We start from the raw sequence: 113982 nt of genomic DNA on the forward strand, positions 1-113982 counted from the left end.
TCCTGCACCGGGCCGGAATCCTGGCCCTTGGCATCGACGTCGCGATCGACGAACTCGATCACGGCCATCGCGGCGTTGTCGCCGTAGCGGAAGCCGGCCTTGATGATGCGGGTGTAGCCGCCGTTGCGGTCCTTGTAGCGGGGTGCCAGGACGTCGAACAGCTTCTTGACCTGGTCGACATCGCGCATCTCGGCGATCGCCTGGCGACGCAAAGCGAGACCGCCCTTCTTGCCGAGGGTGACGAGCTTCTCGACGATCGGCCGCAGCTCCTTGGCCTTCGGCAGCGTGGTGACGATCTGCTCGTGCTTGATCAGCGCGGCGCACATGTTGGCGAACATCGCCTTGCGATGCTCGGCGGTGCGGTTGAGCTTCCGATGAACCTTGCCGTGACGCATTGTCTTAGTCCTTCATTTCTATCTGCCGCGACGGTTCGTCGGACATGTTGCTCAGGTGGGCTGCCTGCGTTCGCCCGAGTGGTGGACGTCATTCCGGGGCGATGCGCAGCATCGAACCCGGAACGACGAATGCTCAGTAATGATCCTCGAAGCGCTTGGCCAGCTCGTCGATGTTCTCCGGCGGCCAGCCCGGCACTTCCATGCCGAGATGCAGACCCATCTGGGCCAGCACTTCCTTGATCTCGTTCAGCGACTTGCGGCCGAAGTTCGGGGTGCGCAGCATTTCCGCTTCCGACTTCTGCACGAGGTCGCCGATGTAGACGATGTTGTCGTTCTTCAGGCAGTTCGCCGAACGTACCGACAGCTCGAGCTCGTCCACCTTCTTGAGGAAGGCTGGGTTGAAGGCGAGGTCCGGGATGATCTCCTGGGCGACTTCCTTGCGCGGCTCTTCGAAGTTGACGAAGACGTTGAGCTGGTCCTGCAGGATGCGGGCGGCATAGGCCACCGCGTCCTCCGGCGTGATCGCGCCGTTGGTCTCGATCGTCATGGTCAGCTTGTCGTAGTCGAGGATCTGGCCCTCGCGGGTGTTCTCGACCTTGTAGGAGACCTTGCGGACCGGAGAGAACAGGCTGTCGACCGGGATCAGGCCGATCGGGGCGTCCTCGGGGCGGTTGCGATCGGCGGCGACGTAGCCCTTGCCGGTGGCGACCGTGAACTCCATGCGGATCTCTGCGCCCTCGTCCAGCGTGCAGAGCTGCAGGTCAGGGTTGAGCACCACGATGTCGCCGACGGTCTGGATATCGCCGGCGGTGACGGCGCCCGGGCCCTGCTTCTTCACGACCATCCGCTTCGGGCCTTCGCCCTGCATCTTGATCGCGATGTCCTTGATGTTCAGCACGATGTCGGTGACGTCCTCGCGGACACCAGCGATCGAGGAGAACTCGTGCAGCACGCCGTCGATGTGCACCGACTGCACGGCGGCGCCCTGCAGCGACGACAGCAGGATGCGGCGCAGCGCATTGCCGAGCGTCTGCCCGAAACCGCGCTCCAGCGGCTCGGCAACCACGGTGGCGAAACGGGTCGCGTCGGAGCCCGGCGTGACCTGGAGCTTGTTCGGCCGAATCAATTCTTGCCAATTCTTCTGGATCGTCACTGTTTCACCCATGGGCCAGTCATGGGATCTGACTGACTGGCGTTGGAGAACCGCGCTTCAGATCGCGGCAGTCGAAATGTCTCAAAAGCACGACGAGGCGGACATGCTGTCCGCCTCTTTCAGATTAGACGCGCCGACGCTTGCGTGGGCGGCAACCATTGTGCGGGATCGTCGTCACGTCGCGGATCGAGGTGACGGTGAAACCCGCAGCCTGCAGCGCACGGAGCGCCGATTCACGGCCGGAACCCGGGCCGGCAACCTCGACCTCGAGGGTGCGCATGCCGTGTTCCTGAGCCTTCTTGGACACGTCCTCCGCCGCGACCTGCGCGGCATACGGGGTCGACTTGCGCGATCCCTTGAACCCCATCGTGCCCGCCGACGACCAGGCAATGGTGTTGCCCTGCGCGTCGGTGATGGTGATGGTGGTGTTGTTGAACGACGAATTCACGTGGGCGACGCCGGAGGCGATGTTCTTGCGCTCACGACGGCGGACACGTGCGGCTTCCTTGGCCATATAAGTACCTTTCTCGAGATCTCAACGCCGCCGTAGTGCCAGCGGCTACACCAGAAAGGCGAATGGTGAATAGCGAGTAGCGAATAGGGATTGCCCCTACTCGCCACCCGCTATCAGCAATTCGCCAAATTACTTCTTCTTGCCGGCGATCGCCTTGGCCGGCCCCTTGCGCGTGCGCGCATTGGTGTGGGTGCGCTGGCCGCGCACCGGCAGGCCACGACGATGGCGCAGGCCGCGATAGCAGCCGAGGTCCATCAGACGCTTGATGTTGATGCCGGTCTCGCGCCGCAGGTCGCCCTCGACAACGTAGTCGCGGTCGATGATTTCGCGGATCTGCAGGACTTCCTGGTCGCTCAGCTGGTTGACGCGGCGATCCTCGGCGATCTTGACCTTGTCAATGATCTCGCCCGCGATCTTCGGGCCGATGCCATGGATATACTGGAGCGCGATCAGGACGCGCTTGTTGGTCGGGATGTTGACACCGGCAATACGGGCCACGGACTTCTCTCCTGTCACCGATCCCAGGATGGACCGGCCTTCGTTCTCGCTATCTCGGGCAGGTGTCCGCAAACGCGAACAAGACGCCCACCCCTCGATTCGTGGGGCCCGGCATCTTTGGAAAACCATCCGACTTGGATGCGGGCTTATTAATGGATTCACACGGCGGTCGTCAACCGCCCCTACAAGATTCGGTCACCTCTTGGCGCGCTTTTTTGCAGCCTTTGCAGAGGTTTTCCGGGTTCCCCGGGTCGCCTTGGCAGCGGGCTTGGGGGCCTTCTTCGCAGCCTTGGGGGCTTTCTTGGGGGCCGCTTTTGCTCCCTTTTTCGCAGTCTTTGCGACCTTTTTGGCTGTCTTTGTGGCCTTTTTCGCCGGCGCGGGCGCCCTGGGAGCCTTTTTGGCCGATTTTGCCGGCGCGGTCTTGCCCCGAGCCTTGGCACTGCGCTTGGCCGGGTTTGCCTTTTTGGCCGCCCGGCTGCCGCCGGACTTGCCGACGGCGGCCAGGATCCGTCCGATCTCCTCGGTGACCTGCTCGATCGGCATCATGCCGTCGACGGTCGCCAGCATCCGATGGTCCGAATAATAGTGGATCAGGGGCTCGGTCTGGTCGCGGTAGCTGGCTAGGCGCTTGGTCAGGACCTCCGGCGTATCATCGGCCCGCACAGCCTCGCCGCGCGCGCGGGTCTCGGCGGCCCGGCGCTCGACGCGCTCAAGCAGCACGCCTTCATTGACCCGGAGTTCGATTACCGCGTCGAGCTTCATCTGCTTCTGCTTCAGCAGCGCATCCAGCGCCTCCGCCTGCGGCACCGTGCGCGGGAAGCCATCGAGGATGAAACCATTGGCGGCGTCCGGCTGCTCGATCCGGTCGGCAATGATGCCGACCACGACCTCGTCCGGGACAAGGCCACCCGCCGCCATGATGTCCTTGGCCTTCAGCCCGATCGGCGTCTGCGCCGCCACCGCGGCACGCAGCATGTCGCCGGTCGACAGCTGAACGATGCCATATTGCTGCACCAGGCGCTGCGCCTGCGTTCCCTTGCCCGAACCGGGCGGCCCCAGAAGAATGAGTCTCATCGAATTTCGCCCCCCGGCACACGGTGAGCGACCCTCCCGCACACCTTGTTCTTGGCTTGGTGGTTCCCGGGCCGCGATCCGCCGCTATCCGCGGCGGCGCCCCCGCAGCTTCGACTTCCTGATCAGCCCCTCATACTGATGGGCGAGCAGATAACCCTGAACCTGCGCCACGGTATCCATCGTAACGCTGACCACGATCAGAAGCGAAGTGCCACCAAAGTAGAACGGGACGGAAGCGTAGGAAATCAGAATTTCCGGGATCAGACACACGATCGCCAGATAGATGGCGCCGAGCACGGTGATCCGCGACAGCACGTAATCGATATATTCCGCGGTGCGCTCGCCCGGCCTGATGCCGGGGATGAATCCGCCATGCTTCTTCAGGTTGTCGGCGGTCTCGGTCGGGTTGAACACGATCGCGGTGTAGAAGAAGGCAAAGAACAGAATCAGCGCCAGATACAGCACCAGGAACAGCGGCCGGCCATGACCGAGCTGCGTCGTGATCCACTGGAACCACTCGGGTCCCTTGCCGGCGTTGAAATTGGCGACCGTGGTCGGCAGCAGCAGCAGCGACGAGGCAAAGATCGGCGGGATCACGCCCGAGGTGTTCAGCTTCAGCGGCAGATGCGAGGACTGGCCCTCGAACATCTTGTTGCCGACCTGGCGCTTCGGATACTGGATCAGGAGCCGGCGCTGGGCGCGCTCCACGAACACGATGAAGGCGATCACGGCGACGGCCATCACGATGACGATCAGGATCAGGCCGGTCGACAGCGCGCCCTGGCGGCCGAGCTCGAGCATGTTGGCAAGCGCCGAGGGCAGCTCGGCCACGATGCCGGACAGGATGATCAGCGAGATGCCGTTGCCGATGCCGCGCGAGGTGATCTGCTCACCGAGCCACATCAGGAACATGGTGCCGCCGGTCAGCGTGATCGCGGTGGAGAGGCGGAAGAACAGGCCGGGATCGGCGACGACGTTGCCCGCGCCTTCGAGGCCGACGGCGATGCCGTAGGACTGCACGGCAGCAAGAATCACCGTCAGATAGCGGGTGTATTGATTCAACATCTTGCGGCCAGCCTCACCCTCTTTCTTGAGGGCTTCGAGCTGGGGCGAGACGGTGGTGAGCAACTGAATGATGATCGATGCCGAGATGTACGGCATGATATTCAGCGCGAAGATCGCCATGCGGTGGATGCCGCCGCCGGCGAACATGTTGAACATGCCGAGAATGCCGCCGGCCTGCGTGCGGAACACCGAGTCCCAGATGTTCGGGTCGATGCCCGGCAGCGGAATGTAGGTGCCGAGGCGGTAGACCAGCAGCGCGCCGAGGGTGAACCAGATGCGCTTCTTCAGCTCATCGGCCTTCGCAAGCGCGCCGAAATTGAGGTTTGCCGCCAGTTGTTCCGCTGCTGAGGCCATATCTAGCTTTCTCCCGCCGCCCTTCTTCACCGCACTGGGCCCCGCGAGGGCTCGCAGGGCTGGGCAGACGCCGGATATTATCTGGTGCGCGGGCGCGTTCTGTCCATTGCCCTGCCCTCTCCGGCATGCGCCGGCGGCAGGGCAATGACGCAGATGTTACGCCGCCTCGCCTTCGTCCTTGGCTGGCGCCAGGAGCTTGACGGTGCCGCCGGCCTTCTCGACCGCCGCAATCGCCGACTTCGAGGCGCCATGCACCTCGATGTTGATCTTGGCCTTGAGCTCGCCGCGGCCGAGCAGGCGCACGCCGTCCTTGGCGCGGCGCAGCGCACCGGACTTCACGAGGGACTCGGCGTTGATCACGCTGCCGGCGTCCAGCTTCTTGGCATCGATCGCCTGCTGGATCCGGTCGAGATTGATCTCGACGAAATCGAGCGCGAAGATGTTGTTGAAGCCGCGCTTCGGCAGGCGGCGATGCATCGGCATCTGACCGCCTTCGAAGCCCTTGATGCGCACGCCGGAGCGCGCGGTCTGGCCCTTGCCGCCACGGCCCGAGGTCTTGCCCTTGCCGGAGCCGATGCCGCGGCCGACGCGCATGCGCTTCTTGCGCGCGCCGGCGTTGTCGGCGATATCGCTGAGCTTCATCGCCCTTCTCCTTACTTCTCGTCGACGATGCGGACGAGATGATGAACCTTGGTGATCATGCCGCGGACCGCCGGCGTATCCGGCAGCTCGGTCACGCGGCCGATCTTGTTGAGCTTCAACCCGATCAGCGTCTCGCGCTGCGAGTGATGCCGGCGGATCGGGCTGCCGATCTGCTCGATCTTGATCGTCTTGGCGCTAGCCATCGTGTTCACTCCGAGTTGCGCCATCCAGCGGACGGCGCGCGTTCGTTAGTCGGCCCAACCTTAGTCGGCGGCGGCTTCGGCATCGCCACCGACGCGGCGGGCCTGCAGGGTCGACACCTTGATGTTGCGGCGCGCGGCGACCGAGCGCGGGCTATCCTGGTGCTTCAGCGCGTTGAAGGTCGCGCGCACCATGTTGTACGGGTTGGACGAGCCGATCGACTTCGCCACCACGTCCTGGATGCCCAGCGTCTCGAACACGGCGCGCATCGGGCCGCCGGCGATGATGCCGGTACCGGCCGGAGCCGCACGCAGATAGACGCGACCTGCACCGTGACGACCGAAGATGTCGTGGTGCAGGGTGCGGCCCTCGCGCAGCGCGACCCGGGTCAGGTTGCGCTTGGCGGAGTCGGTCGCCTTGCGGATCGCCTCCGGAACCTCACGTGCCTTGCCGTGGCCGAACCCGACCCGGCCCTTCTGATCGCCGATCACGACGAGCGCCGCAAAGCCAAAGCGCTTACCGCCCTTCACGACCTTCGCGACTCGGTTGATGTGGACGAGCTTGTCGACGAACTCGCTGTCGCGCTCCTCGCGCTCCTTGCGATCGCGACCGCCTCGTTCCCGTTCACCTGCCATGGTGCTATCCAATCTTCTGAGGGGCTCTGACGCCCATATCCATTGATGTTAGAAGCTCAGCCCGCTCTCGCGCGCCGCGTCGGCCAGCGCCTTGACGCGCCCGTGATAGAGATAGCCGCCGCGATCGAACACGACTTCCTTGATCCCCGCCTTCACCGCGCGCTCGGCGAGCAGCTTGCCCACCGCCTTCGCCGCGTCGATGTCGGCACCGGTGTTGCCGGCCGAGCGCATCTCCTTCTCCATCGACGACGCGGAGGCGAGCGTCTCGCCCTTCTGATCGTCGATGACCTGAGCGTAGATGTGCTTCGACGAGCGGAACACCGACAGACGCGGACGGCCGCCGGCGGAGCGGCGCAGCGACAGCCTCACGCGCTGCTTGCGCCGGGCATTCGTAACCTTGGCTCTCGACATGTCCGGCTCCGTTACTTCTTCTTGCCTTCCTTGCGGAAGATGAATTCACCCGCGTACTTCACGCCCTTGCCCTTATAGGGCTCCGGCGGCCGGTAGGCGCGGATTTCAGCGGCCACCTGGCCGACGCGCTGCGGGTCGATGCCCGTGACCGTGATCTCGGTCGGCTTCGGCACCGCGATGGTGATGCCCTCCGGGATCTGGTAGACGACATCGTGGCTGTAGCCGAGCGCGAGCTGCAGGTTCTTGCCCTGCATCGCGGCGCGGTAACCGACGCCGGTGATCTCGAGCTTCTTCTCGAAGCCCTTGGTCACGCCTTCGACCAGGTTGGCGATCTGGGCGCGCGCGGTGCCGTACAGCGACCGGGCGCGCTTGGTCTCGGAACGCGGGGCAACCTTGACCTGGCCGTTCTCGAACTTCACGTCCACGTCGTCATGAACGATGAACTGAAGCTGGCCCTTCGGCCCCTTCATCTTGACGGTCTGTCCGTCGACGGAGGCCGTCACTCCGGACGGCACCGCCACAGGCTTCTTGCCAATACGTGACATGGCTCAATCCTTCTTAGAACACCGTGAAGAGAACTTCACCGCCGACATTCGCGTCACGCGCGCTGTGGTCGGCCATGATTCCCTTCGGTGTCGACAAAACAGAAATTCCGAGCCCGTTGTTCACACGCGGCAGGTTCTTCACCGAGGTGTAGACGCGGCGGCCGGGCTTGGAGACGCGCTCGATCTCGCGGATCACGGGCTCGCCGTCAAAATATTTCAGCTCGATCTCGATCTCGCTGCGGCCCGACGGATGCTCCAGCGTGGCATAGCCACGGATGTAGCCTTCGGACTTCAGCACCTCGAGCACGCTGGCGCGCATCTTCGAGCCAGGCGTCGAGACCTTCGACTTCGAGCGCATCTGCGCGTTGCGGATGCGGGTGATCAGATCGCTGATGGGATCGTGCGTTGACATGGTGCGACCCTCCTTACCAGCTCGACTTCACGAGGCCCGGAACCAGGCCCTTGGACCCGAGCTCGCGCAGCGCGATGCGGCTCAGCTTGTTCTTGCGGTAGTTCGACCGCGGCCGGCCCGTCAGCTCGCACCGGTTGCGGATGCGAGTCGCCGACGAATTGCGCGGCATCTCGGCCAGCTTCAGGGTCGCGGCAAAGCGCTCCTCCATCGGCTTGGACTTGTCGGCGATGATCGCCTTCAACCGGGCGCGCTTCGGGGCGGCGTTCTTCGCCATCCGCTTGCGCCGGTTGTTCTTCTCGATTGAACTCTTCTTTGCCATGCTTGGCTCCTGGGTATCCGCGTTTGAGAAGCTTGAAGTCAGCTGCTCACTGCCGGAACGGGAAATTGAATGCGGTCAGAAGGGCACGGGCCTCGTCGTCGGTCGTCGCGGTGGTGCACACCGTGATGTCCATGCCCCAGCTCTCCCCGGCCTTGTCGAAGTCGATCTCGGGGAAAATGATGTGCTCCTTGATGCCGAGCGAATAGTTGCCGCGGCCGTCGAAGCTCTTCGGGTTCAGGCCGCGGAAGTCGCGGACGCGCGGCAGCGCGACGTTGATCAGGCGGTCGATGAACTCGTACATCTTCGTCTTGCGCAAGGTGACCTTGCAGCCGATCGGCTGGTTCTCGCGCAGCTTGAAGGTCGCGATGGCGACGCGCGAGTAGGTCACGACCGCCTTCTGGCCGGCGATCAGCGACAGGTCGGCCGCGGCGGTTTCCGCCTTCTTACGGTCGTTCACGGCCTCGCCGATGCCCATGTTGAGCACGACCTTGTCGAGCCGCGGCACCTGCATGACGTTGGCGTAGCCGAACTTCTCGGTCAGCTGGCTCTTGATCGTGCGGTCGTATTCCGTGCGGAGGCGCGGGGTGTAAGCAGTCTCAGCCATCGATCTCAACTCCCGAGCTCTTGGCAACGCGGACCTTCTTGCCGTCCGCCTGAATCTTGAATCCGATGCGCGTCGGCTTGCCGTCCTTGCCGACATAAGCGACGTTCGACAGCTGGATCGGCGACTCCTTGCTGATGATGCCGCCCTCCTGGTTCTGGGTCTGCTTCTGGTGACGCTTCACCAGGTTGATGCCCCGCACCAGCGCCGTCCCCTCGTCGGGACGCACCTCGAACACCTCGCCGGTGCGACCCTTGTCGCGACCGGTCAGGACGATCACCTTGTCGCCCTTGCGGATCTTGGCAGCCATCACAGCACCTCCGGCGCAAGCGAAATGATCTTCATGTGGTTCTTGGCGCGCAGCTCGCGCGGCACCGGCCCGAAGATACGGGTGCCGACCGGCTCCGACTGGTTGTTGATCAGGACGGCCGCATTGCGGTCGAAGCGGATCACCGAGCCGTCGGCGCGGCGGATGTCCTTGCGGACGCGCACCACGACGGCTTTCATGACGTCGCCCTTCTTCACCTTGCCACGCGGAATGGCTTCCTTGATCGACACCACGATGATGTCGCCGACGGTGGCATAGCGGCGCTTCGAGCCGCCCAGCACCTTGATACACATGACACGGCGTGCGCCGGAATTATCGGCCACGTCGAGGTTGGTCTGCATCTGAATCATTGATGCACCTCGTCCTCTTCATCTGCTGCGCAGGAAAGCTGCGCCTTGTTTGATCCCGAAAGCGAAACGGGCCCTCTTCGACGAGGGCCGCGGTCCGCGCCTCAGGCGGTTTTCTTGTGCTCGCCCCGGACCACGGTCCAGCGCTTGAGCTTCGAGATCGGCTTGCTCTCCTCGATCCACACCATGTCGCCCGGCTTGAACTCGTTGTTCTCGTCGTGGGCGTGGTAGTTCTTCGAGCGGCGGATGGTCTTCTTGTAGATCGGGTGGGTGAAGCGCCGGTCGACGCGCACAACGATCGTCTTGGCCTGCTTGTCGCTGACGACGACGCCCTGAAGGGTCCGTTTCGGCATGTCGAGCCTCTTACTTCGTCTTGGCGCGCTGCTGCGCGGCGATGGTCTTGATACGGGCGATGTCGCGGCGCGCCTCACGCAGCCGCGCGGTGTTCTCCAGCTGCCCGGTGGCACGCTGGAAGCGCAGGTTGAAGCGCTCCTTCTTCAGGTTGACGATCGCATCGTCCATCTGATCGGGGCTCATCGCGCGAATGTCGGCAATCTTCATCTCGGCCATGACCATTACTCCGCAATGCGCTCGACGAAGCGCGTCTTGATCGGCAGCTTGGCGGCCGCCAGCAGCAGCGCCTCGCGCGCGATCTGGTTGCTCACGCCGTCGATCTCGAACATCACCCGGCCCGGCTTGACGCGGGCCACCCACAATTCAGGCGAGCCCTTGCCGGAGCCCATGCGGACTTCAGCCGGCTTCTTCGACACCGGGAGATCCGGGAACACGCGGATCCAGACGCGGCCGGCGCGCTTCATGTGACGGGTCAAGGCACGACGGGCGGCCTCGATCTGGCGCGCGGTGACGCGATCCGGCTCCATCGCCTTCAGCCCGAACTGGCCGAAGGCCAGCGTCGCGCCCGAGGACGCAACGCCGTGAATACGGCCCTTATGCGCCTTTCGGAACTTGGTCTTCTTTGGTTGCATCATGGCTTTGAGCCCTCAAACCTGTCTTGTCGCGGCTGATCGATCAGGCCGCGTCGCGGCGCGACCGGGGCTGCGAGCTCTCGCCGCCGCCTTCGTTCATCCGCTTGTCCTGTGCCATCGGATCGTGCTCGAGGATCTCGCCCTTGAAGATCCAGACCTTCACGCCGCAAGTGCCGAAGGTGGTGAACGCGGTGGCCACACCGTAGTCGATGTCGGCGCGCAGCGTGTGCAGCGGCACCCGGCCCTCGCGATACCACTCCATGCGGGCGATTTCCGCGCCGCCCAGACGACCCGAGCAGTTGATGCGGATGCCCTCGGCACCGAGACGCATCGCCGACTGCACGGCGCGCTTCATGGCGCGGCGGAACGCGACGCGGCGCTCGAGCTGCTGGGCGATCGACTCGGCGACCAGGGTCGCATCGAGCTCCGGCTTGCGGATCTCGACGATGTTGATGACGACGTCCGACGAGGTGATGTCGGCGACGCGCTTGCGCAGCTTGTCGATGTCCGCGCCCTTCTTGCCGATCACGACGCCCGGACGTGCCGAGTGGATCGTGACGCGGCACTTCTTGTGCGGACGCTCGATCACGATGCGGGCGACGGCCGCCTGCTTGAGCTCCTTGTGCAGGATCTCGCGGATCTTGACGTCTTCATGCAGCAGCTTGCCGTACTCGGCCTTGCCAGCGAACCAGCGCGAATCCCAGGTCCGGTTGATGCCGAGACGCAGACCGATCGGATTGATCTTTTGACCCATCGTATTCTCCCAGCGCCTGCTTTAAGCGCTCGCCTCGACCTGACGCACAATGATCGTCAGCTGCGAAAACGGTTTGAAAACTCGGCCCGAACGGCCACGGCCGCGCGGCGAGAAACGCTTCATCACGATTCCCTTGCCGACGAAAGCCTGCGAGACGACGAGATCGTCGACCTCGAGCTCGTGATTGTTCTCGGCATTGGCGATCGCCGATTCCAGGCACTTCTTGACGTCGACCGCAATCCGCTTGCGCGAGAACTGCAGGTCGGCGAGGGCGGCCGACGCCTTGCGGCCGCGGATCATCTGCGCCACCAGGTTCAGCTTCTGCGGGCTCACCCGAAGCATCCGGGCCACAGCCTTGGCCTCGTTTTCGGGGAGGCTCCGTTCGCGCTTTGGTTTGCTCATCGCTTAATCCTCAAGCCTTCTTGGCTTTCTTATCGCCCGAATGGCCGTGGAAGGTGCGGGTCGGCGAGAACTCGCCGAACTTGTGGCCGACCATCTCTTCGTTGATCGCCACCGGCACGTGCTTCTGGCCGTTGTAGACGCCGAACGTCAGGCCGACGAACTGCGGCAGGATGGTCGAGCGGCGGCTCCAGATCTTGATGACGTCGTGACGGCCGGACGCGCGCGCCGCATCTGCCTTCTTGAGCAGCGACGCCTCGACGAACGGGCCTTTCCAGACTGAACGAACCATGTCCGTCGTTCCTTACTTCTTCCGCTTGTGGCGGCTCAAGAGAATGAATTTATCGGTCGACTTGTTGGTGCGGGTCTTCTTGCCCTTGGTAGGCTTGCCCCACGGAGTGACCGGGTGACGACCGCCCGAGGTACGGCCTTCGCCGCCGCCGTGCGGATGGTCGATCGGGTTCATCGCGACACCGCGGTTGTGAGGCCTGCGGCCCATCCAACGCTTGCGGCCGGCCTTGCCGATCGAGGTGTTCATGTGGTCCGGGTTCGACACCGCACCGATGGTGCCGCGGCAGCGGCCGTGCACCAGGCGCTGCTCGCCCGAGTTCAGGCGGACGATCACGTAGTCCTGGTCGCGGCCGACGATCTGGGCGTAGGTGCCTGCCGAACGCGCGAGCTGGCCGCCCTTCCCGATCTTGACCTCGATGTTGTGCACGATCGTGCCGACCGGCATGTTGCCCAGCGGCATGACGTTGCCCGGCTTCACGTCGACATAGTTGCCGGCGACGATGGTGTCGCCGACCGCCAGGCGCTGCGGCGCCAGGATGTAGGCGAGCTCGCCGTCCTGATACTTGACCAGCGCGATGAAGGCGGTCCGGTTCGGATCATACTCCAGGCGCTCGACGGTCGCGGGAACGTCGACCTTGTCGCGCTTGAAGTCGACCGTGCGGTACGACTGCTTGTGACCGCCGCCGAGGAAGCGAACGGTGATGCGGCCGGTGTTGTTGCGACCGCCGCTCGACTGCTTGCCTTCGGTCAGCGCCTTGACCGGCTTGCCCTTGTAGAGGGCCGAACGATCGACCATCACCAGCTGGCGCTGGCCGGGCGTCGTGGGATTGAATGTCTTCAGTGCCATGGCAGCTCAGCCTTACAGTCCGGTGGTCACGTCGATACGGTGGCCCTCTTCGAGGGTCACGATCGCGCGCTTGCTGTCCGATTGCGAACCGAAATTGCCGCGGAACACCTTGGTCTTGCCCTTGCGGACGAGCGTGTTGACGCTCTTGACCTTGACGTCGAACAGCTTCTCGATCGCTTCCTTGATCTGCGGCTTGGTCGCCTTGGCGGCCACCTTGAACAGAACCTTGTTGTGCTCCGAGGCGAAGGTCGCCTTCTCGGTCACGACCGGCGCGATGATGATGTCGTAGTGGCGCGGATCGATGGTCTTCATTTGAAGCGCGCCTCCAGCGCATCGATCGCCGCCTTGGTCAGCACGAGCTTCTGACGGCGCAGGATGTCGTAGACGTTGATGCCCTGGATCGGCAGCACGTCCATGTTCGGAATGTTGCGGGCGGCATTGGTGAAGCCGGTATGCAGCTCGGCGCCGTCGATGATCAGGGCGTTGGTCAGGCCGAGACCGGAGAAGTGACCGATCAGCGCCTTGGTCTTCGCCGCCTCCAGGGTGGCGTTCTCCAGCACGACCAGATCACCGTCCTTGGCCTTGGCCGACAGCGCATGCTTCAGCGCCAGCGCACGGACCTTCTTCGGCAGGTCCGTCGCATGCGAGCGCACGACCGGACCGAAGGCGCGGCCGCCGCCCCGGAACTGCGGCACGCGAGCCGAGCCGTGACGAGCACCGCCGGTGCCCTTCTGCTTGTACATCTTCTTGCCGGTGCGCCAGATCTCGGCGCGGCCCTTGGCCTTGTGGGTGCCGGCCTGACGCTTGTTGAGCTGCCACTGGACGCAGCGCGCGATGATGTCCGCACGCGGCTCCAGACCGAAGATGGCGTCGGACAGCTGGACGGAGCCGGCTTCCTTGCCCTCGAGGGTGGTGACTTTCAGTTCCATTTATGCGCCCTCCTGCACGGCCGGCGCTTCGGCAGCCTGCTCACCCGCGACCTTGAACTTGCCGGGCTTCGGCGCTTCCTTCGGCAGCGGCTTCTTGACGGCGTCGCGCACCGAGATCCAGCCCCCCTTGGAGCCGGGCACCGCGCCTTCCACCAGGATCAGGCCGCGCTCGACGTCCGTCTGCACCACACGCAGGTTCAGCGTGGTGATGCGATCGACGCCCATGTGACCGGGCATCTTCTTGTTCTTCCAGGTCTTGCCGGGGTCCTGACGGCCACCGGTCGAACCGATCGAACGATGCGAGATCGACACACCGTGCGTGGCGCGCAGACCGCCGAAGTTCCAGCGCTTCATGCCGCCGGCGAAGCCCTTACCGACCGAGGTGCCGGTGACGTCGACGAACTGGCCGACGACGAAATGGTCGGCCTGGATCTCGGCGCCGACCGGGATCAGCGAATCCTCGCTGACACGGAATTCGGCGAGCTTGCGCTTCGGCTCGACCTTGGCGACCGCGAACTGGCCGCGCTCCGCCTTCGGCATGTAGACCGTCTTGCGGCTGCCGCTGCCGAGCTGCAGCGCGACGTAGCCGTTCTTCTCGGTGGTGCGGTGACCGACCACCTGGCAATTGCCGAGCTTCAGCACGGTCACGGGGATATGTTCGCCGGTCTCCGTGAAGACCCGCGTCATCCCGACCTTTTGTGCGATCACTCCGGAGCGCATCGGCGTGCTTCCTGTTCTTCTCTATGTCCGCGTGAGGTGCGAACGTGAATCCAAAAACTTAGAGCTTGATCTCGACGTCGACGCCAGCGGCCAGATCGAGCTTCATGAGAGCATCGACGGTCTGCGGGGTCGGATCGACGATGTCGAGCAGGCGCTTGTGGGTGCGCATCTCGAACTGCTCGCGGCTCTTCTTGTCGACGTGCGGCGAACGGTTCACGGTGAACTTCTCGATGCGGGTCGGCAGCGGAATGGGTCCGCGAACCTGCGCGCCGGTCCGTTTCGCCGTGTTGACGATCTCGCGCGTCGACGTATCGAGGATACGATGGTCAAACGCCTTGAGACGGATGCGGATATTTTGGCCGTTCATTGCCGTATCTTTCTGTGAGTAGTGAGTGGCGAGTAGCGAACGGCGAATGGATAATCTCCATTCGCCACCCGCCATTCCCTATTCGCTGCTGTTACTCGATGATCGAGGCGACGACGCCGGCGCCGACGGTGCGGCCGCCCTCGCGGATGGCGAAGCGCAGCTTCTCCTCCATCGCGATCGGCACGATCAGGTGCACTTCCATCGCAATGTTGTCGCCCGGCATCACCATCTCGGTGCCTTCCGGCAGGTGAACGACGCCGGTCACGTCGGTCGTGCGGAAGTAGAACTGCGGCCGATAGTTGGTGAAGAACGGCGTGTGACGGCCACCCTCTTCCTTCGTGAGGATGTAGGCCTCAGCCTTGAACTTGGTGTGCGGCTTGACCGAACCCGGCTTGCACAGCACCTGGCCGCGCTCGACGTCCTCGCGCTTGGTGCCGCGGAGCAGCGCGCCGATGTTGTCACCGGCCTGGCCCTGATCGAGCAGCTTGCGGAACATTTCAACGCCGGTGACGGTGGTCTTCTGGGTCGGACGGATGCCGACGATCTCGATTTCCTCACCGACCTTGATGATGCCGCGCTCGACACGGCCGGTCACCACGGTGCCGCGGCCCGAGATCGAGAACACGTCTTCGACCGGCATCAGGAAGGGCTGGTCGATCGGACGCTCCGGCTGCGGAATGTACTCGTCGACATTGCGCATCAGCTCGAGGATGGCGTCGTGGCCGAGCTTCTTGTCCGAATCTTCCAGAGCGGCCAGCGCCGAGCCCTTGATGATCGGGATCTTGTCGCCCGGGAATTCGTACTTCGAGAGCAGCTCGCGGACCTCGAGCTCGACGAGCTCCAGCAGCTCCGGATCGTCGACCATGTCGCACTTGTTGAGGAACACGACCAGCGCCGGCACGCCGACCTGGCGGGCGAGCAGGATGTGCTCACGGGTCTGCGGCATCGGGCCGTCAGCGGCCGACACGACCAGGATCGCGCCGTCCATCTGGGCAGCGCCGGTGATCATGTTCTTCACGTAGTCGGCGTGGCCAGGGCAATCGACGTGGGCGTAGTGGCGGTTCTTGGTCTCGTACTCGACGTGCGCGGTCGAGATGGTGATGCCGCGCGCCTTCTCTTCCGGGGCCTTGTCGATCTGGTCGTAGGCAGTGAACGTCGCACCGCCCGTCTCGGCCAGGATCTTGGTGATTGCAGCCGTCAGCGAGGTCTTGCCGTGGTCGACGTGACCGATGGTGCCGATGTTGCAGTGGGGCTTGTTACGTTCAAACTTAGCTTTGGCCATTTGACTCTCCGTTCAGTCGCTAACTTGAGCTAACGACAATCAGGCAAACTTCTTCTGGACTTCGGCCGACACGTTGGCCGGCGCTTCAGCGTAGTGCGAGAACTGCATCGTGAAGGTCGCGCGCCCCTGGCTCATGGAGCGCAGGTTGTTCACGTAACCGAACATGTTCATGAGCGGCACCATCGCGTTGATGACGTTGGCATTGCCGCGCATGTCCTGGCCCTGGATCTGGCCACGACGCGAGTTCAGGTCGCCGATGACCGAGCCGGTGTAGTCTTCCGGGGTCACCACCTCGACCTTCATGATCGGCTCGAGCAGAACCGACTTGCCCTTCTGCAGCGCCTCGCGGAAAGCCGCACGAGAGGCGATTTCGAAGGCCAGCGCCGACGAGTCGACATCGTGATACTTGCCGTCGACCAGCGCCACCTTGACGTCGACCACCGGGAAGCCGGCGACGACGCCCGCGCCGAGCACGCTCTCGATGCCCTTCTCGACGCCCGGGATGTATTCCTTCGGAACCGCACCGCCGACGATCTTGGACTCGAACACGTAGCCGCCACCGGGCTCGTTCGGCTCGACCACGAGGCTCACGGCCGCGAACTGGCCGGTACCACCGGTCTGCTTCTTGTGGGTGTAGTCCACGTTGGCCGGCTTGGTGATACGCTCACGGAACGCCACCTGCGGCGCGCCGATGTTCGCATCGACCTTGTAGGTGCGCTTGAGGATGTCGACCTTGATGTCGAGATGGAGCTCGCCCATCCCCTTGAGGATGGTCTGGCCCGACTCGTGATCGGTCGACACGCGGAAGGACGGATCCTCAGCGGCCAGCTTCGCCAGCGCAACGCCGAGCTTCTCCTGGTCGGCCTTCGACTTCGGCTCGATCGCAATCTCGATGACCGGCTCCGGGAATTCCATCTTTTCCAGGATCACCTGGTTGGACGGATCGCACAGCGTGTCACCGGTGCGGGCTTCCTTGAGGCCTGCGAGGGCGACGATGTCGCCGGCATAGGCTTCCTTGATGTCCTCGCGGTTGTTCGCATGCATCAGCAGCATGCGGCCGATACGCTCCTTCTTCTCGCGGGTCGAGTTCACGACGCCGGTGCCCGAGGTCAGGATGCCCGAATAGATGCGGCAGAACGTGATCGTGCCGACGAAGGGGTCGTCCATGATCTTGAACGCGAGCAGCGCCAGCGGCTCCTTGTCGTCCGCCTTGCGCACAACCTCGTTGCCCTTGTCGTCGGTGCCCTTGATCGCAGGCACGTCGAGCGGCGACGGCAGATAGTCGACAACGGCGTCGAGCAACGGCTGCACGCCCTTGTTCTTGAAGGCCGAGCCGCACAGCACCGGATAGAACGCGCCGGTCAGCACGGCCTTGCGGATCAGGCGCTTCAGAGTCGCCTCGTCCGGCTCCTTGCCGTCCAGGAACGCGGTGAGCGCGTCGTCGTCGAGCTCGACGGCGGCCTCCACCAGCTTCTCGCGATATTCCTTGGCCTGGTCGGCGAGATCAGCCGGGATCTCGACGTAGTCGAACTTCGCGCCGAGCGCTTCGTCGTTCCAGACGATCGCCTTCATCGTCACGAGATCGATGCAGCCCTTGAAATTGTTCTCGGCGCCGATCGGCAGCTGGATCGCAACAGGCTTCGCGCCCAGGCGGTCGACGATGTCGGCCAGGCACTTGAAGAAGTCGGCACCGGTCTTGTCCATCTTGTTGGCGAAGACGATTCGCGGAACCTTGTACTTGTCGCCCTGGCGCCAGACGGTCTCGGTCTGCGGCTCGACGCCCTGGTTGGAGTCGAGCACGCACACGGCGCCGTCGAGCACGCGCAAGCTGCGCTCGACCTCGATGGTGAAGTCGACGTGGCCGGGGGTGTCGATGATGTTCAGGCGCTTGCCGTTCCAGAACGCGGTGGTCGCAGCCGAGGTGATCGTGATGCCACGCTCCTGCTCCTGCTCCATCCAGTCCATCGTCGCGGCACCTTCGTGCACTTCGCCGATCTTGTGGCTCTTGCCGGTATAATAGAGGATGCGCTCGGTCGTCGTGGTCTTGCCGGCGTCGATATGCGCCATGATGCCGAAGTTGCGATAGTCTTCGATGGCGTGTTGGCGGGGCATGGGTGTGTTCCCTGATTTCCGTTCGGGTCGCCGTTACCAGCGATAGTGCGAGAAGGCGCGGTTGGCTTCCGCCATCCGGTGCACGTCTTCACGCTTCTTCACGGCGTTACCCCGATTGTTCGAGGCGTCGAGCAGCTCCGCCGAAAGCCGCTCGGTCATCGTCTTCTCGTTGCGGTCGCGCGCGGCCGAGATCAGCCAGCGGATGCCCAGCGCCTGCCGGCGGGTCGAACGAACTTCGACCGGCACCTGGTAGGTCGCACCGCCGACGCGACGGGAGCGAACCTCGATGGTCGGCATGACGTTTTCGAGGGCCTGCTCGAACACCGTCAGCGGGCTCTGCTTGGTCTTGGCCTCGATGATGCCGAACGCGCCGTAGACGATACCTTCGGCGACCGACTTCTTGCCGGCGTACATCACCGAGTTCATGAACTTGGTGACAATGATGTTCCCGAACTTCGGATCCGGAAGCACTTCACGCTTTTCGGCTGAATGGCGACGCGACATGTGATCTTGTTCCCGCTTCTCTCGAACGTCTTACTTCGGACGCTTCGCGCCATACTTCGAACGGCGCTGCTTACGGTTCTTGACGCCCTGGGTATCCAGCACGCCGCGGAGGATGTGATAGCGCACGCCCGGCAAGTCCTTGACGCGGCCGCCGCGGATCATGACCACCGAGTGCTCCTGCAGGTTATGGCCTTCACCCGGAATGTAGCCGATCACCTCGAAGCCGTTGGTCAGGCGCACCTTGGCGACCTTACGAAGCGCCGAGTTCGGCTTCTTCGGGGTCGTGGTGTAGACGCGCGTGCAAACGCCACGCTTCTGCGGCGACTGCTGCAGCGCCGGCACCTTCTTGCGCGACTTCTGCACTTCGCGCGGATTTGCGATCAGCTGGTTGATCGTCGGCATCTTGGCCTTCACCCTTCTCAACGTTCGCACGGAGACCGCGACCGGCTTCCGCAAATTCTGTTCGAGGTTCCCCGCCTCACCGGGCCGTTTCGCGCGATCAAAACCCACGCAAAACGAAATCGCGCCAACCGTCCATCGCTGAACGGAAAGCGCTTGACGCCACAGAGGACCGCGATCACCACCAGTCAGCTTGCGCTGGCGGGCGGCCTACCGAGGTCATGCATCCGAAATTGGTCTCAGGAGAACGAGCTCGAGAGATCTAATATCGTTTTGGCATTGCCTAGCTATGATCGACAGCGTTTGAGCGGCATTCGTCGAGGGTGGTGCCCGTCCCGCCCTGTTTCGGGCGGTCTGGGTGATCCGTACCGACGCTGGCGAAGCTCACCGCCTGTCGTTGAGTGCCGGCCTTTTATAAGCGGTAAATATCCAAGTCAAGCAAAACGACGCCGCAGGACGCGCAAAGAAGCGCTTCTGGCCGCTGCGGTTTCCGGTCCCGACAGGGCCCCCGCCGTCCGAGGTATCTGCAGACCGCACAGCCCTGCGAGTGCAGGCGCCTCTCCAGCCCGGGACATGTCCAGAAACATTGAAGATAAGGCTTTTTTCGGCTTTGGCCGACAAGGATGGCGCCGCGACGAGGCGCCTGGTGACAGAATATACCGACATTGCGATCATTGGCGGCGGCCTGAGCGGCTCGATCACGGCCGCCATGCTCGGAATGGCCGGCATCCCCGCGATTCTCGTCGATCCCCACGCGGTCTCCCCGCCCGACTTTCGAATCGAGAAGATCTCCGGTGCCGAGCAGATCGGCCGATTCCGTCGCACCGGGATCGCCGACAAGGCGTTGACCCAAGCCACCCTGGCCCCGGAGAACTGGATCGCCCGATTCGGCTACGTGCTCGAACGGGCTCAGGTCCAGCAATACGGCATTCCGTATGATGCGCTCGTGACGGCGGTGCGCGACCAGATCCCAGGCGCTGTGACGCGAATCGTCGCCAAGGCCGTAGCGATCACGCCAACCGAGGATCGCCAGTCGGTCGTGCTGTCCAACGGGCAGACGATCTCCGCCCGCCTCGTCGTGCTCGCCAACGGGCTGAACGTCGGGCTGCGGCACATGCTGGGAATCACCCGCACGATCACCAGCCCCGCCCATTCGATCTCGATCGGGTTCGACCTGACGCCGGTCGGCCGTTCCGCCTTCCCATTCCCGGCCATGACCTATTTCCAGGAACGAGCCAAGGCGCGGGTGCCCTACATCACCCTGTTCCCGATCGGCGAGCGCATGCGGGCGAACCTGTTCGCCTACCGCGAGGTCGATGATCCCTGGCTTCGGGCGATCCGCCGCAACCCAGTCGAAACGCTGGCCGCCGCCCTGCCCGGCCTGCGGCGGATCACGGGCGAGTACGCCGTGAGCGGCGAGGTGCGGGTCCGGCCCGCCGATCTCACCATCAACAGCGGGTACCGCATGCCGGGTGTCGTGCTCGTCGGCGACGCCTTCTGCACCACCTGCCCCGTCACCGGCACCGGTTCCGACAAGGTGTTCACCGATGTCGAGCGCCTCTGCAACGGCCACATTCCGCGCTGGCTGGCGACTGACGGCATGGGCGAGGCCAAGATCGCGGCCTTCTATGCGGACCCGGTCAAGACGGCCTGCGATGCGTGGTCGCTCGAGAAGGCATGGAATTTCCGATCGGTCTCGATCGGGGCCAGCCCCTATTGGCAGGCGCAACGCTGGGCGCGCTTTGCCGTCTCGCTCGGCCGCGGGGTTCGGCAGCGGCTGACGAAGACCAATGCGCCGCTCAACGTCTATTCCTCGTCATCATCCTCCTCGTCGTCGTCCTCCTCGTCATCGCTGTCGTCGTCGGCCTGATCCTGCCGGCTCGGCTGATGGCCCTGGTCATCCCAGAGCTTGCGATAGGTCCCATTCTTCGCCAAGAGCTCGGCGTGGCTGCCGCGCTCGATCGCCCGGCCGCCGGAGATGACGATGATCTCGTCCATCTCGACCACCGAGGTCAGGCGGTGGGTCGACCAGATCATGGTGCGGCCCTTGGCGACCTTGAGCAGGGTGCGGTTGATCGCGGCTTCCGTGGTCTGGTCCAGCGCCGAAGTGGCCTCGTCGAGCAGCAGCACGGACGGGTTGCGGATGATGGCGCGGGCGATCGCGATGCGCTGGCGCTGTCCACCGGACAGCGTGTCGCCGCGCTCGCCGACGATGGTGTCGTATTTCTGCGGCAGGCTCATGATGTAGCGGTGGATCTCGGCCTTCTTGGCCGCCTCCTCCACCTCCGCGTCGGTGGCGCCCTCCTTGCCGAGCCGGATGTTCTCCCGCAGCGACATGTTGAACAGCATGTTGTCCTGGAACACCACGGCCATGCTGCCGCGAAGCGAATCGCGCGTCACCTTGCGGATGTCGACGCCGTCGATGGTGACGCGGCCTTCATCGGGTACGTAGAGCCGCAGGATCAGGTTGAGCAGCGTGCTCTTGCCCGAGCCCGACGGACCGACGATCGCGATCCGCTTGCCGACGTCGAGCTTGAGGCTCAGATTGTCGAGCACCGGCGTCTCGCTGCCCTCGTACTGGAAGGTCACGCGCTCGAAGGTGATGTCGTGGCTGATGCGGGGCAGATCCGGCGCGCCCGGCCGGTCGGCGCCGCGGGTCGGCTCGTCCAACAGCTCCTGCATGTGCCGGATCGCGGCCGCCGAGGAGATCGACACCGGCACGAAATGCATGACATGGGCGATGTTGTAGGACACCTCCCAGAATGCGCTCTCGAAGGTGACGAAGGTGCCGATCGTGATCTGGCCCTTGGTGGCGAGATAGGCGCCGAGAGCGAGCACGACGAGATGCAGCAGCAGCACGGAGATCGTGACGGTGCGCTCGACCATGGTCGACAGGAACATCGCATCGGCCATCTTGCGCCGCGCCGCGTCGTTGCGGAAGCTGAACCAGCCGAATACCTTGCGGTGGAGGCTGAAGGCCTTGATGACGGCTTGCGCCGCGATGTTCTCCTGGATCACGCCGAGCAGCGACGCTTCGTTCAGTTTCTGCTCGTAATTGGCCTGAACCGCCTTCGGCGTCAGGATACGCGGGCCGATCAGGGTGATCGGAAACACCAGCAGCGCGATCGCAGCGAGCTGCCAGTTCAGGAACAGCATCAGAATGATGCCCGCAATCAGCTCGAGGAACGGCAGCACAGCGCTGTTGGCGAAGCTCTTCACGACGTTCTCGAACGCCGACATGTCGACCGAGAAGCGCGACAGGATCTCGCCGCGCTTGGTGCGCTGGAAATAGGCGGCCGGCAGGTTCTGCACGTGATCGAACAGACGGGTGCGGACGTCCGAGATGACGCAGGCCGCGAGCCGCGCATCCCAGCGCTCGTAGAGCACGGCAATGATCGAGGTGAAGATGCCCGCAGCGGCCAGCACGCCGAGGATGCGATAGAGCGCCTCGAAATCCTCTTCGCCGAGCGCATCGTCGATCAGGAACTTGAGGCTGAGCGGCATGATGACGTTGAACAGCGTCTCGATCAGGACACCGATCGACACGAAGGCCAGCATCTTCTTGTATCTGGCGAGCAGCGGCGAGACGAAGCCGTAGATGGTTGCAAGCGCACCGGCGGCCTCGCGGGCCGTGTAGACGACGAGATCCTCGTCGTCGTCATCATCGTCGAGGTCGAGGCCGGCCTCTTCACCGTCCTCCTCGTCATCGTCCTCATCGTCGCCGACGACGTCAGCCTTCTCTGTCGCCGACGTCTTCGCTGTTCCGGATTTTGGAACGGCAGGCACGGCCGCCGCCGGCCCCCGCTTGTCCAAATCATCGGCAGGATCAGCTGCCGTTGCGGACGTCTGATTTCGCGGCGGTGAAGATTTGGGCGCCATTCAACGAACCGATCCTGCACGGCCAGTATGACCGTAACGGATTAAAGCGGCTCGGCTTTACCACCTGTGTCCGCCTGCCGCCAGCATTCTCGCCATACGGTGCCGCACCCGCCGCGACCAAGACGCGGCCCTGTCACGCAACCAGCACGGTCACAAGCGCCGCGGACGCAAGACAGCATCGAGATGCCGGTCAACGCCCGCGGCCCTGCCTCGAAATGCCGGCGGCTGTGCCGCGAGCCTAGTCTTCGTCCTCGACCTTGTCGAAGAACGAATAGCGCAGGCTGTCGGCGTCGGCGTACCACTGGCCGGGCCCCTTGTTGGCCGCGAGTGTCGCTGCCCACACCTCGTCGGTGCAATCGCGGCGGTGCATGGCCAGATCGAACCCGTTGCCGAAGAACAGCTCCGACCACTCCCACCAGGTGCCGAGCTTCTTGACCCCACGCAGCAGGTCGTAGCGGTCGACCAGCGCCGGAGCCATGTCCGAGGTGATCGAGCCGAACACGAGGCCGGTCTTGACGACGCGGTTGAGCTCGCGGATCGCGCGCGCAACCTGCTTGTCACCGAGATGGCAGAGGCTGGTCTCGAACACGAAATCGAACTCACCGGTCTTGAATGGCATATCGGTGATCGAGCCGAGCTTGTTGTATTTCCTCAGCGCCTTCGGCGTCTTGCCATGGATGTAGCGGTTGTTCTCGATGCCCCAGGCATCGATGCCGCGCTCGCGGAGCGCTCCCACCAGTTCACCGCTCGCGGAGCCGGCGACCAAGAGCTTGTAGCCTTTGCCCTTGCCGGCCCGGTTCCAAACGATCTTGATCAGGCTGGTCAGATAGTCCGGATCGGTGAACTGCGACCACGCTTCGCTGTACGGCCCCTGCCCGCGATAATTGTCGAAATAGTCACGGTCGATCTTGTCGGACAGCGGCGTTTCGGCCTGCGAGCGGGCGCGGCGCAGCCGCATCATTTCGGTCAGGATGATGTCGGTGGCGGCGTCCGACGAATCGAGCAGCCCGTTCAGGGTCGAGTCGAACAGATAGTCACCGACCACGACGATGCCGGGGTGCTCCTTCGGCTCAGGCCGGTGATTGGTCATGACGTCGCGTACCGGCAGACCGCCGGGCAGCGCGTTGACGGACGACAGCCAGCGGTGGATCTTGCCTTCCATGAAGTGTGCGCGCGCGTCGCCGAGCGCAGCAGGGAGCGACTTCAGCGCGGCATCGATCAGCTCCTGGTCCGAGAGGTTGGCGAAGGCGAGCGCATCCGAGCCCGCGATCAGCCAGTTGAGCACGCCGTGCTTGCCGACATCGTGGCGCGAGCCCTCGTTGTAGATGCAGCAGCCGCCGAACGCCTCCGACATGAACCAGGAGCCCGGAATCTTCTCGCCCCAGAACGGCTCGTCGAACAGGATCGAGACGCGCAGATAATGCGCGGGACGATCGAAATAGGCGATGTGCTTGACCATGGACTGGCGCAGCTTCTCGCCCTCCCAGCCGACCGTCGACAGCCAGGAATGCGGCAGGCACACCAGGACGAGATCGAACTCGCGCGTCTCCGGCCCCTTGCCGTTCATCATGTTGAGCCGGTAGCGACCCGCCTCGGTCTTGCCGATGCGGAGCACGCGATGATTGAGCTGGATGTCGGCATCGACCTCGGAGCGCAGGCACTCGATCAGTTGCTCGTTGCCGTTCTGAATCGAGTACAGGCCGATATAGTCGTCGATATCCATGACGAAGTTCTTGAGCGCATTGAGGCCGTTGGTGTTGTGGGCCTCGGTCGCGAGGTCGGAGCGCGACATCACCTTGAAGAAGCGCTTGGCCGTGGGATCCTCGACCTCCTCGTCGAGCAGCTCTTCGCAGGTCTTGTAGGCCCAGGGGTGCTCGTTATCGTGGGCGCCGACGCCCTCGTAATATTCGACCGGCGACATCACGTCGGTACAACGCTTGCGGAACGCCTCGACCGCAGCGGCCGTCTTCGGGCCGTATTTGCGGCGCAGCCCCGGCACGTCGTCGAGCAGCTCGCCGTCGAGTTGGACCTGCAGCGCATCCATCGGAATCGTCTGCAGCCCGAAATGCTGGATCAGCTCGCGCAGCGGATCGGGGCCGGTCATCGAGTAGTCGTAGATTTCCGCGACACCAGCCTCATACATCGCCGGTGCGGTATCGAACTTGCGCGTCACGATCTTGCCGCCGAGCCGGTCGGATGCCTCGTAGATCGTCACCTTGCAGAGATCGCCGAGTTTGCGCCTCAGATACCAGGCGCTCATCAGGCCACCCGGACCGCCACCAACAATCGCAAGGTCAAGCATCGAAGTTCCGCCATCTCCGGCTGTCAGCGACGTTGCCGGTCGTCCATACAGGGGTCCTGCCACCCTCGGGGCTCGATCGGCCATAGCGTAACCGGCCCGCAAAAGATTTGCGCCGGAGCAAATCGGCGCATCGCCACGGGAATCGACGGAAATCAGCTCAGCGGATCTGATGCTTCCAAAAGCGCCTCTGTCCCTGAAGGGAAGATGAACAACGGGGCAGCAGCGCGGCAACAGGAGAAGAAAATGTCAAAAAAAGGCCGGCAAACGCCGGCCTTTTCTACGCGTGATGAACGCACGGCAGACCCCGACACCGTCGGGGTCATGCCGCAACCGTCCGTTTACTCCGCCGGCGGCAGCGCGAGCGGCTGAGGCTCGGGCTGCGCCGGCACGATCGCCGCCTGCTTCTCGCGCTCGTCGAGAATCAGCTTGTCGCGCTTCAAGGCGACTTCGCGGATGCGGGCCATCGAGGCGCCGGTGCCGGCCGGGATCAGACGTCCTACGATGACGTTCTCCTTGAGACCCTCGAGTGGATCGATCTTGCCGTTGACCGCCGCCTCGGTGAGGACGCGGGTGGTCTCCTGGAACGAGGCCGCCGAGAAGAACGACCGGGTCTGCAGGCTCGCCTTGGTGATGCCGAGCAGAACCGGAGTGCCTGTGGCCGGCTTCTTCGCCTCCTCCACGGCCTTCGCGTTCAGCAGGTCGAACTCGATCTTGTCGACCTGTTCGCCCGAGATCATGTCGGTATCGCCCTGGTCGGTGATCTCCACCTTCTGCAGCATCTGGCGGACAATCACCTCGATGTGCTTGTCGTTGATGAGCACGCCCTGCAGCCGGTAGACCTCCTGGATCTCGTTGACCAGGTAGGCCGCGAGCTCCTCGATGCCCTTGATCGCCAGGATGTCGTGCGGCGCCGGGTTGCCTTCGACGATGAAGTCGCCCTTCTCGACGATGTCGCCATCCTGCAGATGGATGTGCTTGCCCTTCGGGATCAGGTACTCGCGCGGCTCCTCGGTCTTGTCGACCGGCTCGATCGAGATGCGACGCTTGTTCTTGTAGTCGCGACCGAACCGGATGGTGCCGGCGATCTCGGCGATGATCGCGGCATCCTTCGGCTTGCGCGCTTCGAACAGCTCCGCCACCCGCGGCAGACCGCCGGTGATGTCGCGCGTCTTGGCGCTTTCCGTCGAGATACGCGCGAGGATGTCGCCCGGCTTCACCGTCGAGCCGACGTCGACCGACAGAATCGCGTCGACCGACAGCATGTAGCGGGCATCGCCGCCGCGGGCGAGCTTGAGCACCTTGCCGTCCTTGCCCTTGATCACGATGGCCGGACGCAGATCCGCGCCACCGCGCGTTCCACGCCAGTCGATGACCACGCGCTTGGCAATACCGGTGGACTCGTCGAGCGTTTCCGAGATCGACAGACCCTCGGTCAGATCCTCGAACCCGATCGTACCCTCGGCTTCCGTGAGGATCGGACGGGTGTAAGGGTCCCACTCGGCGATGCGCTGGCCGCGCTTGATCATGTCGCCGTCGTCGACATGCATGCGCGCGCCGTACTGGATGCGGTGCGTCGCACGCTCGGTGCCGTCGGGGTCGACGATCGTCACGACCATGTTGCGGACCATCGCGATCAGATGACCCTCGCTGTTGCGGGCGATCGCCTTGTTCTTGATGACCACCTTGCCTTCGAAGTTCGATTCCACGAAGGACTGCTCGTTCAGCTGCGCCGCACCACCGATGTGGAAAGTGCGCATCGTCAGCTGGGTGCCGGGCTCACCGATCGACTGCGCGGCGATGACGCCGACGGCCTCACCGTGGTTGACCGGCGTGCCGCGCGCCAGATCGCGGCCGTAGCACATCTTGCAGATGCCGTTGACCAGCTCGCAGGTCAGCGCCGAGCGGATCTTCACCTCCTGCACGCCAGCCTGCTGGATGGCGTCGATGTGGCTCTCCTCCATCAAGGTGCCGGCCTTGACGAGCACCGCGTTGGTCGCGGGATCGCGCACGTCGTCGCAGGGCACGCGGCCCAGGATGCGCGAGCCGAGCGAGGCCACGACCGTGCCGGCATCGACGATGGCGCGCATCTTGATGCCGAGATGGGTGCCGCAATCGTCCTGCGTGATGATGCAGTCCTGCGCGACGTCGACCAGACGACGGGTCAGGTAGCCCGAGTTCGCGGTCTTCAACGCGGTGTCCGCGAGACCCTTGCGGGCGCCGTGGGTCGAGTTGAAGTACTCGAGAACCGAGAGACCTTCCTTGAAGTTCGAGATGATCGGCGTCTCGATGATCTCACCCGACGGCTTGGCCATCAGGCCGCGCATGCCGGCGAGCTGACGCATCTGGGCCGGCGAACCGCGGGCACCGGAATGCGACATCATGTAGATCGAGTTGATGTCGGCATCCGCCCCCGTCGCCGTCTTCTTGGTGACGGAGATCTCCTTCATCATCTCCTTGGCGATCTCTTCGCTGGCCTTCGACCAGGCGTCGACGACCTTGTTGTACTTCTCGCCGTGGGTGATCAGACCGTCATTGTATTGCTGCTCGAAATCCTTCGCCAGCGTACGGGTGGTGTCGACGATCTTCCACTTGCCCGCCGGCACGACCATGTCGTCCTTGCCGAACGAGATGCCCGCCTTGAAGGCGTTGTAGAAGCCGAGCGCCATGATGCGGTCGCAGAAGATCACCGTCTCCTTCTGACCGCAGTGACGATAGACCTGATCGATCACGCCCGAGATCTCGCGCTTGGTCATCAGCTTGTTGATGACCTCGAACGTGACGCGCGGATGCTTCGGCAGGAGATTGCCGAGCATGACGCGGCCCGCGGTGGTTTCGATCCAGCGCTTGGCGATCTTGCCGGTCTCGTCCATGCCCTCCCAGCGATACTTGATCTTGCTGTGGAGATGGATGGCCTTGGCGTGCAGCGCATGCTCGAGCTCGGCCATGTTGCCGAACGCCATACCCTGGCCGGGCATGCCCTCGCGCATGATCGAGACGTAGTAGAGGCCGAGCACGATGTCCTGCGACGGCACGATGATCGGCTGACCGTTGGCCGGATGCAGGATGTTGTTGGTCGACATCATCAGGACGCGCGCTTCCAGCTGCGCTTCGAGCGACAGCGGAACGTGCACGGCCATCTGGTCGCCGTCGAAGTCGGCGTTGAAGGCCGAGCAGACCAGCGGATGCAGCTGGATCGCCTTGCCCTCGATCAGCACCGGCTCGAACGCCTGAATGCCGAGGCGATGCAGCGTCGGCGCGCGGTTCAGGAGCACCGGATGCTCGCGGATGACCTCGTCCAGGATGTCCCAGACCTCCGGACGCTCCTTCTCGACCAGCTTCTTGGCCTGCTTGACCGTCGTCGACAGGCCCTTGGCGTCGAGCCGCGAATAGATGAACGGCTTGAACAGCTCGAGCGCCATCTTCTTCGGCAGGCCGCACTGGTGCAGGCGCAGCTCGGGACCGACCACGATGACCGAACGGCCGGAGTAGTCGACGCGCTTGCCGAGCAGGTTCTGACGGAAGCGACCCTGCTTGCCCTTGAGCATGTCGGCGAGCGACTTCAGCGGACGCTTGTTGGCGCCGGTGATGACGCGGCCGCGGCGGCCGTTGTCGAACAGCGCATCCACCGCCTCCTGAAGCATGCGCTTCTCGTTGCGGATGATGATGTCGGGCGCGCGCAGCTCCATCAGCCGCTTCAGGCGGTTGTTGCGGTTGATGACGCGGCGATAGAGGTCGTTGAGGTCGGAGGTCGCGAAACGGCCGCCGTCGAGCGGCACCAGCGGGCGGAGGTCCGGCGGGATCACCGGAACCACGGTCATGATCATCCATTCCGGCTTGTTGCCGGAGTGGCGGAACGCCTCGACGATCTTCAGGCGCTTCGCGAGCTTCTTGTGCTTGATGTCGGAGTCGGTCTCCTGCATCTCGGCACGCAGCGTCTGCTCGAGCTTCTCCAGCTCGAGGCCGCGCAAGAGCTCACGGATGGCCTCGGCGCCGATCATGGCGGTGAAGCTGTCCTGGCCGTATTCGTCCTGCGCCTTGAGGTACTCGTCCTCGGACAGCAGCTGACGGTCCTTGAGCGCGGTCAGACCCGGCTCGAGAACGACGTAGTATTCGAAGTACAGGATCCGCTCGAGATCCTTCAGCGTCATGTCGAGCAGCAGGCCGATGCGCGACGGCAGCGACTTCAGGAACCAGATGTGCGCGACGGGAGCGGCGAGCTCGATATGGCCCATGCGCTCGCGCCGGACGCGCGACAGGGTCACCTCGACCGAGCACTTCTCGCAGATGATGCCCTTGTACTTCATCCGCTTGTACTTGCCGCACAGGCACTCGTAGTCCTTGATCGGCCCGAAGATGCGGGCGCAGAACAGGCCGTCGCGCTCGGGCTTGAAGGTACGGTAGTTGATCGTTTCCGGCTTCTTGATCTCGCCGTAGGACCAGGACAGAATCTTCTCCGGAGACGCAATCGAGATCCGGATCTGGTCGAAGACCTGAGCCGGCGTCGTCGGATTGAAGAGATTCATAATTTCTTGGTTCATCGTATTCTCCTCGCGGGCCGATCGGGGGTCGGCCGCAAATTCGAAAATCTCTCAACGGGCGCCTTGTCCTGACCCGCGGGGGAAGGCGCCGGCACCCGGCCGTCCGAGACGGCCGGGCATGACCTCTTGAACTACTCGGCGGCTTCCGACGTCGGCGCCGGTCCGAGCTTGGAGTTGTGCAGGTCGACGTTGAGGCCGAGCGAGCGCATTTCCTTGACCAGCACGTTGAACGATTCCGGAATACCGGCCTCGAACGTGTCGTCGCCGCGCACGATCGCCTCGTAGACCTTGGTGCGGCCGGCGACGTCGTCCGACTTCACCGTCAGCATCTCCTGCAGCGTGTAGGCCGCGCCGTAGGCTTCGAGCGCCCACACCTCCATTTCGCCGAAACGCTGGCCGCCGAACTGGGCCTTGCCGCCCAGCGGCTGCTGGGTGACCAGCGAGTACGGGCCGATCGAACGCGCATGGATCTTGTCGTCGACCAGATGGTGCAGCTTCAGCATGTAGATGTAGCCGACCGTCACCTTGCGATCGAACGCATCGCCGGTGCGGCCGTCATAGACCGTCGACTGACCGGATGCGTCGAGGCCGGCGAGCTTCAACATCTCCTCGATGTCGGCCTCCTTGGCGCCGTCGAACACCGGCGTGGCGATCGGCACGCCGCGGCTCAGATTGTGACCAAGCTCGATCAACTCGTTGTCGTTGAGCGACTTGATGGTCTCGTCATCGCCGTAGATCCGCTTCAAGGTCTCCTTCAGCGGCTTGACGTCCTGCTTCGACAGGTAGGCATCGACCGTCTGGGCGATGCGCTTGCCGAGGCCGGCGCAGGCCCAGCCGAGATGGGTCTCGAGGATCTGCCCGACGTTCATGCGCGAGGGCACGCCGAGCGGGTTCAGCACGATGTCCGCATGGGTGCCGTCCTCGAGGAACGGCATATCCTCGATCGGCACGATCTTGGACACGACGCCCTTGTTGCCGTGACGGCCCGCCATCTTGTCGCCCGGCTGGATCTTGCGCTTCACGGCGACGAAGACCTTGACCATCTTCATCACGCCGGGCGGCAGCTCGTCGCCACGCTGCAGCTTCTCGACCTTGTCGAGGAAGCGCTGTTCCAGCCCCTTCTTCGACTCGTCGTACTGCTTCCGCATGGCCTCGATCTCGGCCATCAGCTTGTCGTTCGGCGAGGCGAACAGCCACCACTGCGACTTCGGATACTCGTCGAGCACCGCACGCGTGATCTTGGTATCCTTCTTGAAGCCCTTCGGCCCCGAGATGCCCTGGCGGCCGTCCAGCATGTCGGCGAGACGGCTGTAGACGTTGCGGTCCAGGATCGCCTGCTCGTCGTCACGGTCCTTGGCCAGACGCTCGATCTCTTCCCGCTCGATCGCCAGCGCACGCTCGTCCTTGTCGACGCCGTGACGGTTGAAGACGCGGACCTCGACGATTGTGCCCTGCACGCCCGGCGGCACCCGCAGCGAGGTGTCGCGAACGTCGGAGGCCTTCTCGCCGAAGATGGCGCGCAAGAGCTTTTCTTCCGGCGTCATCGGGCTCTCGCCCTTCGGCGTGATCTTGCCGACCAGGATGTCGCCGGCGCGCACCTCCGCGCCGATATAGACGATGCCGGCTTCGTCGAGGTTCTTCAGCGCCTCTTCCGACACGTTCGGAATGTCGCGCGTGATTTCCTCCGGACCCAGCTTGGTGTCGCGGGCCATCACCTCGAATTCCTCGATGTGGATCGAGGTGAAGACGTCCTCCTTCACGATCCGCTCGGAGAGCAGGATGGAGTCCTCGAAGTTGTAGCCGTTCCACGGCATGAACGCGACCAGCACGTTGCGGCCGAGCGCGAGCTCGCCGAGATCGGTCGACGGACCGTCAGCGATGATGTCGCCCTTCTTGACGATGTCGCCGACCTTCACCAGCGGACGCTGGTTGATGCAGGTCGACTGGTTCGAGCGCTGGTACTTCATCAGCCGGTAGATATCGACGCCCGACTTGGTCGGATCGAGATCTTCCGTGGCGCGGATGACGACGCGGGTGGCGTCGATCTGGTCGATCACGCCCGAGCGGCGCGCCGCGATCGCGGCGCCCGAGTCACGGGCAACCACGCCTTCCATGCCGGTGCCGACGAACGGCGCCTCGGCGCGAACCAGCGGCACCGCCTGGCGCTGCATGTTCGAGCCCATCAGCGCGCGGTTGGCGTCGTCGTTCTCGAGGAACGGGATCAAGGCCGCGGCAACCGAAACCAGCTGCTTCGGCGACACGTCCATGTAGTCGACCTTGTCGGGCGTCATCGGCACGACTTCGCCGGCATGACGGCAGACCACGAGGTCCTCGGTGAAGCGGCCCTTGGCATCGAGCGGCACGTTGGCCTGCGCGACGCGGTAGCGCCCCTCCTCCATGGCGGACAGATACACTACCTCGTCGGTGACGCGGCCGTCCTTGACCTTGCGGTACGGCGTCTCGACGAAGCCATACTTGTTGACGCGGGCGAACGTCGCCAGCGAATTGATCAGGCCGATGTTCGGACCTTCCGGCGTCTCGATCGGGCAGATGCGGCCGTAATGCGTCGGATGCACGTCGCGCACCTCGAAGCCGGCGCGCTCGCGCGTCAGACCGCCCGGTCCGAGCGCCGACAGGCGGCGCTTGTGGGTGATCTCCGACAGCGGGTTGGTCTGGTCCATGAACTGCGACAGCTGCGACGAGCCGAAGAACTCGCGCACCGCGGCGGCGGCCGGCTTGGCGTTGATCAGGTCCTGCGGCATCACGGTGTCGATGTCGACGCTCGACATGCGCTCCTTGATGGCGCGCTCCATGCGCAAGAGACCGATGCGGTACTGGTTCTCCATCAGCTCGCCCACCGAGCGGACGCGGCGATTGCCGAGATGGTCGATGTCGTCGATCTCGCCCTTGCCGTCGCGCAGGTCGACCAGGGTCTTGATGACCGCCAGGATGTCTTCCTTGCGCAGAGTGCGCTGGGTGTCCGGCGCATCGAGCTCGAGGCGCATGTTCATCTTGACGCGGCCGACCGCGGAGAGGTCGTAGCGCTCGGCATCGAAGAACAGCGACTGGAACATCGCCTGCGCCGAATCGAGCGTCGGCGGCTCGCCCGGACGCATCACGCGGTAGATGTCGAACAGCGCGTCCTCACGCGTCATGTTCTTGTCGGCCGACAGCGTGTTGCGGATGTAGGGGCCGACATTGACGTGGTCGATGTCGAGCAGCGGCAGGTCCTTGTAGCCCTGCTCGTTCAGCACCTTGAACAGCTTGTCGGTGATCTCCTCGCCGGCCTCGGCATAGATCTCGCCGGTCTTCGGATTGACGAGATCCTCGGCGATGTAGTTGCCGAGCAGCTCCTCGTCCGACATGCGCAGCGCCTTCAGCCCCTTCTCCTGGAGCTGGCGGGCGGCGCGAACGGTGAGCTTCTTGCCGGCCTCGAGCACGACCTTGCCGGTGTCGGCGTCGATCAGGTCGTTGACGGTCGAATAGCCGCGGAAGCGGTTGGCGTCGAACGGAACGCGCCAGCCTTCCTTGATGCGCTTGTAGATCAGCTTCTTGTAGAAGGTCGACAGGATCTGCTCGCCATCGAGACCGAGCGCGAACATCAGCGACGTCACCGGCAGCTTGCGGCGACGGTCGATGCGCGCGAACACGATGTCCTTGGCGTCGAACTCGATGTCGAGCCAGGAGCCGCGATACGGGATGACGCGGGCGGCGAACAGCAGCTTGCCCGACGAGTGGGTCTTGCCCTTGTCGTGGTCGAAGAACACGCCCGGCGAACGGTGCATCTGCGAGACGATGACGCGCTCGGTGCCGTTGACGATGAAGGTGCCGTTCATGGTCATGAGCGGAATGTCGCCCATGTACACGTCCTGCTCCTTGATGTCCTTGACCGACTTCGCGCCGGTCTCCTCGTCGATATCGAACACGATGAGGCGCAAGGTCACCTTGAGCGGCGCAGCGAAGGTCATGCCGCGCTGACGGCACTCGTCGACGTCATATTTCGGCGGCTCGAACTCGTAGCGGACGAACTCCAGCATCGAGGTGCCGGAGAAGTCGGAGATCGGGAATACCGAGCGGAACACCGCCTGCAGGCCCTCATCCGGCCGGCCACCCGTGGGCTCGTCCACCATCAGGAACTGGTCGTAGGACGCCTTCTGAACCTCGATGAGGTTCGGCATCTCCGCGACTTCCTTGATGTGTCCAAAGAACTTGCGAACGCGTTTGCGACCGGTGAATGTCTGCTGCGCCATCGTGGCCTCTCATTTCGTCGCCCGGAGGGGCGAACCTTCCGAAACAGCGGCTGCCACCGCCCCTTCGGGTTGAATTTCGATCCATTTCGAGGATCTGAGGCCCAGAGCCGGAACGGAAATGTCCCAGATCTGTTCTTCAGACCAGCAAAACGCAAAACGACGCGCGAGGCGCGAGGACGCACCCGCTCGTCACAACCATCTCGTCACGGACTGCAAAAGCCCGAAATTGCCTATCTCCCAACGGCTTACGGACGGAGACGCCACTCCACCGATCAACCGGCTTTTCGTGCTGCCGACCCAATATGGGTTGACAATAATCGAGATTCGAGAGCGAAGCCCCTAAATCTCCACACTTTTCCGTGTTCGGCCCACAACGGACGGTTCCGTTGCACGCCTTTTGCAGTGATTCCGAGCCGCGCCCAATACCCCTGCAAAACTCCTTGTCCACATGATGACCGGGCGATGTTACCACCCGATCATCATAATCTGTCGAAAGCCCCCGACCTGCCCATGGCAGCCCAGGGACTTCGTTCGCGCAATCGAAGCGATTACTTGAGCTCGATCTTGGCGCCGGCCTTCTCGAGCTGAGCCTTGATCTTCTCGGCCTCGTCCTTGTTGACGCCTTCCTTGACCGGCTTCGGAGCACCCTCGACCAGGTCCTTGGCTTCCTTCAGGCCCAGGCCGGTGATGGCACGGACTTCCTTGATGACCTCGATCTTCTTGTCGCCGGCCGAAGCCAGGACAACGGTGAACTCGGTCTTCTCTTCCGCCGGAGCGGCAGCGGCGCCACCAGCGCCCGGAGCGGCGACGGCCACGGCGGCCGCGGCGGACACGCCCCACTTCTCTTCCAAGAGCTTCGCGAGCTCAGCAGCCTCGAGAACGGTGAGGGCCGAGAGGTCGTCGACGATCTTCTGCAGGTCAGCCATTGATGTAGTCCTTTAGTGTGGTTCGGTTCGAAACCAGGTTGTGAGTGTTTGCGAAGGGCGTCAGGCCGCTTCGCCCTTTGAGGCATGAGCCTGGATGACGCGCGCGACCTTGGCCGCGGGAGCGTTGGCGAGCTGGGCCAGCTTGGTCGCCGGAGCCTGGATCAGGCCGACGAGCTTGCCGCGCAGTTCGTCCAGCGACGGCAGCGAGGCCAGAGCCTTCACGCTGTCGACATTCAGGACGGTTGAGCCCATCGAGCCGCCGAGAATGACGAACTTTTCGTTCGCCTTGGCGAATTCGATGGCAACCTTGGGCGCCGCGACAGGATCGTTCGAAGTTGCGATCACGGTCGGCCCCTTCAACAGGGGACCGATGCCGACGACGTCCGTGCCTTCAAGAGCAATTTTGGCGAGACGGTTCTTCGAGACCTTCACCGACGCACCAGCCTGCTTCATCTGCTTGCGCAGGTTCTGCATCTGAGCCACGGTGAGGCCGGAATAGTGAGCGACGACGGCAACGCCCGTGGTCTTGAAGACCTCGTGCAGCTGCTCGACCGCCTCTTTTTTTGCCGCTCGTTCCACAGCAAGCTCTCTCCGGTTGGCGGCCTTCGCCCGAAAGCGGGACCGCCGGGTTGCACCCGCCATCCCACCAAACCTGACCTCCGGACGGAAGAACCCGAGGACACGAAAGGCAAAACGGCGATGAATAGCCTGCCCTTCCGAAAGCCCTGAGAGCCCGCGGAGTGTCGAGGTTCGAACCAAACCTGCATGCCACCACGACAAAGGCAGTGGACACGCCGAAATCCGGTCTTCACCCGTCTATGCAGGCTGGATGATTAAGCCATTGAGGAAACTGGATTTCCGCGCCGGCGCCTGCAGTCTCGGACAGGATTCGGAGTGATCGGCGAACCGACCTCCCCTGCGGCATTCGAGAGCAGAAAGATCCTTCTTCCTTCCGAGAAATCCAAACGGATATCCTCAAAAGGAATGCTGGCTCCTCTCAACTTTCGGAATGCGCGCACAGGCGCGCCAGCAACAGCCGGCCCGCCTGGAAGCCGGTTCTTTAACGGGTCCATTGCGACTTGCCAAGACCCCAAGAGCAAAAATCGCACCAGTTGGGCCATGCCGTCGAGCCGGGTGGGAGCCCCCCCGTCGCCCGGATGAGCGACAGCCGGCGCGCGGGACGCGCGTCGGCGATAGCGACATGCGGGGTCTCACGTGCTCTGCCGGAAAACCCGGATGTCGCTGCGCTCATCAGGGCCGAGGGGCATTGCACGCGCAGGGGCGCAATCCCGCCTCAGCCCTTCGGACAGGCCGCTCCGGCGTCGGCCCAGGCCTTGATCAGCTCGCCGAACTGCTTCTGGGTTCCCGGGGCCGGGGTCCGCCCAGCTCCCGGATTCCAGCCCCAGCCGACCAGCTCATCCTCAGCCATATGGTGAATCAGCTGCGCCATGGTCTTGCCGCCGTTGCGATTTGGATCCTTGATCTGTGCGCAGATCTGGCCGAGCGACTTGCCCTGCCAAGCCATCTCGATCGGGGCCAGCTGCCACTTGGGATTACCGGGCACGCGCGCCGCGTCGAAATTGGCCTCGTGGTGGCAGGTCGTGCAGGCGAGCCCGCCGGGGGCACCCATGCCGGCCTCGCCGCGGACCACCAGCGGCTGATGCGGAATCATCCTGTCGGTCTGGGTCGGCCGGTCGCCGGCCGGGTGGCAGTTCATGCATCGCGGTGACTGCAGTACCTTGCCGGCCTCTTCGAACAGCGCCACGGCGCGCTCGTCCTTGCTCTTGATCCTGGCGAAGTCCGCCACCGGCTTGAGCCCGCCGGCGACGTGCGTGGCCTCGGGCGCCGCATCGGCGCGCCGCAGTGCCGGCAGGGCTACGATCGCAACCGCAGCCAGGCTGCCAGCGAGCAGCGCCATCGTCGCCGTTCTGAACAGGCTCATGCGGTGTCTCCCGGCCGGATCGGCAGTTGGGTCGGGCGCGGCAGACCCAGCCTGGCCATGGCGTTGGCGACGGCAGGTCCCAGCGGCGGCACGCCGGGCTCGCCGACTCCCGAGGGTTTCTCGGTCGACGGCACGATCGCAACCTCGATCTGCGGCATCTCGTGGATGCGCAGCGAGCGGTAGGTGTCGAAATTGCCCGACACCGGTCGTCCCTCGTCGAGCGGCTGCTGCGCATAGAGGATGTGGCCGAGCGCAAAGCCGATGCCGCCCTCCATCTGGGCGCGGATGATGTCGGGATTGACTGCGACGCCGCAGTCGACAGCGCACCACACCTTGTGCACGACCGGTCCGTCGGCCCCCATCGACAGCTCGACCACCTGGGCGACGTAGGTGTTGAAGCTCTCGACCACGGCAACGCCGCGGGCGCGGCCCGCCTCGAGCTTGGCGCCCTTCCAGTCCGCGAGCTCGGCGACCGCCTTGAGCACACCGGCGTGACGCGGCTTGTCGGCCATCATCGCCAGTCGTCCCTCCACAGGATCCTGGCCGGCGGCTTCGAGCAACTGATCGACGAACGCCTCGACGGCGTAGCCAGTATGGGTGTGGCCGACCGAGCGCCACCACAGCACGGGCACGCCGACATCGACCTGATGCAGGTCGCAGCGGAAATTCGGCACCTGGTAAGGGATCTCGTTGGAGCCCTCATAGGCCGTCGAATCGAGGCCGTTCTTCATGGTCATCGCCTCAAACGGCGAGCCCTTCATGATCGACTGCCCGACGATCGTATCCGACCACGCCACGATCTTGCCGTCGCGGACCACACCGCGCATTCGGTGCAGGCTGAATGGTCGGTAGTAGCCGCCGCGCATGTCATCCTCACGGGTCCACACCAGCTTGACCGGACGTCCCGGCCCGATCGCCTTGGCGACCTGCGCCAGCTCCATGGCGACGTGGGTCGACTGCTGCGCCCGCCGGCCGAAGCTGCCGCCGGCGAGAATCGTCTTGAGATCGACTTTGGCGATGTCGAGCCCAAGCACCTGCGCGATCACGGCGTGATCAGGCGTCGGAAACTGGCTGCCATAGCGCGCCGAGGCGGTATCGCCCTTCCAGTGAATGAAGGCGTTGATTGGCTCCATCGGCGCATGGGCCAGATAGGGAAAGACGAACTCGGTCTCGATCAGCTTGCCGCCCTTGGCGATCTCGGCGTCAACGTCGCCCTCCTGCTTCACCAGGGCGCCCTGCTTCTTCGCACGGGCGCGAAACTCCTCCAGCAGTTGCGCCGTGCCGCGCGTCTCCGCCTTGCTGTCGTCCCAGGTGATCTTGAGAAGGTCACGTGCCGTCTTCGCCGGCCAGAACCCCTCGGCATAGACGGCTACACCGTTCGGCACCTCCTTGACGTCGACCACTCCCGACACGGCCTTGGCCGCCGACGCGTCGAACGACGCCACCGTGCCGCCGAACCGCGGCGAGCGCGCCACCAGAACGGTCAACGTCCCCGGATCCTTGATGTCGAGCGTGTACTCGGCCGAGCCGTTCGACTTCGCCACGCTGTCGAGCCGGGTCACCGCGCCTTCCTTGCCGATCAGCTTGAAGGCGGAGGGATCCTTGAGCTGCGGGTTCGCCGGCACCGGCTGCTGCATCGCCTTGGCGGCCAGCGCGCCGAAGCCGCTCTGCTTGCCGGACGGATGCTTGATGAGGCCCTTCTCGACCGTGATCTCCTCGGCCGGGACCTTCCATTCGTCGGCGGCCGCGGCCACCAGCATCGCGCGCGCGGCGGCGCCGACCTTGCGCATCTGCTCGTAGGAATTGGCGATTGCGCTGGAGCCGCCGGTACCCTGCACCCCGAACAGCAGGTTTTTGTAGAGCACCGGATTCGAGGGCGCATGATCGGCGCGCATCTGCGACCAATCGGCATCGAGCTCCTCGGCCACCAGCGTGGCCATGCCGGTGAACGGGCCCTGCCCGAACTCGATGTGCTTGCAGAGAACGGTGACAGTGTCGTCCTGGCCGATCACCAGAAACGTGTTCGGCGCGATGTTGACGGACTTGGCCGCGGCGCCATCCTGCGCGTAAGCGACACCGCTGCGGGCGAGATACGTGGCAAGCACCAGACCTGCGCCTGCTTTCAGCAGCGAACGCCGGGACAATGCGGTTGAGGCAGCGGGCTTCACATGTGCATTCATGGTCAACCCTCCAGCGACTTGGCCGCGGAATGGATCGCGGCGCGGATGCGGACATAGGTCGCACAGCGGCAGATGTTGCCGTTCATTGCCAGGTCGATGTCCTGATCGGTCGGCTTGGGGTTAAGACCGAGCAGCGCAGCGGCGCTCATGACCTGCCCCGATTGGCAGTAGCCGCATTGCGGCACATCGTGCGCCGCCCAGGCCTTCTGCACGGCGACGGCTTCCTTGCTGGTCAGCCCCTCGATCGTGGTCACCTCGCTTTTTCCGACCGCCGAGACGGGCAACGAGCAGGAGCGCACGGTCTGGCCATCGACATGGACGGTGCAGGCGCCACACTGCGCGACGCCGCAGCCATACTTCGTACCGGTCAGCCCGACATTGTCACGGATGGCCCAGAGCAAGGGAGTTCCGGGATCGACATCGACCTGATGCTCGCGCCCGTTGATCTTCAATGTGAACGCCGCCATTGCCGCCCTCGCTATCCATCGTTCGAAGAGCAAGAGTTAGAAGCATTCGATAATGGTTCGCAACTCACAGAGATGTGCAGTGCATCGAAAAATTTCTGCGCGGGGACGGAACGTTCTATAGCCGATGCAAAATCGCTCACGATTACGCTACCGCGGTCCCGCAAGGCGAGACAGCTACTTCACCTGATAAGGCAACGTCTCGCCTGCAAAGAACGCCGCGAGGTTGGCGACCACGCAGGCCTGCATGGCGACGTGCGACTCCCTGGTGTTGCCACCGATATGCGGGGTCACCGCCACGTTTGGCAGCGTGGTCAGCTCATCCGGCGCATGCGGCTCGGTCTCGAACACGTCGAGACCGGCGCCAGCGATGGTGCCGTCCTTCAGCGCCGCCAGCAGCGCCCGCTCGTCGATGACGGAACCGCGCGAGATGTTGACGACATGGCCGTCGGGACCGAGCTTCTTCAGCAGCTCAGCGTTGATGACGTGCGTGGTCTCGGCGCTGGCACGGACCGCGATCATCAGCACGGCGCACCATTCGGCGAGCGCATCGAGGCTCGGGAGGTACTGATACGGCAGATCTTCGTAGCGGGTGCGGTTGAAATAGCCGACCTCAGTCTCGAACGCCGCGACCCGGGCGGCGATCTTGCGGCCGATCTCGCCCATGCCGTAGACGCCGACCTTGCAGCCGACGAGGCTCGGCGGCGGCTTCATCAGCGGCGACGGTTTTGCGGACGCCCAGCCCCCGTCGCGGACATAGGCGTCTGCCACCGTCAGCCGCCGCGTGCTCGCCAGCATCAGCATCACAGCGACGTCCGCGACCGCCGCGGCATTGGCGCCCGGGCTGTGGCCGACGGCGACGTTACGCGCCGCGGCCGCCTTCAGGTCGACGCCGTCGTAACCGGTGCCATAGCAGACGATGGCCCCGAGCGCCGGGAGCCTGTCCATGTCGGCAGCCCCCAGCGGCGTGCCGCCGGCCGTGATCAGCGCCCGGATCCGCGCGACCTCGTCCGCCGGAAACACCTCGTGCGCCGGCTTGCCGCCGCTGTCGAGCAGCTCGAAGCGATCGGCGAAGCGCTGGGTCAGCGACTTCGGCAGGCGGGAATAGATCAGGACCTTCTCGGGCATCGGGATTACCTATTCGGGCGGTCGCACGTCGCCACTCAGTGTCGCGTCAGCAGGCTCAGCAGAATGATGATGATGATGAATTGAAGCGCGCAGAGCATCCTCCAGAACAACAGCGGATTGCGGTCGTGAAGCGAGCGACGCTTGGCGATCGCCGGACCCGCCCATGACGCACCGTTCTCCAACTCGTGGGCGAATTCGATGGCATCACCGTAACGCTGTGCAGGATCGACGTTCAACGCCTTTCCGATCACGGCGTCGAGCCAGGCCGGCAGTTCCGGTCGGTAGCGTGAAATCGGCACCGGTTTGCCGAAGCGCGGGCGCGAGAACGGCTCGATCTCGCCGAACGGATAAGAGCGCGTGAACATGCGGTAGACGGTGACGCCGAGGGCGAACAGGTCGGACGCTTCGTCACCCGGCTTACCGGCGAACAGCTCCGGCGCCATGTAGCTCGGGGTCCCCGGAATATCCTCGGCCGGAAAGTCCTCGAACCGCGGCACGCGCGCGACCCCGAGATCGATCAGGCGCAAGCCGCCGTTCTCGAGCAGGATCACGTTGTCCGGCTTGATGTCGCGATGGATGATGCCGGCCCGGTGCAACGCCACCACCGCGCGCACGAGCTTGGTCGCGATCGCGGTGCCCTCCGCAAGCGACAATCGGGGCGGCCGGTTCAGACGCTGCTCGAGCGTCTCCCCCGCGTAGAATGGCATTGCCGAATAGAGCCGGGTCTGGCGCTCGACGGGAAGCTCGATGATTTCGCCGATCCAGATGCTGCGCACACGCGCGGCGACCCAGGCTTCGCGAATGAACGCCAGGCGGAACGAACCTTCGCTCGCGACGCGCGGATGCGGAAATTTCAGGACGACCTCCCTGTCACCCTGCCCCGCGTCGATCGCCTTGAACAGCCGGGAGTAGCGGCCATCGGACAGGAGTTCGCCAAGCCGGAATCCGTCGATCACGTCACCGGGCGAAGGCAGCTCGCCGATCGGCAGGGACGAGATCGAACCGGTGAGCTCGTCGCGGTCAGCGGGCGGAAGATCGACGACGTCGAGCACCAGCGCCGTCGAATTGTCATTGCTGCCGGCCGCGAGCGCGGCGGCGACGATCCCGCGCGCGGAATCGTCCGGGGGCGTGCGCTCGGCGAGGATCTCCTGAAGGCGCGAATCCGGCAGGATGCCGTGGATGCCGTCGCTGCAGATCAGAAACCGGTCGTGCTGACGCATGCCGAGCGTCGTGTAGTCGAAGCGGGCGAACTGCTCGAAACCGATGCCCCGGTTGAGGACGTGGGCAAGGTCAGCGCGGCCCGCGACATGGTCGGTCGTCAGACGCTCGAGGCGCCCTTCGCTCAGGCGGTAGACGCGAGTGTCCCCGACGTGGACGACGTGGCAGGTTCGCCGCGACAGCACCACCGCGGAGAAGGCGCAGCTCATTCCATGCAACTCGGGGTCGACGCGGCCCTGCGCATGGATCCAGCTATTGATGGCTTCCAGCGCACGCGCGGCTCGGCTTCGCACGCCCGCCGTCTCGGGCAGAGAATGATAGGCATCGATGAAGCCGCGGACGGCGAGCTCCGCCGCCTCGCGCCCACCCTTGTGGCCGCCGACGCCGTCGGCGACGGCGGCGACGATATCGCGATCCGTCGCCCCCTGCAGGCCAAGGCGGGCGCCGACGTAATCCTCATTGTTCGGTCGCTTGCCGGTCTCGCTAGCGAAGCCGACGCGAACCTGAAGATTGCGATGCGCGCCGGCCACGCCTGAACACCTTGCCTATGGAGCGACGGCGCGTCGGGTCAGACGCGCGCGCCGGAAACGGCGCCCCACGTGGTGCGCCAACGGACCTTGACCATGGCAAGTCCGACGAAGCCGAGCAATGCCAGCAAACCAAAGAACAGGAAGCCGGCGCCGAATCCGCCGGTCATTCCCTTGGCCGTGCCGAGCGCCTGGGCGAGGAAGAATCCGCCGATGCCGCCTGCGCAGCCGACGAGACCGGTCATCAGGCCGATCTCGTGGCGGAAGCGCAGCGGAATGAGCTGGAACACCGCGCCGTTGCCCATCCCGAGCGCGAGCACGCCGACCGAGAACAACAGCACCGAAATCCACGCAATGCGTGGCATGTTCATGAGCTCCCAGCCCGCCTGGGTCGGCGCAGCCGGCCCTTCCGGCATGAAGGCGATCACGACATAGGCGGCGACCACAATGCCAAACAGGATCGAGAGCGACCGGATGCCACCGATCCGGTCCGCAATGAGACCGCCCACCGGACGGAAGCCGGAGCCGAAAGCGACGATCAGCGCCACCAGCAATCCGGCCGCCACTCCGGAGACATGATACTGCACCGAGAAGTACAGCGGCAGGGCGTTGGCGAGGCCGACGAAGCCGCCGAAGGTGATGAAGTAGAAGAACATGAACCAGCGGCTGTCGGGATCGCGCAGCAGGCCGCCATAGGCCTTGAGCGAGACCGGCTTGCGTTCACCGGGCGCATCCTTCGCGGCGACGATGTAGTAGATCAGGACCATGACCATCGGGATGAGCAGCACCCCGAAAACGGCCTGCCAGCCCCAATGTTCGGCGATGGTCGGCGCGAGCAGCGTGTCGAGCACGACGCCCATGTTTCCGGCCCCTGCGATCCCCATCACGATGCCCTGATACTGCGGCGGATACCAGCGGCTGGCCTGAGGCAGCGCGACGGCGAACGAGGCGCCGCCGATGCCGAGCACGACGCCGAACAGCTCGACGGCCAGCTTGCTGGGGAGTCCGAAATAGGCAACGCAGGCGGTCGCCGTCATGACCACCAGCTGCGCGATCACGCCCGTGCGCTTGGCGCCGATGATGTCGGCCAGAATGCCCATGGGAACACGCAGCAGCGCGCCTGCCAGCACGGGGATCGCGACCAGCGTGAACTTTTCGTTGACCGCAAGATTCATGTCGCGGGCGACATAGACGATCAGCGGTCCGAGTGCGACCCAGGCCATGAAGCTGATGTCGAAATAGAGGAAAGCAGCCAGCAGTGTCGGCCAATGACCGGCCTTCTTGAAGTCGTCGAGCTTCATGGTCTCAAACCTCGTGACGCAGGCGCGCGCGAGCAGGCTCGGCAGGAGCTGCGTAAAGGGGACAAATTGTCGGGTGAGTTGAGCGGCGGTCTCGTCGTTGAGATACGCCCGGTCCTGCCCGCCTTTCAGCAAGTTTCGCACCAACTTTGGTGATTCACGTTTTTCTCAACCCGTACCGGCGCTTGGGACTTCGAAGCCGCAGTTCTACGGATCGCTGATGCTCAACATGAACGCAGAGCCCGCCTGCACCGCGCGCACACTGATGGCTTTTTGAGCGCCCGCCGAAGCCGACGCGATCGGTACTCGAACGGAAGGGCCTCCATCGAGGATGCACATAATCTGATCTGCCGCGGCTACTATTTGAGCGCAGGTGTCGCCAGCGGCGCGCGCAAGCGGCGGCTCAACCCTTGAATTACCGCGATTTCCGGCGACGACCCGAATGGCACGAGATTTGAATTAGTTGGCTCGCGACCGTCATTGGCGACGATCAGCTCTGCCCGCAGTTGGGCCTCCCCCAAAATTCAAACATGACCACAGCGACCGATGGGCCGATGCCCGTTCGCGTCGCCGCTGGATGTCGCTGGCATTCGAAAGGCAGACCATGCTCGACAAGACGATCAAGCAGAAACTGGTGGTGATCGGCAACGGCATGGCCGGCATTCGCACGGTGGAGGCACTGCTGGAACGGGCGCCTGATCTCTACGACATCAGCGTCTTCGGCGCCGAGCCCTACGGCAACTACAACCGCATCCTGCTGTCGCCGGTGCTCGCGGGCGAGAAGACCGTCGACGACATCATGCTGAACACGGAGCAGTGGTACGAGGACAACCAGATCACCCTGCGCAAGGGCGAGACGGTCACGATGATCGACCGCCGGAGCTGCGAGGTGGTCACCGAAACTGGCGAACGCTATCCTTATGATCGGTTGCTGATCGCGACCGGCTCGAGCCCGATCGTTCTTCCGGTCCCCGGCGCCGCCCTGCCCGGCGTCATCGGCTTCCGCGACATCAAGGACGTCGAGCACATGGTCGAAGCCTCGACGCGACATCGCCACGCGGTCGTGATCGGCGGCGGCCTGCTCGGCCTCGAAGCCGCCAATGGTCTGATGAAGCGCGGCATGAAGGTCACGGTCGTGCATCTTCTCGACACGTTGATGGAGCGCCAGCTCGACCCGGTCGCCGGCGGCATGCTGCGCAAATCGCTGGAGGAGCGCGGGCTGGAGTTCAAGATGCCGGCGCAGACGCAGGCCATCCTCGGCGAAACGCACGTCACCGGCGTCCGCTTCACCGACGGCACCGAGGTCGCGGCCGATCTCGTGGTGATGGCCGTGGGCATCCGTCCCAATATCGAACTGGCAAAGAAGGCCGGGCTGTACTGCGAGCGAGGCATCGTGGTCTCCGATACGATGCAGACCTATGACGGTCGCATCTACGCCGTCGGCGAATGCGTGCAGCACCGCCATCAGACCTATGGTCTGGTGGCGCCGCTGTTCGACCAGGCGAAGGTCTGCGCCAATCATCTGGCGATGAAGGGATTCGCCACCTATGACGGGTCAGTGGTCTCGACCAAGCTGAAAGTCACGGGCATCGACCTGTTCTCTGCCGGCGACTTCGCGCCGGGACCCGACAAGGAGGAGATCGTCCTGCAGGATGCCAATCGCGGCGTCTACAAGCGGATCATCCTGCGCGACAAGAAGATCGTGGGCACCGTGCTGTACGGCGACACCATCGACGGGCCCTGGTATTTCCAGCACATGCGCGACGGCACCGATGTCTCCCACATGCGCGAACGTCTGGTGTTCGGCTCGGCGCATCTCGGCGACGGTGGCCACGGCGGACAGAACTCGGTTGCCGCCATGAGCGACGAGGCCGAAATCTGCGGCTGCAACGGAGTCTGCAAGGGCGCGATCGTCAAGGCGATCAGCGAAAAGAAGCTGTTCACGCTCGACGACGTGCGCGCCCATACCAAGGCGTCGTCCTCATGCGGCTCGTGCACCGGCCTGGTCGAGCAGGTGCTGGCGTTCACGCTCGGCGGCGACTACTCGGCGGCGCCCAAGGTGAAGCCGGTCTGCGCCTGCACCGACCACAGCCATGACGACGTCCGGCGCGTCATCATCGAACAGCAACTGAAGTCGATCCCCGCTGTCATGCGATTCATGGACTGGAAGACGCCGAACGGCTGCCATTCCTGCCGGCCCGCCTTGAACTACTATCTGCTCGCGACCTGGCCCGGCGAGTATCGCGACGACCAGCAATCCCGCTTCATCAACGAGCGCGTTCACGCCAACATCCAGAAGGACGGCACCTACTCCGTGGTGCCGCGGATGTGGGGCGGCGTGACCACGCCCGGCGAATTGCGCGCGATCGCCGACGTCGCCGACAAGTTCAACATCCCGACCGTCAAGGTGACCGGCGGACAGCGTATCGATCTGCTCGGGGTGAAGAAGGAAGATTTGCCGGCGGTATGGGCCGATCTCAACGACGCGGGTATGGTCTCCGGCCACGCCTATGCCAAGGGTCTGCGCACCGTGAAGACCTGCGTCGGGTCGGAATGGTGCCGCTTCGGCACCCAGGACTCCACTGGCCTCGGCATCAAGATCGAGAAGTTCATGTGGGGATCATGGACGCCCGCGAAGGTGAAGCTCGCCGTCTCCGGTTGCCCGCGCAACTGCGCGGAATCGACCTGCAAAGATGTCGGAGTGATCTGCGTCGATTCAGGCTACGAGATCCATTTTGCGGGCGCCGCCGGCCTGCACATCAAGGGCACGGAATTCCTGACCAAGACCGCGACCGAGGACGAGGCGCTCGAGATCATCGTCGCGCTGACCCAGCTCTATCGCGAGCAGGGCTGGTACCTGGAACGGATGTACAAATGGTGCGACCGCGTCGGCTTCGACAACATCCACAAGCAGGTGGTCGAGGACGTCAAGAACCGCAAGGCGCTGTTTGAACGCTTCGCCTATTCGCAGCAATTCTCGCAGAGCGATCCATGGGCGGCGCGCGCCCGTCGCGGCGTCGATCGCAACGAGTTTACGCCGATGGCTGAATTGGAGCTCGCATGACCACCTGGTTTCAAGTCGGCCCGCTCGACGACATTCCCCCGCTCGGCTCGCGCGTCGTGCGCACGCCGCGCGGCAACATCGCGGTCTTCCGCACCGATGGTGACGAGGTGTTCGCGCTGGACGATCGCTGCCCGCACAAGGCAGGCCCCTTGTCGCAGGGCATCGTCCACAACCGCCGCGTGACATGCCCGCTGCACAATTTCGTCATCGAGCTCGCGACCGGACAGGCCGTGGCACCCGACCAGGGCTGTACGCCATCCTATCCCGCGAAGGTCGAGGATGGCGTGGTGTGGCTGTCCCTGCAGCAGACGGCCGCGGCCTGAACGGTATCGCATGAGCGTCAGGACGACATGCCCCTATTGCGGCGTCGGTTGCGGCGTCGTCGCCGATCGGGACGACTCAGGGACCATCAGCGTCCGCGGCGATCCGCAGCATCCCGCCAATCTCGGCCGGCTGTGCGGCAAGGGATCGGCGCTGGCGGAGACGATCGATCTCGGGGGACGTCTGCTCGAGCCGATCGTGAACGGGCGGGCAGCCGGCTGGGATGAGGCGCTCGACCTCGTCGCGAGCCGTTTCACCGAAATCATCCGCGACCATGGACCGGATGCCGTCGCATTCTATGTTTCGGGGCAGTTGCTGACCGAGGACTATTACGTCGTCAACAAGCTCGCCAAGGGCTTCGTCGGGACCGCGAACATCGACACCAATTCGCGCCTGTGCATGGCGTCGAGCGTCGCGGGCCACAAGCGCGCGTTCGGCAGCGACACCGTTCCGGGCTGCTACGAGGACCTTGAGCAGGCCGGCCTGCTGGTCCTGGTCGGCTCCAACGCCGCGTGGTGCCATCCGGTGCTGCACCAGCGCATGCTGGCGGCCAAGGAGCACAATCCCGGCTGCCGTATCGTCGTTGTCGATCCGCGGCGGACCGCGACCTGCGAAGGCGCCGACCTGCATTTGCCGCTGCGTTCCGGAAGTGACGCGGTGTTGTTCAACGGCCTGCTCGCCTATCTCGCACGCGGCGGCTATGCGGACGACGGCTTTGTCAGTGAGGTCACCAGCGGCGTTGAATCGGCGCTGCAGGTCGCCGGCCGGCAGACAGTCGCCGAGACCGCGGCGGCCTGCGGGCTGAGCGAGGGCGCGGTCGAGCTGTTCTTTTCATGGTTCGCGAAGACGGAACGCGTTGTCACGCTCTATTCCCAGGGCGTCAATCAGTCGAGCAGCGGGGTCGACAAGGTCAATGCGATCATCAACTGCCATCTCCTGACTGGCCGTATCGGCCGTCCCGGCATGGGACCGTTCTCGCTGACCGGCCAGCCCAACGCGATGGGGGGCCGCGAGGTGGGCGGCCTGGCCAACCAGCTCGCCGCGCATCTCGAGATCGAGAATGCCGAGCACCGCGAGCTGGTGAAGCGATTCTGGCGGTCACCGGTGGTCGCGCCAAAAGCGGGGCTGAAGGCGGTCGAGATGTTCGATGCGATTGCCGATTGCCGCATCAAGGCAGTCTGGATCATGTCGACCAACCCCGTGGTCAGCCTTCCCGACGCCGATCGGGTTCGTGCCGCGCTGGATCGCTGCGCGTTCGTGGTCGCGTCCGATTGCATGCGCGACACCGATACCAACCGGCACGCCGATGTCCTGCTGCCCGCGCTCGCCTGGGGTGAGAAGGACGGCACAGTCACCAATTCGGAGCGACGGATCTCGCGGCAGCGGGCGTTCCTGCCCGCGCCAGGCGCAGCGCGCGCGGATTGGCGCATCATTTGCGACGTCGCCCAGCGGATGGGGTTCGCCGGTTTCGAGTATGGCAGCGCGGCCGAGATCTTTCGCGAGCACGCGGCGCTGTCCGGCTTCGAGAACAATGGCACGCGCGATTTCGACATCTCGGCCCTGAGCACGCTCGACGGCCGCGCCTATGAGGCGCTGGCGCCGATCCAGTGGCCCGTGACGCGGGACTTTCCGACCGGCACGGCGCGGATGTTCGAGAACCGGCAATTCTTCACCGGGGATCGCAGAGCCCGTTTCGTGGCAGTCACGCCGCGACCGGCGCGGAACGCCACCAGCCGGGACTATCCGCTGGTCCTGAACACCGGGCGCATTCGCGACCAGTGGCACACCATGACGCGGACGGGAAAATCCGCGCGGCTGCTCGCGCACATCTTCGAGCCTTGCGCCGAATTCCACCCGGAGGATGCGCGCCTGGCCGGTCTGGAGAACGAGGCGCTGGTGCGGCTTACGAGCCCCTGGGGCAAGATGGTGGCGCGCGTCGCGATCTCGACCGAGCAGCGGCGGGGCTGCGTGTTCGTTCCGATGCATTGGAACGAGGAGTTCGCCGGCGCTGGCCGTGTCAACGCGCTGGTCAATCCCGCGACTGATCCGCTGTCGGGTCAGCCCGAGTCCAAGCATACGCCGGTGAAGGCGGAGCCCTATGCGCCGAACTGGCACGTCTTCATCCTGAGCCGGCAGGAGATCCGCCGTCCGCCATGCGAGTACTGGGTGCAGGGCAAGGTCGGAGCGTGTTTCCGGCTCGAGCTTGCCTTCGACCAGCGGCCTGCGAGTTGGCGCGAGTGGGCCGCCGAACAGCTTGGGATCGCCGGAACGGAGATCGATTGGATTGCGTATCGCGACCCGGCCGCCGGCCGGTTCCGCTACGCAGGCGTATCGGATGGCCGGCTGCAGGGCTGCGTCTTCGTCGCGCCCGACCAGCGGCTGGGATCGCGGTCGTGGCTGATCGGCCTGTTTGCCGAGCAGCGGCTGTCACCGAACGCCCGCAACGCCCTGCTCGCGGGCCAGCCATTGGCGGCCGCCGACGACATCGGTGCGGTCATCTGCTCCTGTTTCGGCATTGGTCGTAACCAGATCTCGTCGGCGATCCAGAACGGCGCAGGGAGCGTCGAGGCCGTCGGCCAACGTCTGAAGGCCGGGACCAATTGCGGCGCCTGCAAGCCCGAGATCGGCAAGCTGCTGGCGGCTGCGAGGCCCAGCATGCGATCCGAGGCCCGGACATCCGAAGGCGCCCGGGGCTGAGCCTCGTTGTGTTTTGCGCCGGCCCGGCTGCAATTTTGCAGCGGGCGTGCCGCTCACTTGGGGTGCGGAAATGCGAAGGGCGGGATCGATTGCCGATCCCGCCCCACTGAATGCTGACGATGTCCGAAGGTGTTACGCGAGCAAGGTGCCCGGCTCGACCTTGACGCCCGGGCCCATGGTCGACGACACCGCGACGCGCTGGACGTAGGTGCCCTTGGCGCCGGCCGGCTTGGCCTTCACCACCGCATCCGCCAGCGCCTTGATGTTCTCGACCAGCTTGTCCTCGGCGAACGAGGCCTTGCCGACGCCGGCCTGGATGATGCCGGCCTTCTCGACGCGGAACTCGACCGAGCCGCCCTTGGCGCCCTTGACGGCGCCAGTGACGTCCATGGTCACGGTGCCGATCTTCGGATTCGGCATCATGCCGCGCGGACCGAGCACCTTACCGAGACGGCCGACCAGCGGCATCATGTCGGGGGTGGCGATACAGCGGTCGAAGTCGATATTGCCGTTCTGCACCTTCTCGACCAGGTCCTCCGCGCCGACCACGTCGGCGCCGGCGGCCTTGGCTTCCTCGGCCTTCGCGCCGCGGGCGAACACGCCGACGCGGAGCGTACGGCCGGTGCCGTTCGGCAGCGTGACGACGCCACGGACCATCTGGTCGGCGTGGCGCGGATCGACGCCGAGGTTGATCGAGACCTCGATGGTCTCGTCGAACTTCGACACGGCCCGCTCCTTGATCATCTTGATCGCGTCAGCAAGCGGGTAGAGCTTGGTGCGATCGATGCCCTCGCGGGCCTTCTTCAAACGCTTTCCGAGTGCCATGGCGCCTTACCCCGCAACTTCCAGACCCATCGAGCGGGCGGAGCCCTCGACCATCTTCATGGCCGACTCGATCGAGTCGCAATTCAGGTCCTTCATCTTCTTCTCGGCGATCTCGCGCACCTGCGCCTTGGTCACCTTGCCGGCCTTGTCGCGACCCGGGGCCTTGGAGCCCGACTGGATCTTGGCGGCCTGCTTGAGGAAGTAGGACATCGGCGGGGTCTTCATCTCGAAGGTGAAGGACCGGTCCGCATAGATGGTGATGACCACCGGGATCGGGGTGTTCTTCTCTTCCTTCTGGGTCTGGGCGTTGAACGCCTTGCAGAACTCCATGATGTTGAGACCGCGCTGACCGAGCGCCGGACCGATCGGCGGCGACGGATTGGCCGCGCCGGCCGGAACCTGAAGCTTCAGGTAACCGGTTACTTTCTTTGCCATTATGACTCTCCAATGCGTTCGCGATTCTGCCTGATGCGAACGCAACGCCTTGGGCGACAAAACCCGTCAGGCGAGGTTTGGGACCGTGGTCCGGCGCGCTTGGCCCGGCTGGCAAAGCCGGTCACGCCTCCCACGAACGAAATCGCCCCCCGTTCGGGGAGCGAAGCGCGCCCGATACACGAGATCGGACGAAAAGGAAAGCCCGGGACGCCGAGAGAGCCGGCAGCCCGGCCCTTAACCGACGATCTTCTCGACCTGGTTGAATTCCAGTTCGACCGGCGTCGCACGGCCGAAGATCGACACCGCGACCTTGACGCGCGAGCGGGCCTCGTCGATTTCCTCGACCACGCCGGAGAACGAGGCGAACGGGCCGTCGGCGACGCGGACGTTCTCGCCGATCTCGAACGACACCGAGGATTTCGGCCGCTCCACGCCTTCCTGCATCTGGTTCAGGATGCGCATCGCCTCGCCTTCGGAGATCGGCATCGGCTTGTTCTCGGCGCCGAGGAAGCCGGTCACCTTGGGCGTGTTCTTGATCAGGTGGAACGCCTCGTCGGTCAGCTTCATCTTCACCAGCACGTAGCCGGGGAAGAACTTGCGCTCGGCGTCGATCTTGCGGCCGCGGCGCACCTCGGTGACCTTCTCGATCGGCACCAGCACCTGCTCGAACAGGTCCTCGAGATTGCGCTGCTTGGCCTGCTCGCGGATCGACTCCGCGACCTTCTTCTCGAAGTTCGAATAGGCGTGGACGATGTACCAGCGCTTGTCGGAGCTTTGCGTTGCGGTTGCCATCAGTGGATGCCCAGCACGAGGGTGATGAGATAACGGATGATCTGATCGGCGGCGAAGAAGAACACCGAGGCCAGCGCCACCATCACGAACACCATGATCGTGGTGATGGTGACCTCGCGACGGCTCGGCCACGAGACCTTGGCGGTCTCCGAGCGCACTTCCTGCAGGAATTTGAACGGGCTGGTAGCCATCGTCAGGGGTCCGCGTCCGTCATCGGACGATTGAAGAGTTGACTGGGAAAACCGAACAGCCGTCCTTGGCCCACCCTCTTGTCGGAGAGATGAGCCGAATCCACGGGCTCGCTTGTTCGGGGAGTGAAAAGCCGCGCCGGATATCCGCTTTTATCGCGGGCCGGCTGCAGGTTGCCAAGATATCTACTGTCCGGCCGGTCAAAGGTCAAGATATGGGCATGCCGGGCGTCGGCGGTCATTCCCGTGGCAGGCCCCCGCCAGGCTCGCAACAACGCGGTTTTTCGTGTCGCGGCAGGCCATTTCCGCACCACGGCAGGTTGAGCAGTTGCCGCGACGAAATGCCCGCGGTGGAGCGGTTCCTGCTCTTGCCGGACCTGCGGCGCCCGCTCATTCTCGTCCGCACGAGAACAATCCGGAGGAAACCCATGACCTTTGCCCCGCGCAAGGGACGGACGCGCCTTGCCGCCGTCAGCCTTGCTGCTCTCGGTCTTGCCGCTCTCGCCCTCACCGCCGTCCCTGCCTGTGCCCAGGCCCAAGCCCCGCTCAAGATCGGCGTGCTCAGCGACTTCTCGTCGGTCTATTCGGACATCGGCGGCCAGGGCAATCTCGAGGCGACCAAGCTCGCGGTCGAGGCGTTCGGCGGCAGCATGTTCGGCAAGCCGATCGAGGTCATCAGCGCCGATCCGCAGAACAAGGCCGACATCGCCGCCGCGATCGTGCGCAAATGGTACGAGAACGAGGCCGTCGACATGGTGATCGACATGCCGACCTCGGCCACCGCGCTGGCCGGCATGGAGATGTCGAAGCAGTTCGAGAAGCTGATGATCGTGACGGATGCCGCGAGCTCCGACATCACCGGCAAGTCCTGCTCGCCCTACACCGTGCACTGGACCTACGACACTTATGGAAACGCGCACACGGTCGGCAGCGCGATCGTCAAGAACGGCGGCAACACCTGGTTCTTCATCACCGCCGACTATCTGTTCGGCCATTCGATCGAGCGCGACACCGGCGACGTCGTGCGCGCCGCCGGCGGCACGGTGGTCGGCAGCGCCCGGCATCCTCTCAACAATCAGGACTTCTCGTCCTTCCTGCTGCAGGCGCAGGCCAGTAAGGCCAAGATCATCGGCATGGCCAACGGCGGTGGCGACACCATCAACACCATCAAGCAGGCCGCCGAATTCGGCATCGTCGCCGGCGGCCAGAACCTCGCCGGCATCGTGATGTTCATCTCCGACATCCACAGCCTCGGCCTGAAGCTGGCGCAGGGCCTGATCATCACCGAGGCCTATTACTGGGACCTCAACGACCGCACCCGCGCCTTCGGCAAGACGTTCTTCGAGCGCATGAAGCGGATGCCGACCATGAACCAGGCCGCGACCTACAGCGCCACCCTGCACTATCTCAATGCCGTCAAGGCCGCCGGCACCCGCGACACCAAGCCGGTGCTCGCCAAGATGCGCGAGACCCCGGTGCGTGACGCCTTCACCGACAACGGCATCCTGCGCGAGGACGGCCGCATGGTGCACTCGATGTTCCTGTTCGAGGTGAAGAAGCCCGAGGAGTCGAAGGGCCCGTGGGACTATTACAAGGTGCTGGCCGAGGTGGCCGGCGACCAGGTGTTCCGGCCGATGAAGGACGGCAACTGTCCTTATGTGAAACAATAAGGGGTTGCTGAAATGCATTCGGGGCTCGCGCGTTGCGGGCCCCGGCCTCACCTGTCTCGTCGATTTTTGGCTTAAGTGCTTGATCTCGCTGGCAGGAGTGGAGAGGCTCGAACTCCCAACCCCCGGTTTTGGAGACCGGTGCTCTACCAATTGAGCTACACTCCTAGCGAGCCGGGACAGTGTCGCCGGTTCGCGCGCTTTGAAGCATAGACCTCCCCCCGAATGCAAGGGTGCAATGGGGCAAATCGACTGGTCAGACCACAACTTCCGCGCCAGACTTGATGCAAGCCGACAACGCGCCTTCAGGGAGAGCCCATGACCCCGCCGACTGCAGCATCCAGCGTGCCCTTCTCTGCGCTGCGCTCCCTGAGCCCGCCGCTGCCCGATGACCGGCCGGAGGCGCTCGGCCTCTCCGCGGCCCGGCTGCAGCGAGCTTCGGATGCGTTCAAGCGCGAGGCCGACAAGGGAACCATCCCCGGAGCCACCCTGCTGGTCGGCCGCCGCGGCCGGATCGGCTGGTTCGACGCCATCGGCCGGCAAGCGCCCGACGCCGACACGCCGATGCGGCCGGATTCGATCTTCCGCATCTTCTCGATGACCAAGCCGATCGTCTCGCTCGGGATCATGATGCTGGTCGAGGACGGCGAGCTGTTGCTGTCCGACCCGGTCGCCAAGTTCATCCCGGAATTCGGCGAGCAGAAAGTGGGCGTCGAGACCGGAGGCAAGCTGGAGCTGGTCCCGGTCGCCCAGCCGATGACGGTCCAGGACCTGCTGCGCCACACCTCGGGCTTGGCGTATGAGCACACCGGCACCGGGCCGGTGCACCAGCTCTACCAGCAATCGCGGGTGCGCAGCCGCAAGATCACCAATGCCGAGCACGCGGCCATCGTCGCCGGCCTGCCGCTGATCTGCCAGCCCGGCGCCGAGTTCAACTACAGCCGCTCGACCGACATCCTCGGACGGATCATCGAGGTTGTCTCGGGCCGGACGCTCGGCCCCTTCCTTTCCGAGCGCATCCTCGAGCCGCTCGGCATGAAGGAGACCGGCTTCTCCACCGCCGAGGCGAATGCTGGCCGGCTGGCCGAGCCGTTCGCCAAGGACCCGTGGACCGGCGAGGCGGTCAACCTGTTCAAGATGACCGAGCAGCCGCTGATGGAATCCGGCGGCGGCGGGTTGGTGGCGACCACGATGGACTACGCCCGGTTCTGCGCGATGCTGCTCGGCAAGGGCAGCCTCGACGGCACCCGGCTGGTCGGCCGCAAGACGCTGGAGCTGATGGCGTCGGACCACCTCGGTCCCCATGTGAAGACGCAGGGCACGCTGCTGTCGCCCGGTCACGGCTTCGGCCTCGGCTTCGCCGTGCGTCGCGAGGCTGGCATCGCCCCCTTCCCCGGCTCGCCCGGCACCTTCTTCTGGAGCGGCATCGCCGGCACGTTCTTCTGGATCGATCCGAAGGAGGAGCTGTTCTGCGTGTTCATGGCGCAGGCCCCCGGACAACGCGACTATCTGCGCACGCTGGTGCGCGACGTGGTGTACGCGGCGGTGGAATGAGGGCGGCGCGCAGCAAATGCTGTCGTCCCGGCGGACGACAGTTGAGAGTGTGGCGGCATCATCGCGCACCACACCCGTATGTCCCCCTCAACTGATCGTCGCGCCGCCGTCGATCACCATGGTCTGGCCGGTCATGAAGTCGCCCGCGGCGGAGCCCAGGAAGACCGCGGCGCCGGCGATCTCGTCGGGGATGCCGATGCGGAGCAGCGGCGAGCGCGCGGTCGAGGCCTTGAGGTTCTCCGGATTGTCCCACAGCGCTTTGGCGAAATCGGTCTTGATCAGGCCGGGCGCGATGCAGTTCACGCGCACATTGTGCGGGCCGTATTCGCAGGCGAGGTTGCGCGCGAGCTGCATGTCGGCAGCCTTGGAGATCGCGTAGGCACCGAGGATGGTCGAGCCCTTCAGGCCGCCGATCGACGACACGATGATGATCGAGCCGTCCTTGCGCGCGATCATCTGCGGCACGACCATGCTGATCAGCCAGTTGTTGGCGACGATGTTGTTGTCGAGGATCTTGCGGAACTGATCGTCGGAGATGCCGGCGAGCGGCCCGTAGTAAGGATTCGACGCCGCGTTGCAGACCAGCACGTCGATCTTGCCGTAGATGCGGTTGGCCTCGTCGACGAGGTTCTGCAGGTTCTCCTTGCTGGAGATGTTGGCGGCGACTGCCGCCGCCGTGCCTGCACCGAAGCGGTCATTGATCTCGCGCGCCACCTGGTCGCAGACATCGGCCTTGCGCGAGGAGATCACCACCTTGGCGCCGTGCTCGGCCATGCGCTCGGCAATGGCGAGCCCGATGCCACGCGTGGATCCGGTGATGACGGCGACCTTGCCGGTCATGTCGAACAGGGTCATGGGGAGTTCCTCCTACTTATTTGGCTGTTGTCGGTTTCGAAATTGGCACGGCGACGTCCACGAGACTTTTCCGCGGTGCCAGTGACTGCGCCCTCTCCCACAAGGGAAGAGGGTGCACTGCCCGTTTGGCGGGCGAGATTTTTGAACGACGCGCATAGCAACTCACTATCTCGTTTCACGCCAGCTTGCTCGTCGTCACCTCCGGCCCGGCCGGCTGGTGCATCGCGCGGTGCGCGGCGTCCGCGATCCAGGGCTGCTGATTGACCATCGGCAGCCGCCATGTACTCGTCTCGCCGGCCACGATGTGGTCGAGCCGGGTCACCGAGCAATTGTCGATGTCGAAGGCGAGCCCCTTCTCGACCAGGCCGCCGAGCGCCAGGCCAAGAGCCGCCTTGATGGTGCCGCCATGGCCGACGGCGACGACGTCGCGGCCGGCTTCCGAAACCGTGATGCGCGCAATCGCCGCTGTCACGCGGGTGTACAGATCCATGTAGCTCTCGCCGCCCGGCGCCGGCTCATCGATGTCGGCGAACCAGTGGCTGCCCGCGGGACGGCTGGCCAGGAACGCGGCGCGGTTCATGCCCTGCCATTGCCCGAGATGCTGCTCGGCAAAAGCGGCCTCCCTGATCATAGCTGCGGGACGCGGGAATCCGGCGGCCCAGATCGCCTCCGCCGTCTGATGCGTACGCATCAGATTGCTCGCATACCACACCGCGCTGCGCGGCAGGATTTTCGCGACCGCCTCGAACACCTCGCGATCGGAGGTATCGCAGGCGATGTCCGACTGGCCGTAGATGTTGCCGCCGTCGCTGCGCACCGGCGCGTGACGCACCCACCACCAGCGCGTGGTGACGACAGAAGGTTTCGTTCCATCAGCCGACATCGCTCAGACCCTTCCCTCCGCTCGTCTCCCGCTGTACGTGAAGGCCCAGATCGTCTCAAGCCGCTTGGCGATCTCAGCACGTTTGAAACGGCGTTTGAATTCCGTTGCGCGGCACGCAACTGATCACAATTGAAGCAGGAGGAAACATGGGCCGCCTCGAAGGCAAATCCGTCATCATCACCGGCGCCGGCAGCGGCATCGGCCGCGCCGCATCCTTGATGTTCACGAAAGAAGGCGCGCGACTGATCGCGGTCGATCGCAGCGAGGCCGTCAAGGAGACGGTCGAGATGGTCAAGCAGCAGGGCGGCATTGCCGAAGCCGTGCTCGCCGACGCCGGCTCCGAGGCCGATGTCTCGGGCTTCATCGACCGCGCCGTGGCGACCTACGGCAAGCTCGACGTGATCTGGGCCAATGCCGGCATCTCCGGCGGCTTGATCCCGATCGCCGAGCAGACCGTCGAGCACTGGCAGGAGATCTTGCGCATCAACCTGATCGGCCCGTTCCTCGCGGTGAAATACGCGATGCCGCACATGGTGCGGCAGCAGCGCGGCGCCATCGTCTGCACGGCCTCCGTCGCGGGCCTGAAATCCGGCGCCTCGGGCCATCCCTACGCGGCGAGCAAGGCCGGCGTCATCAGCCTGGTGCAGACCACGGCGTACTCCCTCTCCGGCACTGGCGTGCGCATCAACGCGGTGTGTCCCGGCCTGATCGAGACCGGCATGACCAAGCCGATCTTCGACGGCGCCAAGGAGCGCAGCACCGAGGGCAAGATCGGCCAGCTCAATCCGCTGAAGCGCGCCGGCCAGCCGCATGAGATCGCCGCCATGGCCCTGTTCCTCGCCAGCGACGAGGCCTCCTACGTCAACGGCCAGGCTTTCCCGGTCGACGGCGGCCTCACGGCGTCGATGCCGTACGCGGGAAAACCGATCTAGCGCTGTCGCCCCTCGCACTGGTGTCGACATCGCCTCTCCTCTGTCATCCGTCATGGCCGGGCCTGTCCCGGCCATCCACGTCGGTCGGCACGCGAGGAGCGACGGGATGCCCGGGCCTTCGCCGCGCCGAAGCGGCTTCGGCCGCGCAGGCGGGACAAGCCCGGGCATGACGAGCTTGGGACTGCCGGCATCGCGCCCCACAAATCGCTCGCTGTCGAACTCATCGACATGCGTGAGCGATCTCGCGACGCCCCCGCGCCCGAGTGATCCTGAATTTCACCGCCCTTCCATCGAAGGGCGCAGGGAAGGCCAGGCGTCGGCCGACGCCTGCGGCCCGCCTGCGTAAAAAAATGCAGGCGGCAGGTACCACAGGTGCAGCCGGAAAACGCCCGGCCTTCCCTGCGCGATGGTCTTCACGCTTATACGCAGTCTGCCTGGTGCGCCGGGCTTTCTGGCCACCATTGTCCGCGCGGCGCGCAAGCGCCGTCGCGACGTAGCACCAGCATCGGGGTGCCAGCACGCTGCGACTTCACGTCCGCGCCATGCCGTTCGTCCGCGCATCCCTCCGGACACGCTGCGACATGATCGCGGCCACCGCTCCCGCCCCGCGTGTCGTGACGATCGCGCGCAACGCCCCTTCGGTGGGACGGGATGGGCGCATCAGATCATAAATTCCGAAAAAGCGAAAGCAAAATCTTTTAGCCTTCCGGACTGGACGAGACCATCACATTGACCGCGCTCGCGAACTTTCTTCATCGGCGACGATGATTGCAGTCATAACCGCAGCCTGCGCGGGGCCGACAACGCCACGCTCGCACATGCCGATTTGCCCGACGGGCAAGCGTTGGCCGAACGGACCTGGATCACGATGCGCTTCCAAGGAAACGCATCATGATCTCATCTCTTTTTGTTTGAGCATGATCCTTTCGGAAAACCGGTTTCCACTTTTCCGGATCATGCTCTAGCCGCTCACAAGGCGGTCGAGGTCCTCGATGAGCGGCGCGAGCTTTTCGGCCGCCCCAAACTGCCGATACCAGCACCACAGCTCCAGCGAGAACAGCAGACGATAGATCGCGAGCGTCGGCTCGATCTTCGTTCGGCTCATCGGACCATAGCCGCCCAGAAACGCCTCGCGCTGCTCCGGCGAGAGATAGTAGATCGCCTTGGCGACATCCTTGAGCGGGTCGCCGGCCAGCGCGCCCTCGAAATCGACCGCACCGGTGAGCTCGACCCGGCCCCCGGTGACGCGCGCAAGCACGTTCCCGGGATGAAGATCATTGTGACACAGCACCGGCGCGCCGCAGGCGGCGAACAGATCACTCGCGTCGGCCACCTGGCGCGCGATGCGCGCGGCGAGATCAGCCGGCCCGCCGCGGCTGCGGAATTCGCCCAGTTTGCGTTCGAACTGGGAGGTGAGATAGCTACGATTGTCGGCATGGCCCGACATGATGCCGTCGGCGCCGATGTAGCCAAACGCATCCATCGCAATGTCGTGAAAGGCACGCGACAATCGACCGAGCTGCTCGAAAGCCTCACGCCGCTCCGGCGCGGACAGCGCTTGTTCGAGAGGACCGAGCGGATCGCCGTCGAGCCGGCTCATGACCACGTAGTCCAGGCCGATCAGCTCGCGCGAGGCGTCCGCCGCGCGCAGCCGCGGCGCCGGCACCGGCAGGCGGTCCCGGACCAGATCGAGCAGGCGCGCCTCCTTGCGCATCTTCCAGCTCATGCTGTCAGGATAGATCTTCAGCACCAGCGACGGCTGGCTGCCTTGCAGAGCCAGCGCATACACGGCACTGATCTCCCCACCATGCAACAGCGACACCGAAGCGACCCGCGCGTCGATCTCCGCGCGCGCAAGCATCGCATCGGCGGTTGCGGGATCGACCTCGAGATCCGGGCGAATCGAAACCGGCGACATGGCAGCAAAGCTCCGCTCGCGGGACATTCTTGCGAGATGGCCTGCGACGACCGTTTCCTAACTGCGCGCGCCCGTCGTGGTCAAGCTCCCGTCAGTCAGGTCAATGCGCCGCGCGGACCAACCCGTGTCCATGGAGCGTGGCGGCAAGACCATCGCGTCGCCATGAGCCACGCTCGGGTTCAAGCATGCCCCCCTAATGACCGGCGATTTTTTACGCCCACGTCCTCGAACCCCCTTCTCCGAGCCGCCGTCGAACCTCGCAAGCGGACCATTCCGGCCTCGCCGAAACGAAGGATGGTTAACATGTCGAGACTATCGAAGCTCGCGCTGCTCACCCTGATGGCCGCCACGGCGGCTGGCTCGCCGGTGACGAACGCAAGCGCCCGTGAATTCCAGTGGCCGGGCTGTGAGCTCGTCTCCTGGACAGCCTGCGGCACCGAGGTCCAGGTGCAGCAAGCCATGCGCCGTCAGAGCCGCGACACCTCGCCGATCTACATGAAGCAGACCGATCCGCGCTACAGCGGCGCGATGACCACGGCCGGTGGCGGCGGTGGTGGTGGCGGCGGTGGCGGCGGTGGGCGGTGATTGGCCCTAGCCGGCGCGCGGAATTCGTAGCCCGGATGGGCGGAAACGACATCCGGGTTCATCGCCGCAGCGCGTGAGACCCCGGATGTCGCTTCGCTCATCCGGGGCTACAGGAGACTACACCGCCCCCGCCTTCTGCGCATAGGACCAGGCCTGCTTGGTCATGGGCACCATGCGCTTGACCGACTCGATCGCCTTGTCGTTGGCGGCGGTGCCGTCGCGGATGCGGCCGATGATGCCCTGCAGGATGCCGGCGAGCCGGAACAGATTGTAGGCGAAGTACCAGTTGAGATCGGGCAGCTCGGTGCCGGTGACCCCACGATAGATCTCCGCCGCCTCTTCCATGGTCGGGATGTTCAGCGCTTTCAGGTCGACGCCGTCGAGGCCCGGCATGATCCACTGCATCAGCAAATAGGTGAAGTCCGCCATGGGATCACCAAGCGTCGACAGCTCCCAGTCGAGCACCGCGATGACGCGCGGCTCGGTCGCGTGGAAGATCATGTTGTCGAGCCGGTAGTCGCCATGCACGATCGAGACGCGCTGCTGCGCCGGCAAGGTGCGCGGCAGCCACTCGATCAGCTTCTCCATTTCCGGCAGATGCTCGGTCTCGGAGGCGCGATATTGCTTGGTCCAGCGGTCGACCTGGCGGGCAAAGTAGTTGCCGGGCTTGCCGAAGTCGGCAAGGCCGATCGCCGCCGGATCATAGCTGTGCAGCCTGGCCAAGGTTTCGATCTTGCTGGTGAAGATCGCGCGCCGCTCGGGCGCTGCGACATGCGGCAGGGTCGGATCCCAGAACACCCGGCCCTCCTCCATCGACATGATGTAGAAGGCAGCGCCGATGACGCTGTCGTCGTTGCACAGCGCATAGGCCTTGGCGACCGGAAAGCCCTGCTTGCCGAGCGCGGCGATGACGCGGAATTCGCGATCGACTGCGTGCGCCGACGGCAGCAGCTTGCCGAACGGCTTTCGCCTGAGCACGTAGGAACGCGCCGGCGTGTTCAGACGATAGGTCGGGTTCGACTGGCCGCCCTTGAACTGCAGCACGGTCAGCGGGCCCTGATAGCCTTCGACATGCTCGGCCATCCAGGCCGCGAGCTTGGCCTCGTCGAAACGATGCCGCTCCTCGACCGGCTTGGTGCCGGAGAATTCTTCGTCCTTCTTGACGCCGTCGGCCACGACGAGGCTCCCTTCTCACGTGTTCGTCATTCCGGGGCAGCCCGCAGGGCTGAACCCGGAATCTCTATCTTGGCGGACCCATCTCTGGATTCCGGGTTCGACGCTGCGCGTCGCCCCGGAATGACGCAAGTGGTGAGTCACCGCTCGGCATTAGAATTCGTAGGGTGGGCAAAGCGAAGCGTGCCCACCATGTTGGCTTGAACTCGAAAGTGGGTGGGCACGCATCCGCCCCCGCGCTCTGCGCGGCGACGGACGCTTTGCCCACCCTAGAAGTCGACGCTCAATGCCGCGGCTCGTTGGCGTATTTCTTCATCTCGAGCCGGGCAATGGCACGGTTGTGCACCTCGTCCGGGCCGTCGGCAAGACGGAGCGTGCGAATGTTGGCGTAGTCCTTGGCGAGACCCGCATCATCCGACACGCCGGCGCCGCCGAACGCCTGGATGGCGTCGTCGATGATCTTCAGCGCCATGTTGGGGGCAGCGACCTTGATCATCGCGATCTCGCCCTGTGCGGTCTTGTTGCCGACCTTGTCCATCATGTCGGCCGCCTTGAGGCACAATAGCCGGCACATCTCGATGTTGGTCCGGGCCTCGCCGATGCGCTGCTCCCACACCGAATGCTCGATGATCTTCTTGCCGAAGGCCTGGCGCGTCATCAGCCGGCGCACCATCTTCTCCAGCGACTCCTCGGCCTTGCCGATGGTGCGCATGCAGTGATGGATGCGGCCCGGACCGAGACGGCCCTGCGCGATCTCGAAGCCGCGGCCCTCGCCGAGCAGAATGTTTTCCGCAGGAACGCGGACGTTCTCGAGCAGCACCTGGGCGTGGCCGTGCGGCGCGTCGTCGAAGCCGAACACCGGCAGCATCTTCTCGACCTTGATGCCGGGGGTGTCGAGCGGCACCAGGATCTGCGACTGCTGCTGATGCTTGGCGGCCGACGGATCGGTCTTGCCCATCAGGATCGCAATCTTGCAGCGGGGATCGCCGACGCCCGACGACCACCATTTGCGGCCGTTGATGACGTAATGATCGCCGTCACGCACGATCCGCGTCTCGATGTTGGTGGCATCCGACGAGGCCACCGCCGGCTCCGTCATCAGGAAGGCCGAGCGGATCTCGCCGTCCATCAGCGGGCGCAGCCATTTGCGCTTCTGCTCCTTGGTGCCGTAGCGGATGAACACTTCCATGTTGCCGGTGTCGGGCGCCGAGCAGTTGAACACCTCGGACGCCCAGGAGATGCGGCCCATTTCCTCGGACAGCAGCGCATATTCGAGATTGGTGAGGCCGGCGCCGCGGAACTCGTCGTCCTCATGCGGCGACGGCGGCATGAACATGTTCCAGAGGCCTTCCGCCTTCGCCTTGGCCTTGAGGTCCTCCAGGATCGGGATCACCTTCCAGCGGTCGCCCTCGGCGTCCTGCTGCTTGTAGATCGGCACCGCCGGGCGGACATGCTTGGTCATGAAGCTGCGCACGCGCTCCAGCCATTCCTGCTGCTTCGCCGACATCGTGAAGTCCATGGGACTCTCCTTGGGTGTTTCCTCTGAAACTTTGGCCGCAGTGTCGGCCCGCCCACGGCGTCCGTGCAAGTGTGATCTTGCGCGACACGACCGCGCGAACCGTCGCTGCAGCGCCGAAATGTCGCCCCACGGAAGAACCGTGATTGACATTGCGGCCGTCTCAAACAATAGTTTCATACAATTGTTTGAAACGCAACTCCCACCCCGCTTCATCGTTCGGGAGGACGAGCATGGCGACCGACCAGACCCGGACTGCGATCCTGATCGCCGCCGAGCGGCTCTATGCCGAACGCGGCTTCTCCGACGTGACCTTGCGCGACATCGTGGCGGAGGCGAACGTCAATCTCGCCGCGGTGAACTATCATTTCGGCTCCAAGGACGAGCTGATCGCCGAACTGTTCGTGACCCGCTCGATCGCGCTCAACCGCGAGCGCCTGCGCGAATTGCGTGAAGCCGAGGATGCGGGCGGCGGTCGCGCCGACATCTCCGACATCCTGCGCGCCCTCGTGGGCCCGATCCTGCGCGGCTGCCTTGGCCCTGAGAACCAACGCTCGGCGGTGGCGCAGTTCATGATCCGCGCCTCGATCGAATCGGTGCCGCCAATTCGCCGCATCAAGACCAAGGAAATCGACCATTTGCGCAAATTCGCCGGCGCAATGCAGCGCGCCCTGCCCGACAGCTCCGAGGTCGATCTGTTCTGGGGCCTGCATTTTGCGCTCGCCATGGCGCATCACACCATCCGCGAGAGCGAGCGCCTCACCAAGCTCTCCGACGGCCGATGCGACCTCGACGATGTCGAGGATGTGATCGCGCGGGTGGTGCGCGGCGCCGTGCTCGGCTTGACCACGCGCGATCAGGCGGCAAAGTCGAAGGCCAGGATTGCAGCGCGCTGAGCGCCGATCGCCACAGATGACGTCGCCACCAATGACAATGGAACTCGCCCGATGACGGTCCGTTCGCGATTGATCCTGGCCGCTGCGGCCAGTGCGCTCGCCATGATGATGGCGAGCGAGCCGGCGCTGGCGCGCGGCGCCGCCGCCAGCATCATGAACTCGCCCGGCTATCAGCGCCGCTTGCAGGAATCCCGGCAGCAGCTCGGCACGCCGCCGCCTGCCCCATACGTGGCAGAGCCGCGCTATCACCGCCCCAAATCGAAGCGGCATAGGCATCACCGCACGCGATAGCCGCGCGTCCGCCTGCTCCATTCCCGCTGTCATTCCGGGGCATTCGCGCGCAAGATGGCGAAGCCATCTTGAAACAGCGCGAATGAGCCCGGAATCCATAACCACGAACAGCAGTCGTTCGGAGACAGCGGCCACGTCCAGCTCGCTCTACCATGACCGCTTGTGGCTATGGATTCCGGGCTCGCGCTTACGCGCGCCCCGGAATGACAAACGGAGAGAGCGGGGATCCGGAGGAGCTACACCACGCCCTGCTGCTTCAGCGCCGCGATCTTCGCCGCGTCGTAGCCGAGCCCCGACAGCACGTCCTGCGTATGCTCGCCGAGCAGCGGCGGCGCGCGATACTCGGTGATCGGGGTACCGGAGAAGGTCAGCGCGTTGCGGATCAGGGACAGATGCGGCTCGAACGGGTGTTCGACCTTCACCTCCATGCCGCGCGAGCGGACATGCGGATCGGCGAACACGTGCGCAAAATCGTTGACCGGCCCGCACGGCACGCCCGCCTTCTCCAGCTCCTCCAGCCAATGCGTCACCGAGTTCTTCAGGAACAGGCCGGCGAAGATCGCCATGATCTCCTTGCCGTTGACGACGCGGTCGTTGTTCTTGAGGAATTTGGGATCGGTCGCGAGCTCCGGCGCCCCTAACACCGCGCAGGTGCGCGCGAACTGCGCGTCGTTGCCGACCACCAGCATCAATTCGCCGTCGGTGCAGCGGAACACGCCGGCCGGCATGCCGCCATTGCCCCAGGTGCCGCGGCGCGGCGGCGACTTGCCGTTGATCAGGAAGATCTGGGCATAGTGCGACAGCGAGGCGATCACGGTGTCGAACAGGCAGACGTCGATGTGCTGGCCGCCGCCGCCATTGACGTCGCGGTGATACAGCGCGGAGAGGATGCCGATCGAGGTGTTCATGCCGGTCATGTAGTCGACGATCGAGGGACCGACCTTCATCGGCCCCGCCCCCGGTTCGCCGTCCATGTGGCCGGTCACGCTCATCAGCCCGCCCATGGCCTGGAAGATCGCATCGTAGCCCGCCCGCGGTGCATACGGCCCGGTCTGGCCGAAGCCGGTGACCGAGCAATAGATCACCTCGGGATTGACGGCGCGGATCGCCTCATAGTCCAGGCCATAGCGCTTGAGATCGCCGACCTTGTAGTTCTCCATGAACACGTCGCAGTCCTTGGCGAGCGCGCGGATGATCTCCTGCCCCTCCGGCGAGGCGATGTTGACCGTGACGGACTTCTTGTTGCGGTTGGCGCAGATGTAGAAGGAATTGTTGTTGTTGGCCTTGCCATCGGGGTCCCTGAGGTAGGGCGGACCGAACGCGCGCGCATCGTCGCCGGTGCCGGGCCGCTCGATCTTGATCACCTCGGCGCCGAGATCGGCCAGCATCTGCGCGGACAGCGGTCCGGCCAGCACGCGGGTCAGATCGAGAATCTTGATGCCAGAAAGCGGCAGGGCCGACATGGAGTTCCTCCGGGAGCTTTATTCCTTGTGGCGGACATCCCGAGCGAGAGCCCCGCCTGTCACCCGCGGATACACCATTTCCCGCGCCGGAGCACTGCGCTGGCGGCATGCCGCCTTGCCGCGGACCGTCGCCCGGATGCGCGCAGCGATATCCGGGGTCTCCACCCGCGCTCGTGCCGAACCCGGATGTCGCTGCGCTCATCCGGGCTACGCAGCCATGCTGACTTTCTTGCTTCGTTTTGTGTGCAGCCTGCGGCGGGACACATCCAGAAACACGGAACAAGGAGCTGTTAAGCGTTCCGGTCGCACCTGGGCGCAGGTTTGATGTCGCACCCCGGAGCACGCCATGACGTCGATCTCTGCATCCTCCATGAGCGGATATTCGCCGCTCGACCTGCTCAAGCAGGAACTCACCAAGGAAGTCTCGGCCGGCAAGGTCAGCTCCGCCGACCAGACTGCGCTGTCCTCGGCGCTCGACGACATCGATTCCGCATTGCAGAGCGGCAGCTCGTCGTCATCGTCGAGCTCCAGCGCGCCGCCGTCGCCCAAGGAGATGCAGTCGAAGATCGACGATCTCATCCAGAGTGAGGTCGACAGCGGCAAGCTGACCTCGGACCAGGCGACCGAGCTGAAGAACGTATTTGCCAACGCCTTCTCCGGCGGTCCGGGCGGCGCAGGTGGCGCCGGCGGTCCGCCGCCGGCCCCGCCGAGCGATGAGTCCAGCACCGACACCACGTCGAGCACCTCCTCCTCGTCGTCTTCATCGTCCTCATCCCAGGTCGAGGAGCTGTTGAAGAAGCTGCTCGAGGCGCTGCAGAGCTCGAACAGCAGCACGACCTCCTCGTACAGCGCCAGCGGCACCAGCTCGTCGAGCTCGACCAGCAAGTCGCTGGTGGTGGATTTCTCGGCCTGACCGGCGAGAGATGGAGCCGTTTGGCCCGGATGAGCGCAGCGACATCCGGGTTCTCCGAGACTCCGCGTGAGACCCGCATGTTGCTTCGCTCATGCGGGGCTGGAAGAGGCGACCACGCCGTCAATCCGGCGCGTTGAACGTTCTGGCGAAATACACCGGCGCCGCCGCCGCCTTCAGCCGATAGAGCTGCGCCGGACGGTTCGGCCCCTTGCGCATCTTGGCGATCGGCTCGATCAGGTCGGCCGAGAGCATGCGGGTGCGAAAGGCGCTCTTTTCCAGCGGACGATCGAGCACGATCTCGTAAGTCCGCTGCAGCTCGGGCAGTGTGAACTCCTCCGGCATCAGATAGGCCGGCAGCGAGGTGTACTCGACCTTGTTGCGCAGCCGCTGCACGGCGGCCTGCAGGATCTCGGCATGATCGAACGCGAGATTCGGCTTCACGCTCATGCCCACGAGCGGAAACCATTGCGCATCGGCCGCGAGCGCGGCCTCCGCCGCTGACGCCGGGATCAGCGCAAAATACGCGTGCGTCGCCGACCAGCCGCGCGGATCACGGTGCGCACTGCCCCAGCTGCCGAGCTGCTCCAGATAGGTGCTGATCACGCCGGTCTTCTCGGCAAGCTTGCGCCGCGCGCAGGCTTCGAGATCGCGATCCTTGTCGACATCGACGAAGCCGCCCGGGAGCGCAAACGCGTCCGGGAACGGCTCTCCCTCGCCGTGGCCGCGCCGCACCAGCAGCACGTGCAGCGCCTCCAGCCGGATCGTGAAGATGACGATGTCCACCGTGGTCAGCGGCCGCGGAAAATCCAGTCCGCCCGCTCTCGCAGCCGCTCCGCCGCCCTGCCCCTGCCGTGCTGCCATACCGTCCGCCCCCGAATTTGTCCCTTGACACTAGCATACTTAGTTGTACTGTCCAACTTACTAAGTTGGCGTGACACACTTATCCATTGAACGTCAGGAGGCCGCCATGTTCGGCTTACGCTTCATCAAGGCCCAACCCACCACCTATCTCCTCAAGTACCGCGCCGGCAGCGTGGTCGAGGAAGGTGCCGGGCTCTCCACCTTCTATTACGGGCCCGCCACTTCCCTGGTCGCGATCCCCATCGGCAGCCGCGACGCCGCCTTCATCTTCCAGCAGATCGCCCGCGACTTTCAGACGCTGACGATCCAGGGCCAGGTGACCTACCGCATCGGCGAGCCGAGGAAGGCGGCGGCGATGCTCAACTTCACGCTCAAGCGCGACGGCAAGACCTACGAGTCCGATGACTCGGAGGAGCTGCCGCAGCGCGTGCTCGGCGCGGTCGAGGTGCTGGCGCAGCAGGCGGTCAAGGACATGACCCTGAAAGAGGCGTTGCGTGCCTCCGACCGCATCGCCGAGACGATTGCGGCCGGATTGAAGCGGCGCGCCGACATCGAGGCGCTGGGCCTGGAAATCCTTGGCGTCGCCGTGCGCGCGGTGAAGCCGACGCCGGAGACCGCCAAGGCGCTGGAGGCCGAGGCGCGCGAGGCGATCCTGAGGACCGCGGACGAAGCCATCTTCGCGCGGCGCAATTTCGCCGTCGAGCGCGAGCGGGCGATCCGGGAGAGCGAGCTCGACACGGAGATCGCGGTCGAGCAGAAGAAGCGCTCGATCCGCGAGACGCAGATGGATGCGGAGGCCAGCGTCGCCGCGAAGAAGAACGAGCTGCGCGAGGCCGGCATGGTCGCCGATATCGGGCTGGAGGCCAAGCGGAAGGATTTCGTGTCGCTGAATGCGGCGAACACCCGCACTTTGGCGGATGCCGAAGCCTATCGCGTCGGCGCGCTGATGAAGATCTTCGAGGGCGTCGACACCCGCGTGATCCAGGCGCTCGCCGCCACCGGCATGCAACCCGGCCAGTTGATCGCGCAGGCGTTCTCGGGCCTCGCCGAAAAGGCCGAGAAGATCGGGCAGCTGAACGTCTCGCCGGAGCTCCTGAACAGCCTGATGCAGAAGCCCGCGGAGGCCGCCCGTGTCCGGCAATGACCGCAAGGTGGTGCTGGTTGTCAGGAGAACGCGGCTCGAGGAGCTGATCACCAGATTCCTCACCGCGGACCAGGCCCGCTTCTATGTCGAGCATCTCGGCGCCGACTTCTCCGACTACGAACGCGAGCACGCGGCCTACCAGGCCGCGCGCTTGACCAGCGTCCAGACGCTGGAGCGCTGGGGCCGCTACCAGATCGTCGACCGCGGCTTCCTGCCGAACTTCATCTTCGGCCCCGCCGACATCGTCGCGGCGCTCGGCCCCGACGGGCTCGTCGCCAACACCATGAAATATCTCGACGGCCAGCCGCTGCTCGGCCTGAACCCGGACGCGGCCCGGCATGACGGCGTGCTGCTGCCGTTCGCGCCGGCCGATCTCGCGAACCTGCTGCCGGAGGTTGCTGCCGACCGGCGCGCGGCCAAGACGGTGACCATGGCGCGCGCGAGCCTCGCCGACGGCCAGGTGCTCCATGCGGTCAACGACCTCTTCATCGGCGCGCGCACGCATGTCTCGGCCCGCTACGAGATCGCGACCCGCGAGCATCAGGAGCGGCAGTCCTCCAGCGGCCTGATCGTCGCGACCGGACTCGGCTCGACTGCGTGGTTCAAGAGCATCGTCACCGGCGCGCTGGCGATCGCCCGCAACTTCGGCAGCCCCACGACGGGCGGCGACTACACCGCCCTGCCCTGGGACGCCCGGAGCTTGCGCTTTGCCGTGCGCGAGCCGTTCCCGAGCAAGACGTCACAGACATCCCTGGTCTGCGGAGGACTGAACGGCGCCGAAACACTGCGCCTGCGCTCGCTGATGCCCGAGAACGGCGTCATTTTCTCCGACGGCATCGAGGCGGATCACCTCGATTTCAATGCGGGCACGGAAGCGGTGATCGGGATCGCGGAGCGCCAGGGGCGGTTGATCGTGTAGCCACACGGCGAAGCTCGTAGGCCGGATGAGCGCAGCGACATCCGGGATCATCGCAACAGTCGTGGGACCGCGGATATCGCTGCGCTCATCCGGGCTACGCGTCCGTCACTCCCTCGCGAACACCAGCACGCCATTCGCCGGAATCGTCACGTCAGCCGAGCTGCGCTGGCCGTGCAGCGGCGGGCCGCCTGCGGTGACCGAGCCATTGTTACCAACCACATCCGGATTGACCCAGTTGTCATAGACGTCGCTGTTGAATACCTCCTTCCACTGCCCCGCGGCCGGAAAGCCGATCGCGTAGTCGCGCCATGGCGTCTCGCTGAGGCTGACGATCACCATCACGTCGTCGCCCTGGCCGTCCCAGCGGTGGAAGGCGAGCACGCGGTTGCCGTCATGGACGTGGACGATGGCGCATCCCTCCGCGGTCAGCGCCGGATGGGTGCGGCGGATCGCGATCAGCTCGCGCGTGAAGCGGATCGCATCAGCGGTGATCTTGTCCTCGCCGTCGAGCAGCGCCCAACTGATCGTCGCGTCGGGGTTCGGCGTGTCGCTCCATGGTTTGTCCTCGAACAGTTCCTGGCCCATGAACAGCATCGGGATGCCCGGCGCGGTCAGCAACAGGCCCGTGGCGACGCGGCTGCGGCTGCGCGCATACCAGCAGCGGCTGTCGACGGGATCGGCGAGGCGCGGGATGCGCGGCTCGCGGCCCGCATAGACGATGTCGTGGTTCTCGATCGAGTTGACCGCGCGCCAGCGCTTGTCGAGGCTGAGATCGGCGATCGCCGCGGCGATCGGCTGCATCGGGACGACGGCGCCCGCGCCGCCGGCCGCGCTCGCGACGGCGCCGCGCACCGCGAGCCGCAATCCGTCGCTCCAGGTCGCATCGAAGCCGGCGCCGCCATGCGCGATGTCCCTCACCACCCACGGGTTCACCGGCCAGTATTCCGCGATCTGGATCGCATCCGGCTTCTCCGCGCGCAGCGCTTCGGTGAGCTGCTGGCAGGTCGCCCAGCCACCGAAGCGGTCCATCACGCTGACCTCGTCGAAACGCAGGCCGTCGGCGTGATACTCGCGATAGAACATCACGGCGTTGTCGACGAGATACCGCCGCACGTCGGCGTTCCAGTAGGCGAACACCTGGCCGCCCGCCCAGCCCTGATCGGTGAAATACAGGCTGCGATTGGGATCGCCATAGGCCTGACGGTCGAAGAACCAGATGCTGCTCTCGTCAAAACCGCCGCCGGCGTGGTTGTAGACGACGTCGAACAGCACGGCGACGCCATGGACATGGCAGACGTCGATCAGCGCGCGGAGCTGGTCGTCACAGTGACGCACCACGCCGATATCGGCGTAAGGTGTCGCGCCGGCTGCGACGAGGATCTCGTTGGTGCGTTTGAAGTAGGCCGCGAGATGCGCGTCTTCTGCCTCCCCGTACTCGCTCTCCGGGCTGAACAGGTCGGTGCCGTTGTAACCCATGCTGAACATGGTGGGGAATTCCTGCACCGGCAGCAGCTCGATCGCGTTGACGCCGAGCTTCGCCAGATGCGGCACGCGCTCGATCACGTCGAAGAAGCAGCCGTCGGGATTGCCCGCCTTCATGTCGAAGGTGCCGACATGGAGCTGATAGATCACGAGCTCGTTGTTGGGCGGCGGCGTGTAGTCGGTGTCGTGCCAGGGAAAGGCGTGCGGATTGCGCAGCACCGAATGCGCCTGCGGAAACGGCGGATCGACCGTGAGCAGCCGTGCATGCGGATCGCGCTTGTAGCCGGAGCTGCCTTCACCCTCAACGAAGTACATATAGGCGTCGCCGTCCTTCAGAGACGGCACGAAGATCGCCCAATGGCCGTTGCCGATCGGCGCCAGCCGGCAGCTCGCGTCCTGCGCCCAGTCGTTGAACGGGCCGGAGACGTAGACCGCCTTGGCATGCGGCGCGAACACGCGGAAGGTGGCGCCGCCGGTCACCAGGGTGCCGCCCATGGGAGCCTGGAGAAGATGCATCTGCCTGAGCGAAATCCTGAGGCCTTCGGGAAACGGCGGCAGCGTAACAGGTTCGAGCAGCATATCCATGGCGGTCGGCTCTCCGCGCGTCAGAACAGCCGCGCGCCGTTCGGCACGCGCTTGTCGGGCTGGAACAGCACGACGTTGCCCTGTTCATCGGGAAAGCCGAGCGTCAGCACCTCGGACATGAACTTGCCGATCTGGCGCGGCGGGAAGTTGACGACGCCGGCCACCTGGCGGCCGACCAGGGTGGCCGGATCGTAGAGCGTGGCGATCTGGGCGCTGGAGCGCCTGGTGCCGATGCCGGGCCCGAAATCGATGGTCAGCTTCAGCGACGGTTTGCGCGCCTCCGGATAGGGCTCGGCCGCGACGATGGTGCCGACGCGGATGTCGACGGCCAGGAACTGGTCGAAGCTGATCCCTGCTGCCGCCGGCGCTGTGGGATCATGGGCAAGATGCATGGCGGCCTCATCGAACGCGCGACCGCGCGGGAGGGCTTGCGGCGCCGACGCGGTCTGGGCCGGAATCTTTAATCGCCATAAGGTCTCCTGACAATGCACCCGCCCGGCGACGGCACGGCATATGGACGATTGGCTGTATTGGTGTGGCAGGCCGGTCGCAGGCTGCGAAGCCTTCAATCGCAGGCTGGGCAAGCGGGGGGTTGCCGCTGCCCCGCATCGCCGAGCGGGAGGTGCGTGAATCGCCATGGCATGTCGCTAGCGGCGAATGGTCGCGTGCACGCCTTGACCCGCCCTGCAGCATGTCCGCCGCCGAGCGCAATGACTATGACCCGTCACCTGTAATGTCGCAGTTCGGTCGCTTTGCGTCCAGACGCAGCGCGGAGGCTCAGCTTGGCCGCGAATTGCGGACATCATCAGCACGCTTCGCTAGGCACAACCTGCCTACCGCACGCCGCTGCCCCAGCGCTCTTGAGAATGGTCCTGGCCGGCGCCTCTGTCAGGCGAGCTAGGCGGCTCGCCGCGAGCGCGACAGAGTGTCGGATGGAAGCTCACCGAACATCTCGCGATAGTCTCTTGCGAAGTGTCCGAGATTTCCGAAGCCGCAATTGAAGGCGACTGCAGAGACGGAGGTGCGCTGATCTGCCCCCGAGAGCATCTGTTTTGCCTGTCGCAATCGCACCGTTTTTGCAAACGTCGTCGGAGAGTATCCGCGGCTTTTTTTAAACGCCGCATACAGCGCGCGGATGCTGACGCCTGTCTGCGATGCCAGCTCCTCGATCGTGATGGCGCGCCCACAAGAGGCCTCGATATACTCTTCGGTCAGCCGAACGATCCGCGGCGCGACGTCCTTTTCGTCTCTCTCCAACAGCTCGCTGAAATTGTGGCGGTGAGCCGACAGGAAGGAAACGATGAGAGCCTGCTCCAGTTCGGCCAGCACCGCGCGTGGCAGCTCTGTAGCCGTCGCATCCAGCTGATGAGCGAGAAACATCGTCAGATCGCGCAAAACCAGAGCGTTCGGCTGCACCGCAGCCGCCATGGGATCGAACCTGAGGACGCCAGCCGGCTTTGCGCCCAGGAGCGTCGTCAACGACCTTTCCAGCGCCCCCGTACTTATTCGAAGAATGAGCTGCGCATAACCTGGCTCGAACACAATCCTGATCGGTTCACCCGGCGGAATTATACAGGCCTGCCGCTCAGTTATCGCGATCGCCGTGCGATTTAGAACGGTCAAAGCTCTGCCTTTGAGGCCAATTTGCAGGCGCGCGAAGTCGCCCTCCGGGAACTTGACGACCGACGTTCCCCCGTCATATGCACAAAAGCCAAGGCCGATATTCGCAAGCCGAAGGTAGTTGCCCACCCCCAGGAAGCCATCTGGCTTGGTGACTGTGAAGCCAGTTGCCCCGTAGACGGTACGCAACGCGTGCTCCATCGCCTCCGGATCGTCTGTACGAATGACGGGAGCGCGGCTCAGCAGGCTTACGGATTGATCTAGGTTCATCGGAAGATGGTACCTCGGTTTGACCGAACTGATACTCCGGGAAAACACCGGTCAGCGGCGAGGTGTCGCAGTTCCATCTTCTTCATCGATGCGCTTCAATTTCCTTCCAGATTACTACTTGGCCTCATCTCATGAGGTCTACGCTGGACGACGCGGCAACCCTCCCGCCTACCCCCGAGAGAATATCCGCCATGAAGTTGAAGCTCGCTACGCGTATCCAGCAGCGACGTCAGGTGAACGTGACCCGAACAAGTTGAAAAGCGCGGCGCTTTCTACGAGACGAGAATATTCGAAAGACCTGACCCGCTTCTTAGCGCCTCGCCGCAGTCGGACGGCGTCATCATGATTGGCTCTCAGCTTGAGTTGGCGACCCGCGCTTTGCTTCGCCGCTGCCCAAGCGCTATTGGGACTGGCCTGACCGACGCTTCTGTAAGGCGAGCTAGGCGGCTCGTCGCGAGCGCAACAGAGTTTCGGATGGAAGCTCACCGAACATCTCGCGATAGTCTCTTGCGAAGTGTCCGAGATTTCCGAAGCCGCAATTGTAGGCGACTGCAGAGACGGAGGTGCGCTGATCTGCCCCCGAGAGCATCTGCTTTGCCCGTCGCAATCGCACCGTTTTCGCAAACGCCATCGGCGAGTATCCGCGGCTCTTCTTGAACGCAGTATAGAGCGCGCGGATGCTGACGCCTGTCTGCGATGCCAGCGCCTCGATCGTGATGGCGCGGTCCCAAGAAGCCTCGATATACTCCTCGGCCAGCCGGACGATGCGCGGCACGACATCCTTTTCGGCTCTCTCCAACAGCTCGCTGAAATTGTGGCGGTGAGCCGACAGGAAGGAAACGATGAGAGCCTGCTCCAGTTCGACGAGCACCGCGCGCGGCAGCTCTGTCGCCGTCGCATCCAACTGATGAGCGAGAAACATCGCCAGATCGCGCAAGACCAGAGCGTTCGGCTGCACCGCAGCCGCTATGGGATCAAACTTGAGGACACCGGCTGGCTTTGCACCGAGCAGCGTCGTCAATGTCTGCTCCAACGCCCTCGCGCTTATTCGAAGAATGAGCTGCTCGTAACCTGGCTCGAACACAATCCTGTTGGGTTCGCCAGGCGCAACTATGCAGGACTGCCGTTCGGTTATCGCGATCGCCGTGCGATTCAGAACGGTCAAAGCGCTGCCTTTGAGGCCAATTTGCAGGCGCGCGTAGTCGCTTTCCGGGAACTTGACGACCGCCCTCGCCCCGCCATAGGCACAAAAGCCGAGGCCGATATTCGCAAGCCGAAGATAGTTGCCCACCCCCAGGAAGCCATCTGCCTTGGTGACTGCGAAGCCCGTTGCCCCATAGACCGTACGCAACGCGTGCTCCATCGCCTCCGGATCGTCCGTACGAATGACGGGAGCCCGGCTCAATAGGCTCACGGATCGGTCCAAGTTCATCGGTCTGTCCTCGCTCACGGCTCGCTTGAATACCGAAGAGTACGTCCTCCCGACTGATCCAAGTCAACTCCGAGAAACTCCCGTCACGCGGCAGGCGGCCATGCGGCCAGGCGCCGCAGCTCGATCATGTTCCCGACTTCTCACATGTTAATTTGAGCAGGTAACTGGCTAGTGTTGCGGCTAATTCTGAGCAACGTTTGCAGAGTTTGGACTTGAGAATAACTTCAAAATCGCCGCGCGACGCGCTTCAATCTCGTTGAGATGAGCAGGCAGCAGGTTCTGTCGAGTGCGACCGTAAGAGAGGGGATGAACGTGGCGGCACGGGAACCGGCATCCCGGCGAAGTGGAACTCATGAGTTCCGTGCTGGACGAGGCGGTGATCCCCTGCCCAAGGCCGGGCAAAACTCCACCACGAAATCAAGACTCGCCAGGCGCATCCTCGCAGCGACAGACAGGGTTGAACGTGACCGAGCGAGCCGAGACCCGCGGCACTTTTGGGAGACGATAATGTTCGGAACACCAACACACCTAACCGGCGACGCTCGGCGCTTGAGATTCTCGATCTTGCGAAGCAGGTCACCGAAGCGATGAACTTATGCCCTTGTCACAACGCGAACCTGGCAACGTCCACACGCCTGTCGATATGAGGCGAGATGAAGTGAGTCCAATCATGCTTATCAAGACGGTCACGTTGCATTCTCTTAGTTATCTTGTAGGTATTACCAGTTCAGTGGCGGTGCACCAGGTCATCCCCTCGCCGGGCACAGCGAGCGTCTTCCAGTCTGGCACGGCTGCAATAGGTCATCAGCAGGTCGCCAATCGCTCGACCAAGAGCGATAAGTTGCCAATCAGGCAGGCAAAGCGTCAACTCAACGTGCCAAGTTTCAATTTCGGAACCGACTGTAAACCGCCGATTGATGTCCGTGGGCGCTGCTTTGCAGACGCCGGAGGGACCCACAAGGTCGCGCTGTCCGCTCGCGCCCCCCTTCGCGGCATACCGATTGCTTTGAACCAAATTGGTCCTGATGCGACAGATCTCGTGTAGTGGTGGTGCAGGCAAAATGACCGATATTCGAGGCGGCGACCTGTCCAATCATTCGGTATTGAAATCGCTAAGCAGAATCCGCACAGCAAAGCTGCACCTCGATCGGCCGACGTCGCACCGATCGACAGAGGCCGCCCTGCTGTCGCAGATCGCGCTTTGCGACGTTCTACTGGACGAAATTCAATCGGTCGCTTGCAGTCTGAAGCGGGCGAGAGCCGTACCCAGTGAGCCGACGTCTGGTCGCAACCGCGCGCGGCTGCGGTACCATTCCTCAAGACACGATCTGCAGCGACGACGCGCGGCGCAGCGATGCCGCGTGCCGTCGAAGTTTCGTTCGGTCGCCACCTAGCCCGGACGAGCGCAGCGACATCCGGGTTCGCCGACACGGCACGTAAGACCCCGCATGTCGCTGGCGCCGACGCGCGTGCCGCGCGCCGGCTGACGCTCATGCGGGCTACGCGCTGCACCCATATCCGCGCGAGAAACGCACCATCTCTCCTCCGTCATTGCGAGCTGCGCCCGCGATGACGATTGGCGCGGCGGTCTCGTGCGTCAAGCTGTCATTCGCACCGGGCGCAGTGGGCAGGTCGCTTCGCGGCTTTCGCCGCGTAGCGCCTTTGCCCACCCTTCGCTACTACAACTACGCATTCTCCAGATGGCACGCCACCCACTGGTCCTCGCCCTTCAGACGCAGCTCGGGCGCCTCCATTCGGCAGCGGTCGAATGCGAGCGGGCAGCGGGTGTTGAAGCGGCAGCCCTTGGGCGGGTTGACGGGGCTGGGAACGTCGCCCTTGAGAATGATCGGGGTGCGCTCGGCGCCGGGTTCGGGAATTGGGACGGCTGAGAGAAGCGCCCTGGTGTAGGGATGGCCGGGGGACGCAAAGATCTGCCGTCTGGGGGCGAGCTCGACGATGCGGCCGAGATACATCACGGCGACGCGATGCGTCATGTGCTCGACGATGGCGAGGTCGTGGCTGATGAACAGCAGCGCGAGGCCGAATTCGCGCTGCAGGTCCTGCAGGAGGTTGACGATCTGCGCCTTGACGGAGACGTCGAGCGCGGAGACCGCCTCGTCGCAGACGATCAGGTCGGGCTTGGCGGCGAGCGCCCGCGCAATGCCGATGCGCTGGCGCTGGCCGCCGGAGAATTCGTGCGGGCGGCGGTTCACGGCGTCGCGCGGCAGCCGCACGATCTCCATCAGCTCGGCGATGCGCGCATCGCGCTCGGCCGCAGTCTTGGCGAGGCCGAAATTGTTGATCGGCTCGGCCAGGATGTCGCGGATCCGCATCCGCGGATTGAGGCTGGAGAACGGATCCTGGAACACGACCTGGACGCGGCGGCGCATCTCGCGAAGGCTGCCCGGGCCGAGATCGTCGATCCGCGTGCCGTCGAGCACGATCTGCCCGGCGGTGATGTCGAACAGCCGCAGGATGGCGCGACCGACGGTGGACTTGCCGCAGCCGGATTCGCCGACCAGCGACAACGTCTCGCCGCGCGCGATCTCGAACGACACGCCGTCGACGGCGTGCACCCGGCTCTTGGCTCGCCCAAACAGGCCGCTGCGGATCGGGAAGTGCTTCTTGAGGTCGTTGACCTGGAGCAGCGGCATGGTCATGCGGCGGCCTGCTCCTTGGCGGCGAAATGGCAGGCGGCGACGTGATGCTTGGCCTTCTGCTCCAGACCCGGCGCGTATTGGCGGCAGACATCGGTCGCGAGCGCGCAGCGGCCGGCGAACACGCAGCCCTCGATGCGCTGCTTGAGGTCCGGCACCTGACCGGGAATTTCGGCGAGACGCCTGGTTTCGCCCGACAGCGACGAGCCGAGCTTGGGCAGCGCGCCGAGCAGGCCCTGCGTGTAGGGATGGCGGGGCGAGCGGAACAGCTCCCTGACCGGCGCTTCCTCGACCTTGCGGCCGGCATACATCACCATCACGCGCTCGGCGACCTCGGCGACGACGCCGAGATCATGGGTGATCAGGATGATGGCTGCACCGACGCGCTGCTTCAATTCCAGCATCAGCTTGAGGATCTGCGCCTGGATGGTGACGTCGAGCGCTGTGGTCGGCTCGTCCGCAATCAGGAGCTTCGGGTTGCAGGCCAGCGCCATCGCGATCATCACGCGCTGGCGCATGCCGCCGGACAGCTGGTGCGGATATTCGCGCACGCGGCGCGCCGGCTCGGGGATGCCGACGAGCGTCAGCATCTCCACCGCGCGCGCTTCCGCCTGCGCCTGGTCGAGCCCCTGATGCAGCCGCAGGGTCTCGCCGATCTGGCGGCCGACGGTCAGCACGGGATTGAGGCTCGTCATCGGCTCCTGGAAGATCATCGAGATGTCGTTGCCGCGGAGCGCGCGCATCTCGCGATCGGAGAGAGTCAGGATGTCCCGGCCCTCGAGCTTGATCGAGCCCGCGATCTTGCCCGGCGGCTCCGGGATCAGCCGCATCATCGACATTGACGTCACCGATTTGCCGCAGCCGGATTCGCCGACGATGGCGAGCGTCTCGCCGGGGTTGACGTGGAAGGAGACGCCATCGACGGCACGGTTGATGCCGGTCGGCGTGCGGAAATGGACCTGGAGATTCTCGACCTCGAGCAGCGGCATCATTTGAGCTCCCGGCGATCTCTGACTGCGCTGCTCATGGACTCTTCGCCATGCGCGGGTCGAGCGCGTCGCGGAGGCCGTCGCCGACGAGGTTGACGGCGAGCACGGTCACCGAGAGGAACGCGGCGGGGAAGAACACGATGAAGGGCTTGACCTGCCACAGCGCGCGGCCTTCGGCCATGATGTTGCCCCAGGACGGGATGGTCGGCGGCGTGCCGGCGCCGATGAAGGACAGGATCGCCTCGGTGATCATCGCGCTGGCGCAGATGTAGGTCGCCTGCACCAGCATCGGCGCCATGGTGTTGGGCAGGATGTGGCGCAGGATCACCATCGGCGTGCGCGTGCCCGAGGCGACCGCGCCATCGACATAGGGCTGCTCTCGCAAGCTCAGGACGACACCGCGCACCAGCCGCGCGACGCGCGGGATCTCGGCAATGGTGATAGCGAGGATGACGTTGCCGACGCTGCCACGCGTCAGCGCCATCAGCGCCACCGCGAGCAGGATCGGCGGTATCGACATCAGCCCGTCCATGCAGCGCATCAGGACGCCATCGGCCCAGCGCAGGAAGCCGGCGACGAGACCGATGGTGAGGCCGATCAGGGAGGCGCCGAGCGCCACCGCGAGGCCGACCGTCAGCGAGACACGGGCGCCATAGAGCACGCGGGAATAGATGTCGCGGCCGAGTGCATCGGTGCCGAACCAGAAATCCGCCGACGGCAGCCGCGTGCGCTTGGCCGGCGCGATCGCGGTGGGATCGACGGTGAAGAGGAATGGCGCGAACACGCCGATGATGACGAGCAGCAGCAGGAGCGCGCCGCCGATCGCAACCGTCGGATGGTTGCGCAGGAAGCCGATGGCGCCGCGCCGGATCTTCGGCGCGACCATCAGGTCGGGCAGAACAGGCGCGAGAACGAGGCCTGGCGGCGGCGATGTGGAGGTCGTGGCGGTCAATAGCGGATCCTCGGGTCGACCAGGGTGTAGGTGACGTCGATCAGGAGATTGACGAGCACGTAGACGAAGCTGAACAAGAGCACGATGCCCTGGATGACCGGATAGTCACGGCGCAGGATGGCATCGATGGTGAGCCGGCCGAGGCCCGGAATGGCGAACACGCTCTCGGTGACGACGGCGCCGCCGATCAGGAGCGCGATGCCGATGCCGACGACGGTGACGATCGGCACCGCGGCATTCTTCAGCGCATGAATGAACAGGATGCCGCCCTGCCCCAGGCCCTTGGCGCGCGCGGTGCGGATGTAGTCCTGCTGCAGCACCTCGAGCATCGCGGCGCGGGTGATGCGCGCGATCAGCGCGATGTAGACGCAGCCGAGCGCGACCGCCGGCAGGATCAGGTTCTGCAGCCACGGCCAGAACCCTTGGGCCAGCGGCGTATAGCCCTGCACCGGAAGCCAATCGAACTTCAGCGCGAAGACGTAGGCCAGGATGTAGCCGACCACGAACACCGGGACCGAGAACCCGAACACGGCGAACGCCATGATGATCCGATCGATCCAGGTGCCCGCCTTCCAGGCCGCGATGACACCGAGCGGCACGGCGATGATGATCGTGAGGACCAGGGTGACCATCATCAGCGACAGCGTCGGCTCGATACGCTGGGCAATCAATGCCGACACCGGCAGGTTGGTGAAGATCGAGGTGCCCAGATCGAAGTGCAGCAGGCGCCAAACCCAGCTACCGAACTGGACCAGGAATGGCTGGTCCAGTCCGAGATTGGCTCTGATACGCTCGACGTCGGCCGGGCTCGCCTGGTCGCCTGCGATCACAACGGCCGGATCACCCGGCGCGATGTAGAGCAGGCTGAAGACGAACAGCGCGACGATCGCCATCACCGGCAGCGTCGACAGGACTCGGCGGAGCGCATAGGTGAGCATGGGAGGTCTTTCGCCCTATGCGGTCTTCGACACGCCCCAGAACAAGGGGATCGGCCCCTTGGTCACGCCCGAGACATTCTTGCGCCAAGCAGTATAGCCGAGGAAGAACCCGGTGGGTGCGAACACCACGTCGTCGATCGCCGCCTTGTTGATGCGGCCGGCGACCGCCTTCTCCTCGTCGAGCGACTTGGCGTTGAACCAGTTGGTGATCTCCTTTTCCACCGGCTCGCTGGTCGGCCAGCCGAACCAGGCCTTGTCACCATTGGCCCGTAGCGCGGTGTAGGCGGCCGGGTTGATGCAATCGGCACCTGCGTGCCAGGTGTGGAACATGTGCCAGCCGCCTTGCGAAGGCGGCGTCTTCTGCGCGCGGCGGGCGCCGACGGTGCCCCAATCGGTGGCGACGAAGTCGACGGTCATGCCGAGCTTCTTGAGGAGATCGGCGGTAACGTCGCCGAATGCCTTGGTGATCGGCTGGTCCTGCGCGACGACGCAGGTGATCGGCTCACCCTTATAGCCGGCCTCCTCAAGCAGCTTCTTGGCCGCCGCGAAATCGCGTTTGCCTTTGAGGATGTCGCCGCCCGCCTCGGTATAGAGCGGCGTGTCCGGCGTGAAGAAGCCGGGCAGCGGCTTCCACAGCGCGTTGTCGTCGCCGACCAGCGCGCGCATATAATCTTCCTGGCTCATCGCCATGAGGATCGCCTGGCGCGCCTTCACGTTGTTGAACGGCGCATGCAGGTGGTTCATGCGGAACGAGCCGACATTGCCGAGGGGATCGCCGATGTCGACGCCGATGTTCTTGTTGCCCTTCAGCACCGGCACGAGATCGGTGATCGGGTTCTCCCACCAGTCGACCTCACCGTTCTGCAGCGCGGCAGCCGCGGTCGCAGGATCCGGCATGATCACCCATTCGACGCGATCGACCAGCACCTGCTTGCCGCCGGCGAGCCACACCGGCTTCTCCTGGCGCGGCACGTAGTCGGTGAACTTCTCGAACACGGCCTTGGCGCCCGGCACCCACTCGCCCTTGACGAATTTGAACGGGCCAGAGCCGACATATTCCGACATCTGCTTGAACGGGTCGGTCTGCGCAATGCGCTCGGGCATGATGAAGGCGCAGGGCGCATTGCCCTTGCCGAGCGCGAACAGCATCTTCGGATAGGGCTGCTTCAACACCCATTTGAAGGTCTTGTCGTCGACGGCCGTCAGTTCGTTCTGCAGCGCCTTCAGCATCAGGCCCATCGGATCGCGCGCCGACCAGCGCGTGAGGCTGGCGACGACGTCCTTGGCGAGCACCGGCTCGCCGTCATGGAATTTCAGTCCCGGGCGCAGCTTGAAGGTCCAGGTCAGGCCGTCGTCGGACACCTGCTCGGATTCCACCATCTGGCGCTGCGGCACGAACTGGTCGTCGATGCCGTACAGCGTGTCCCACACCATCGCGGCCGCGTTGCGCACGACATATTGCGTGCCCCAGATCGGATCGAAATTGGCGAGATTGGCCTGTGGCACAAAACGCAAGGTGCGTGCGGCAGCGCCTTGTGCGATCGCCGGCGCCGCGATCCCCGTCAGCGCCAGACCACCCGCGCCCGCCAATCCCTTCAATACCGTCCTGCGATCCATGTTCTCTCCTGATGCAACATGCCAAGTTCAATTGCCGAAATTGTAAGCAAGGCCCATGCCATGCACGTGGAGTGCATTCATTTGAACGCAAATGAGGCACGGGGTGCAAGCTTTTGCGTAGCCCGGGCGAGCGCAACGACCCGGGGTTCTCCCGCACAGTTCATGCGAACCCGCATGTTGCTTTCGCTCATGCGGGCTACGGAAAGTGCCGTGCAGCAACATCGTGCGTCACGCCTGCTTTCTGACGGGCGAGCCGTCGGCCATCAGCGTCTCGCCCTTGCGCTCGACGATCATGCCGTAAGCGTGCGGCTGGCGATGGACGTCGAAGTTGAAGACCGTCTGCTTGTAGGATCTGCACAAATCGAGGTCACAGCGCGCCAGCGCGATCTCATCGCCCTTGGTGGCACAGGCCGCGACGATCTCGCCGGAGGGTGCGATGATGCAGCTGCCCGCGATGTGGTCGATGCCCTCCTCGATGCCCCCCTTGGCGACGCCGATGACCCAGGTGCCGTTCTGATAGGCACCGGACTGCATCACGAGGCGGTTGTGGAACAGCGAGAGATCGTCATGCTCCGGCGCGGGCGGATTGTGCACCGGCGTGTTGTAGCCGATCAGCACCATCTCGACGCCCTGCAGCCCCATCACGCGATAGGTCTCCGGCCAGCGGCGGTCGTTGCAGATCGCCATGCCGATGACGCCACCGAAGGCGCTGGCGACGCCGAAGCGCTTGCCGGGCTCGAAATAGCGCTTTTCCAGGTGTTGGAACTTGCGCCACGGCTCGTGCTCGGCATGTCCCGGCAGATGCACCTTGCGGTATTTCGAGACGATCGCGCCGGTCTTGTCGACGAGAATGGCGGTGTTGTAGCGGTGCACGATGCCGTCCTCGAGCGCCAGCTCGGCATAGCCCAGGCAGAAGCCGATGCGCAGCTCCTTCGCGAGCGCGAACAAGGCCTGCGTTTCCGGCCCCGGCATCTCGCGCTCGAAATAGAGGTCGATCTCGGCCTGATCGGCCATGTACCAGCGCGGGAAGAACGTCGTCAGCGCGAGCTCGGGATAAACGATCAGGTCGCAGCCATTGGCGTGCGCCTGCCGCATCAACGCCATCAGTCGCGCAACCACCGCGGTCCGTGTTTCGCTCTTGGCAATCGGGCCGAGCTGACCAATGGCGACGTTGACGAAGCGCGGCATGTTTCCGTTCCTTATTTCGGAACTAAGTGGTCGTTCCGTGGCGCGCAGCTCTTGCACCGATCATGCCATGCCCGCTCAGTCGCGCAAGCCCGGCGCGTAGCCGAACGCCACGGCCGGCTCGGCCGCGGTCTCGACCCACACGCTCTTCACCTGCGTGTATTCGTACAGCGCCTCGATGCCGGAGGAGCGGCCATGGCCGCTGTTGTTGTAGCCGCCGAACGGCGAGGCGACGTTGATGGTCTTGTAGGCGTTGATCCAGAACGTCCCGGCCTTGACCTGTGCTGCGACGCGATGCGCGCGCGCGACATCCCTGGTCCACACCGCGCCCGCGAGGCCGAACTCGCTGTCATTGGCGATCGCGATCGCCTCCGCCTCGGTGTCGAAGCGGATCACGGCGACGACCGGACCAAACACCTCCTTGCGCGCGATACCCATGGCGTTGGTGACGTTCTTGAGCACGGTCGGCTTGACGAAATATCCGCCGTCCTGCGCCACGCCATTTGCGCCAGCGACGATCTCCGCCCCCTCCGCCGCGCCTTCCCGGATCAACGACAGCACGTGATCATATTGCCTGGCGTTGTTGATCGGACCGATCTCGGTGTCCGCCGACAGCGGATCGCCGCATCTGATCTTCGCTGCACCTTTTGCGACCAGATCGACGAAGCGGTCATAGACCGCGCTCTGCACCAGCAGCCTGGAGCCGGCGACGCAGCTCTGTCCGGCGCCGCCGAAGATCGCGGCCTGCGCGCCGACGGCGGCGCGTTCGAGATCGGCATCGGCGAACACGATGTTGGCGGACTTGCCGCCGAGCTCGAGCACCGACGGCAACAGCCTGCGCGCCGCGGCCTCGCCGATCAGCCGCCCGGTCGGTACCGACCCGACGAACACCACCTTCCTGACCGCGGGCTGCGCCAGCGCCGCCTGCCCCGTGGTGTGGCCGAAGCCGGCGAGCACGTTGACGACGCCCTTCGGCAGGCCCGCGCGTTCGGCGATGCCTGCCAGCGCCAGCGAGGTCAGCGGCGTCAGCTCCGAGGGCTTGAGCAGCACGGCGTTGCCCATGCTGATGGCCGGCGCGATCTGCCAGCCCGCGGTGAAGATCGGCGCATTCCACGGCGTGATCTGCAGCACCACGCCCATCGGCTCGCGACGCGTGTAGTTGAGATGGCTCGACGGCACCGGGATGACGTCGCCGTGGAATTTGTCGGCCCAGCCGGCATAGTACTCGAACATCTCCGCGACCTTGGCGACCTCGCCCCTGGTGTCGCGGATCGGCTTGCCGGCGGACAGCGCTTCCAGATGCGCCAGCGGCTCGGCCGCGGCGAGGATCGCCCGCGCCACCGCCTGCATCACGCGGCCGCGGCCCGCGGCGGTGAGCTTCGCCCATTCCGCCTGCCCCGCCGCCGCCGCAGCAGCAGCCCTGGCCGCGACGTCGGCACCGGCATCGGCGTAGGTGAACAGCAATCTGCCGGTGGCGGGATCATTCACCGAGACCGTCGCGCCATCGCCCACGATCAGGTCACCGCCGACATGGGAGCCAACGGCCTCCAAGTCAGGCCAGAACGGCAGCGTGGCGGCGCGCAGGCGGGGATCGATGAAATGGGTCATGGCGGCACGCTCACGGCTTCGGCATCGGACCGAGCTGTAGCTCGACGATGCGGTTGAAATCATCAGTGTCGGCGATGCTGGCAGCGCTGTCGGCCCAGATGCGCGCGGTGTCGGCGGCCATCGGCAGCGACAGTCCGAGCTCGCCGATGAACTGCGCCGCGAGCCTGACGTCCTTGCGCATCAGCTGCATGGTGAAGCCGGAGTCGAAGGCGCCGTTGAGAATCCAGTTGGGCACGTTGACGAGCGTGACGCCGGAGCGGCCGGAGCCGGCATTCAGGCCCTCGAGCAGCCGCCCGGCATCGACGCCCGCCGCATCGGCGATGCGCAGCGCTTCCGCGGCGGTGAGCAGATGCGCGGCGCAGAGGAGATTGTTGACGATCTTGGCGACGTTGCCGGCGCCGACGCCGCCGACATGGACGCGCTTGGCGCTCATGCGCTCCAGCACCGGCAGCACGCGCGCGAGATCATCGCCGTCGGCGCCGATCACCATGGTCATGGTGCCGGTCGCCGCGCCCTTCGGCCCGCCGCTGACCGGCGCATCGACGAAGCCCATGCCGCGCGCCTTGAGCAGCTCCGCCAGCCGGCGCGACGTCTCGGGATGCGAGGTCGAGGTGTCGACGATGACGACGCCGGCCCTGGCATGCGCGAGGATACCGCCGGCGCCTTTCACGACATCGGCGACGATGCCGGCGGTCGGCAGCGACAGGATCACGATGTCGGCGGCGGCGATCACGCCGCCGATGCCGTCGACAACCACAATGCCCTCGGCCGCGAGCGCCGCGCGCGTCGCGGCCAGCGTGTCGTAGCCGGTGACGGCAAAGCCCGAGCCCTTCAGCGTCAGCGCCATACCGCGCCCCATGTTGCCAAGTCCGATGATGCCGACCGCGGCCACGAGGCCTCCTGCCAGATTTGCCTCGCCAGCGTAGCCGCGCAATTCCGGAGCAGACATCAGCGCCGTCCGCCGCTAGTGTTGACGTCAGGTCAACACGTTCCGAAGCCATGTCCGCCCTGCTCGATCACCACCGCCTGCACTATCTGCACGAGGCGATCCGCCTCGGTTCGGTGCGCGCCGCCGCCGAAGCGCTCGACGTCAACGCGTCGGTGATCAGCCGGCAGATCGCGCTGCTGGAAAAGGAGCTCGGCCTCACTTTGCTCGAGCGCCTCAGCCGCGGCATCCGCGCCACCGCGGCCGGCGCGCTCCTGGTCGAGCGCTTCCGGCAATGGCAGGCCGACCAGGCCGACACCGTCGCCAAGCTGCGCGAATTGCAGGGGCTCAAACGCGGCCATGTCGACATCGTGCTCGGCGAGGGTTTCGTCAGCGACCTGATGTCCGGCCCGCTCGGCCGGTTCTGGCAACGCCATCCCGACCTCACCATGGCGTTCGATCTGGCCGGCACCAACGAGGTCGTCAATGCCGTCGCCGAGGATCGCCATCACATCGGCCTGGTGTTCAACCCATCAGCCGATCCGCGCATCCGGATCGCGACCGCGAGCTGGCAGCCGCTCTGCGCGATCATGCCGCCGGATCATGCGCTCGCGCGGCTCGGCCGTCCCTTGCGCTTGCGCGAGCTCGCCGATCACCCCCTCGGACTGATGCATCCGAGCTACGGCACGCGTCAGGTCGTGGCAATGGCGGAGGCCGCCGAGCGCATCGCCCTGTCGCCGAAGCTCACCACCAGCTCCATCAACGTGCTCCGCCACTTCGTCAGGAGCGGCCTCGGCCTGACGCTCCTGCCGGCCTTCGCGATCGCCGCCGATCTTGCCGACGGCTCCCTCGCCGCCGTGCCGGTGGACAACCGCCTGCTGGCCTCGAGCGAAGCCTGCGTCATCACCCGGCGCGGCCGCGAGCTGCCGCATGCCGCCAGCCATCTGCTGCGCTTTCTCAGCGGCCAGATGCGGGCGTTCCGGGTCGGCGGAGCCGCCTGCAAGACCAGGACGCGCGGCGCCGGACGTTGATCCGCACAAATCATCACGGATCGTTTTCCGTTGCGCTCGCGCGTGGGTTGCGATTGGATATTGTAATTTAGAGAATCGACTTCATGCGCCACGCTCTCGCGATCGCGTTCGGCCTGTGGGCGGCGACAGCAGCTCAGGCCGAGACCTGCCAGCTCATCGGCAACCAGATCCTGTGCGACGACGGGACGTCGGGACAGCGGATCGGCAACAACACCTATTGGAGCGACGGCTCCTCGTCCCAGCAGATCGGGCGCTTCACCTACAACAACGACGGCAGCAGCTCGCAGCAGATCGGCAACCACACCTACTACAGCGATGGCACGTCGTCGCACACGGTCGGAAGCACGACCTATTTCAGTGATGGCAGGACGTGCCGGCGGATGGGTAATCGCGTCTCGTGCGACTAGGCGATTCGGCCAATGTGACCGCCGCTGCAACGGCTTCTCGGAGCTGGAAATCTTCGAAATATAGGGAATTGAACCCTTGCATCGGGGCATGGCGGCTCCGGTCGACGGTCGTTCAACTGGCGTTTCATGAAGGTGGCCATCATGGAGTTTCGCTTTTCTTCAACGATCGAAGACGAGGTCTCCCACGTCCGCTTCCAACTTGGAAATCTCGAATTCTTTCGCGCCGAAAAATATGATGTGACCTGGCCAGATGCGCTCAAAGCGGAGATCGCGCAGGGTATAGCTCGGTTTTCAGATGAGAGACTGCGCGACGCGATCGTGCGTCACGACTTGCCGGGCGCCAGTCTGGAGCGCGTCGTGCAGTCATGGCGGCGGGTGGAGGATCGATTTGCTTCCGATTTCGTTGCGCAGCTTACGCGTCAGTTGCCAAAGGTCGTGCGCGTCCATGTCACCAAGTTTGGTCCGGGCGGGTCGCACAATGGCGCATCGATGGCGCCGCGATTAGTCGTAAGCTATCCGGAAATGAAGGGATTGGATTTCAACAGCGTTCTCGTCCATGAGTTCATCGAAGTCTTGCTTTGGAGAAAGTTCCGCAGCGAAGAAGCCAGACTGGGAAAGAGAGCCGCTCATGCCATCAAGGAGGCTGTGGTCGACAGGTTCTGCTCCTGCGACAACCTGAAACCCGTCGTTGGGAGCTACAGAAAACAAGCGAGCTATTCCCAGCTGCCTCCGGATTGGGAAGATTGGCTACCAGCTAAAGGGCTGACGTGGAGTCAGTAGCGACCAGGCCAAATCGAATGCGGCGTCATGCTGGCTGGCGTTGATGCTGCGGTGATGACGGCTGGCAAGCAGGAGGTCACAGTTCGGGCCGCCAAACAGTCAACCACCCGACGAATTCACTTTACGACCAAACCTTGACCGAAAATCCGGCGCGATGAATTTTTGAGGCGAGCCGGGTTTCGTTTGCTACCAAAACATCAGACTCGTCCGCAGTGACCTTGCCCCCAAGTTTTATCCAGATCTGAGTTCGTTCGGGCGGTTTGATGTGCCCATCTGGGCGGTCGTAGCGGCGGGAGCTGGCGCGGAGCTCTCGGCATAGCGCAGCGCCAGATCCCGACGCGGATTGCAGGTGGCGGCGAACTCGGATGGCGTCTTCCATCCGAGCTGGGAGTGCGGCCGAGCGTCGTTATAGTCGGTCCGCCAGCATCGGAGCGCGACGCGGGCCTGAGCAAGCGAGGTGAACAGCGTCTCGTTCAGCAGTTCATCCCGCAGGCGACCGTTGAAGCTCTCGATGAAGGCGTTCTGCATGGGTTTGCCCGGCGCGATGTAGTGCCAGGCGACACGGCTCTGATCGGTCCATGTCAGGATGGCATTGCTCGTGAGCTCGCTGCCGTTGTCGCTCACCACCATCTTGGGCTTGCCGCGCTCGGCGCCCAGCCGGTCCAGCTCCCGGGCGACCGGGGCGCCCGAGAGTGAAGTGTCGGCCACCAGCGCCATTCTCGTCCTCCAGCGTCTTCAGCCGCTTGGCCTCCGAGACGTCCATTCCGCCGAACTTGGCCTTCCACTTGTAGATGCTCGCGCCGCTCACGCCATGCTTGCGGCAGAGATCGGCGACCGGAACGCCAGCCTCGTGCTCCTTCAAAATCCCAATGATCTGTTCTTCCGTAAAGCGGCCGCGCTTCATGCTCTGGTCCTCGTTGGGCCAGAACGAACTTCAAACTGGATTAAGCCCCAGGGGCATGGTCAGCGAATACCAACAAAATCAGAGAGTTGAGAACTCGTTTGGGGGAAAAGGCATCATTGTTCTGCAACGCCTTCCAAGAGCAGGCCCCAAACGGACTGGACGAAGTCAGCCGCAGACCGAAGGGCCGCCGAGCGGCGAACCGGTGAATTCGGCGAACCGAACGGTCTGGCGCAGTCGGGGGCTTGACGTCCCGGAGACGTAACCTTCAGAAGTCTGCGACCGCCTTGGACTCATGCCGGGCGAAACGCACGGGAGCGTAGGGCCTGGGATCGACGATCGGTTTGGCGGAGGTCACGAGATCGGCGATGAGATGGCCCGCACCTGGCCCGATGCCGAAGCCGTGGCCACTGAAGCCGGCGGCGACGATCAGGCCGGGCAGCGCGGCGAGCTCGCCGATCGCAGGCACGCCGTCGGGCGTGGAATCGATGTAGCTCGCCCACGCCGCCGTGACGCGGCTCTGCTTCAAGGCCGGCAGCAGCTCGACCGCGCGCGCCCGGGTCAGGCGGATGGTGGCCTGGTCCGGCCGGGGATCGAGGATGCGGGTCAGCTCCATCGGCGTCGGCGCGTCGAGCCGCCAGCGGCCGACCGTCTCGTGGCCGGCGCGCAGGCCTTCGAGCCCGCCGGGCAGCAGGCTGCGCCAGCGCCTGGCGAACATCGGCAGGAAGTGCGGCGCGAAGCGCAGCTGCTGAAGTGTAGGATCGACGCGGCCGCGGCCGCTGATCGCGAGCGTATGGCCGCCGTCGCCGCGCCGGGTGATCGAGACGGCGGCGGTGTGCAGCGCCGGGGGCAGCGGCTCCGCCGACGGCGACAGAGCGAGCGCCGAGGCGCGGATCGAGGCCATCGGCAGTGCGACACCGAGCTGATGGCAGAACGACGAAGCCCAGGCGCCGGCGGCGAGCACCGCGACCGGCGTGCGGATGGTGCCGCGCTCGGTGATCACGGCCGACAGCCGGCCGCCGCTGGTCTCGACGCCGCGCACGGCGCACATCTGGTGCACCGAGTCGCCCTGCTTGAGGATCGCGCGCGCCACCGCGGGCGCGGCATCGGCGGGGCTGGCGGTGCCGTCGGTCGGCGAGAACACGCCGCCCTTCCAGCTGCGCCCGGTGGCCGCGCCGCGCGCGGTGGCCTGGCGGCTGTCGAGCATGTGCGTGGTGACGCCGGCGGTTTTGGCGAACTCGCCCCATCGCGCCCAGCCGGCGAGCTCCGCCTCGTCGTTGCTGAGATAGAACAGGCCGCAGCGCGAGAAGCCGGTCGCCTCGCCGCTCTCGGCCGCAAAGCGCTCCCACAGATCGAGGCTCAGCGTCGCCATCGGCAGCTCGCGCGCATCGCGGTTCTGCTGCCGGCACCAGCCCCAATTGCGGCTGGACTGCTCGGCGCCGATGCGGCCCTTCTCGATCAGCGCCACCGCGAGCCCGCGCCGCGCGAGGTAATAGGCCGTGAACACGCCGACGATGCCGCCGCCGATGACCACGGCATCTGCACGCGCGGGCAGCGTTGGCGATGTCTCGACGAGCACCAGCGGTGCGAGCATGCGGTCTCTCCGGCTGTGGGCTGGCTCAGCCTAGAGTGGCAGCCGGCCGTTCGGGCACCGGATTCGTGGCCCGAACGGCATATCATTCTGCCGGTCTGCACAGCGCCGGCGTATTGTTTTGCATCGCATAATCCCGGCGGATACGGCCCCATTCTTGCTTTACGGAAGTTTCGATGGCTCAGCGGCAGAATTTTCTGCTGTAATGGGGACCGGACGCGGCGTCACACGGGACCATGGCTTCATGAAGCTCGATCGCATCGACATCAAGATCCTGCACGAACTGCAGAAGAACGGCCGCGTCACCAATGTGGAGCTGGCCGAGCTGGTCAACCTGTCGCCGAGCCCCTGTCTCATGCGGGTGAAGAAGCTGCAGGCGGAAGGCTATATCGAGGGCTACTCGGCGCAGATCTGCGTCTCCAAGCTCGGCCAGACGCTGACCGTGTTCACCGAGGTCACCCTGAAGAACCACCGGCAGATCGACTTCGCCCGCTTTCTTGCCGCGGTGGAGAAGATCGACCAGTTGATCGAGTGCCATCTCGTCTCCGGCGGCTACGACTACATGATGAAGTTCGTCACCGCGGGGATCGGCGAGTACCAGACCATCATGGAGCGGCTGACCGACATGGACATCGGCATCGAGAAATATTTCAGCTTCGTCGTGCTGAAGTCGCCGATCGTCAAACCCTATCTGCCGCTGACCAGCCTGTTCCAGATGTAGCCGCGCGGTCAGCGCTGGCAGTATTCTCGGACCTGCTCGGGATCCTGGCGGAGATTGTCGAGCCAGGCGGGATCGAGCTTCGGCACCGACGACAGCAGCAGCTGCGTATAGGGATGCTCGGGCCGCGCCATGGCCTCGGGCGTAATCTGCTCGATCTTGCGTCCCCGATACATCACGACGATATCGTCGCAGATCGCCTCCACCACCGACAGATCGTGGCTGATGAAGACATAAGCGAGATCGAGCTCGCGCTGCAGCTCCTTGAGCAGATCGATGACCGCCGCGGCGACGACGGTGTCGAGCGCGGAGGTGATCTCGTCGCAGATGATAAGCTTGGGATCGGCGGCCAGCGCGCGAGCGAAGTTGACGCGCTGCTTCTGTCCACCCGAGAGCTCGCCCGGACGGCGCAGCCGCAAGCTCTGGGGCAGCTTCACCATGTCGAGCAGCTGATCGATGCGGGCGCTGCGGTGCTGGCGCGGCATGCCGTGATAGAATGTCAGCGGCCGCCCCAGAATGTCCTCGACCGTATGCGCCGGGTTCAGCGCCGTGTCGGCATGCTGGAACACGATCTGCACCTGGCGGAGCTGGTCCGCATCGCGGCTGCGCGCGTTGCGCCCGAGCTCGCGGCCGTCGAACACGACGCCGCCCGCAAACGGCGGCAGGATGCCGGCGATGGCACGGGCGAGCGTCGACTTGCCGCAGCCGGATTCGCCGATGATGCCGAGATTGCGTCCGCGCGCGACGCGCAGGCTGACGTTCTCGACGGCCACGATCGCGGGCAGGCCGTCCGAGCGCAGCGGACCGTAGCCGACCGACACCTCGTGCACTTCGAGCAATGCCTCGGCCGCCACGGACGCCTCCGCTCGCGGTTCATGATGCGGCGCGATGGCGGCGAGCAGCTGGCGCGTATAGGGGTGCTGCGCGCGCTCGAGAATGTCGGCGGTCGTCCCGCTCTCCTGCACCTCGCCATTGCGCAGCACGACGATGCGGTCGGCGATCTGGGCGACGACGGCGAGATCATGCGACACGTAGATGCCGGCGATGCGATGCGCGGAGATCACCGACTTGAACGCGCGCAGCACCTCGACCTGGGTGGTGACGTCGAGCGCCGTGGTCGGCTCGTCGAAGATCAGCACCTTCGGGCTCGCGATCAGCGCCATCGCCGCGGCGAGCCGCTGCAGCTGGCCGCCGGACACCTGGTGCGGATAGCGCTCGCCGATCGTGTCGGGGTTGGGCAGCGACAGCGCACGGAACAGCGTCGCGGCCTTGCTGCGCGCCTCCTCCACCGGCATCACGCCGTGGATGCGCACGACCTCGATCACCTGATCCATGATGCGGATTGCCGGATTGAACGCCGCGGCGGCGCTCTGCGGCACATAGGCGATCTTGGCGCCGCGCACGGCCGCCTTGTCCTTCTCCGAGAGTGTCACCATGTCGACGCCATCGAGCGTGACCGAGCCGCCGACGATCTGGCAGCCGGCCCGCGCATAGCCCATCAGGCTCATCGCGATGGTGGTCTTGCCGGAGCCGCTCTCGCCGATCAGCGCGACGATCTCGCCTTCGGCGATGTCGAGATCGACGCCCCTGATGATCTCGATGGTGCGGCCGGAATCGGTGGTCGCCTCGACGCGAAGATCGCGGATCTGCACCAGGCTCGTCATCTACGACGCCCCCCGGTCGCGGATCTTGGTCGGCAGATTGTCGATCAGGAGATTGACGGCGATGGTGAGGCTTGCGATCGCCAGCGACGGGAAGATCACGGCCGGCGCGGCATAGGGCAGCCCGCCGATGTTCTCGCGCACCAGCGCGCCCCAATCGGCATAAGGCGGCCGCACGCCCAGGCCGAGAAAGGACATTCCGGACAGCAGCAGCACGATGAACACGAAGCGCAGGCCAAGATCGACCAGCACCGGGCCGATGATGTTGGGCAGGATCTCGGCGCGGATCAAATAGAACAGGCTCTCGCCGCGGATCCGAGCCACCGTGACGAAATCCATAGTGTTGATGTTGACCGCGAGCGCGCGGGCGAAGCGGTAGGCGCCGGGAATGTAGATCACCGCCATGGTCACGATCAGCACCGGGATCGACGAGCCGACCGCGGCGACGACGACGAGGCTGAACAGCTTGCTCGGAATCGAGCTCAACGCGTCGAGCTGCCGGCTCAGCACCATGTCGACGACCCCGCCGGTGATCGCCGCAATCATGCCGAGCGTGACGCCCGACACGCCGGCGATGATCACGGAGGCCACCGAAATGCCGAGCGTATAGCGCGCGCCCATCAGGATGCGCGAGGTCATGTCGCGTCCGAGATAGTCGGAGCCCAGCCACAGCTCGCGGCTCATGGGGCCGAAATAATCGGTGTCGACGATGTCGCCGATCGGATGCGGAATGATGGAGGGCGCGACGAACGCCACGACGATCCAGAACGCCACGATCAGCGCCCCGGCAACCCCGACAGCGTTGATGCGGTAACCGAAGCGCGGGGTTCGCGAGGCGGATTTCGCGGCGCTCGTCATCGCAGCCTCGGATTGGACAGGATGGCGATGATGTCGGCCGTGGTGGTCAGCAGCAGGAAGCCGAAGCAGAAGATGATGGCGCAGCTCTGGATCAGCGGCAGGTCGCGGGTCGACACCGCGTCGACCATCAGCTTGGCGATGCCGGGATAGTTGAAGACGGTCTCGATGATGATGACGCCACCCAGGAGATAGGACAATGACAAGGCCACCGCATTCACGATCGGGCCCAGCGCATTGGGCAGCGCATGGCGGAGCACCAGACGGCCGCGCGAGGCGCCCTTCAAGAGCGCCATCTCGACATAGGGCGTGTTCAAGGTCTCGATCACGGCCGCCCGGCTCATCCGGATCATCTGCGCCGAGATCACTATGGTTAACGTCACGACCGGCATCGCATAGGCGCGGGCGAAATCAGAGGCGGTGCGGATCTCGCTGATGAAGGACACCGCCGGCAGCCAATTAAGATAGACAGCGAACAAAAGCACAGCGAGGGTCGCGATCATGAACTCCGGCACCGACACGATGCCGATGACGGCGATGGTCAGACAGCGATCATACAGCGTGTTGCGCAGCATCGCCGCGGTGATGCCGAGCGTCAGCGCCAGCGGTACCGCGACGGTCGCGGTGAGGCCGGCGAGCTTGAGGGTGTTGACGAGGCGCCCGCCGATCAGCTTCGCGACTGGCATGTTGTTGGCATATGACACGCCGAGATCGCCCTGCACGACGCCGGCCAGCCAGCGCAGGAAACGGAAAATGGCGGGATCATCGAGATGCATCGCCTTGCGCAGCCCCTCGACCGCCTCGGGGGTCGCGGCCTGGCCGAGCAAGATCGTCGCGGTGTCGCCCGGCAGCATCGCGGTGGCGAAGAAGACGGCGAATGAGACAATGATCGCGGTGACCAGCGCGATCGCCAGCCGGGCCAGGATGAGGGATGCGATCCGATGTTTCAAACTTTGGGTCCGCGAGCCTGATCAGATCATGGTCATCGCGGCGCCGCCCCGAGTGACCGGCGCCACGCGACTCAGACAACATTCACGAATCGAGCCAGACATACTCGGCGAAGGCATATCCCATCATGCCGCCGAGCGGGCTGGGCTCCAAGCCCTTCAGTCTCGACGAGGTGGCATCGATATTGGAGATGTACGCCGGAATGATGGTGCCCGCCTCCTCCGCGATCATCGCCTGCATCTCGGCATACATCTGCTTGCGCTTGGCCTGGTCGAGCAGGCCGCGCGCCTCGAGCATCATCTTGTCGAACCTCTCGGACTTGAAGCGGCTCTCGTTCCACGGCGCCTCGGAGGCATAGAGCAGCGAGAACAGGATGTCCGGCGTCGGGCGCGGATTGATGTTGCCGAAATGGACCGGCGCCTTCAGCCAGTAATTGTCCCAATAGCCGTCCGAGGGAACGCGCTGCACGTCCAGCGTCAGGCCGATCGCCGCCGCCGAGGCCTGGATCACCATGGCCATCTCGATCGCCGAGTTCGCCGCTTCCGAGGTCACGACCGGGATCGACGTGCCGAGCACGCCGGCCTTCTGGAACAGCGATTTTGCCTTGTCCGGATCGAACGGCTTGGGCTTGAGGTCGGGGTTGTGGAAGAAATTCGCCGGCGAGACCGGCTGGTCGTTGCCGACGACGCCGAAGCCACGCAGCACCGACTTGACGATCTGCTCGCGGTTCACCAGGTGCTTCATGCCGTCGATGAAGTCCTTCTTGTTGCCCGGCGCCATGTCGAGACGGATGTTGAGGTCGGTGTAGTTGCCGGTCGTCGATTTCGACAGCGCGATCCCCTCCTTGCCCTCGATCAGCCGGAGCGAGCGCGGGTTGATGCTGGCGGCGAGCTGGATGTCGCCGGAGAGCAGCGCGTTGACGCGCGCGTTCTCCTCCGTGATCGCGATGAACTCGATCTGATCGAGATAGGGGCCGTCCTTGAAATAGTTCTTGTTGCGTACGCCGATGGAGCGGACGCCCGGCTCGAAGGCCTCGCGGACGAAGGCGCCGGTGCCGTTGCCCTTGGAGAAATCGGTGGTGCCGTCGGCGACGATCATGAAGTGATGCAGCGCCAGGATCATCGGCAGGTCGGCGTTGGGGCTCGCCAGCGTGATCTCGACGGTGGTCTTGTCGACCGCCTTGAAGCCGGTCATCTGCGCCGCGATCTTGGCGACCTTGGAGCCTGTCGCCTTGTCGAGATGCCGCTTCAGCGAGAACACGACGTCGTCGGCCGTCAGCGGCTTGCCGTCGTGGAAGATGACGCCCTTCTTGAGCTTCACGGTCCAGGTCTGCGCATCCTGGGACTCGACGGATTCGGCGAGCTCCATCTGCGCCGCGCCGCTCTTATCGAGCGTGGTGAGCCGATTGTAGAACGAGCAGCAGCGCACATAGTCGGTCGAGAAAGACGCCTTGGCCGGATCGAGCGTGTCGGCCGTCGAGGTGGACCAGCCAGCCGCCTTGATCGAGCCGCCCTTCTTCGGCGTGGCCGCGAATGCGCGCTCGGCGCGACCGAGGATGGTGCTGCCGGAAGCGAGCGCGACGCCATTGGCGAGCATCATCTTCAGGAGATCCCGGCGCGAGGCGCCGCGCCGGATTGCCGCCTCGACCAGCACATCGTCACTCGGAGTCCAGTTGGTGATCCCTTTGCTCATGTCATCCGTCCCCTGTTCGATCCGGCAGAATGAAAATCGTCAGTCGCACATCATTTGGCAGGCACCTGGTCCACCGCGTCGGCCAGCTCGGCCATCGAATGGAAGTGGAAATCCGGCTTGGTGAAGGACGCCGGCGCGATGGTGCCGCCATAGCCCTGCTTGTCGTGGCGCCGCTCGATCCAGCAATTGATGACGCCGAGCTGCCGGGAGATGCCGATGTCGTGATACTGGCTCTGCGCCACATGCAGGATCTGTGACGTCGAGCCGCCGTCACGTTCGATGAAATCGAACACCTGAGTGAAGAAGGCGGGATCCGGCTTCTCCGTCCCGGTGTCGTCGACCGTGAAGCTCGCGTAGAACGGCGAGCCCAGCTCGCGCTCGAAATGATCCAGTGCCCAGCGCCGCGCATTGGTCATCGCGATCAGCTTGTAGCGCCGGGCGAGACGCGCCATGGCGGCGGCGCTGTCCGGGAAGGCCTTCCAGCGTGCGGCGGAGTCGCGGAAGCGCTCGCCGAGCGCGGTCTGCCTGGGCAGATCGAGTTGTGGTGCGATGATGTCATAGACCCGGACGAGATCATCCGGAAAGCGGTCGGCGTCCGCCGCGTAGCGTGCCGCGCGGTACAGGCTCAGCGCCTGCTCACCGTCGATTGCCTTGTTTGCTTCCGCCGCGATCTCGCCGAGGCTCGAGACGATCCCGCTTTCGAAGTCGATCAGCGTGCCGACCACGTCGAAGGTCAGGTACCTGAATTGAGCAAGATCGAGCTTGGTCATTCTGTGAGGCCCTTCCGCGTCATCGGTCCTAGTGTGAAGCCGGGTTCCGGCGAAAACTTCCGAATTGCGAGGACCCGACGGCAGAAAATTGCGAATAGGAGGAGCCGCCGACATATCGGCCCTGCTGCACACGCACCGATATGCCCGTGCCCACCTTCACGCCATGGCCTCGCGGACGTCCGGATCGGCCAGGGTCTGATCCAGCGTCCGTGCGGTGCGTTCGAGGATGGCATCGATGTCCGCGTCGCTGCAGCACAGCGGCGGCGCGTAGCCGAGCACCCCTGTCGGGAAGGCACGGATGACGAGGCCGTTGGCCCAGGCGCGATCGAAGATGCGGCGCGACGGCTCGGCGCTCGCCGGCAGCGGCGTCTTCTTCTCCTTGTCGGTCACGAGCTCGATGGCCGCCAGCAGGCCACGGCCGCGCACCTCGCCCACCAACGGATGGTCCTGCAGCGCGCGCAGGCCCGCCATCAGCCGCGCACCCGCCCGCCGGCCATTCTCCAGCAAGCCATTCTCATAGAGATCAAGCACGGCAAGGCCGACCGCCGCGCTCACCGGATGCGCCGAATAGGTATAGCCGTGCCCAACGGCCGAAGAACCTGCGCCATCGGCAATAACGCCATAGACATGATCGGACATCAGCACCGCGCCCATTGGGACGTAGCCGGAGGTCAGACCCTTCGCGACGGTCATGAAGTCCGGGACGATGTCGTCATCTGTGCAGGCGAACAGCGGTCCGGTACGACCGAAGCCGGTGATCACCTCGTCGGCGACGAACAGGATGCCGTGCCGCCGGCAGCGCTCGCGCATCGCCTTCATCCAGCCGTCCGGCGGCACCAGCACGCCGCCCGAGCCCTGGATCGGCTCGGCATAGAACGCGGCCACCCGTTCGGGACCGCCGACCTCGGCAATCTTGGCTTCGAGGGCCGCGAGCGAGGCCACGATGACGGCGTCGGGATCGCTGCCAACGGGGTTGCGGTACGAATAGTGCGACGGGATCTTGTGCTGCCAGTTCAGTGGCACGCCGAAATTGGCGTGGAAGGCCGGCAGCGCCGTGAGTCCTGCACCGACCGTCGACGAGCCGTGATAGCCCTGCTGCAGCGTGATGAACTGATCGCGCTGCGGCTGCCCCCTCGCGTGCCAATAGTAATGGATGAAGCGGACCGTGCTGTCGACGGCGTCCGAGCCGCCAAGCGTGAAATAGACGTGGTTGAGATCACCCGGCGCGCGCTCGGCGAGCGCGGCCGCGAGCCGGATGGCCGGCTCCGAGGCGAGGCTAAAATAGCCGGTGGCATAAGGCAGCTCGCGCATCTGCCTCGCCGCCGCCTCGACGATGCTCTCATGGCCATAGCCGGCATTGACGCACCACAGCCCGGCGAAGCCGTCGACCAGTTGATGGCCCGAGGCATCGGTCACGATCGCACCCTTGGCGGATTTCAGGACCCGCGCGCCGGCGGCCTCGTGTCCGCGATAGGACGCGACCGGATGCACCAGATGGGCGCGATCGAGTTCGATGAGCGAGTTGCTGAGCATGATGATCTCCGGTTCAGCCGAACGCCTGGCTGGCCAAGGCAAATGATGTCGGGGCGCGCCGCCTCGTGTGACCAGCGGCCGGCCCATGCATGACGATGCCGCCGCCGACATGATCGAGGCCCAAGCTGCCCAGCCATGGTGCGAGTCCCGTCTCGCTGCCGGTGTCGACGCGGATGAACTTGCCCTGTCGCCCAGCGAGGAAATGCGCGACGAGCGACTTGGCGTCCTCGCTACTGAAAGCGACCACGGGGCCAATCACGAGACCGCGGCCGAAGTGACGCAGCGCGGCGAACCCCGCCGCACGGCCCTGGCGCTCCAACACCGCGAACTCTCCGATGGATGCGATATGGGCTATCAGGTCGCGGCGATCCGCGCCAAAGGCCGCGATGTCGAGTGCCGTGATGACGGCGATGTCGTCGGGCGTGGCCGCACGCACGGCGTCGGGCTGTGCGACAGCTTCCGCGAGATGTCCCTGATGCTGCACGATCTCACCGCTGCGGCGGAAGCCGAGCTTCTCATAGAGCTGCAGTCCATCTTCTGTCGCGACGAGCTGCAACCGCCGCTCACCGGCGAGCGCCATCGCCTGCTGCATCAGGCACCGTCCGAGCCCCTTCCCCCGCTCCGCCTCGTCGACAATGACCATGTTGATGGTCCCGGCATCCTGGCCATACGGCGTCATCAGCACGGTGCCGATCACGCGACCGTCCGCCGCGACCGCCACGCAGCCCTTGCTCAGCGCAAGCGCCATCTGCCAGTCCTCGCGACGATGCGGCCAGCGGACCTGCTGCGACAGCCGCGTCGCTGCATCCAGGTGCTCCCCGCTGAAAGCTCTGAAGCTCGCGGCGTCGGACGTCATGTCATGCACTCCCATCTGCACCGGAGTCTGGGCGAGCGGCCCCCGGCAGATCGTCTGAAGGCGATGATGCCGACAACATCTTCCGCCGCCGAACCGGGGCAAAGCCGCATCTTATGCTGGCGGGGCGGCCTATCATCGGACGTCGAGACCACGACCGGCATGAGGATCCATGAGCCGCTTTCGCCCGAAATACGTGACCTTCGACTGCCACGGCACGCTGATCAATTTCGAGATGGCCGAGGCCGCACGCGATCTCTACAGCGCACAGCTCTCCGAGTCGGCGATGACGGAGTTCGTGAAGGTCTTCTCGGCCTACCGCCTCGATGAAGTCCTCGGCGCGTGGAAGCCCTATGCCGAGGTCGTCAGCAACGCCCTGGCGCGCAGCTGCCGCAAGATCGGCATCCCCTTCAAGCCCGAGGATGCCGAGATGGTGTATCAGCGCGTGCCGACCTGGGGTCCACATCCGGACGTACCGGCGGGTCTCGCCAAGGTGGCCAAGGAGATCCCGCTGGTCATCCTCTCCAACGCCATGAACGTGCAGATCCCCTCGAACGTCGTCAGGCTCGGCGCGCCGTTCCATGCCGTGTTCACGGCGGAACAGGCGCAGGCCTACAAACCGCGGATGCGCGCCTTCGAATACATGTTCGACATGCTCGGCTGCGGCCCCGAGGACATCACGCACTGCTCCTCCTCATTCCGCTACGACCTGATGACCGCGCACGATCTCGGCATCACCAACAAGGTCTGGGTCAACCGCGGCCACGAGCCGGCCAATCCCTATTACGGCTACACCGAGATCAAGACCATTTCCGAGCTGCCCGGCGTGTTCGGCCTGTAAGCAGAGTGCCCGCGATGAAATATGTCTCCTACTGGCGCGACACGGCGACCGCATTTTCCGGCGGCCATAGCGGGCCCGTGGAGGGGCATTACGACGTCGCGGTGATCGGCGGCGGCTTCACCGGGCTCGGCGCGGCACTGCAGCTCGCCAAGGCCGGGGCCAAGGTGATCGTGCTCGAAGCCGATCAGGTCGGCTCGGGCGCGTCGGGACGCAATGGCGGGCATCTCAACAACGGGCTGGCGCACAGCTATCCGGCCGCGAAGGCCGAGCTCGGCACCCTGCGCGCGATCGCGCTCTACAAAGCGTTCGACGAGTCGATCGACACGCTCGAGCGCCTGATCGCGGAAGAAAACATCGCTTGCGGTTTCCGCCGCTCCGGCAAGCTCAAGCTGGCATCCAAGCCTGGCCATTTCGCGGGGATCGCGACGAACTTCGAGGCGATCCACCGCGAGGTCGATCCCGACACGGCGCTGCTCTCGCCGGCCGAGCTGAAATCCGAGATCGGCTCGCCCTTTCACGGCGGCATGCTGTTCAAGAAGAGCGCGATGATGCACATGGGCTGCTTCGCCGCGGGCCTCGCCTCTGCCGCGAGTCGCCGCGGCGCCGTCATTGTCGAGCAAGCCGCCGTCACTGAACGGGTGCAGGACACCAAGCACTTTCGCCTCACCACGGCCAAGGGGACGGTGAGCGCCGAGCAGGTGCTGCTCGCCACCGGCGCCACCACGCCGGCGAGCTTCAGCTATTTCCGCCGCCGCATCATTGCCGTCGGCAGCTTCATCATCGCGACGCGGCCGCTGACGGAGGCCGAGGCGGCCTCGGTGCTGCCGGGCCACCGCACCTACGTCACCTCCATGAACATCGGCAACTACTTCCGCCTGTCGCCGGACAATCGCCTGATCTTCGGCGGCCGCGCGCGCTTCTCGGCGACATCGGATCAGCAGTCCGATGCGAGGAGCGGCGCGATCCTGCGCGCGGCGATGGAGCGGATGTTCCCGCAGCTTGCCGGCATCGACATCGACTATTGCTGGGGCGGCCTCGTCGACATGACCGCCGACCGTTATCCGCGCGCCGGTCGCCAGGGCGGGCTGTGGTACGCGATGGGCTATTCGGGTCACGGCGCGCAGCTCTCGACCCATCTCGGCATGATCATGGCCGATGCGATGCTCGGCCGGCCCGACCGCAATCCGATGAAGGACGCCGGCTGGCCGGTCGTGCCAGGCCATTACGGCAAGCCCTGGTTCCTGCCGTTCGTCGGCGCGTATTACAAGACCCTGGACTGGATCCGCTGAGCCGTGACGGCGCGACCGCGATCAGTAGCCGCGGCTGCGGTCGACGAGGCCGACCGGATCGAGCCCGGCGCGGTGTCGCTTGATGTTCGCGGCGACCGCGAGCGCCGCTGCTTCCGGCTGCGTGACGCTGGCGACATGCGGCGTGATCAGGACGCGCGGATGCCGCCACAACGGGTGATCCGTCGGCAGCGGCTCGGGATCGGTCACATCAAGCACGGCGTCCGCGAGATGCCCGGAGTCAAGTGCTCCGAGCAACGCCGCCTGGTCGAGCTGCGCGCCGCGGCCGGTCTGCACCAGCGAAGCGCCTCGCGGGAGCTTGGCGAGCAGTTCGGCATTGAGCAGGCCGCGCGTCTCCTCCGTCAGCGGCAGCAGGCAGACCAAGATGTCTGTCACCGCGAGCAGCGCATCGAGGCCGTCGGCGCCATGGTACGTAGTCACGCCGTCGATCGCGTGCCGGCTGCGGCTCCAGCCCGAGAGCGGAAAGCCGAACGGCTTGAGCCGCTCCAGCACCGCGCGGCCGAGCAGCCCGAGGCCGAGCACGCCGATGCGCCGCACATGTGCCTGCGGCTGCGGGATAGCGCGCCAGAGCTGCTGCCGCTGCTGATCGAAATAGACGGTCCAATTCCGGTGCAGCGCCAGCACGGCCAGTGTCACGTATTCCTGCATCATCCTCACGATGCCGTCCTCGACCATGCGGACGATCTTGACGCTCGCCGGCACCGACGCGGCGCTGAACTGATCGATGCCGGCGCCGATCGAGAACAGGATCTCGATATTGCGATAGGCGCCGAGGTCCGGCGGCACCAGCCAGGTGATCATGTAGCGGACTTCATCGGCATCGACCTGCGCCGGATCGATTTCGAACGGAAGATCCGGAATCTCACGCGCAAGCACCTCGCGAAAGATCGCGCCGCGCGTGCCATCGGAGTTGAACAGGAAGGTCATGCGGTCATCCCAGCGGCCGATCTGGCTCGTCGCGCCTCCGATCATGGCGGTCGCGGCCTGCGTTACGTGCCGAATACAGGGCAGGATTGAGAAGAATGTTGCGAAGTTCGCCCGCAGGCGCCTCAATATGCGGAGGTGACGACAGCATGGTCGCTCTCGACCTCATCGAGGCTGGGTGACGCGTGGCGGGCGGAACGAAGACAGGGACAGCGTGCATGGACAATCCGGACGTCGAATCGCGAATCGTCGACGTGTTCGAGATGCGCCTCGCCGACATCGACAGCGTCGACCTCGCGCAGTTGCTCGCCTTGTCGATCGCCGTCCAATGGCCCCATCGGGAGGAGGATTGGCAATTCATGCGCAGCATCGGCCGCGGCGTCGTCGCGCTCGATGAGATCGGTCGGGCCCTCGGATCCGCCATGTGGTTTCCCTACAGCGACGGCTTTGCTGCGGTTGGGATGGTCATCACCTCGCCGCGGCTGCAGGCCCTTGGCACCGGGCAATGGCTGATGCATCGGGTGATGGCCGAATGCGGCGGTCGGACGCTGCGCCTCAACGCCACGCGCGCCGCCTATCGCCTCTACCGATCTCTCGATTTCAAGCGTGAGCAGACTCTGTTTCAGTGTCAGGGTGAGGCGATTGCCTCGGACGCGGCGCCGGCCGAAGCGGGAAATATTCGCGTGCTGATGGAGGCAGACCTGCCGGCGCTGATCGAACTCGACGCGGCTGCTTATGGCGTCCGGCGAGCCGGGCTGATGACCGGACTGTTTCACCAGTCGCGCAGCTTTGGGCTGTTTCGCGCGGGGCGGCTGGAGACGTTCGCGATGTGCCGGCGGTTCGGACGCGGACATGTCGCGGGGCCGGTGGTCGCATCCTGCGACAGCGACGCGATCGCCGTGTTGGCGCCGCACGTGGCAGCTCACGAAGGCCAGTTCCTCAGGCTCGACACTCATCGAGCGACAGGAGAGTTCCGCGACTTTCTCGCGCGGTCGGGGCTCGCTCTCTTCGATGCCGTCACCACGATGTCGCTGCGGAACGACGTGAAGGGTGCCTTCCTGCGCGGCAACGACCAGCCGAAGATCTACGGCGTCGTCAGTCAGGCCTTCGGCTAGCCCCTGCGTCCCGGAACAGAGCGCGGACCAAGCCCTCAGTCTCCAACTATCAAAACTGCGGAGCCCTCCCGATCTGTCGCCGGCGGCACCCTTGCTACACTGATCCGTTTCCTCGCTATGATTCGCTACACTGCGTTCGACGATGTCCCTCTCGGTGATCTGCTATTCGATGAACGTGGCGGCGCTGGTGGCGCGACGTCCCGCCACGCAGCTGATGCTGATGGGCGGGCTCTATCATCCCTCGTCGCAATCCTTCTCATCGGAGGAAGGCCTGTCCTATTTGCGCAAGCTCGGCATCAACAAGGCCTTCATCTCGGCGGGCGGCGTACATGCGAATAGGGGCGCGAGCTGCTCGAACTTTCATGAGACGGCGGTCAAGCAGGCGGCCATCGCAACGGCGATCGAAAGCATTCTGGTCGCCGATGCGAGCAAGCTCGACAGCCTGAAGCCGGCCTTCTTCGCCGACCTCCATGCGTTTTCCAGGATCATCATTGGCGGGGCCGTATCGCGTGAGCACCGCAAGCCGTTCAAGCATCTCCCGGTCGAGTATGTAACCAGGACCGACTGAGGAAGCCGCTTCGCGCCCTGCAAATTGGCGCGCTTCTGAGGTCGCCGCGACCGAGACGCGTGGGGCGGGGCGGGGTTCGCGGTGTAGCGGCACGCCATCGCCATGCGCAACTGAGATACACGGTCAATGACGGCCCCGTCGCCATGCATCCGGCGCAAACGCTTTCCGCCAGGCGCTGCGGGCTGCTTAAGGGGAACGACTGCTCAAGCGGTCGCGAGGCGCGCCTTACCAACTCGCAAATTTGAAAAGACGCCTCCAAAGAACTGCTGGTTATTGGGAAGCATTTCCACGGTGCAGAAAATCAGTGCCATAAAATTGCGCCCGAGATCGCCGACACGAGGATCGGGTTGACGGTCTTCTGAGTTTTGCGCGGCGTCTACGTCGATATCGATCGCGGACTTTACAGTTTCAAGCATAACTCCGACTTTTAACTTCGGCGGATGGCTCGTCGTGACTTCCGGAATACTCATGGTGGACAAAAGCCGACCATCCACGTTTTGGATGGGCTGTTTGCCGGCGATGCTTGGCCATAAAACACCAGCGCGCGCAAATATTACATCATGGTACGGCTACCCGGACTGCAATCTCGGATCGGGCTGAAGGAACGCAGAAAATCGCTCGAGAAGGACGGTGTCCGAGCTCAATTGAGGCCGACCGAACCCAATTGGGTACGGCTATCGAGCGAATTTGCTGGTACGCCTGAGCCGCTCGGCTCTTCATCGAAGCGGCGTGTAAGGCAAGCGGCTTGCCGTTGCCCTTCCCCCTATCGAACCGCCTTGCCTTAAAGGGCGATGCCTCCGAACGCGGCCGCACCAGTTTTCGCACCAGAAACGAACTGAACAAACCGCGACAGGCGCTATCAACATTGAGCAAAAATGCTGCAAAATCAATAAACCTATTCAATCTCCTCCCGCTCATAATGGTCTGGTTGCAGGTTCGACCTTTGGTGAACAAGCAACAATAAATTCGGCAGCCAAACGGCACCGCCCCGCGGGGCTCTTGCTGAAGGTTCTGCAAATTCGGCAGGGTGAAAATCGACAAGATTGCCGAATGCGAAAAATGTCGGTGATCCTTCCTTTTTGCTTGCCGCAGCATCCAATTGTACGATGTGCCTTCGACGACTATTTTGCTTAGGCATCGCAAATTGCAGTATTTCCAGATGAACAAGTCCTCCGACCTGCTTTGATTGGCGGGTACGCGAAGACCACAGACTGAAGCCCGCAAATTGTCCTTGTAGATGAGTCCAGAAGAAGCGAATCTACAGGTGGCGCGCGTGGTCGAAGGTTGGGTCGATAGCCAGAATTAAAGAAGCCATTTGGAAGAAGCGCAGGAGAGAGCGGCGATCTGACGCTCGATTCTGAATCGGTCTCCAGAATGAGCTTCGACTGAAGGTTGACTGTGCATATGTCCAGAAAGGCGCCGAAGCGAACCCCGAAGCGAGCGTGTGCAAGTACGTAGCAAAATATGGACTTGCTGCCCATCTGTTCTACCATTCTGATGGCAGCGTTGCCGCCGTTAAGCTGAGCAGGCCGGAATTGAAGGCCGCTCAAAACCCCGACGAACAGGCGTCTGAGGATATTAGAAAACTGCTATGAAGCCGCCGCGCAGTGCCCTACCCCTACCTCGCTATGTTGAACGTAAGCCGCGCAAAAGTGGCGGCTGAGGCTACTTCTTCCACGTGCCGTCGTGGGCCAAGAAGGCAGGTTGCACTGTGCATAGCGAACGGCTCGGCACCGACTATAAAGCGGCGATTTTGCGCGCCGAAGCAGTGCTCTTGCCCGACTTCGACGCGTGGCGGACCGGCGGCAAGGCCTTGGCAGCGTCGCCTCCCCATGCGGTCGGAACGCTCGATTGGATGTTTGCCGAATACCGCTCTGATCGCCGCTACGCCAAGCTCGATCCTAAGTCCAAGCGAAATCACGAGGTCGGATTCAAGCTTGTCGGCGGCTACGTCCTGAAAGATGGCAAGCGACTGGGCGAGAAGCGCCTCACCGCAATCGATACGGCACTGACCGACGACCTCTATGAAAAGTTGATCCTCAAGATCACCGACGCTGTGGGAAACGTGAACGAACGCGAGCGTCGCACTACGGTCAACCACGCGATGAAGTCATGCCGCCGCGCGTGGAACGTGGTCGCGCGCCGGCACCCGGGCAGGCTGCCATTGGTCAATCCATTCTCGCAGATGGGACTTCGGTCATCCAATCGTGAGACGCCGACTGCGGCGTACGAGGAGCTGGTCGCCTTCCGTACAAAGGCCGTCGAGCTTGGGCTTCCGTCGCTGGCGACCGCTGCCCTGATCGGCTGGGAATGGCTCCAGCGCGAGACAGACATCTTTGCGACTTTCGACGTGTCGCATTATCGCCCGAAAGGGCGCCCGAATATGGTCCGCATCATCGATGAGAAGACTAGGCAGAAGGGCTGGATACCGCTGTTCGACGATGCAGGTGCACCGGTTTATCCCGAGTTGATGGCGGAGCTCGACGCCATCAAACGCGACCGCATCGGCGGCCTAATGCTGCGCCGGGATCGGGGCGAGCGCGGACCATGGCCGACATGGCCGAAGCCGGATCAGCCGGATTTCACGCACGTGAGCCGCAAGGTCAAAGAAGTCATCCGTGCTGCTGGCCTTCGCGATGATTTGTCGTTCACATCGTTCCGGCATGGCGGCTTTACTGAAGGTGGCGACGCCGAACTGACTGACCGCGAGATGCTGGCACAGGGCCGGCACACGACGGTGAAGGTGCTGCCAAAGTACACCAAGCGCACGACGCGGCAGATCGTCAACGGCGCCAAAAAGCGGCGGGCAGCTCGAACAAAGGAAGGACATTTGTCCGAATGAGCATCAGCCTGCTTGTCCGAATGGAAAGCTGACGGCGCGACAAGTGCCTGAAATCGTTGGAGCGGGTGAAGGGAATCGAACCCTCGTATTCAGCTTGGAAGGCTGCTGCTCTACCATTGAGCTACACCCGCATTGGGCGTTCCCTAACATGGTCCGCGGCGGGTCTCAACCTCTTCGGGGCGAGGTTTCGAAGCGGATGGGTGCCGGATCCGGCCTGACGGAACGGCCCGAAGCGATCGCAGCGCGCGACATCGAGACTGCGGCGCGGCACGCCCGCAGCGGCCCGGTTCCGTAATCGGCCCCCCTACCCTCGCCGCCCGGACCGTCCTATATTGGCGTTACCATCAACAACGAAAGGAGGTGATCCAGTGTCTTTCACCAAGCGCTGTCACCTCGCTGGGATCGCCCGCTGAGCGGCTCTTCATGAGCGACGTTTGAGGGCGTGATTCGTCAGCGGATTGCGCCATCGCGGCTCGGCAACGGGGCGGTCTCGGCCCTGGACCAGCGAGTTCAAGAACGGAAGCGCGGCGGGTCTCACGGCCCGCCGCGTCTTTTTTTATGGCAACTCCGCCTGCTCGCCGGCCGACGGCGCCGGGCTGCGGACGAACCGCCGCGCCAGGAAGCCGCCGAAGCCGAGCATCCAGAAATACTGCACATACTCCGGTGCAAGCGCTGCGATCACGATGCCCGGCACGAACACGATGACGGGAAAGATCGCGCCGGCGATCTCGGCATGGCGGCCGCTTGGAAGCGCGAGCCACCACAGCGCGGCGTTCAGCGACGCAATGATCGTCAGATGCAGGCCATAGAGGACGGCCACCGCGCTGCTCAGCCGGTAGCCGCCGTAGAGCCCATTGGTGACCGGCAGCAGCACGATCGACAACAGGAAGAACAGATTCAGGATGACCACGGGCCGGCCCGCGAACGGCTGCCGGGCCAGCCGCCGGTGGTGGCTGATCCAGAACACGCCGGCGATGATGAAGCTGAGGACCAGCCCGGCAAGCCGCCCGGAATAGGTATGCACCAGGTCGATCCAACCCGGCATATGCGCGAAATTGGGCTTCGGCAGGTCGTAGGCGAGAAGCGTCATCGCAACACCGAAGATGGTGTTGGAGAGCGATTCCAGCCGGCGCATCTCGAACAGGTCGGACTGAGGCTCTGCCATGTCGAATCGGAAGCAACCGCGGCGAGGAACAGAGATGAGGACTCACCTTCTATAGCAGCTCCGGCGCCGCGCCGCCCGACTTCGCTGCCGCCCTTGGGCGGCAGGCTGTCACGTCACTCGCCACCCTCCAGACTAAACCGGCCCTCGAGCGTCAGCCCTCACCGGCAGGCATAGATGTGGCCATCGAAGCCGCGATAGCTGTGCGTCGCCGGATTATAGCTGCGGAATTGGACGCAGGCCGGCAGTCCCGCGGTGCGCAGTCGCGGCCTGCCCTCCGCCTGCAGCCGGGCCGAGGCCGTGGTTGCGGTGGCGGGCCTCGCGATCACGATCATCGGCCGGCTGGCGACCATGCGCGATGTCCTCCCGGCATCCTTGACCGCTGCATCCCTGGCGGCGACCACAACGGCCTGCGCCTGGGCCGCCTTGCCGGACGACGGCTTGCCCGATGAGGCGCCGGCTGGCGATGGCGTCGTCCCAGGCGGATTGGCCGCGGCCGTCTTGGCAGAGGACGGCTTGGCAGAGGGCGGCTTGTTCGCTGGCGCCAGCGCCGATGGCGATTTCACGGACGGCTTGGTCAGGGAGGGCTTGCCGGCGACTGGCTCTGCTACGGCGACCTTCTGAGCCGCATCCTGCGTGTCCGCAACTGCGGCCTGCTTCGGCTCAGCCGACGCGGCGGGTGTCGTCGCAACCGCCTCCGCAGCCGCGGCAGGCTTGACCTCGGGACCGGCCGAAATGTCGGCGCTGGCCGCCTGGCTCGGAACGGACGGCGCGGGATTGACCGACGCGGTCTTGTCGTCGGCTGGGGTCTTGTCCTCGGCGACCGGCGCCCCGGCCGGCTTCTTGATCAGCTTCTTGCATTCCAGCGGGAACACCAGCTCGCCCGATGCCGTCAACCCGATCGGCTCGCATCCGCCGAACGGCCCGCTCTCCTTGCCCTGATCCTTGGCCACCTCGCCTGCGGATGGTGAGGAGCCGCCCGGCTCGGCGCTTCGCGCAAGCGAAACGCCAGCCGCAACCTGAAATAGAACAACGCCGCATAACAATCCGGCCCGGCCGGCCTTCCGCCCCAATGTACGCATGACACGCTCGCTCGACGCATGAACTCCGACAAGGCCATCACGCCATTGAGGCAAGTCTGTGAAGGCAAGCCGCGGATTCCCGCTGCGGTGTCAATTCGATGGCATTGTGTCCTGTCTGCACGACCAACGGTGCCGCAGGAATCCCTCAATGCGGTTGCAATCGGAGCCTACCAGGGTCGCCTGCGTGCAGTGACCGTCGGGGATTGACGGCCGCCGCCAGATGCGAGCGTCCGGACAGCCCCCTTGAGCGCAACCGACTATCGTCCCGACATCGACTGCCTGCGCGGCTTCGCAGTGATCTCGGTGATCGCGTTCCACTACGACATCTCGCCGTTTCGCAGCGGCTATGTCGGCGTCGACATGTTCTTCGTCATCTCGGGCTTCCTGATCACGCGGATCATTCATGCGGAGGTGCGGAGCGGAACATTCTCGTTCGCCGCTTTCTACCGGCGCCGTGCCCGGCGCATCCTGCCCGCCGCCTTCGCGATGCTGTGCGTGACCCTGCTCGGCGCCAGCGTGATCCTGTTGCCGCGGGATGCGGTGTCCGTGGCGCAGCAGGCGCTGGCCGTCCTCGTCTTCTGCTCCAACATCCTGCTGTGGTCGCAGCAGGGCTATTTCGACGCCGCCGCCATCACCAAGCCGCTGCTGCACACCTGGTCGCTCGGGGTGGAGGAGCAGTATTATCTGCTGTTTCCGACGCTGGCGCTCGCCGCCTTCGCGCTGCGGCGGTCGCTGATGCTTGCGAGCTTCGCCACGGTCTGCGCGACCTCGTTCCTGCTCTGCGTGATCCAGACCGGGCTGCAGCCCGCCGCCGCGTTCTTTCTGTTGCCGGCCCGGGTCTGGGAGCTCGCGCTCGGCGCGCTGCTGGCCGTGGAAGCCCTGCCGGCGCCGCAAAGCCAATGGCTCAGGATCACGGCGGCCGCACTGGGCTGGATCGCGCTCGGCGCCGCCGTCAACCTGTTCTCGCCGCACACGCCCTATCCCGGCACGGCCGCGCTGCTGCCGTGCCTCGGCGCCGCCGCCGTGATCTGGGCCAATCCGCCCCCGAGCAAGGCCGTGCTGACCGCGGTCAAACCGATGATCACAATCGGGCTGTGGTCCTACTCGCTCTATCTCTGGCACTGGCCCGTCGTCTCGCTGGCGACGGCGGTCTGGGGTCCGCCGAGCTCGATCGCGGACAAGTTGGCGCTGCTCGGAGCCTGCACCGTGCTGGCGCTGACGAGCTTCCATCTGATCGAGCAGCCGGCGAGGCGTGCGCAGTCGCCGATCGCCGCGCGCGCGCTGGTCGCGAGCGCATCGGTCGTGCTGCTGGCCTCGCTCTCGATCATCGGACTTGCCGGCTTTCCCGCCCGCTTCTCGCCGCAGGAGCGGGCGCTGGCGGAATTCATCAGCTACGATCATAAGTCCGCCTACGAGAGCGGCACCTGCTTCCTCGATCCGGGCCAGACGTTCGCGGCGTTGCAGCCGTCATGCCTTGCCAAAGGGCAGCGCCCGCGCATCCTGGTGTGGGGCGACAGCCACGCCGCTCACCTCACCCATGGCCTGACGCGAGCCCTGCCCCAGGCCTCGCTGCTGCGCGCCAGCCTTGCGCAATGCGTCCCTCACGCCGAAGCGGGCCAGTCCGCCGCCTGCATGGATTTCAACCGCCGGCTGCCTCGGCTGGTGCGCGAGCTCACGCCCGACATCGTCGTGCTGTCGGGCAATTGGACACGCACCGCGATGACGCCGGCCGCACAGGCCAGCCTGCTCGCCACGATCAACGCGATTGCGGACACCGGCAGCAAGGTGGTGGTGGTCGGGCCGAGCCCGCAATTCGATCGTCCGCTGCCGCATTTGCTCATCGCGGCGAAGCGCTTTGGCGTCGGGACCGACGGGCACATGCTGGATCTGCTCGGCGAGGTCGACGACTTCATGCGCACGCTGCTGGCGAACGTGGCGCAGACCGAATACGTGTCGCCGCTCGCGCTGCTGTGTCCGGCGGGAGATTGCGTGCTCCAGACCTCCGACGGCGCGCCGCTCGCCTGGGACGATGGTCACCTCACGGCGCAGGGCTCGGAGCTCGCAGGCGCACGGATCGTCGCGGCGTCGCCGGCATTGGCCGCAGCCGCAAGCGCCGGAGCCGACAGCGAATAGCGCCACCTAATCGTCCGACAAGAAACTCGCGAACACCGGCGCAGCGCGCTCGCCCATCCGCTGGGCCCCTGCCACTGTGAAATGACCGGCATCCTGGAACAACCACACGCCCCCCTCCACGACCGGGCAATCCCGGTCGCAATAGACCTCCGAGGGCCTGAGCAGCGTCACCTTGGCGAGCGGCCTGATCGCCTCCGACAGGACGGCGTCGATGACGCGGTTGGTCGCGATCGCCTCGCTCTTCGGCACGGCATCGCACGGCTTGGCCGGCGCGTGCCAGCGCGGCCCCGGCAGCATGCGCAACTGATCGAAGGCGCAATTCACCGGACGGACCTGGCCGCCGACGACGAGGAAATGCCGGCCGGGCCGGTCGAGCAGACGGATGGTCTCGGCGAGATGACCGGCGACCGCGGCGTTGCGGGCCCGCGCTGCCGGCCCTTCGCCGAGGTCGAGATAATGCTGCCACGCCTGCCCGATCACGACGAAATCGGCCTGCGACTGCCGGATCCGCGGCAGCTCGCTGTCGCGCAGCTCGGCGCAGACCTGGGCGCGAGGTCCCTCGGCGGTGAGCCCCGCGAGGGTGGGACATCCGCTCATGGTGGACACGTGCCCGATCATGCCGCGCGCCTTCAGCGTCGCATCGAGCGCGGCGACATATTGCTGGACATAGGAATCGCCGAGCAGCTCGACGCCGCGCGTGCCCTCGAGATCGCCGAACGCGCACAGACGGCCGACGGTGCGACCGCATTTGTTGAGGCCGAAGCCCTGCAGCTGGAACAGCGCGAGCTGATCGTCGGGCAGCCGCGACACGACGCCATTGGCGCGGAACGTCACATGGGTGAGCGCGGCACCGACGATGAGCACGGTCGCAAAGCTCGCCACCTGCGCGCCCCTCGGCCACGGCAGCCGCCGCAGCGGCCGCTCGACGATGACGAACATCAGCGTGGTCAGCACCGCCATCAGCGCGAGCTGCGCCGCCAGTCCCGCCGCGATCTGCGCCGCATCGCCGAAGATGAAGCGGACGAAGAAGATCACGGGCCAGTGCACGAGATAGAGCGAATAGGACGCAGCGCCGACGGCGCGAACCGGGCGAGCCATCACCAGCGACGTCGGGGCATTGGCCGCGATGATGACGGCTGTGGCGATGCAGGGCAGCAGCGCGGCGACGCCTGCCTGGAATTGATAGCAGCCGATGAGGAGAAGGCTGCCGAACAACAGAACGTCGCCGCAGGCGGCGGCGAGAGAGCGTGCGCGCGGCGACGCTGCCAGCCGGGCCTCGAGCGGAATGGCGAGCGCGCCGAGGGCGAATTCGAACACCCGGAACGGCGTCAGGAAGAACACGGCGTCCGGATCGCGCGATGACCAGAGTGTGGCCGCGGCAAGGGACAACAACCCGATCGCGGCAATGGCACCGAACACATGCCGGCGCGTGCCGAGCCACATCAGCAGCAGCGGCGCCAGCGCGTAGAATTGAACCTCCGCCGACAGCGACCACAGGTGCAGCAGCGGCAACTGATCCGCGCTCGGCGCGAAATAGGCGCTGGCCTCGCGCCAATATTGGATGTTTGCGATCGAGAGCAGGCCGTGTGTCGCCTCCTTGGCGAGCTGGCGCAGGGCTTCCGGCGACAGGAACAGCCAGCCGACCGCGAACGTGGCCGCAATGGTCACAACCAGCGCCGGCAGGATGCGCCGTGCCCGCCGCAGATAGAAGTCCGACAGCGAGAAGCGCCGCGCGGCGACATCGCGCAGGATCTGCCCAGTGATGAGATAGCCGGAGATGACGAAGAAGATGTCGACGCCGGCATAGCCGGCCTCGAAGCCGGTGATCCTCAGATGGAAGAGAATGACGATGACGACAGCGATCGCCCGAAGGGCATCGATGTCAGCCCGATGACTGCGTTCCAATGTCGTCCACTCCGCGCATTCCTCGAGGCGGACGAGTTGCGCAGACACGGATGGCAACAGCGGGAAACAGTCATGACGTCATCGGACCCATCCGATGACACCGCGCGGGCGATGCTATGGCGGACGTGAAGGAAGTTTGCTGAAGTCGGCCGCAAGTTCGGCAATCCGTTGAACGATCAGCTCGAATACGGCAATCTGGCGACGCTGAGGGACAATGCGGGGCTGAGGACGGTGATGAACCTGTTGCGAGGAGAATGGCGGGGAGCGTTCGCGGGAATAGCCGTCGCGGCGCTGCTGGCGGCGGCCACCGCAGCCTCGGCGCAAGCCCAGACGCCTGCTCCCGCGCCCGGTCCCGCTCAGACCACGGTCGAGCGCAACGCCAAGGGCGTCGCCGGCAAGCCGATCCAGGTCGGCATCTATCTCAACGTCCAGCCCGACTGCTCATCCGGGCCCCTTCCCGCCATCCGCCTTGTGT

The 113982-nt window shown here is 64.8% G+C and carries 104 protein-coding genes, 2 tRNA genes and 1 pseudogene (2 of these 107 only partly in view); 25 read left to right on the forward strand and 82 right to left on the reverse strand.

Features of this window, described 5'->3' with window-relative positions:
- From rplQ to rpsL, 31 genes are all read right to left on the reverse strand, one after another.
- Positions 1 to 395, reverse strand: the 5' portion of a protein-coding gene (rplQ, locus tag QW861_RS03740) for a 50S ribosomal protein L17 (RefSeq protein WP_006611863.1). Its footprint begins 19 nt before the window's first position; only the first 395 of its 414 coding nucleotides appear in the window; the start codon lies at positions 393 to 395; its stop codon lies off the left edge, out of view.
- Between the two features lie 133 nt (positions 396 to 528).
- Positions 529 to 1560 carry a DNA-directed RNA polymerase subunit alpha gene (locus tag QW861_RS03745; protein WP_315714554.1) on the reverse strand — a complete coding sequence of 344 codons (1032 nt, stop codon included), beginning with the start codon at positions 1558 to 1560 and terminating at the stop codon, positions 529 to 531.
- A 112-nt stretch (positions 1561 to 1672) separates the two neighbouring features.
- Positions 1673 to 2062, reverse strand: coding sequence for a 30S ribosomal protein S11 (rpsK, locus tag QW861_RS03750; RefSeq protein ID WP_006611861.1), 390 nt, complete (start codon positions 2060 to 2062; stop codon positions 1673 to 1675).
- Between the two features lie 129 nt (positions 2063 to 2191).
- Entirely contained in the window at positions 2192 to 2560 is a 369-nt protein-coding gene (gene rpsM / locus QW861_RS03755; RefSeq protein WP_315714555.1) for a 30S ribosomal protein S13, read from the reverse strand.
- Between the two features lie 195 nt (positions 2561 to 2755).
- Positions 2756 to 3634 (reverse strand): adenylate kinase, encoded by an 879-nt coding sequence (locus tag QW861_RS03760; RefSeq protein WP_315750031.1) that lies wholly within the window; start codon positions 3632 to 3634, stop codon positions 2756 to 2758.
- An 84-nt stretch (positions 3635 to 3718) separates the two neighbouring features.
- On the reverse strand, positions 3719 to 5053 hold the full coding sequence (gene secY, locus QW861_RS03765; protein ID WP_315714557.1) for a preprotein translocase subunit SecY: 1335 nt from the start codon (positions 5051 to 5053) through the stop codon (positions 3719 to 3721).
- A 156-nt stretch (positions 5054 to 5209) separates the two neighbouring features.
- Positions 5210 to 5695 (reverse strand): 50S ribosomal protein L15, encoded by a 486-nt coding sequence (gene rplO / locus QW861_RS03770; RefSeq protein ID WP_009031841.1) that lies wholly within the window; start codon positions 5693 to 5695, stop codon positions 5210 to 5212.
- A gap of 11 nt (positions 5696 to 5706) precedes the next feature.
- Positions 5707 to 5898: a 50S ribosomal protein L30 gene (gene rpmD / locus QW861_RS03775; protein ID WP_006611856.1), complete on the reverse strand. Its 192-nt coding sequence runs from the start codon at positions 5896 to 5898 to the stop codon at positions 5707 to 5709.
- Positions 5899 to 5958: 60 nt separating this feature from the next.
- The gene (gene rpsE, locus QW861_RS03780; protein ID WP_006611855.1) at positions 5959 to 6531 is read right to left on the reverse strand and encodes a 30S ribosomal protein S5; all 573 of its coding nucleotides are present in this window, start codon (positions 6529 to 6531) and stop codon (positions 5959 to 5961) included.
- A 48-nt stretch (positions 6532 to 6579) separates the two neighbouring features.
- A complete protein-coding gene (gene rplR / locus QW861_RS03785) occupies positions 6580 to 6942 on the reverse strand; it encodes a 50S ribosomal protein L18 (RefSeq protein WP_006611854.1) in 363 nt (120 codons plus the stop codon).
- A gap of 11 nt (positions 6943 to 6953) precedes the next feature.
- Positions 6954 to 7487 carry a 50S ribosomal protein L6 gene (gene rplF, locus QW861_RS03790; protein ID WP_315714558.1) on the reverse strand — a complete coding sequence of 178 codons (534 nt, stop codon included), beginning with the start codon at positions 7485 to 7487 and terminating at the stop codon, positions 6954 to 6956.
- A 13-nt stretch (positions 7488 to 7500) separates the two neighbouring features.
- Positions 7501 to 7899 (reverse strand): 30S ribosomal protein S8, encoded by a 399-nt coding sequence (gene rpsH, locus QW861_RS03795; protein WP_315714559.1) that lies wholly within the window; start codon positions 7897 to 7899, stop codon positions 7501 to 7503.
- Between the two features lie 13 nt (positions 7900 to 7912).
- Complete coding sequence (gene rpsN / locus QW861_RS03800) at positions 7913 to 8218, reverse strand: 30S ribosomal protein S14 (RefSeq protein WP_315714560.1); 306 nt, start codon at positions 8216 to 8218, stop codon at positions 7913 to 7915.
- 46 nt (positions 8219 to 8264) lie between these two features.
- Positions 8265 to 8822 carry a 50S ribosomal protein L5 gene (rplE, locus tag QW861_RS03805; protein ID WP_172108070.1) on the reverse strand — a complete coding sequence of 186 codons (558 nt, stop codon included), beginning with the start codon at positions 8820 to 8822 and terminating at the stop codon, positions 8265 to 8267.
- Complete coding sequence (rplX, locus tag QW861_RS03810; protein ID WP_315714561.1) at positions 8815 to 9129, reverse strand: 50S ribosomal protein L24; 315 nt, start codon at positions 9127 to 9129, stop codon at positions 8815 to 8817. The genes rplE and rplX overlap by 8 nt, the downstream gene beginning before the upstream one ends.
- Positions 9129 to 9497, reverse strand: a complete 369-nt coding sequence (gene rplN, locus QW861_RS03815) for a 50S ribosomal protein L14 (RefSeq protein ID WP_006611848.1) — start codon at positions 9495 to 9497, stop codon at positions 9129 to 9131. The genes rplX and rplN overlap by 1 nt, the downstream gene beginning before the upstream one ends.
- A gap of 101 nt (positions 9498 to 9598) precedes the next feature.
- Positions 9599 to 9847 (reverse strand): 30S ribosomal protein S17, encoded by a 249-nt coding sequence (gene rpsQ, locus QW861_RS03820; RefSeq protein WP_212358258.1) that lies wholly within the window; start codon positions 9845 to 9847, stop codon positions 9599 to 9601.
- Between the two features lie 10 nt (positions 9848 to 9857).
- Positions 9858 to 10064, reverse strand: a complete 207-nt coding sequence (gene rpmC / locus QW861_RS03825) for a 50S ribosomal protein L29 (protein WP_006611846.1) — start codon at positions 10062 to 10064, stop codon at positions 9858 to 9860.
- Between the two features lie 5 nt (positions 10065 to 10069).
- Positions 10070 to 10483 carry a 50S ribosomal protein L16 gene (gene rplP / locus QW861_RS03830; protein ID WP_008963467.1) on the reverse strand — a complete coding sequence of 138 codons (414 nt, stop codon included), beginning with the start codon at positions 10481 to 10483 and terminating at the stop codon, positions 10070 to 10072.
- Positions 10484 to 10523: 40 nt separating this feature from the next.
- Positions 10524 to 11234, reverse strand: a complete 711-nt coding sequence (gene rpsC, locus QW861_RS03835) for a 30S ribosomal protein S3 (RefSeq protein ID WP_012045041.1) — start codon at positions 11232 to 11234, stop codon at positions 10524 to 10526.
- 21 nt (positions 11235 to 11255) lie between these two features.
- Entirely contained in the window at positions 11256 to 11636 is a 381-nt protein-coding gene (gene rplV / locus QW861_RS03840; RefSeq protein ID WP_315714562.1) for a 50S ribosomal protein L22, read from the reverse strand.
- 10 nt (positions 11637 to 11646) lie between these two features.
- Positions 11647 to 11925, reverse strand: a complete 279-nt coding sequence (rpsS, locus tag QW861_RS03845) for a 30S ribosomal protein S19 (RefSeq protein WP_006611842.1) — start codon at positions 11923 to 11925, stop codon at positions 11647 to 11649.
- 12 nt (positions 11926 to 11937) lie between these two features.
- The gene (gene rplB / locus QW861_RS03850; protein ID WP_006611841.1) at positions 11938 to 12771 is read right to left on the reverse strand and encodes a 50S ribosomal protein L2; all 834 of its coding nucleotides are present in this window, start codon (positions 12769 to 12771) and stop codon (positions 11938 to 11940) included.
- A gap of 12 nt (positions 12772 to 12783) precedes the next feature.
- Entirely contained in the window at positions 12784 to 13083 is a 300-nt protein-coding gene (locus tag QW861_RS03855) for a 50S ribosomal protein L23 (RefSeq protein WP_172108066.1), read from the reverse strand.
- Positions 13080 to 13700 carry a 50S ribosomal protein L4 gene (gene rplD / locus QW861_RS03860; RefSeq protein WP_315714563.1) on the reverse strand — a complete coding sequence of 207 codons (621 nt, stop codon included), beginning with the start codon at positions 13698 to 13700 and terminating at the stop codon, positions 13080 to 13082. The genes QW861_RS03855 and rplD overlap by 4 nt, the downstream gene beginning before the upstream one ends.
- Complete coding sequence (gene rplC, locus QW861_RS03865; protein WP_006611838.1) at positions 13701 to 14420, reverse strand: 50S ribosomal protein L3; 720 nt, start codon at positions 14418 to 14420, stop codon at positions 13701 to 13703.
- A 58-nt stretch (positions 14421 to 14478) separates the two neighbouring features.
- Positions 14479 to 14787: a 30S ribosomal protein S10 gene (rpsJ, locus tag QW861_RS03870; protein WP_002712302.1), complete on the reverse strand. Its 309-nt coding sequence runs from the start codon at positions 14785 to 14787 to the stop codon at positions 14479 to 14481.
- A gap of 91 nt (positions 14788 to 14878) precedes the next feature.
- Entirely contained in the window at positions 14879 to 16069 is a 1191-nt protein-coding gene (gene tuf, locus QW861_RS03875; RefSeq protein WP_006611837.1) for an elongation factor Tu, read from the reverse strand.
- 39 nt (positions 16070 to 16108) lie between these two features.
- On the reverse strand, positions 16109 to 18181 hold the full coding sequence (gene fusA / locus QW861_RS03880) for an elongation factor G (protein WP_315714564.1): 2073 nt from the start codon (positions 18179 to 18181) through the stop codon (positions 16109 to 16111).
- A gap of 33 nt (positions 18182 to 18214) precedes the next feature.
- The gene (gene rpsG, locus QW861_RS03885; RefSeq protein ID WP_006611835.1) at positions 18215 to 18685 is read right to left on the reverse strand and encodes a 30S ribosomal protein S7; all 471 of its coding nucleotides are present in this window, start codon (positions 18683 to 18685) and stop codon (positions 18215 to 18217) included.
- Positions 18686 to 18715: 30 nt separating this feature from the next.
- Positions 18716 to 19087 carry a 30S ribosomal protein S12 gene (rpsL, locus tag QW861_RS03890; protein WP_006611834.1) on the reverse strand — a complete coding sequence of 124 codons (372 nt, stop codon included), beginning with the start codon at positions 19085 to 19087 and terminating at the stop codon, positions 18716 to 18718.
- Between the two features lie 643 nt (positions 19088 to 19730).
- Here rpsL and QW861_RS03895 point away from each other — a divergent pair.
- Positions 19731 to 20954, forward strand: coding sequence for an NAD(P)/FAD-dependent oxidoreductase (locus QW861_RS03895; RefSeq protein WP_315749617.1), 1224 nt, complete (start codon positions 19731 to 19733; stop codon positions 20952 to 20954).
- On the opposite strand, the gene QW861_RS03900 is transcribed toward QW861_RS03895, so the two are convergent.
- From QW861_RS03900 to QW861_RS03955, 12 genes are all read right to left on the reverse strand, one after another.
- Complete coding sequence (locus QW861_RS03900) at positions 20891 to 22963, reverse strand: ABC transporter ATP-binding protein (RefSeq protein ID WP_315749615.1); 2073 nt, start codon at positions 22961 to 22963, stop codon at positions 20891 to 20893. The two genes, QW861_RS03895 and QW861_RS03900, sit on opposite strands and share 64 nt — an antisense overlap.
- 238 nt (positions 22964 to 23201) lie before the next feature.
- The gene (locus tag QW861_RS03905; RefSeq protein ID WP_315714567.1) at positions 23202 to 25265 is read right to left on the reverse strand and encodes an FAD-dependent oxidoreductase; all 2064 of its coding nucleotides are present in this window, start codon (positions 25263 to 25265) and stop codon (positions 23202 to 23204) included.
- A gap of 338 nt (positions 25266 to 25603) precedes the next feature.
- Positions 25604 to 29803, reverse strand: a complete 4200-nt coding sequence (rpoC, locus tag QW861_RS03910; protein ID WP_315714568.1) for a DNA-directed RNA polymerase subunit beta' — start codon at positions 29801 to 29803, stop codon at positions 25604 to 25606.
- A gap of 131 nt (positions 29804 to 29934) precedes the next feature.
- On the reverse strand, positions 29935 to 34053 hold the full coding sequence (gene rpoB / locus QW861_RS03915; RefSeq protein WP_315714569.1) for a DNA-directed RNA polymerase subunit beta: 4119 nt from the start codon (positions 34051 to 34053) through the stop codon (positions 29935 to 29937).
- 548 nt (positions 34054 to 34601) lie between these two features.
- Positions 34602 to 34979: a 50S ribosomal protein L7/L12 gene (gene rplL / locus QW861_RS03920; RefSeq protein ID WP_172108050.1), complete on the reverse strand. Its 378-nt coding sequence runs from the start codon at positions 34977 to 34979 to the stop codon at positions 34602 to 34604.
- A gap of 60 nt (positions 34980 to 35039) precedes the next feature.
- Complete coding sequence (gene rplJ / locus QW861_RS03925) at positions 35040 to 35558, reverse strand: 50S ribosomal protein L10 (RefSeq protein ID WP_008963452.1); 519 nt, start codon at positions 35556 to 35558, stop codon at positions 35040 to 35042.
- Positions 35559 to 36273: 715 nt separating this feature from the next.
- Positions 36274 to 36921: an Isoquinoline 1-oxidoreductase subunit gene (locus QW861_RS03930; protein ID WP_315749613.1), complete on the reverse strand. Its 648-nt coding sequence runs from the start codon at positions 36919 to 36921 to the stop codon at positions 36274 to 36276.
- A complete protein-coding gene (locus tag QW861_RS03935; RefSeq protein WP_316171206.1) occupies positions 36918 to 39101 on the reverse strand; it encodes a xanthine dehydrogenase family protein molybdopterin-binding subunit in 2184 nt (727 codons plus the stop codon). Before QW861_RS03935 ends, QW861_RS03930 begins: the two co-directional genes overlap by 4 nt.
- Positions 39102 to 39103: 2 nt before the next feature.
- The gene (locus tag QW861_RS03940; RefSeq protein WP_316171205.1) at positions 39104 to 39568 is read right to left on the reverse strand and encodes a (2Fe-2S)-binding protein; all 465 of its coding nucleotides are present in this window, start codon (positions 39566 to 39568) and stop codon (positions 39104 to 39106) included.
- A 174-nt stretch (positions 39569 to 39742) separates the two neighbouring features.
- Positions 39743 to 40693, reverse strand: coding sequence for a 2-hydroxyacid dehydrogenase (locus QW861_RS03945; RefSeq protein ID WP_316192727.1), 951 nt, complete (start codon positions 40691 to 40693; stop codon positions 39743 to 39745).
- A gap of 35 nt (positions 40694 to 40728) precedes the next feature.
- Positions 40729 to 42441, reverse strand: a complete 1713-nt coding sequence (locus QW861_RS03950; protein WP_315714574.1) for a bifunctional protein-serine/threonine kinase/phosphatase — start codon at positions 42439 to 42441, stop codon at positions 40729 to 40731.
- A gap of 38 nt (positions 42442 to 42479) precedes the next feature.
- The gene (locus QW861_RS03955) at positions 42480 to 43739 is read right to left on the reverse strand and encodes an MFS transporter (RefSeq protein ID WP_315714575.1); all 1260 of its coding nucleotides are present in this window, start codon (positions 43737 to 43739) and stop codon (positions 42480 to 42482) included.
- Between the two features lie 601 nt (positions 43740 to 44340).
- Here QW861_RS03955 and nirB point away from each other — a divergent pair.
- The 3 genes from nirB to QW861_RS03970 are packed head-to-tail and all read left to right on the forward strand — an operon-like array spanning position 44341 to position 49818.
- Positions 44341 to 46800 carry a nitrite reductase large subunit NirB gene (nirB, locus tag QW861_RS03960; RefSeq protein ID WP_316192728.1) on the forward strand — a complete coding sequence of 820 codons (2460 nt, stop codon included), beginning with the start codon at positions 44341 to 44343 and terminating at the stop codon, positions 46798 to 46800.
- On the forward strand, positions 46797 to 47123 hold the full coding sequence (nirD, locus tag QW861_RS03965; RefSeq protein WP_315714577.1) for a nitrite reductase small subunit NirD: 327 nt from the start codon (positions 46797 to 46799) through the stop codon (positions 47121 to 47123). Before nirB ends, nirD begins: the two co-directional genes overlap by 4 nt.
- Positions 47124 to 47133: 10 nt before the next feature.
- Positions 47134 to 49818, forward strand: a complete 2685-nt coding sequence (locus QW861_RS03970; RefSeq protein ID WP_316192729.1) for a molybdopterin-dependent oxidoreductase — start codon at positions 47134 to 47136, stop codon at positions 49816 to 49818.
- Between the two features lie 132 nt (positions 49819 to 49950).
- Here the strand turns inward: QW861_RS03970 and rplA are convergent, their stop codons facing one another.
- The 4 genes from rplA to secE form a co-directional block, all read right to left on the reverse strand.
- Positions 49951 to 50643, reverse strand: a complete 693-nt coding sequence (gene rplA, locus QW861_RS03975) for a 50S ribosomal protein L1 (protein WP_315714579.1) — start codon at positions 50641 to 50643, stop codon at positions 49951 to 49953.
- A gap of 6 nt (positions 50644 to 50649) precedes the next feature.
- Positions 50650 to 51078, reverse strand: coding sequence for a 50S ribosomal protein L11 (rplK, locus tag QW861_RS03980; protein ID WP_012045056.1), 429 nt, complete (start codon positions 51076 to 51078; stop codon positions 50650 to 50652).
- A gap of 234 nt (positions 51079 to 51312) precedes the next feature.
- The gene (gene nusG, locus QW861_RS03985) at positions 51313 to 51870 is read right to left on the reverse strand and encodes a transcription termination/antitermination protein NusG (RefSeq protein ID WP_284423110.1); all 558 of its coding nucleotides are present in this window, start codon (positions 51868 to 51870) and stop codon (positions 51313 to 51315) included.
- On the reverse strand, positions 51870 to 52061 hold the full coding sequence (secE, locus tag QW861_RS03990) for a preprotein translocase subunit SecE (RefSeq protein WP_006611822.1): 192 nt from the start codon (positions 52059 to 52061) through the stop codon (positions 51870 to 51872). The genes nusG and secE overlap by 1 nt, the downstream gene beginning before the upstream one ends.
- Positions 52062 to 52486: 425 nt before the next feature.
- Between secE and QW861_RS03995 the strand changes: the two genes are divergently transcribed.
- Entirely contained in the window at positions 52487 to 53728 is a 1242-nt protein-coding gene (locus QW861_RS03995) for an ABC transporter substrate-binding protein (protein ID WP_315749604.1), read from the forward strand.
- Between the two features lie 89 nt (positions 53729 to 53817).
- Here the strand turns inward: QW861_RS03995 and QW861_RS04000 are convergent.
- A tRNA-Trp gene (locus QW861_RS04000) sits at positions 53818 to 53893 on the reverse strand.
- 150 nt (positions 53894 to 54043) lie between these two features.
- Here QW861_RS04000 and QW861_RS04005 point away from each other — a divergent pair.
- Positions 54044 to 55279, forward strand: coding sequence for a serine hydrolase domain-containing protein (locus QW861_RS04005; protein ID WP_315749571.1), 1236 nt, complete (start codon positions 54044 to 54046; stop codon positions 55277 to 55279).
- 87 nt (positions 55280 to 55366) lie between these two features.
- On the opposite strand, the gene QW861_RS04010 is transcribed toward QW861_RS04005, so the two are convergent.
- Positions 55367 to 56134: an SDR family oxidoreductase gene (locus QW861_RS04010; RefSeq protein ID WP_315749569.1), complete on the reverse strand. Its 768-nt coding sequence runs from the start codon at positions 56132 to 56134 to the stop codon at positions 55367 to 55369.
- A gap of 175 nt (positions 56135 to 56309) precedes the next feature.
- Positions 56310 to 57017 (reverse strand): histidine phosphatase family protein, encoded by a 708-nt coding sequence (locus tag QW861_RS04015; RefSeq protein WP_315749567.1) that lies wholly within the window; start codon positions 57015 to 57017, stop codon positions 56310 to 56312.
- A gap of 146 nt (positions 57018 to 57163) precedes the next feature.
- Here QW861_RS04015 and QW861_RS04020 point away from each other — a divergent pair, with 146 nt between their 5' ends.
- The gene (locus QW861_RS04020) at positions 57164 to 57949 is read left to right on the forward strand and encodes an SDR family oxidoreductase (protein ID WP_315749565.1); all 786 of its coding nucleotides are present in this window, start codon (positions 57164 to 57166) and stop codon (positions 57947 to 57949) included.
- Between the two features lie 961 nt (positions 57950 to 58910).
- Here the strand turns inward: QW861_RS04020 and QW861_RS04025 are convergent.
- Positions 58911 to 59867 carry an aminoglycoside phosphotransferase family protein gene (locus QW861_RS04025; protein WP_315749563.1) on the reverse strand — a complete coding sequence of 319 codons (957 nt, stop codon included), beginning with the start codon at positions 59865 to 59867 and terminating at the stop codon, positions 58911 to 58913.
- 303 nt (positions 59868 to 60170) lie between these two features.
- Between QW861_RS04025 and QW861_RS04030 the strand changes: the two genes are divergently transcribed.
- Positions 60171 to 60452, forward strand: a complete 282-nt coding sequence (locus QW861_RS04030) for a hypothetical protein (RefSeq protein WP_315749562.1) — start codon at positions 60171 to 60173, stop codon at positions 60450 to 60452.
- 117 nt (positions 60453 to 60569) lie between these two features.
- Here the strand turns inward: QW861_RS04030 and QW861_RS04035 are convergent, their stop codons facing one another.
- Positions 60570 to 61628, reverse strand: a complete 1059-nt coding sequence (locus QW861_RS04035) for a phosphotransferase family protein (RefSeq protein ID WP_315714587.1) — start codon at positions 61626 to 61628, stop codon at positions 60570 to 60572.
- A gap of 280 nt (positions 61629 to 61908) precedes the next feature.
- Positions 61909 to 63144 carry an acyl-CoA dehydrogenase family protein gene (locus QW861_RS04040; RefSeq protein WP_315749560.1) on the reverse strand — a complete coding sequence of 412 codons (1236 nt, stop codon included), beginning with the start codon at positions 63142 to 63144 and terminating at the stop codon, positions 61909 to 61911.
- A gap of 230 nt (positions 63145 to 63374) precedes the next feature.
- Between QW861_RS04040 and QW861_RS04045 the strand changes: the two genes are divergently transcribed.
- Positions 63375 to 64037, forward strand: a complete 663-nt coding sequence (locus QW861_RS04045) for a TetR/AcrR family transcriptional regulator (RefSeq protein WP_316164536.1) — start codon at positions 63375 to 63377, stop codon at positions 64035 to 64037.
- Positions 64038 to 64088: 51 nt separating this feature from the next.
- Positions 64089 to 64328, forward strand: a complete 240-nt coding sequence (locus tag QW861_RS04050) for a hypothetical protein (RefSeq protein ID WP_315749556.1) — start codon at positions 64089 to 64091, stop codon at positions 64326 to 64328.
- Between the two features lie 236 nt (positions 64329 to 64564).
- Here the strand turns inward: QW861_RS04050 and QW861_RS04055 are convergent, their stop codons facing one another.
- Entirely contained in the window at positions 64565 to 65791 is a 1227-nt protein-coding gene (locus QW861_RS04055; protein WP_316192730.1) for a CaiB/BaiF CoA-transferase family protein, read from the reverse strand.
- Positions 65792 to 66137: 346 nt separating this feature from the next.
- Here QW861_RS04055 and QW861_RS04060 point away from each other — a divergent pair, with 346 nt between their 5' ends.
- Positions 66138 to 66704 (forward strand): hypothetical protein, encoded by a 567-nt coding sequence (locus QW861_RS04060; RefSeq protein ID WP_316192731.1) that lies wholly within the window; start codon positions 66138 to 66140, stop codon positions 66702 to 66704.
- A gap of 120 nt (positions 66705 to 66824) precedes the next feature.
- On the opposite strand, the gene QW861_RS04065 is transcribed toward QW861_RS04060, so the two are convergent.
- On the reverse strand, positions 66825 to 67565 hold the full coding sequence (locus QW861_RS04065; protein WP_316192732.1) for an NUDIX hydrolase: 741 nt from the start codon (positions 67563 to 67565) through the stop codon (positions 66825 to 66827).
- A 106-nt stretch (positions 67566 to 67671) separates the two neighbouring features.
- On the opposite strand from QW861_RS04065, the gene QW861_RS04070 reads away from it, so the two are divergent.
- Together QW861_RS04070 and QW861_RS04075 are read left to right on the forward strand one after the other, a co-directional pair.
- Positions 67672 to 68709, forward strand: coding sequence for an SPFH domain-containing protein (locus tag QW861_RS04070; RefSeq protein WP_316192733.1), 1038 nt, complete (start codon positions 67672 to 67674; stop codon positions 68707 to 68709).
- Positions 68696 to 69628 (forward strand): sugar kinase, encoded by a 933-nt coding sequence (locus tag QW861_RS04075; RefSeq protein ID WP_316192734.1) that lies wholly within the window; start codon positions 68696 to 68698, stop codon positions 69626 to 69628. The genes QW861_RS04070 and QW861_RS04075 overlap by 14 nt, the downstream gene beginning before the upstream one ends.
- A 105-nt stretch (positions 69629 to 69733) precedes the next feature.
- Here the strand turns inward: QW861_RS04075 and QW861_RS04080 are convergent, their stop codons facing one another.
- The 4 genes from QW861_RS04080 to QW861_RS04095 all read right to left on the reverse strand — a co-directional run bounded on the left by QW861_RS04080 (position 69734) and on the right by QW861_RS04095 (position 75017).
- A complete protein-coding gene (locus QW861_RS04080) occupies positions 69734 to 71695 on the reverse strand; it encodes an alpha amylase C-terminal domain-containing protein (RefSeq protein ID WP_316192735.1) in 1962 nt (653 codons plus the stop codon).
- Between the two features lie 20 nt (positions 71696 to 71715).
- Positions 71716 to 72087, reverse strand: coding sequence for a tRNA-binding protein (locus QW861_RS04085; RefSeq protein WP_316164528.1), 372 nt, complete (start codon positions 72085 to 72087; stop codon positions 71716 to 71718).
- A gap of 505 nt (positions 72088 to 72592) precedes the next feature.
- Positions 72593 to 73585, reverse strand: coding sequence for an AraC family transcriptional regulator (locus tag QW861_RS04090; protein ID WP_316192736.1), 993 nt, complete (start codon positions 73583 to 73585; stop codon positions 72593 to 72595).
- 439 nt (positions 73586 to 74024) lie between these two features.
- Entirely contained in the window at positions 74025 to 75017 is a 993-nt protein-coding gene (locus QW861_RS04095; protein ID WP_316185876.1) for an AraC family transcriptional regulator, read from the reverse strand.
- 670 nt (positions 75018 to 75687) lie between these two features.
- Between QW861_RS04095 and QW861_RS04100 the strand changes: the two genes are divergently transcribed.
- The gene (locus QW861_RS04100; RefSeq protein WP_315749541.1) at positions 75688 to 76062 is read left to right on the forward strand and encodes a hypothetical protein; all 375 of its coding nucleotides are present in this window, start codon (positions 75688 to 75690) and stop codon (positions 76060 to 76062) included.
- 640 nt (positions 76063 to 76702) lie between these two features.
- Here QW861_RS04100 and QW861_RS04105 read toward each other — a convergent pair.
- The 8 genes from QW861_RS04105 to QW861_RS04140 form a co-directional block, all read right to left on the reverse strand.
- On the reverse strand, positions 76703 to 77677 hold the full coding sequence (locus QW861_RS04105) for an oligopeptide/dipeptide ABC transporter ATP-binding protein (RefSeq protein ID WP_315749538.1): 975 nt from the start codon (positions 77675 to 77677) through the stop codon (positions 76703 to 76705).
- Positions 77674 to 78663 carry an ABC transporter ATP-binding protein gene (locus QW861_RS04110; protein WP_316192786.1) on the reverse strand — a complete coding sequence of 330 codons (990 nt, stop codon included), beginning with the start codon at positions 78661 to 78663 and terminating at the stop codon, positions 77674 to 77676. The genes QW861_RS04105 and QW861_RS04110 overlap by 4 nt, the downstream gene beginning before the upstream one ends.
- A 34-nt stretch (positions 78664 to 78697) precedes the next feature.
- Entirely contained in the window at positions 78698 to 79615 is a 918-nt protein-coding gene (locus tag QW861_RS04115; protein ID WP_316192737.1) for an ABC transporter permease, read from the reverse strand.
- Complete coding sequence (locus QW861_RS04120) at positions 79612 to 80553, reverse strand: ABC transporter permease (protein ID WP_315714604.1); 942 nt, start codon at positions 80551 to 80553, stop codon at positions 79612 to 79614. The genes QW861_RS04115 and QW861_RS04120 overlap by 4 nt, the downstream gene beginning before the upstream one ends.
- Positions 80554 to 80568: 15 nt before the next feature.
- Complete coding sequence (locus tag QW861_RS04125) at positions 80569 to 82170, reverse strand: ABC transporter substrate-binding protein (RefSeq protein WP_315827317.1); 1602 nt, start codon at positions 82168 to 82170, stop codon at positions 80569 to 80571.
- 228 nt (positions 82171 to 82398) lie between these two features.
- Positions 82399 to 83358, reverse strand: coding sequence for an N-carbamoyl-D-amino-acid hydrolase (locus QW861_RS04130; protein ID WP_316192738.1), 960 nt, complete (start codon positions 83356 to 83358; stop codon positions 82399 to 82401).
- A 75-nt stretch (positions 83359 to 83433) separates the two neighbouring features.
- On the reverse strand, positions 83434 to 84963 hold the full coding sequence (locus tag QW861_RS04135) for an aldehyde dehydrogenase family protein (RefSeq protein ID WP_316174014.1): 1530 nt from the start codon (positions 84961 to 84963) through the stop codon (positions 83434 to 83436).
- Between the two features lie 10 nt (positions 84964 to 84973).
- Positions 84974 to 85855 carry an NAD(P)-dependent oxidoreductase gene (locus tag QW861_RS04140; RefSeq protein ID WP_316192787.1) on the reverse strand — a complete coding sequence of 294 codons (882 nt, stop codon included), beginning with the start codon at positions 85853 to 85855 and terminating at the stop codon, positions 84974 to 84976.
- A 107-nt stretch (positions 85856 to 85962) separates the two neighbouring features.
- On the opposite strand from QW861_RS04140, the gene QW861_RS04145 reads away from it, so the two are divergent.
- From QW861_RS04145 to QW861_RS04155, 3 genes are all read left to right on the forward strand, one after another.
- Complete coding sequence (locus QW861_RS04145) at positions 85963 to 86919, forward strand: LysR family transcriptional regulator (protein WP_316192739.1); 957 nt, start codon at positions 85963 to 85965, stop codon at positions 86917 to 86919.
- A gap of 83 nt (positions 86920 to 87002) precedes the next feature.
- A complete protein-coding gene (locus QW861_RS04150; protein WP_315714609.1) occupies positions 87003 to 87326 on the forward strand; it encodes a hypothetical protein in 324 nt (107 codons plus the stop codon).
- 126 nt (positions 87327 to 87452) lie between these two features.
- Entirely contained in the window at positions 87453 to 88106 is a 654-nt protein-coding gene (locus QW861_RS04155) for a hypothetical protein (protein ID WP_316192740.1), read from the forward strand.
- 231 nt (positions 88107 to 88337) lie between these two features.
- Here QW861_RS04155 and QW861_RS04160 read toward each other — a convergent pair.
- Positions 88338 to 89010, reverse strand: a pseudogene (locus tag QW861_RS04160) (transposase).
- Between the two features lie 265 nt (positions 89011 to 89275).
- Positions 89276 to 90601, reverse strand: coding sequence for an FAD-binding oxidoreductase (locus QW861_RS04165; RefSeq protein WP_315749528.1), 1326 nt, complete (start codon positions 90599 to 90601; stop codon positions 89276 to 89278).
- Between the two features lie 241 nt (positions 90602 to 90842).
- Here QW861_RS04165 and QW861_RS04170 point away from each other — a divergent pair, with 241 nt between their 5' ends.
- Positions 90843 to 91319 (forward strand): Lrp/AsnC family transcriptional regulator, encoded by a 477-nt coding sequence (locus QW861_RS04170; RefSeq protein WP_008962239.1) that lies wholly within the window; start codon positions 90843 to 90845, stop codon positions 91317 to 91319.
- 8 nt (positions 91320 to 91327) lie between these two features.
- Here the strand turns inward: QW861_RS04170 and QW861_RS04175 are convergent, their stop codons facing one another.
- From QW861_RS04175 to QW861_RS04205, 7 genes are all read right to left on the reverse strand, one after another.
- A complete protein-coding gene (locus tag QW861_RS04175) occupies positions 91328 to 92980 on the reverse strand; it encodes an ABC transporter ATP-binding protein (protein ID WP_316172362.1) in 1653 nt (550 codons plus the stop codon).
- Positions 92981 to 93835, reverse strand: a complete 855-nt coding sequence (locus tag QW861_RS04180; RefSeq protein ID WP_316192741.1) for an ABC transporter permease — start codon at positions 93833 to 93835, stop codon at positions 92981 to 92983.
- Positions 93832 to 94782: an ABC transporter permease gene (locus tag QW861_RS04185; protein ID WP_315714615.1), complete on the reverse strand. Its 951-nt coding sequence runs from the start codon at positions 94780 to 94782 to the stop codon at positions 93832 to 93834. Before QW861_RS04185 ends, QW861_RS04180 begins: the two co-directional genes overlap by 4 nt.
- Positions 94783 to 94864: 82 nt before the next feature.
- Positions 94865 to 96472, reverse strand: coding sequence for an ABC transporter substrate-binding protein (locus tag QW861_RS04190; protein ID WP_315749524.1), 1608 nt, complete (start codon positions 96470 to 96472; stop codon positions 94865 to 94867).
- Between the two features lie 50 nt (positions 96473 to 96522).
- Positions 96523 to 97242 carry an HAD-IA family hydrolase gene (locus QW861_RS04195; RefSeq protein ID WP_315714617.1) on the reverse strand — a complete coding sequence of 240 codons (720 nt, stop codon included), beginning with the start codon at positions 97240 to 97242 and terminating at the stop codon, positions 96523 to 96525.
- 156 nt (positions 97243 to 97398) lie between these two features.
- Entirely contained in the window at positions 97399 to 98775 is a 1377-nt protein-coding gene (locus QW861_RS04200) for an aspartate aminotransferase family protein (protein ID WP_315749522.1), read from the reverse strand.
- 13 nt (positions 98776 to 98788) lie between these two features.
- Complete coding sequence (locus tag QW861_RS04205) at positions 98789 to 99631, reverse strand: GNAT family N-acetyltransferase (RefSeq protein ID WP_315749520.1); 843 nt, start codon at positions 99629 to 99631, stop codon at positions 98789 to 98791.
- Between the two features lie 169 nt (positions 99632 to 99800).
- Between QW861_RS04205 and QW861_RS04210 the strand changes: the two genes are divergently transcribed.
- Positions 99801 to 100469, forward strand: coding sequence for a haloacid dehalogenase type II (locus tag QW861_RS04210; RefSeq protein ID WP_315749518.1), 669 nt, complete (start codon positions 99801 to 99803; stop codon positions 100467 to 100469).
- A 14-nt stretch (positions 100470 to 100483) separates the two neighbouring features.
- Positions 100484 to 101758 carry an FAD-binding oxidoreductase gene (locus QW861_RS04215; RefSeq protein ID WP_315749516.1) on the forward strand — a complete coding sequence of 425 codons (1275 nt, stop codon included), beginning with the start codon at positions 100484 to 100486 and terminating at the stop codon, positions 101756 to 101758.
- A gap of 21 nt (positions 101759 to 101779) precedes the next feature.
- Here QW861_RS04215 and QW861_RS04220 read toward each other — a convergent pair whose 3' ends face one another.
- Positions 101780 to 102703: a glyoxylate/hydroxypyruvate reductase A gene (locus tag QW861_RS04220; RefSeq protein WP_315749515.1), complete on the reverse strand. Its 924-nt coding sequence runs from the start codon at positions 102701 to 102703 to the stop codon at positions 101780 to 101782.
- Between the two features lie 215 nt (positions 102704 to 102918).
- Here QW861_RS04220 and QW861_RS04225 point away from each other — a divergent pair, with 215 nt between their 5' ends.
- Entirely contained in the window at positions 102919 to 103815 is an 897-nt protein-coding gene (locus QW861_RS04225; protein WP_315749513.1) for a GNAT family N-acetyltransferase, read from the forward strand.
- Positions 103816 to 103945: 130 nt separating this feature from the next.
- Positions 103946 to 104383: a DeoR/GlpR family DNA-binding transcription regulator gene (locus QW861_RS04230; protein ID WP_315750028.1), complete on the forward strand. Its 438-nt coding sequence runs from the start codon at positions 103946 to 103948 to the stop codon at positions 104381 to 104383.
- A gap of 203 nt (positions 104384 to 104586) precedes the next feature.
- Here QW861_RS04230 and QW861_RS04235 read toward each other — a convergent pair whose 3' ends face one another.
- On the reverse strand, positions 104587 to 104853 hold the full coding sequence (locus QW861_RS04235) for a hypothetical protein (RefSeq protein ID WP_315749512.1): 267 nt from the start codon (positions 104851 to 104853) through the stop codon (positions 104587 to 104589).
- Positions 104854 to 106094: 1241 nt separating this feature from the next.
- On the opposite strand from QW861_RS04235, the gene QW861_RS04240 reads away from it, so the two are divergent.
- The gene (locus QW861_RS04240) at positions 106095 to 107225 is read left to right on the forward strand and encodes a hypothetical protein (protein WP_316192742.1); all 1131 of its coding nucleotides are present in this window, start codon (positions 106095 to 106097) and stop codon (positions 107223 to 107225) included.
- Between the two features lie 57 nt (positions 107226 to 107282).
- Here QW861_RS04240 and QW861_RS04245 read toward each other — a convergent pair.
- The 3 genes from QW861_RS04245 to QW861_RS04255 all read right to left on the reverse strand — a co-directional run bounded on the left by QW861_RS04245 (position 107283) and on the right by QW861_RS04255 (position 109340).
- Positions 107283 to 107356 (reverse strand) — tRNA-Gly (locus QW861_RS04245).
- A gap of 425 nt (positions 107357 to 107781) precedes the next feature.
- Positions 107782 to 108390, reverse strand: coding sequence for a TMEM175 family protein (locus QW861_RS04250; protein ID WP_315714627.1), 609 nt, complete (start codon positions 108388 to 108390; stop codon positions 107782 to 107784).
- 158 nt (positions 108391 to 108548) lie between these two features.
- The gene (locus QW861_RS04255) at positions 108549 to 109340 is read right to left on the reverse strand and encodes a hypothetical protein (protein WP_315749510.1); all 792 of its coding nucleotides are present in this window, start codon (positions 109338 to 109340) and stop codon (positions 108549 to 108551) included.
- Between the two features lie 372 nt (positions 109341 to 109712).
- Between QW861_RS04255 and QW861_RS04260 the strand changes: the two genes are divergently transcribed.
- Positions 109713 to 111602: an acyltransferase family protein gene (locus tag QW861_RS04260; protein WP_315749508.1), complete on the forward strand. Its 1890-nt coding sequence runs from the start codon at positions 109713 to 109715 to the stop codon at positions 111600 to 111602.
- A gap of 6 nt (positions 111603 to 111608) precedes the next feature.
- On the opposite strand, the gene QW861_RS04265 is transcribed toward QW861_RS04260, so the two are convergent.
- Entirely contained in the window at positions 111609 to 113507 is a 1899-nt protein-coding gene (locus QW861_RS04265) for an acyltransferase family protein (RefSeq protein ID WP_316173008.1), read from the reverse strand.
- A gap of 234 nt (positions 113508 to 113741) precedes the next feature.
- Here QW861_RS04265 and QW861_RS04270 point away from each other — a divergent pair, with 234 nt between their 5' ends.
- On the forward strand, positions 113742 to 113982 hold the 5' portion of the coding sequence (locus QW861_RS04270; RefSeq protein ID WP_315714971.1) for a hypothetical protein. Its footprint extends 230 nt past the window's final position; only the first 241 of its 471 coding nucleotides appear in the window; the start codon lies at positions 113742 to 113744; the stop codon falls past the right edge of the window.

The sequence above is a fragment of the Bradyrhizobium sp. SZCCHNRI1029 genome, assembly GCF_032487555.1.
GTDB lineage: Bacteria > Pseudomonadota > Alphaproteobacteria > Rhizobiales > Xanthobacteraceae > Bradyrhizobium.

What these genes read in the sequence shown, in the direction of transcription:
- QW861_RS03745 (WP_315714554.1), bottom strand. Translation starts at nt 1,560, where the DNA reads ATGGGTGAAACAGTGACGATCCAGAAGAATTGGCAAGAATTGATTCGG.
- rpsK (WP_006611861.1), bottom strand. Translation starts at nt 2,062, where the DNA reads ATGGCCAAGGAAGCCGCACGTGTCCGCCGTCGTGAGCGCAAGAACATC.
- QW861_RS03760 (WP_315750031.1), bottom strand. Translation starts at nt 3,634, where the DNA reads ATGAGACTCATTCTTCTGGGGCCGCCCGGTTCGGGCAAGGGAACGCAG.
- secY (WP_315714557.1), bottom strand. Translation starts at nt 5,053, where the DNA reads ATGGCCTCAGCAGCGGAACAACTGGCGGCAAACCTCAATTTCGGCGCG.
- rplO (WP_009031841.1), bottom strand. Translation starts at nt 5,695, where the DNA reads ATGAAGCTCAGCGATATCGCCGACAACGCCGGCGCGCGCAAGAAGCGC.
- rpmD (WP_006611856.1), bottom strand. Translation starts at nt 5,898, where the DNA reads ATGGCTAGCGCCAAGACGATCAAGATCGAGCAGATCGGCAGCCCGATC.
- rpsE (WP_006611855.1), bottom strand. Translation starts at nt 6,531, where the DNA reads ATGGCAGGTGAACGGGAACGAGGCGGTCGCGATCGCAAGGAGCGCGAG.
- rplR (WP_006611854.1), bottom strand. Translation starts at nt 6,942, where the DNA reads ATGTCGAGAGCCAAGGTTACGAATGCCCGGCGCAAGCAGCGCGTGAGG.
- rplF (WP_315714558.1), bottom strand. Translation starts at nt 7,487, where the DNA reads ATGTCACGTATTGGCAAGAAGCCTGTGGCGGTGCCGTCCGGAGTGACG.
- rpsH (WP_315714559.1), bottom strand. Translation starts at nt 7,899, where the DNA reads ATGTCAACGCACGATCCCATCAGCGATCTGATCACCCGCATCCGCAAC.
- rpsN (WP_315714560.1), bottom strand. Translation starts at nt 8,218, where the DNA reads ATGGCAAAGAAGAGTTCAATCGAGAAGAACAACCGGCGCAAGCGGATG.
- rplE (WP_172108070.1), bottom strand. Translation starts at nt 8,822, where the DNA reads ATGGCTGAGACTGCTTACACCCCGCGCCTCCGCACGGAATACGACCGC.
- rplX (WP_315714561.1), bottom strand. Translation starts at nt 9,129, where the DNA reads ATGGCTGCCAAGATCCGCAAGGGCGACAAGGTGATCGTCCTGACCGGT.
- rplN (WP_006611848.1), bottom strand. Translation starts at nt 9,497, where the DNA reads ATGATTCAGATGCAGACCAACCTCGACGTGGCCGATAATTCCGGCGCA.
- rpsQ (WP_212358258.1), bottom strand. Translation starts at nt 9,847, where the DNA reads ATGCCGAAACGGACCCTTCAGGGCGTCGTCGTCAGCGACAAGCAGGCC.
- rpmC (WP_006611846.1), bottom strand. Translation starts at nt 10,064, where the DNA reads ATGGCCGAGATGAAGATTGCCGACATTCGCGCGATGAGCCCCGATCAG.
- rplP (WP_008963467.1), bottom strand. Translation starts at nt 10,483, where the DNA reads ATGATGCAACCAAAGAAGACCAAGTTCCGAAAGGCGCATAAGGGCCGT.
- rpsC (WP_012045041.1), bottom strand. Translation starts at nt 11,234, where the DNA reads ATGGGTCAAAAGATCAATCCGATCGGTCTGCGTCTCGGCATCAACCGG.
- rplV (WP_315714562.1), bottom strand. Translation starts at nt 11,636, where the DNA reads ATGAGCAAACCAAAGCGCGAACGGAGCCTCCCCGAAAACGAGGCCAAG.
- rpsS (WP_006611842.1), bottom strand. Translation starts at nt 11,925, where the DNA reads ATGGTTCGTTCAGTCTGGAAAGGCCCGTTCGTCGAGGCGTCGCTGCTC.
- rplB (WP_006611841.1), bottom strand. Translation starts at nt 12,771, where the DNA reads ATGGCACTGAAGACATTCAATCCCACGACGCCCGGCCAGCGCCAGCTG.
- QW861_RS03855 (WP_172108066.1), bottom strand. Translation starts at nt 13,083, where the DNA reads ATGAAGACCATCGATCCGCGCCACTACGACATCATCATCGCGCCGGTC.
- rplD (WP_315714563.1), bottom strand. Translation starts at nt 13,700, where the DNA reads ATGGAACTGAAAGTCACCACCCTCGAGGGCAAGGAAGCCGGCTCCGTC.
- rplC (WP_006611838.1), bottom strand. Translation starts at nt 14,420, where the DNA reads ATGCGCTCCGGAGTGATCGCACAAAAGGTCGGGATGACGCGGGTCTTC.
- rpsJ (WP_002712302.1), bottom strand. Translation starts at nt 14,787, where the DNA reads ATGAACGGCCAAAATATCCGCATCCGTCTCAAGGCGTTTGACCATCGT.
- tuf (WP_006611837.1), bottom strand. Translation starts at nt 16,069, where the DNA reads ATGGCCAAAGCTAAGTTTGAACGTAACAAGCCCCACTGCAACATCGGC.
- fusA (WP_315714564.1), bottom strand. Translation starts at nt 18,181, where the DNA reads ATGCCCCGCCAACACGCCATCGAAGACTATCGCAACTTCGGCATCATG.
- rpsG (WP_006611835.1), bottom strand. Translation starts at nt 18,685, where the DNA reads ATGTCGCGTCGCCATTCAGCCGAAAAGCGTGAAGTGCTTCCGGATCCG.
- rpsL (WP_006611834.1), bottom strand. Translation starts at nt 19,087, where the DNA reads ATGCCGACGATCAACCAGCTGATCGCAAATCCGCGCGAAGTGCAGAAG.
- QW861_RS03900 (WP_315749615.1), bottom strand. Translation starts at nt 22,963, where the DNA reads ATGGCGCCCAAATCTTCACCGCCGCGAAATCAGACGTCCGCAACGGCA.
- QW861_RS03905 (WP_315714567.1), bottom strand. Translation starts at nt 25,265, where the DNA reads ATGCTTGACCTTGCGATTGTTGGTGGCGGTCCGGGTGGCCTGATGAGC.
- rpoC (WP_315714568.1), bottom strand. Translation starts at nt 29,803, where the DNA reads ATGAACCAAGAAATTATGAATCTCTTCAATCCGACGACGCCGGCTCAG.
- rpoB (WP_315714569.1), bottom strand. Translation starts at nt 34,053, where the DNA reads ATGGCGCAGCAGACATTCACCGGTCGCAAACGCGTTCGCAAGTTCTTT.
- rplL (WP_172108050.1), bottom strand. Translation starts at nt 34,979, where the DNA reads ATGGCTGACCTGCAGAAGATCGTCGACGACCTCTCGGCCCTCACCGTT.
- QW861_RS03930 (WP_315749613.1), bottom strand. Translation starts at nt 36,921, where the DNA reads ATGAGCCTGTTCAGAACGGCGACGATGGCGCTGCTCGCTGGCAGCCTG.
- QW861_RS03935 (WP_316171206.1), bottom strand. Translation starts at nt 39,101, where the DNA reads ATGAATGCACATGTGAAGCCCGCTGCCTCAACCGCATTGTCCCGGCGT.
- QW861_RS03940 (WP_316171205.1), bottom strand. Translation starts at nt 39,568, where the DNA reads ATGGCGGCGTTCACATTGAAGATCAACGGGCGCGAGCATCAGGTCGAT.
- QW861_RS03945 (WP_316192727.1), bottom strand. Translation starts at nt 40,693, where the DNA reads ATGCCCGAGAAGGTCCTGATCTATTCCCGCCTGCCGAAGTCGCTGACC.
- QW861_RS03955 (WP_315714575.1), bottom strand. Translation starts at nt 43,739, where the DNA reads ATGAAGCTCGACGACTTCAAGAAGGCCGGTCATTGGCCGACACTGCTG.
- nirB (WP_316192728.1), top strand. Translation starts at nt 44,341, where the DNA reads ATGCTCGACAAGACGATCAAGCAGAAACTGGTGGTGATCGGCAACGGC.
- nirD (WP_315714577.1), top strand. Translation starts at nt 46,797, where the DNA reads ATGACCACCTGGTTTCAAGTCGGCCCGCTCGACGACATTCCCCCGCTC.
- QW861_RS03970 (WP_316192729.1), top strand. Translation starts at nt 47,134, where the DNA reads ATGAGCGTCAGGACGACATGCCCCTATTGCGGCGTCGGTTGCGGCGTC.
- rplA (WP_315714579.1), bottom strand. Translation starts at nt 50,643, where the DNA reads ATGGCACTCGGAAAGCGTTTGAAGAAGGCCCGCGAGGGCATCGATCGC.
- rplK (WP_012045056.1), bottom strand. Translation starts at nt 51,078, where the DNA reads ATGGCAAAGAAAGTAACCGGTTACCTGAAGCTTCAGGTTCCGGCCGGC.
- nusG (WP_284423110.1), bottom strand. Translation starts at nt 51,870, where the DNA reads ATGGCAACCGCAACGCAAAGCTCCGACAAGCGCTGGTACATCGTCCAC.
- secE (WP_006611822.1), bottom strand. Translation starts at nt 52,061, where the DNA reads ATGGCTACCAGCCCGTTCAAATTCCTGCAGGAAGTGCGCTCGGAGACC.
- QW861_RS03995 (WP_315749604.1), top strand. Translation starts at nt 52,487, where the DNA reads ATGACCTTTGCCCCGCGCAAGGGACGGACGCGCCTTGCCGCCGTCAGC.
- QW861_RS04005 (WP_315749571.1), top strand. Translation starts at nt 54,044, where the DNA reads ATGACCCCGCCGACTGCAGCATCCAGCGTGCCCTTCTCTGCGCTGCGC.
- QW861_RS04010 (WP_315749569.1), bottom strand. Translation starts at nt 56,134, where the DNA reads ATGACCCTGTTCGACATGACCGGCAAGGTCGCCGTCATCACCGGATCC.
- QW861_RS04015 (WP_315749567.1), bottom strand. Translation starts at nt 57,017, where the DNA reads ATGTCGGCTGATGGAACGAAACCTTCTGTCGTCACCACGCGCTGGTGG.
- QW861_RS04020 (WP_315749565.1), top strand. Translation starts at nt 57,164, where the DNA reads ATGGGCCGCCTCGAAGGCAAATCCGTCATCATCACCGGCGCCGGCAGC.
- QW861_RS04025 (WP_315749563.1), bottom strand. Translation starts at nt 59,867, where the DNA reads ATGTCGCCGGTTTCGATTCGCCCGGATCTCGAGGTCGATCCCGCAACC.
- QW861_RS04030 (WP_315749562.1), top strand. Translation starts at nt 60,171, where the DNA reads ATGTCGAGACTATCGAAGCTCGCGCTGCTCACCCTGATGGCCGCCACG.
- QW861_RS04040 (WP_315749560.1), bottom strand. Translation starts at nt 63,144, where the DNA reads ATGGACTTCACGATGTCGGCGAAGCAGCAGGAATGGCTGGAGCGCGTG.
- QW861_RS04045 (WP_316164536.1), top strand. Translation starts at nt 63,375, where the DNA reads ATGGCGACCGACCAGACCCGGACTGCGATCCTGATCGCCGCCGAGCGG.
- QW861_RS04050 (WP_315749556.1), top strand. Translation starts at nt 64,089, where the DNA reads ATGACGGTCCGTTCGCGATTGATCCTGGCCGCTGCGGCCAGTGCGCTC.
- QW861_RS04055 (WP_316192730.1), bottom strand. Translation starts at nt 65,791, where the DNA reads ATGTCGGCCCTGCCGCTTTCTGGCATCAAGATTCTCGATCTGACCCGC.
- QW861_RS04060 (WP_316192731.1), top strand. Translation starts at nt 66,138, where the DNA reads ATGACGTCGATCTCTGCATCCTCCATGAGCGGATATTCGCCGCTCGAC.
- QW861_RS04065 (WP_316192732.1), bottom strand. Translation starts at nt 67,565, where the DNA reads ATGGCAGCACGGCAGGGGCAGGGCGGCGGAGCGGCTGCGAGAGCGGGC.
- QW861_RS04070 (WP_316192733.1), top strand. Translation starts at nt 67,672, where the DNA reads ATGTTCGGCTTACGCTTCATCAAGGCCCAACCCACCACCTATCTCCTC.
- QW861_RS04080 (WP_316192735.1), bottom strand. Translation starts at nt 71,695, where the DNA reads ATGGATATGCTGCTCGAACCTGTTACGCTGCCGCCGTTTCCCGAAGGC.
- QW861_RS04085 (WP_316164528.1), bottom strand. Translation starts at nt 72,087, where the DNA reads ATGCATCTTGCCCATGATCCCACAGCGCCGGCGGCAGCAGGGATCAGC.
- QW861_RS04090 (WP_316192736.1), bottom strand. Translation starts at nt 73,585, where the DNA reads ATGAACCTAGATCAATCCGTAAGCCTGCTGAGCCGCGCTCCCGTCATT.
- QW861_RS04095 (WP_316185876.1), bottom strand. Translation starts at nt 75,017, where the DNA reads ATGAACTTGGACCGATCCGTGAGCCTATTGAGCCGGGCTCCCGTCATT.
- QW861_RS04100 (WP_315749541.1), top strand. Translation starts at nt 75,688, where the DNA reads ATGCTTATCAAGACGGTCACGTTGCATTCTCTTAGTTATCTTGTAGGT.
- QW861_RS04105 (WP_315749538.1), bottom strand. Translation starts at nt 77,677, where the DNA reads ATGACCATGCCGCTGCTCCAGGTCAACGACCTCAAGAAGCACTTCCCG.
- QW861_RS04110 (WP_316192786.1), bottom strand. Translation starts at nt 78,663, where the DNA reads ATGCCGCTGCTCGAGGTCGAGAATCTCCAGGTCCATTTCCGCACGCCG.
- QW861_RS04120 (WP_315714604.1), bottom strand. Translation starts at nt 80,553, where the DNA reads ATGCTCACCTATGCGCTCCGCCGAGTCCTGTCGACGCTGCCGGTGATG.
- QW861_RS04125 (WP_315827317.1), bottom strand. Translation starts at nt 82,170, where the DNA reads ATGGATCGCAGGACGGTATTGAAGGGATTGGCGGGCGCGGGTGGTCTG.
- QW861_RS04130 (WP_316192738.1), bottom strand. Translation starts at nt 83,358, where the DNA reads ATGCCGCGCTTCGTCAACGTCGCCATTGGTCAGCTCGGCCCGATTGCC.
- QW861_RS04135 (WP_316174014.1), bottom strand. Translation starts at nt 84,963, where the DNA reads ATGACCCATTTCATCGATCCCCGCCTGCGCGCCGCCACGCTGCCGTTC.
- QW861_RS04145 (WP_316192739.1), top strand. Translation starts at nt 85,963, where the DNA reads ATGTCCGCCCTGCTCGATCACCACCGCCTGCACTATCTGCACGAGGCG.
- QW861_RS04150 (WP_315714609.1), top strand. Translation starts at nt 87,003, where the DNA reads ATGCGCCACGCTCTCGCGATCGCGTTCGGCCTGTGGGCGGCGACAGCA.
- QW861_RS04155 (WP_316192740.1), top strand. Translation starts at nt 87,453, where the DNA reads ATGAAGGTGGCCATCATGGAGTTTCGCTTTTCTTCAACGATCGAAGAC.
- QW861_RS04165 (WP_315749528.1), bottom strand. Translation starts at nt 90,601, where the DNA reads ATGCTCGCACCGCTGGTGCTCGTCGAGACATCGCCAACGCTGCCCGCG.
- QW861_RS04170 (WP_008962239.1), top strand. Translation starts at nt 90,843, where the DNA reads ATGAAGCTCGATCGCATCGACATCAAGATCCTGCACGAACTGCAGAAG.
- QW861_RS04175 (WP_316172362.1), bottom strand. Translation starts at nt 92,980, where the DNA reads ATGACGAGCCTGGTGCAGATCCGCGATCTTCGCGTCGAGGCGACCACC.
- QW861_RS04180 (WP_316192741.1), bottom strand. Translation starts at nt 93,835, where the DNA reads ATGACGAGCGCCGCGAAATCCGCCTCGCGAACCCCGCGCTTCGGTTAC.
- QW861_RS04190 (WP_315749524.1), bottom strand. Translation starts at nt 96,472, where the DNA reads ATGAGCAAAGGGATCACCAACTGGACTCCGAGTGACGATGTGCTGGTC.
- QW861_RS04195 (WP_315714617.1), bottom strand. Translation starts at nt 97,242, where the DNA reads ATGACCAAGCTCGATCTTGCTCAATTCAGGTACCTGACCTTCGACGTG.
- QW861_RS04200 (WP_315749522.1), bottom strand. Translation starts at nt 98,775, where the DNA reads ATGCTCAGCAACTCGCTCATCGAACTCGATCGCGCCCATCTGGTGCAT.
- QW861_RS04205 (WP_315749520.1), bottom strand. Translation starts at nt 99,631, where the DNA reads ATGACGTCCGACGCCGCGAGCTTCAGAGCTTTCAGCGGGGAGCACCTG.
- QW861_RS04210 (WP_315749518.1), top strand. Translation starts at nt 99,801, where the DNA reads ATGAGCCGCTTTCGCCCGAAATACGTGACCTTCGACTGCCACGGCACG.
- QW861_RS04215 (WP_315749516.1), top strand. Translation starts at nt 100,484, where the DNA reads ATGAAATATGTCTCCTACTGGCGCGACACGGCGACCGCATTTTCCGGC.
- QW861_RS04220 (WP_315749515.1), bottom strand. Translation starts at nt 102,703, where the DNA reads ATGACCTTCCTGTTCAACTCCGATGGCACGCGCGGCGCGATCTTTCGC.
- QW861_RS04225 (WP_315749513.1), top strand. Translation starts at nt 102,919, where the DNA reads ATGGACAATCCGGACGTCGAATCGCGAATCGTCGACGTGTTCGAGATG.
- QW861_RS04235 (WP_315749512.1), bottom strand. Translation starts at nt 104,853, where the DNA reads ATGAGTATTCCGGAAGTCACGACGAGCCATCCGCCGAAGTTAAAAGTC.
- QW861_RS04250 (WP_315714627.1), bottom strand. Translation starts at nt 108,390, where the DNA reads ATGGCAGAGCCTCAGTCCGACCTGTTCGAGATGCGCCGGCTGGAATCG.